Source organism: Mesorhizobium sp. 43Arga (assembly GCF_053714255.1).
The window spans coordinates 1-115,343 of the sequence record NZ_JBSKBO010000013.1 but is presented as its reverse complement, the minus strand read 5'-3'; the positions used below and the strand labels follow the sequence as shown (position 1 = coordinate 115,343).

Annotated in this window: 89 protein-coding genes and 9 pseudogenes (1 of these 98 running past the window's edge); 40 read left to right on the top strand and 58 right to left on the bottom strand. The window is 58.6% G+C overall.

The window, feature by feature from the left end; translation table 11 throughout:
- The 13 genes from ACWGS8_RS31325 to ACWGS8_RS31265 all read right to left on the bottom strand — a co-directional run.
- On the bottom strand, positions 1-3,117 hold the beginning of the coding sequence (locus ACWGS8_RS31325; RefSeq protein ID WP_454584559.1) for a shikimate kinase. 5,982 nt of this gene lie to the left of the window's left edge; 3,117 of the gene's 9,099 nt are visible here — the first part of the coding sequence; its start codon is at positions 3,115-3,117; the stop codon falls past the left edge of the window.
- Between the two features lie 902 nt (positions 3,118-4,019).
- Positions 4,020-4,229 (bottom strand): hypothetical protein, encoded by a 210-nt coding sequence (locus ACWGS8_RS31320; RefSeq protein ID WP_454584558.1) that lies wholly within the window; start codon positions 4,227-4,229, stop codon positions 4,020-4,022.
- Positions 4,230-4,813: 584 nt separating this feature from the next.
- Positions 4,814-5,851 (bottom strand): EscU/YscU/HrcU family type III secretion system export apparatus switch protein, encoded by a 1,038-nt coding sequence (locus ACWGS8_RS31315; RefSeq protein WP_454584557.1) that lies wholly within the window; start codon positions 5,849-5,851, stop codon positions 4,814-4,816.
- Entirely contained in the window at positions 5,848-6,666 is an 819-nt protein-coding gene (sctT, locus tag ACWGS8_RS31310; RefSeq protein ID WP_454584556.1) for a type III secretion system export apparatus subunit SctT, read from the bottom strand. Before sctT ends, ACWGS8_RS31315 begins: the two co-directional genes overlap by 4 nt.
- A complete protein-coding gene (locus ACWGS8_RS31305) occupies positions 6,663-6,950 on the bottom strand; it encodes an EscS/YscS/HrcS family type III secretion system export apparatus protein (RefSeq protein ID WP_454584568.1) in 288 nt (95 codons plus the stop codon). The genes sctT and ACWGS8_RS31305 overlap by 4 nt, the downstream gene beginning before the upstream one ends.
- Before the next feature lie 2 nt (positions 6,951-6,952).
- The gene (gene sctR / locus ACWGS8_RS31300; RefSeq protein ID WP_454584555.1) at positions 6,953-7,618 is read right to left on the bottom strand and encodes a type III secretion system export apparatus subunit SctR; all 666 of its coding nucleotides are present in this window, start codon (positions 7,616-7,618) and stop codon (positions 6,953-6,955) included.
- On the bottom strand, positions 7,611-8,468 hold the full coding sequence (gene sctQ / locus ACWGS8_RS31295; RefSeq protein ID WP_454584554.1) for a type III secretion system cytoplasmic ring protein SctQ: 858 nt from the start codon (positions 8,466-8,468) through the stop codon (positions 7,611-7,613). Before sctQ ends, sctR begins: the two co-directional genes overlap by 8 nt.
- A 249-nt stretch (positions 8,469-8,717) precedes the next feature.
- Entirely contained in the window at positions 8,718-9,254 is a 537-nt protein-coding gene (locus ACWGS8_RS31290; RefSeq protein ID WP_454584553.1) for a hypothetical protein, read from the bottom strand.
- A complete protein-coding gene (gene sctN / locus ACWGS8_RS31285) occupies positions 9,230-10,588 on the bottom strand; it encodes a type III secretion system ATPase SctN (protein WP_454584552.1) in 1,359 nt (452 codons plus the stop codon). Before sctN ends, ACWGS8_RS31290 begins: the two co-directional genes overlap by 25 nt.
- A complete protein-coding gene (gene sctL, locus ACWGS8_RS31280; protein ID WP_454584551.1) occupies positions 10,585-11,208 on the bottom strand; it encodes a type III secretion system stator protein SctL in 624 nt (207 codons plus the stop codon). Before sctL ends, sctN begins: the two co-directional genes overlap by 4 nt.
- A complete protein-coding gene (locus tag ACWGS8_RS31275) occupies positions 11,205-11,837 on the bottom strand; it encodes a nodulation protein NolU (protein ID WP_454584550.1) in 633 nt (210 codons plus the stop codon). The genes sctL and ACWGS8_RS31275 overlap by 4 nt, the downstream gene beginning before the upstream one ends.
- A gap of 39 nt (positions 11,838-11,876) precedes the next feature.
- Positions 11,877-12,713: a type III secretion system inner membrane ring lipoprotein SctJ gene (gene sctJ / locus ACWGS8_RS31270; RefSeq protein WP_454584549.1), complete on the bottom strand. Its 837-nt coding sequence runs from the start codon at positions 12,711-12,713 to the stop codon at positions 11,877-11,879.
- Between the two features lie 8 nt (positions 12,714-12,721).
- The gene (locus ACWGS8_RS31265; RefSeq protein ID WP_454584548.1) at positions 12,722-13,213 is read right to left on the bottom strand and encodes a nodulation protein NolB; all 492 of its coding nucleotides are present in this window, start codon (positions 13,211-13,213) and stop codon (positions 12,722-12,724) included.
- 186 nt (positions 13,214-13,399) lie between these two features.
- On the opposite strand from ACWGS8_RS31265, the gene ACWGS8_RS31260 reads away from it, so the two are divergent.
- The 6 genes from ACWGS8_RS31260 (at position 13,400) to ACWGS8_RS31235 (ending at position 22,977) form a co-directional block, all read left to right on the top strand.
- Positions 13,400-14,089: a secretin N-terminal domain-containing protein gene (locus ACWGS8_RS31260; protein WP_454584567.1), complete on the top strand. Its 690-nt coding sequence runs from the start codon at positions 13,400-13,402 to the stop codon at positions 14,087-14,089.
- A 192-nt stretch (positions 14,090-14,281) separates the two neighbouring features.
- Positions 14,282-16,093 (top strand): HrpF/NolX family T3SS translocon protein, encoded by a 1,812-nt coding sequence (locus tag ACWGS8_RS31255; protein ID WP_454584547.1) that lies wholly within the window; start codon positions 14,282-14,284, stop codon positions 16,091-16,093.
- A 424-nt stretch (positions 16,094-16,517) separates the two neighbouring features.
- Positions 16,518-17,399, top strand: coding sequence for a hypothetical protein (locus ACWGS8_RS31250; protein ID WP_454584546.1), 882 nt, complete (start codon positions 16,518-16,520; stop codon positions 17,397-17,399).
- Between the two features lie 1,465 nt (positions 17,400-18,864).
- On the top strand, positions 18,865-19,755 hold the full coding sequence (locus tag ACWGS8_RS31245; RefSeq protein ID WP_454584566.1) for a SctD/MshK family protein: 891 nt from the start codon (positions 18,865-18,867) through the stop codon (positions 19,753-19,755).
- Positions 19,756-20,300: 545 nt separating this feature from the next.
- A complete protein-coding gene (gene sctV / locus ACWGS8_RS31240) occupies positions 20,301-22,424 on the top strand; it encodes a type III secretion system export apparatus subunit SctV (protein WP_454584545.1) in 2,124 nt (707 codons plus the stop codon).
- Between the two features lie 7 nt (positions 22,425-22,431).
- Positions 22,432-22,977: a tetratricopeptide repeat protein gene (locus ACWGS8_RS31235; RefSeq protein WP_454584544.1), complete on the top strand. Its 546-nt coding sequence runs from the start codon at positions 22,432-22,434 to the stop codon at positions 22,975-22,977.
- 27 nt (positions 22,978-23,004) lie between these two features.
- Here the strand turns inward: ACWGS8_RS31235 and ACWGS8_RS31230 are convergent, their stop codons facing one another.
- From ACWGS8_RS31230 to ACWGS8_RS31220, 3 genes are all read right to left on the bottom strand, one after another.
- Positions 23,005-23,217, bottom strand: coding sequence for a hypothetical protein (locus ACWGS8_RS31230; RefSeq protein WP_454584543.1), 213 nt, complete (start codon positions 23,215-23,217; stop codon positions 23,005-23,007).
- A gap of 444 nt (positions 23,218-23,661) precedes the next feature.
- On the bottom strand, positions 23,662-30,303 hold the full coding sequence (locus tag ACWGS8_RS31225; RefSeq protein ID WP_454584542.1) for a shikimate kinase: 6,642 nt from the start codon (positions 30,301-30,303) through the stop codon (positions 23,662-23,664).
- A 710-nt stretch (positions 30,304-31,013) separates the two neighbouring features.
- On the bottom strand, positions 31,014-31,262 hold the full coding sequence (locus tag ACWGS8_RS31220; RefSeq protein ID WP_454584541.1) for a hypothetical protein: 249 nt from the start codon (positions 31,260-31,262) through the stop codon (positions 31,014-31,016).
- Between the two features lie 1,327 nt (positions 31,263-32,589).
- Here ACWGS8_RS31220 and ACWGS8_RS31215 point away from each other — a divergent pair.
- From ACWGS8_RS31215 to ACWGS8_RS31205, 3 genes and pseudogenes are all read left to right on the top strand, one after another.
- The gene (locus ACWGS8_RS31215) at positions 32,590-32,868 is read left to right on the top strand and encodes a type II toxin-antitoxin system ParD family antitoxin (protein WP_454584540.1); all 279 of its coding nucleotides are present in this window, start codon (positions 32,590-32,592) and stop codon (positions 32,866-32,868) included.
- Between the two features lie 22 nt (positions 32,869-32,890).
- Complete coding sequence (locus ACWGS8_RS31210; protein ID WP_454584565.1) at positions 32,891-33,172, top strand: type II toxin-antitoxin system RelE/ParE family toxin; 282 nt, start codon at positions 32,891-32,893, stop codon at positions 33,170-33,172.
- 63 nt (positions 33,173-33,235) lie between these two features.
- Positions 33,236-33,457, top strand: a pseudogene (locus ACWGS8_RS31205) (DUF2285 domain-containing protein); the annotation flags it as partial.
- Between the two features lie 666 nt (positions 33,458-34,123).
- Here ACWGS8_RS31205 and ACWGS8_RS31200 read toward each other — a convergent pair.
- From ACWGS8_RS31200 to ACWGS8_RS31190, 3 genes are all read right to left on the bottom strand, one after another.
- Positions 34,124-36,847: a Ulp1 family isopeptidase gene (locus ACWGS8_RS31200; protein ID WP_454584539.1), complete on the bottom strand. Its 2,724-nt coding sequence runs from the start codon at positions 36,845-36,847 to the stop codon at positions 34,124-34,126.
- Positions 36,848-38,191: 1,344 nt separating this feature from the next.
- On the bottom strand, positions 38,192-38,842 hold the full coding sequence (locus ACWGS8_RS31195) for a hypothetical protein (RefSeq protein WP_454584538.1): 651 nt from the start codon (positions 38,840-38,842) through the stop codon (positions 38,192-38,194).
- Positions 38,843-38,890: 48 nt separating this feature from the next.
- Positions 38,891-40,558 (bottom strand): DUF4403 family protein, encoded by a 1,668-nt coding sequence (locus ACWGS8_RS31190; RefSeq protein ID WP_454584537.1) that lies wholly within the window; start codon positions 40,556-40,558, stop codon positions 38,891-38,893.
- A gap of 418 nt (positions 40,559-40,976) precedes the next feature.
- Here ACWGS8_RS31190 and ACWGS8_RS31185 point away from each other — a divergent pair, with 418 nt between their 5' ends.
- From ACWGS8_RS31185 to ACWGS8_RS31160, 6 genes are all read left to right on the top strand, one after another.
- Positions 40,977-42,206 carry a trypsin-like serine peptidase gene (locus ACWGS8_RS31185; RefSeq protein WP_454584536.1) on the top strand — a complete coding sequence of 410 codons (1,230 nt, stop codon included), beginning with the start codon at positions 40,977-40,979 and terminating at the stop codon, positions 42,204-42,206.
- Positions 42,207-42,447: 241 nt separating this feature from the next.
- Complete coding sequence (locus tag ACWGS8_RS31180; RefSeq protein ID WP_454584564.1) at positions 42,448-42,831, top strand: helix-turn-helix domain-containing protein; 384 nt, start codon at positions 42,448-42,450, stop codon at positions 42,829-42,831.
- A complete protein-coding gene (locus tag ACWGS8_RS31175; protein WP_454584535.1) occupies positions 42,765-42,989 on the top strand; it encodes a hypothetical protein in 225 nt (74 codons plus the stop codon). Before ACWGS8_RS31180 ends, ACWGS8_RS31175 begins: the two co-directional genes overlap by 67 nt.
- An 81-nt stretch (positions 42,990-43,070) precedes the next feature.
- Complete coding sequence (locus ACWGS8_RS31170) at positions 43,071-43,511, top strand: ImmA/IrrE family metallo-endopeptidase (RefSeq protein ID WP_454584534.1); 441 nt, start codon at positions 43,071-43,073, stop codon at positions 43,509-43,511.
- Positions 43,512-43,705: 194 nt separating this feature from the next.
- Complete coding sequence (locus tag ACWGS8_RS31165; RefSeq protein ID WP_454584563.1) at positions 43,706-43,873, top strand: DUF4411 family protein; 168 nt, start codon at positions 43,706-43,708, stop codon at positions 43,871-43,873.
- Between the two features lie 74 nt (positions 43,874-43,947).
- Positions 43,948-44,067: a DUF4411 family protein gene (locus ACWGS8_RS31160; protein WP_454584562.1), complete on the top strand. Its 120-nt coding sequence runs from the start codon at positions 43,948-43,950 to the stop codon at positions 44,065-44,067.
- Between the two features lie 260 nt (positions 44,068-44,327).
- Here the strand turns inward: ACWGS8_RS31160 and ACWGS8_RS31155 are convergent.
- Positions 44,328-44,477: pseudogene (locus tag ACWGS8_RS31155) on the bottom strand (aquaporin family protein); the annotation flags it as partial.
- A 196-nt stretch (positions 44,478-44,673) separates the two neighbouring features.
- Between ACWGS8_RS31155 and ACWGS8_RS31150 the strand changes: the two are divergent.
- The 3 genes and pseudogenes from ACWGS8_RS31150 to ACWGS8_RS31140 all read left to right on the top strand — a co-directional run bounded on the left by ACWGS8_RS31150 (position 44,674) and on the right by ACWGS8_RS31140 (position 46,524).
- Positions 44,674-44,877: a hypothetical protein gene (locus tag ACWGS8_RS31150; protein WP_454584533.1), complete on the top strand. Its 204-nt coding sequence runs from the start codon at positions 44,674-44,676 to the stop codon at positions 44,875-44,877.
- Positions 44,878-45,093: 216 nt separating this feature from the next.
- A pseudogene (locus ACWGS8_RS31145) lies at positions 45,094-45,357 on the top strand (MucR family transcriptional regulator); the annotation flags it as partial.
- 459 nt (positions 45,358-45,816) lie between these two features.
- Positions 45,817-46,524 carry an MbcA/ParS/Xre antitoxin family protein gene (locus ACWGS8_RS31140; protein WP_454584532.1) on the top strand — a complete coding sequence of 236 codons (708 nt, stop codon included), beginning with the start codon at positions 45,817-45,819 and terminating at the stop codon, positions 46,522-46,524.
- 36 nt (positions 46,525-46,560) lie between these two features.
- Here the strand turns inward: ACWGS8_RS31140 and ACWGS8_RS31135 are convergent.
- Positions 46,561-46,802 (bottom strand): annotated as a pseudogene (locus tag ACWGS8_RS31135) (IS630 family transposase); the annotation flags it as partial.
- A 430-nt stretch (positions 46,803-47,232) separates the two neighbouring features.
- Here ACWGS8_RS31135 and ACWGS8_RS31130 point away from each other — a divergent pair.
- The gene (locus ACWGS8_RS31130) at positions 47,233-48,411 is read left to right on the top strand and encodes a porin (RefSeq protein ID WP_454584531.1); all 1,179 of its coding nucleotides are present in this window, start codon (positions 47,233-47,235) and stop codon (positions 48,409-48,411) included.
- A 431-nt stretch (positions 48,412-48,842) separates the two neighbouring features.
- Here ACWGS8_RS31130 and ACWGS8_RS31125 read toward each other — a convergent pair.
- Together ACWGS8_RS31125 and ACWGS8_RS31120 are read right to left on the bottom strand one after the other, a co-directional pair.
- Positions 48,843-50,148, bottom strand: a pseudogene (locus ACWGS8_RS31125) (fumarate reductase/succinate dehydrogenase flavoprotein subunit); the annotation flags it as partial.
- A 9-nt stretch (positions 50,149-50,157) separates the two neighbouring features.
- Positions 50,158-50,241 carry a gamma-butyrobetaine hydroxylase-like domain-containing protein gene (locus ACWGS8_RS31120; RefSeq protein ID WP_454584561.1) on the bottom strand — a complete coding sequence of 28 codons (84 nt, stop codon included), beginning with the start codon at positions 50,239-50,241 and terminating at the stop codon, positions 50,158-50,160.
- 394 nt (positions 50,242-50,635) lie between these two features.
- Between ACWGS8_RS31120 and ACWGS8_RS31115 the strand changes: the two genes are divergently transcribed.
- Positions 50,636-50,758, top strand: coding sequence for a hypothetical protein (locus ACWGS8_RS31115; protein WP_454584530.1), 123 nt, complete (start codon positions 50,636-50,638; stop codon positions 50,756-50,758).
- A 323-nt stretch (positions 50,759-51,081) separates the two neighbouring features.
- Here ACWGS8_RS31115 and ACWGS8_RS31110 read toward each other — a convergent pair whose 3' ends face one another.
- The 3 genes from ACWGS8_RS31110 to ACWGS8_RS31100 all read right to left on the bottom strand — a co-directional run bounded on the left by ACWGS8_RS31110 (position 51,082) and on the right by ACWGS8_RS31100 (position 53,143).
- Positions 51,082-51,468: a hypothetical protein gene (locus ACWGS8_RS31110; RefSeq protein ID WP_454584529.1), complete on the bottom strand. Its 387-nt coding sequence runs from the start codon at positions 51,466-51,468 to the stop codon at positions 51,082-51,084.
- Positions 51,465-52,121, bottom strand: coding sequence for a class I SAM-dependent methyltransferase (locus ACWGS8_RS31105; RefSeq protein ID WP_454584528.1), 657 nt, complete (start codon positions 52,119-52,121; stop codon positions 51,465-51,467). Before ACWGS8_RS31105 ends, ACWGS8_RS31110 begins: the two co-directional genes overlap by 4 nt.
- Positions 52,122-52,960: 839 nt before the next feature.
- Positions 52,961-53,143 (bottom strand): hypothetical protein, encoded by a 183-nt coding sequence (locus ACWGS8_RS31100; RefSeq protein WP_454584527.1) that lies wholly within the window; start codon positions 53,141-53,143, stop codon positions 52,961-52,963.
- Positions 53,144-53,794: 651 nt separating this feature from the next.
- On the opposite strand from ACWGS8_RS31100, the gene ACWGS8_RS31095 reads away from it, so the two are divergent.
- Entirely contained in the window at positions 53,795-54,937 is a 1,143-nt protein-coding gene (locus tag ACWGS8_RS31095; RefSeq protein ID WP_454584526.1) for a TlpA disulfide reductase family protein, read from the top strand.
- 891 nt (positions 54,938-55,828) lie between these two features.
- Entirely contained in the window at positions 55,829-56,359 is a 531-nt protein-coding gene (locus ACWGS8_RS31090) for a transposase (RefSeq protein ID WP_454584525.1), read from the top strand.
- Here ACWGS8_RS31090 and ACWGS8_RS31085 read toward each other — a convergent pair.
- From ACWGS8_RS31085 to scpB, 3 genes and pseudogenes are all read right to left on the bottom strand, one after another.
- Entirely contained in the window at positions 56,283-57,116 is an 834-nt protein-coding gene (locus ACWGS8_RS31085; RefSeq protein WP_454584524.1) for a class I SAM-dependent DNA methyltransferase, read from the bottom strand. The two genes, ACWGS8_RS31090 and ACWGS8_RS31085, sit on opposite strands and share 77 nt — an antisense overlap.
- 162 nt (positions 57,117-57,278) lie before the next feature.
- Positions 57,279-57,713, bottom strand: a complete 435-nt coding sequence (locus tag ACWGS8_RS31080; RefSeq protein ID WP_454584523.1) for a pseudoazurin — start codon at positions 57,711-57,713, stop codon at positions 57,279-57,281.
- A gap of 1,133 nt (positions 57,714-58,846) precedes the next feature.
- Positions 58,847-59,261 (bottom strand): annotated as a pseudogene (gene scpB, locus ACWGS8_RS31075) (SMC-Scp complex subunit ScpB); the annotation flags it as partial.
- A 724-nt stretch (positions 59,262-59,985) separates the two neighbouring features.
- On the opposite strand from scpB, the gene ACWGS8_RS31070 reads away from it, so the two are divergent.
- A complete protein-coding gene (locus ACWGS8_RS31070; protein WP_454584522.1) occupies positions 59,986-60,537 on the top strand; it encodes a hypothetical protein in 552 nt (183 codons plus the stop codon).
- A gap of 74 nt (positions 60,538-60,611) precedes the next feature.
- On the opposite strand, the gene ACWGS8_RS31065 is transcribed toward ACWGS8_RS31070, so the two are convergent.
- From ACWGS8_RS31065 to ACWGS8_RS31055, 3 genes are all read right to left on the bottom strand, one after another.
- Positions 60,612-62,048, bottom strand: coding sequence for an amidase (locus tag ACWGS8_RS31065; RefSeq protein ID WP_454584521.1), 1,437 nt, complete (start codon positions 62,046-62,048; stop codon positions 60,612-60,614).
- Positions 62,049-62,281: 233 nt separating this feature from the next.
- On the bottom strand, positions 62,282-63,118 hold the full coding sequence (locus ACWGS8_RS31060) for a polysaccharide deacetylase family protein (RefSeq protein ID WP_454584520.1): 837 nt from the start codon (positions 63,116-63,118) through the stop codon (positions 62,282-62,284).
- Positions 63,119-63,368: 250 nt separating this feature from the next.
- Positions 63,369-63,767 (bottom strand): RidA family protein, encoded by a 399-nt coding sequence (locus ACWGS8_RS31055; protein ID WP_454584519.1) that lies wholly within the window; start codon positions 63,765-63,767, stop codon positions 63,369-63,371.
- A gap of 338 nt (positions 63,768-64,105) precedes the next feature.
- Between ACWGS8_RS31055 and ACWGS8_RS31050 the strand changes: the two genes are divergently transcribed.
- From ACWGS8_RS31050 to ACWGS8_RS30995, 12 genes are all read left to right on the top strand, one after another.
- A complete protein-coding gene (locus ACWGS8_RS31050; protein ID WP_454584518.1) occupies positions 64,106-64,921 on the top strand; it encodes a citryl-CoA lyase in 816 nt (271 codons plus the stop codon).
- Positions 64,922-65,122: 201 nt separating this feature from the next.
- Positions 65,123-65,611: a MaoC/PaaZ C-terminal domain-containing protein gene (locus ACWGS8_RS31045; RefSeq protein ID WP_454584517.1), complete on the top strand. Its 489-nt coding sequence runs from the start codon at positions 65,123-65,125 to the stop codon at positions 65,609-65,611.
- 108 nt (positions 65,612-65,719) lie between these two features.
- A complete protein-coding gene (locus ACWGS8_RS31040) occupies positions 65,720-66,487 on the top strand; it encodes an electron transfer flavoprotein subunit beta/FixA family protein (RefSeq protein ID WP_454584516.1) in 768 nt (255 codons plus the stop codon).
- Between the two features lie 9 nt (positions 66,488-66,496).
- A complete protein-coding gene (locus ACWGS8_RS31035) occupies positions 66,497-67,459 on the top strand; it encodes an electron transfer flavoprotein subunit alpha/FixB family protein (protein ID WP_454584515.1) in 963 nt (320 codons plus the stop codon).
- Positions 67,460-68,110: 651 nt separating this feature from the next.
- Complete coding sequence (locus ACWGS8_RS31030) at positions 68,111-68,677, top strand: TetR/AcrR family transcriptional regulator (RefSeq protein WP_454584514.1); 567 nt, start codon at positions 68,111-68,113, stop codon at positions 68,675-68,677.
- Positions 68,678-69,490: 813 nt separating this feature from the next.
- Positions 69,491-70,543, top strand: a complete 1,053-nt coding sequence (locus ACWGS8_RS31025; protein ID WP_454584513.1) for a polyamine ABC transporter substrate-binding protein — start codon at positions 69,491-69,493, stop codon at positions 70,541-70,543.
- Positions 70,544-70,770: 227 nt separating this feature from the next.
- Positions 70,771-71,637 carry an ABC transporter permease gene (locus ACWGS8_RS31020; RefSeq protein ID WP_454584512.1) on the top strand — a complete coding sequence of 289 codons (867 nt, stop codon included), beginning with the start codon at positions 70,771-70,773 and terminating at the stop codon, positions 71,635-71,637.
- Complete coding sequence (locus ACWGS8_RS31015) at positions 71,630-72,412, top strand: ABC transporter permease (RefSeq protein WP_454584511.1); 783 nt, start codon at positions 71,630-71,632, stop codon at positions 72,410-72,412. Before ACWGS8_RS31020 ends, ACWGS8_RS31015 begins: the two co-directional genes overlap by 8 nt.
- On the top strand, positions 72,409-73,473 hold the full coding sequence (locus tag ACWGS8_RS31010) for an ABC transporter ATP-binding protein (RefSeq protein WP_454584510.1): 1,065 nt from the start codon (positions 72,409-72,411) through the stop codon (positions 73,471-73,473). The genes ACWGS8_RS31015 and ACWGS8_RS31010 overlap by 4 nt, the downstream gene beginning before the upstream one ends.
- Before the next feature lie 202 nt (positions 73,474-73,675).
- Positions 73,676-75,316, top strand: coding sequence for a carboxylesterase/lipase family protein (locus ACWGS8_RS31005; protein WP_454584509.1), 1,641 nt, complete (start codon positions 73,676-73,678; stop codon positions 75,314-75,316).
- Between the two features lie 169 nt (positions 75,317-75,485).
- Positions 75,486-76,034 carry a hypothetical protein gene (locus ACWGS8_RS31000; protein ID WP_454584508.1) on the top strand — a complete coding sequence of 183 codons (549 nt, stop codon included), beginning with the start codon at positions 75,486-75,488 and terminating at the stop codon, positions 76,032-76,034.
- Positions 76,035-76,129: 95 nt separating this feature from the next.
- Positions 76,130-76,621 (top strand): thioesterase family protein, encoded by a 492-nt coding sequence (locus tag ACWGS8_RS30995; protein WP_454584507.1) that lies wholly within the window; start codon positions 76,130-76,132, stop codon positions 76,619-76,621.
- Positions 76,622-76,763: 142 nt separating this feature from the next.
- Here ACWGS8_RS30995 and ACWGS8_RS30990 read toward each other — a convergent pair whose 3' ends face one another.
- The 4 genes from ACWGS8_RS30990 to ACWGS8_RS30975 form a co-directional block, all read right to left on the bottom strand.
- The gene (locus ACWGS8_RS30990; protein WP_454584506.1) at positions 76,764-78,242 is read right to left on the bottom strand and encodes an NAD-dependent succinate-semialdehyde dehydrogenase; all 1,479 of its coding nucleotides are present in this window, start codon (positions 78,240-78,242) and stop codon (positions 76,764-76,766) included.
- 2 nt (positions 78,243-78,244) lie between these two features.
- A complete protein-coding gene (locus ACWGS8_RS30985; protein WP_454584505.1) occupies positions 78,245-79,525 on the bottom strand; it encodes a 4-aminobutyrate--2-oxoglutarate transaminase in 1,281 nt (426 codons plus the stop codon).
- Positions 79,526-79,599: 74 nt separating this feature from the next.
- A complete protein-coding gene (locus ACWGS8_RS30980; protein WP_454584504.1) occupies positions 79,600-81,246 on the bottom strand; it encodes an electron transfer flavoprotein-ubiquinone oxidoreductase in 1,647 nt (548 codons plus the stop codon).
- Between the two features lie 107 nt (positions 81,247-81,353).
- Complete coding sequence (locus tag ACWGS8_RS30975; protein WP_454584503.1) at positions 81,354-82,469, bottom strand: nitronate monooxygenase; 1,116 nt, start codon at positions 82,467-82,469, stop codon at positions 81,354-81,356.
- Positions 82,470-82,898: 429 nt separating this feature from the next.
- On the opposite strand from ACWGS8_RS30975, the gene ACWGS8_RS30970 reads away from it, so the two are divergent.
- Positions 82,899-83,687: an SDR family NAD(P)-dependent oxidoreductase gene (locus tag ACWGS8_RS30970; RefSeq protein ID WP_454584502.1), complete on the top strand. Its 789-nt coding sequence runs from the start codon at positions 82,899-82,901 to the stop codon at positions 83,685-83,687.
- A 542-nt stretch (positions 83,688-84,229) separates the two neighbouring features.
- On the opposite strand, the gene ACWGS8_RS30965 is transcribed toward ACWGS8_RS30970, so the two are convergent.
- From ACWGS8_RS30965 to ACWGS8_RS30935, 7 genes are all read right to left on the bottom strand, one after another.
- Positions 84,230-84,709, bottom strand: a complete 480-nt coding sequence (locus ACWGS8_RS30965) for a MaoC/PaaZ C-terminal domain-containing protein (RefSeq protein WP_454584501.1) — start codon at positions 84,707-84,709, stop codon at positions 84,230-84,232.
- 331 nt (positions 84,710-85,040) lie between these two features.
- The gene (locus tag ACWGS8_RS30960) at positions 85,041-85,760 is read right to left on the bottom strand and encodes a nitroreductase (RefSeq protein WP_454584500.1); all 720 of its coding nucleotides are present in this window, start codon (positions 85,758-85,760) and stop codon (positions 85,041-85,043) included.
- A gap of 164 nt (positions 85,761-85,924) precedes the next feature.
- Complete coding sequence (locus ACWGS8_RS30955) at positions 85,925-87,085, bottom strand: NAD(P)/FAD-dependent oxidoreductase (protein WP_454584499.1); 1,161 nt, start codon at positions 87,083-87,085, stop codon at positions 85,925-85,927.
- 36 nt (positions 87,086-87,121) lie between these two features.
- Positions 87,122-88,624, bottom strand: a complete 1,503-nt coding sequence (locus tag ACWGS8_RS30950; protein WP_454584498.1) for an FAD-dependent oxidoreductase — start codon at positions 88,622-88,624, stop codon at positions 87,122-87,124.
- 358 nt (positions 88,625-88,982) lie between these two features.
- A complete protein-coding gene (locus tag ACWGS8_RS30945) occupies positions 88,983-90,056 on the bottom strand; it encodes a tartrate dehydrogenase (RefSeq protein WP_454584497.1) in 1,074 nt (357 codons plus the stop codon).
- A gap of 99 nt (positions 90,057-90,155) precedes the next feature.
- Positions 90,156-90,920 carry an enoyl-CoA hydratase/isomerase family protein gene (locus ACWGS8_RS30940; RefSeq protein ID WP_454584496.1) on the bottom strand — a complete coding sequence of 255 codons (765 nt, stop codon included), beginning with the start codon at positions 90,918-90,920 and terminating at the stop codon, positions 90,156-90,158.
- 38 nt (positions 90,921-90,958) lie between these two features.
- On the bottom strand, positions 90,959-92,545 hold the full coding sequence (locus ACWGS8_RS30935) for a class I adenylate-forming enzyme family protein (RefSeq protein ID WP_454584495.1): 1,587 nt from the start codon (positions 92,543-92,545) through the stop codon (positions 90,959-90,961).
- A 394-nt stretch (positions 92,546-92,939) separates the two neighbouring features.
- On the opposite strand from ACWGS8_RS30935, the gene ACWGS8_RS30930 reads away from it, so the two are divergent.
- A complete protein-coding gene (locus tag ACWGS8_RS30930) occupies positions 92,940-94,043 on the top strand; it encodes a mandelate racemase/muconate lactonizing enzyme family protein (RefSeq protein WP_454584494.1) in 1,104 nt (367 codons plus the stop codon).
- A gap of 281 nt (positions 94,044-94,324) precedes the next feature.
- On the opposite strand, the gene ACWGS8_RS30925 is transcribed toward ACWGS8_RS30930, so the two are convergent.
- The 10 genes and pseudogenes from ACWGS8_RS30925 to ACWGS8_RS30880 form a co-directional block, all read right to left on the bottom strand.
- Positions 94,325-95,263, bottom strand: a complete 939-nt coding sequence (locus tag ACWGS8_RS30925) for an ABC transporter permease (RefSeq protein ID WP_454584493.1) — start codon at positions 95,261-95,263, stop codon at positions 94,325-94,327.
- Between the two features lie 31 nt (positions 95,264-95,294).
- Positions 95,295-96,542 (bottom strand): ABC transporter permease, encoded by a 1,248-nt coding sequence (locus tag ACWGS8_RS30920; protein ID WP_454584492.1) that lies wholly within the window; start codon positions 96,540-96,542, stop codon positions 95,295-95,297.
- Positions 96,543-96,612: 70 nt separating this feature from the next.
- Positions 96,613-97,611, bottom strand: a complete 999-nt coding sequence (locus tag ACWGS8_RS30915; RefSeq protein ID WP_454584560.1) for an ABC transporter substrate-binding protein — start codon at positions 97,609-97,611, stop codon at positions 96,613-96,615.
- A gap of 151 nt (positions 97,612-97,762) precedes the next feature.
- Positions 97,763-98,836, bottom strand: a complete 1,074-nt coding sequence (locus ACWGS8_RS30910; protein WP_454584491.1) for an ABC transporter ATP-binding protein — start codon at positions 98,834-98,836, stop codon at positions 97,763-97,765.
- A gap of 152 nt (positions 98,837-98,988) precedes the next feature.
- Positions 98,989-99,198: a hypothetical protein gene (locus tag ACWGS8_RS30905; protein ID WP_454584490.1), complete on the bottom strand. Its 210-nt coding sequence runs from the start codon at positions 99,196-99,198 to the stop codon at positions 98,989-98,991.
- A gap of 150 nt (positions 99,199-99,348) precedes the next feature.
- A pseudogene (locus tag ACWGS8_RS30900) lies at positions 99,349-100,248 on the bottom strand (enoyl-CoA hydratase/isomerase family protein).
- A 120-nt stretch (positions 100,249-100,368) separates the two neighbouring features.
- Positions 100,369-102,720, bottom strand: a complete 2,352-nt coding sequence (locus tag ACWGS8_RS30895) for a molybdopterin-dependent oxidoreductase (protein WP_454584489.1) — start codon at positions 102,718-102,720, stop codon at positions 100,369-100,371.
- Between the two features lie 47 nt (positions 102,721-102,767).
- Entirely contained in the window at positions 102,768-103,895 is a 1,128-nt protein-coding gene (locus tag ACWGS8_RS30890) for an alcohol dehydrogenase family protein (protein ID WP_454584488.1), read from the bottom strand.
- A gap of 162 nt (positions 103,896-104,057) precedes the next feature.
- Positions 104,058-104,393, bottom strand: coding sequence for an aldehyde dehydrogenase family protein (locus ACWGS8_RS30885; RefSeq protein WP_454584487.1), 336 nt, complete (start codon positions 104,391-104,393; stop codon positions 104,058-104,060).
- A gap of 160 nt (positions 104,394-104,553) precedes the next feature.
- Positions 104,554-106,221: a choline dehydrogenase gene (locus ACWGS8_RS30880; RefSeq protein WP_454584486.1), complete on the bottom strand. Its 1,668-nt coding sequence runs from the start codon at positions 106,219-106,221 to the stop codon at positions 104,554-104,556.
- 622 nt (positions 106,222-106,843) lie between these two features.
- On the opposite strand from ACWGS8_RS30880, the pseudogene ACWGS8_RS30875 reads away from it, so the two are divergent.
- A pseudogene (locus tag ACWGS8_RS30875) lies at positions 106,844-107,037 on the top strand (ABC transporter ATP-binding protein); the annotation flags it as partial.
- Positions 107,038-107,341: 304 nt separating this feature from the next.
- Here the strand turns inward: ACWGS8_RS30875 and ACWGS8_RS30870 are convergent.
- From ACWGS8_RS30870 to ACWGS8_RS30860, 3 genes and pseudogenes are all read right to left on the bottom strand, one after another.
- Positions 107,342-107,638: a hypothetical protein gene (locus tag ACWGS8_RS30870; RefSeq protein ID WP_454584485.1), complete on the bottom strand. Its 297-nt coding sequence runs from the start codon at positions 107,636-107,638 to the stop codon at positions 107,342-107,344.
- Positions 107,639-107,647: 9 nt separating this feature from the next.
- Positions 107,648-108,334, bottom strand: coding sequence for a transposase (locus ACWGS8_RS30865; RefSeq protein WP_454584484.1), 687 nt, complete (start codon positions 108,332-108,334; stop codon positions 107,648-107,650).
- Positions 108,335-108,947: 613 nt separating this feature from the next.
- Positions 108,948-109,090, bottom strand: a pseudogene (locus tag ACWGS8_RS30860) (IS3 family transposase); the annotation flags it as partial.
- A 459-nt stretch (positions 109,091-109,549) separates the two neighbouring features.
- Between ACWGS8_RS30860 and ACWGS8_RS30855 the strand changes: the two are divergent.
- Positions 109,550-110,974, top strand: a complete 1,425-nt coding sequence (locus tag ACWGS8_RS30855; protein WP_454584483.1) for an aldehyde dehydrogenase family protein — start codon at positions 109,550-109,552, stop codon at positions 110,972-110,974.
- A 434-nt stretch (positions 110,975-111,408) separates the two neighbouring features.
- Here the strand turns inward: ACWGS8_RS30855 and ACWGS8_RS30850 are convergent, their stop codons facing one another.
- Positions 111,409-112,422, bottom strand: a complete 1,014-nt coding sequence (locus ACWGS8_RS30850) for a helix-turn-helix domain-containing protein (RefSeq protein ID WP_454584482.1) — start codon at positions 112,420-112,422, stop codon at positions 111,409-111,411.
- Complete coding sequence (locus ACWGS8_RS30845; RefSeq protein ID WP_454584481.1) at positions 112,398-113,615, bottom strand: type II toxin-antitoxin system HipA family toxin; 1,218 nt, start codon at positions 113,613-113,615, stop codon at positions 112,398-112,400. Before ACWGS8_RS30845 ends, ACWGS8_RS30850 begins: the two co-directional genes overlap by 25 nt.
- A gap of 1,443 nt (positions 113,616-115,058) precedes the next feature.
- Here ACWGS8_RS30845 and groES point away from each other — a divergent pair.
- On the top strand, positions 115,059-115,343 hold a 285-nt coding region (groES, locus tag ACWGS8_RS30840), incomplete at its 3' end, for a co-chaperone GroES (protein ID WP_454584480.1).

Genomic DNA, 115,343 nt, shown 5'->3' with positions numbered 1-115,343 from the left:
CTCGCCGGCAACCACGTCAGCGGCCTGACCCAAATTCTCCTCTTGCGGCCATTTGCTGAAACCGTTCACCAGGTTCGCCAGGTGCTGTGGGTCAAAATCAGAAAGCCAGACGTTGCGACGGCTGGCGCGTTGACAGAGCTCAGCGGCGATTGCAACGGCAGCGCGTGAGCACGCCGGCGCCAATTTGCTGAAGCCGTTCACCAAGTTCGCCAGGTGTTGCGGATCGAAACCAGAAAGCTCGACCTTGGAGCGGCCGGCGCGGTCATAGACTTCACCGGCGATCGCAATCGTAGCGTCGCGGCAGTCCTCTGACCACTTGCTGAACCCGTTCACCAGGTTCGCCAACGCCTGCGAATCAAAATCAGGCAGCTGGTCGGCCCAGCCAGGGATCCGACGCGCGATCGCAACGGTGCCTCTGCGGCAGTCCTCCGGCCACTTGCTGAACCCGTTCACCAAGTTCTGCAATGCCTGCGGATGAAGCGCGGACAGGTCGGCATTTTCATGGAGGAGGCTCGAGACCTCATTGGCTATGACAACGGCAGCGCGTAAGCACTCCGGCGCCTGCAATTTGCTGAAGCCGTTCACCAGGGTTGCCAGATTCTGCGCATTGAAACTAGAAAGCCCGACCTTGGGGCGGCTTGCGCGGTGACAGACTTCAACAGCGATCGCAATCGTAGCGTCTCGGCAGTCCTCTGGCCACTTGCTGAACCCGTTCACCAGGTTCGCCAACGCCTGCGGATCAAATTCATAGAGTTCGGCCAGGCGCCAGCCAATCTCGTTGGCAACTGCTACTATGGCCTGATGAGAGTTCTCCTGTCCCGGCAACTTGCTTAAGCCGTTCACTAGCAGGCCCAGACTTCGGGCATTGAGCTCTGAAAGTGCTTCGCGTTGCTCAAGAAAAACGTTGGCGATCCGGATCATTCCATTGCGACATTCCTCCACTCGACGATGTCGACTGAACGCCAATACCAACAGCGAAAGCGTTTTGCTTTCGACATTGTTCAGCGCCTTGCCGAGCCTCGATACCTGAGCTGCCATGGCCCTGCAAGCTTCCATGCCTGCCTGACCTCCAGGCTCCCGGCTCATCGCATTGCATGAGGTGGCGTACCCCCAGGTATTATAGGCGCGGACATCTTGGGCCCACCTCGGAACAAATTGATGGGTGAACTGGGAAGCGGCCTTTTGCAGGAATGTTTCGTGATCCGGCTGGTCTTGCAGCCTCTTGTCGTGATCCACCAGAGCGCACGAGAATTCAGTTATGCCGTGAGCGAAAGAAATGTCGTGTAAAGCGTCATCAAGGGATACGTCGCTGGAGTGCTGTACAGCCACATGGTCGAAACGCCGCCTGCCCGGTCCTGCACTCGGTCTGGACTCGCCTTGCTCATGAGGTCGCAGCATGTCCGGTTGTGAGCTGCTCGGTTCTTGATCGCCGAGCCAGGACCTCTCATCAAAACGCAAAGAGCTTTCTTCTCTAGCTATCGCTTCGCCCTGCCGACCTTGGCCATGGCGCGGCCCACTGGCCGCACGTCGCGAAGGCGTGAGGGCTCGGCGGAGGCCTTTGGAGGGACCGCCAGATCCGCCGCCTAGGGCTTCGTCGGCACCTGGCCAAATGCGAGCGGAGGACATCTGTCCATCTTTAGGCCCAAAGTGCATCCGCCAAACACTAGATTCGATCGGTTGGCCGCCATTCCAAGCGGAAAGACTCCATTTGGGGCGCGAACTGCTCGATCCAGCATCCTCAATTCCCACAGGTTGCTCACAAGTTGGGAGCGCGTCTGATTGCGATAGACCGGCTCTCTGGTCAGCGGGCCGGGGCCCAGCCTCGGAAGTAACAGAGTTTTCATCTCGAGCTGGCGCTCCACCAGCCGACATCGAGGGAAGACCGCGCCGGCCCCCAATCTCTGCACGCACAGCGGCTCCTCGTGTGGCAGCTTCTGGCGTTTGATGTGGACCATCGGAGGGAGCGGGATGCCTGCTGCCTAGGGAGAGAACCTTGGCTGCTGTCGAGGTGTCGCCGTCGTCCGCAGCGACTTGCGACGCCGCCCCCCCCGCCGCCGAACTACCAGCGCCAGCCGCCGGCTTGCGCTTGCCTTTCCCTTTCTTTCGCGTTGCGGCCGCTGCGGTCGTTTCGGGGACAACATTTCCAGTAGCGTCGGTCGCAATCGCAGCGTCTGCCGGCCGTTCGCTAATGGGTGGCATCTTCGGCTGCAGTTCCAAGAGGCGCAACACCTCTTCCGTAGTGGTCCGCGCGCCTTCCGCTATCTGGCCGAACAACTCAAATGGGAGGTCGGCAACTGTTCGGTCCTCGCTTAGCCCGGCAAGGAAGTCGGATAAGGCCGACGAAAAGTCCAACAGCCTCTCCATGACTCCTTCCAGAACGGAACGATCCCTTGGGGCAAGTGGGCGCCCTGCTTTGGCATGAAGAGCATCGCGCGTCTGGTGCAGTGCCGGCCAAACTTCGGTCTTGAGGGCTTGCAGCATACGCAACCGCCCATTCTCACCGATAAGCATTTCTCTCACGGCTGGCTCGAAACTGCTCGCCCGGGGCTCAATCAGCAACAGCGCCAGATCGATCCGCGATTGCAGAACCATGAACTTCGAAAGCAGAACCGAGCCAGTCTGCAGCCGCAAATCGTCCTCTTCGGCTTGCTGAATCTCGATCTTTGAATTTGGTAGGTTCGCAGTGACGGCACAGCCTAATTGGAGGCGTTCCCCGCGCCATGTCTTCTGTTCCCAAAATTCAACGCAGGCCACATAGTGCCTTGCTACACTGGAAACCGCTTGGCTCAGCCGCGCGGGGTCGGGGTTGGATCGGAGGATCAGGTCGAGCACGCCGCGGGCCTTTTTACGCGTCTCTAGCAATACCATGCCATCTGCGGCCAGTTCCATGCACTCGGATGCCGCATCATGCACCAGATCGCGCGTTCGGCGAGCCTGATCATTGGACAGAATGCCAGGCGCCCCTGGGGCCAGACTCGCGTGGTATTCCAGGACTGCTGAGCCCGCGTCGAGGATTCGATCGAGCGCTTCTTGCTTCTCTCGCGGGGTAGGGCTTCGCGTGGCCACTTGGAAAGCATCAAGGCGGCGAGATTCAAATTCGTCGAGCAGGCCTTTCATAAGTTGATCTCGTGTCTTGCTTTGTCCGTCTGACAGAGAAAGCACTGCCCCTCCCGAAGTTGAGGGCTGGTCAGCGACCGGGGCCGTGGCTTCATCGACCGGGACGGCGGGAAGACGAAGCCGCCGCGTGGTGCCTGCTCGTTTCAACGCGGCCGCTCGCACAACGGCGTCCAGCACTCGCCGTGCGCCCACAAAAGGGCCGGAGGACCTCTCGCCGAGGACTTCGTCCTCACAGGTCCCCGAGCGTGTGCAGGAGGTGCTTGTGTCCTGGGGCCCAGAGTGCATACCCTCCAGCACCGAAACGAACGATTGGCTACCTGCTAGGGCAGAGCTTGATTGCGAGCGCGATCTGTTCGAGCCCGGCCTGCCGCCGGCGCCAGCATTCCCAATGCGCGAGTTTCCAGGTCGGCCAAATTCGGTCATATCCCATCTCCGATAATGCAAAAAATGCGGTGCACATCGTGTTTCGCGCTGATTTCGCTCAGTCGGCGGGGCTTTGGCTGATAAGTGCAATTGCCAAAGTGGCACACGGCAATCTCATCGCCAAACTCCCCCGATCCCACCTGAGCGGCCTTGGGCCACACGACGCCTCATGAACTTTGTTCTGCCGGCGGCGCCGGTTGAACACTTCCATCATTAAACCGATGGCCTCACTCAACCCGATCACGATGACCACAACTGGCCGTGGACGTCGAAGGGGGCGCGACCTGCAATCTGCAGGACTCTCCGCCGAATGCGCTGAGGAAACATACGACTAACCAGACGCCCCGATGCGTTTATCGACATGGTTGTGAGCAGGCCTGCCATCGCGACTATCTCCGCGAGCGTCCGATCACATAAAGTTATCCTCATACGAGTCTGAACTTGCTCCAAGCTCTCGCGCTCCTTAGTTGGCCCGCTGTCTACTTTTCGGGATGCCAAGTGGGGTGGCTTGCGTTTCTGGATTCGCCGCACGCCAATTCTGCAACGGTCGTTCGAAGTTGATGCTCCCCCAGAATATTATCGCCTGCATTCGCGACCATTGGATGAGTGACCTGAAGACCCACTATGGAGGTGATCTCAGCTCGACCCGCGATTTGTTCCCGCAACGTTTCGGATTCGAAGTCAGTCATGCTGAATTCCGGCTTCTGCTTTCACCAGTCCGACACCCTTGTTTCCTAATCGGCAGCTGAAATATTGCGCGTGCTCCGAATCTCGACGCACGCCGTATTGACTAGCAACGTCCGCAGTGCGTCTGGCTCGTGCGGAGAGGAATCGAATACTCTTGCGGATTTCACGGCGATGCGCGTGATTGCATCGCCGTGAAATTGCCTCGCGCTCCACCTGGATGCTGACCTCTGTCGATCTGCACCACAGCAGGCTCTCTTGGGGGAAAGCTTGGGTCGCCGCCACCGATGAGGGACCCCTGGAATTCAATCCGGCTACGTGCGTCCGGACAAACGCGTTCGCGAACCCTTGGCCTCCTGCCGTTTGCGCGCTCCCATTACGCGTGTAGTGGATATCGGGCGAGCCGCCGGTTCGACCATACATGACGATTCGCTCCTATGTTGGCGACAGGCTTAGACTATTTGGCTGACGAATAGCTGACGAAGGCGTTGTCCCGGATACACAAACGACATCCGAACTGCGTTGAGTGTACAACCCATGAATGAAATAGGGCTGCGGCGCATGGAGACGGCCAAGGCCGTGGTCACATCTATACTAAGCCTGCCGCATAGAGTGCTTTCGCGACGGGCGCGAAATATTGCGAAGGAACGGCCTCGCCCAGCTTCGTTGCGCTGATGAGCTGATGCGCAAGCACATCATCACGGAGGATGTGGACACGTAGGGCCCGTGCTTCAGTTAACATGCCTGAAGCCGCCTCACCCTCGGCGCGGCAAACCAGGATCGGTATCCCGATCTCGCCCCGAATGTAACGCAGGCCGACGAGTACGGTCTTCCCTCGCACGAGCAATGTCGCCCGGTGCACCCCAAGCGGAGGCTCGTGGGCGGACTCCTCGCGTAGGCGACGTCGTTCATTCTTCAACTCCGGCGTACCTTCCTGATCCTTGAACTCGCGCGTCACTTCGGTCCTGGTCATACGCATTTCGCGCAGAAACAACGCACGCTGCACTAAGAGATCAATTAGTCCGCCGAGCAGAAGTGCAGCGGCGCCGATTTCGCTCAGCAACTTCGCTTGCGCAAAGACGACGCCGATACAGCCCATACCGCAGATCGGAAGATAGACCATCGTCTTCCACGTGCCGAGAAGGAAGAGGAGAAAGGTTGCGCTCAGGACCATTACTTTGAACAACGTCTTGCCAACCTCGACTGCAGAACGCGCAGACGCAATGCGGTTCAACCCCTGAAACGGATTAATTTTTTCGAAGTTGAGCTTCATCGACTCCAGCGAGAAGACAAATCCACCGTTGGCTATTAATCCGGCCAAAATCACCGCAGCGATGAGCGTGCCAAGCAGCGGGCCAACAGTTTCCAGTGTGAGTTCGGTCAGTAGGACTAGTGCCTGCCGGACCGCTATGTTGAAGGGCAGACTCTGCAGATTGTCTGCCAACAGTAGCGCTTCGTGGCATTTGTCTTGAATCACGCTGCCCCTTAGCCAGATGTAGCCGAGCCCAGCGCATGTGGCGGCAGCGCGGACGAAATCGGAACTGTGCGCAATCTGCCCTTTTCTGCGCGCTTCGCTTAGCTTCTGCGGGCTGGCGGCGTGTGTCTTCTCTTCACTCGTCTCGCTCATTTCAGCAGCTTGGCCAGCCACTCAAGGGCGCCATTTGCGGGTTTGGTCTCCAGTCTCATCCCCTCGACCAGATAGGCAGTGTAGCCAATCATAATAATCGGGAAGCCAATATTCTTGATCGATGGAGACAATTGGCTCGACTTGAATTGCGGCGCAAAGCGCCGCAGTATCATCATTGACATGTCAACCAGCATCAGGAAGGACACTACAGGCCCGGAGACCAACAAGGTCATGAGCATGATGTGGTCGAGGAGTCCTAACAGCTCCATTGCTCCTTGTCCGGTCAATGTGGGGAGAAACCGACACACGGGCCAGATCTGGAAGCTGCCATAAAGGGCGCTGACCACAGCCTCCAAGCCTCCCGAAGCGACGAAGATTGTTATTGCAGTGATTCCAAGAAAAATCCCCATAGCGGAAGCCTGACTGTTGGTCGCGGGGTCGGACGAAGCGGACGGGCTGGTGATGCCGCGTTGGTTGTCGATAAACTCACCGGCCGCCTGAAGGCTCCATAATGGGATGCCCAGAAAAGTGCCGAGTAGCAAGCCGACAAAAACCTCCTTCAATCCGAGCAGTGTTGCCTGGATCAGACGTGTCTCAGGATCCAGCGCCTGCAACCCGTCACTAACGAGTGACAAGTATGGGAGTCCGAAGGCGACAGCAAGGGAGCCGCGGATCAGCCCGCCGATCTGAGCCCTGGTAAACACAGGAAGCACCACCATAATGCCTATGGCCCGGGCCGCGCCAAGGCCGGCTGCGGCGAGGAGTTCGATAGCCGCATCCATCAGGTTCTGAATCTCCGCCGCCGACGCATTCATGGGGGAGACTGGTAGCTGGGAGTCATTGCGGGAAACTCCGTGAAGATCTGCTCGGCCAGCCCTATGAGCGGGGCGCTGAGCACAGGGGCAAACAGGCCAATCACCGCCACAACAACCAGAAGCTTAACGGTGAGCGGCAAGCTTTCATCTTGGATTTGCGTTGCCGCCTGGATGATCCCAATAACGAGCCCAACAATCACCGATCCAATGAGCGGTGGCAGAATCCAGATCATGAAAACCATCAACGACTGGCTCATAAGAGTGACGATGCTGGCTTCAGTAATAATCAACCTCCCGGTGTGGCGTAACTCAACACAAGTCCATGCATCAATCTCGACCAGCCATCAATAGCGATAAACAGAAATAGCTTGAAAGGCACAGATATTACTGTCGGAGATACCATCGACATCCCCATCGCCATCAAAATTGTCGTCACAATAAGATCGATGACGATAAATGGAAGATATAGAAGGAACCCTATTTCAAATGCTCGCTTTAGTTCTGAAATTAGAAATGACGGAACAAGAATGGCAAAATCATCAGGTGTGGTTCTGGCGCGCATTTCCTCTGGCCAAAGCTTTTCTGTCGAAGATAAGAAAAAAAGGCGCTGCTCGTCATTTGTAAACTTCTTGAGATAATTGTGCACCGGCTCACGCCCCTCTTTGGCGACGCTTACCCAGTCATCCAGCGTCTGGTAGTGGAGCTTCGGGTCACTCATCCGATCGTAGGTCTGTTCAATAACAGGTGCGCTGATGAAAATGGTTAGGATGAGTGCAGCAGCGTACAGCACTATGTTGGGTGGTATCGTCTGGGTCCCGAGCGCATTGCGGACGAGGAAAAGAACCACCGACACCTTTATAAACGCCGTGGTTGTGACGACCGCTAAAACCAGCAGGCCGAGTCCTGCTGTAACCGCAAGAAGTGCCAGAATTGGAGGCTGAATCTCAGTCACTGCATGCCAACCTGCTGCGGAGTCTGATGCCCAGCTCATCTCCGATCCGCACGATGTCGCCACGCCCGATACGCCGACCGTTGGCCAGTATGTCTACCGGACCATCGATCGACCGACCAAGTTCGAAAACATGCCCTTCGCCCGCGCTCCTCAATTCCCCTAGAGACATAGGCCAGCGGCCGCATTCAAAGACGAGCACGATTTCGACATCGTCGAAATCGGCTTCCGATTGCTCTTGCGGCGATTCGGGTTGTGTCGTCATATGCACATTCTCCAACGGACACGATCGCGGGCGGAAGGGCTCCCGCAGGACTAGGTCGTCGCCCTCAATATCCGCACCGGCGCATAACCGGCCCACGGTCAGGATGATCTGGCCGCGGCCAAACCGGGATATGTCTGGCAACAAAGCATCACCGATACATGCTTTGCGAAGAAGCGCTGCCGGAACGCAAAGCGTGCCGATTACTCCTGCGACTATGACCGGCAGTCCCGTGGCGAGTTCACGCGGCTGTCGCGGCAACTGGCAAAGCAGGTCGCCTAACGCGCGGAAGGCAGACGGTACTGACCTACCAAGAGGAGAGAACAGGAACAGAAAGCCCCTGCCACTGACTGGGCCGAAGACGATATCAAGCTCCAGACAAGGCGCCAGTGTCATGCCTTCACGCACGCCCACAAGCTGCACGTTCAGCTGCGTTTGATCCTCCAGTCGAGCCACAAGCGGCTCGAGTGCGAGTTCGAGAATGAGCGAAGCAGTTGGCTCGGAAGGTAAAGCAAGGCCGCTCTGCACCGTCGAGACTAGCGCCTCTACAAGGCTTTGTGACACCGACAAGACGATCGTTTCAGCACCCACGCGCCAAACGCAGTCAAGCATCTGAATGGCGACAGGTTTCTGCTGCCAAATAAGCCCTTGTGTCCGCACAGATAGCGGCGTGTCGCCGATCCGGCTCGGAAACGGCTGGCGGGGGGACGCTATGTCATTGAGCCACGAGACGACCTCGTGCGACAGTGTTAGCGCTGGTTCGAAGATAGGGGGTCTGGCCAAAGCGGTTACCAAAGCGGCTCTAACCTGCACGATCGCATCATTCAGAGAACCTTGGGCTTATTGGACCTGGTCGCGCGACAACTGGGCAAGCGAAAGACTGCCATACCGAAGCGAGATCTCATCGTCGGACTCTATCTCGGCTGCGGCCTCCGCATGAGTATCGACGGCGCGTCGGACGTCGTCCTCGATTTGTTTCCATTTGTGCCTTGCGGTCGAACGTTTGGCCCACACATCCCTCATCTCAGACGCCGCTGCCTCGGCCTTTTCTTGAGCAATGCGCGCATCATCGAGCATCTGACATCTGGAAGTGACCTCCGCCGAAAGCCGCTCCATTCGAAGTTGGTGATGGTCGAGCGCTGCGCTGGACAAGGTGTCGAGCGACATCAGCTCTTGGTAGAGCCCCGCTTCGGCTCGTGCGCATTGTTGCTGTGCGACTGCAAGTCCCTGGGACGCATTCTGCAGGGCTTGGGTGGCCAAATGGCGTTCGGCTTCCTTCTTGGAAAGCTCACTAAGGGCGCTACGCTCTTGCATATCTTTGAGAAGCCGTAACCTCGAAACGTGAACGCGATTTACGCGGTCAGACGCGACATCCATGCGACCGTTTCCTCAAAATCTGATTGCTCGCCTTCGCTCTGGCGCAAAAATTCCCTCAGGTCGCCAATCGAGGCGACGGCCCGGTCAGTCAGCGGATCGCCGCCTTGCTTGTATTCGCCGACGTTGATCAAGAACTCGGACTCGGCATAGCGCGAGAGCAGATCACGAAAGAAGGATGCCGCCTTGCGATGTGTTTTGGAAACGACCGCTTCCATTACGCGGCTACGGCTCTGCAGCACATCGATAGCGGGGAAATGCGATCGCGCCGCGATAGCGCGTGAGAGGACGACATGGCCGTCAAGAATGCCGCGCGATTCCTCTGCGATTGGATCGCCTGTGCCATCACCTTCGACAAGCACAGTATAGAACGCCGTGATTGAGCCGCGCTCACCCATACCGGCCCGCTCCAGCAGGCCCGGCAACATGGCAAAGACGGAAGGAGGAAAACCCCGCCGGGTAGGAGGCTCACCCGCAGCAAGGCCTATTTCGCGCATGGCGCGGCAGAAGCGCGTCAGCGAGTCCAACATGAGCGCTACGCGGAGCCCTTGTTCGCGAAAGTATTCCGCCAGCGCGGTCGCCATAGGAGCACATTGCGCCCGCTCCACGGCCGAGCGGTCGGAGGTTTCGACGACCACGACCGTACGGCGGAGGCCCTCCTCTCCAAGATGCCGCTCGATGAACTCACGAACTTCACGTCCACGCTCGCCGATGAGCGCAACTATGAAGACGTCGGCAACGGCACCTTTTACGATCTGCGACAATAACGTCGATTTGCCACAACCAGGCTCGCCGTAAATCCCGATCCGCTGGCCCTCTCCGCATGTGAGCAGACCATCAAGGGCACGAACCCCGAGCGGGAATGGCCGCTCAACGATGCGCCTTTTCATTGGATTGGGCGCCTTGCCATGCAGGGGACGCGTTTCGGCGGTTTTGACTTCGCCCTTGCCGTCCAGGGGGCGGCAACGGCTGTCGATCACACGGCCAAGCAAATCGGGGCCGACTGGCACTTCACGCATTCGTCCGGTGGATACGACCTCTGCCCGGCTGGACAGGCCCACCAAGTCACCAATCGGCGTGAGCAACACCCCATTGCCCAACAAGCCGATCACCTCGGCTTCGAGCGACAGGCCAGTTCGGGTATCCTGCAGCAGACAAAGTTCCCCAATCCGAGTATCTGGCAAGACCGCATGGACAAGTGTACCGACGGCGCGCGTGATTCGGCCGCGCATGACACGCGTGTCGATTCGCTTTGCTGTAGATCTCAAAGACGAGATCGCCGGATCGGGAGCCCGGCTACCAGCGAGATTAGCATGCTGTGGTACCGGCGTGATCACAGTTCGCCTTCTTCAGAATGGGACCGAAAGCCGAGGCGCAGCGCGCGCATCTGAGCATCAAGTCCAAGATCGACATTGCCATACTCGCTCCAAAGCAAGCACTGTTGCGGCGACAACGCCGGATCCGGATCGACCCGAACCCGCGGCCGCCCCTCCCGTCCATCGCACCGAGCAAACTCGCGCACGAGCCTGTCGACTTGCGCGGGATGCACATGGAGGCAAACTTCCGCGCCGTTATATTTGCGCTCAATTGCGTGACGAACAGCCGTCACCAACAGCTCGCCCGGATCGAAGGCGCCTAGAAGGTCGCTTAGTATCTCTATCACCAGCTGTGGCAATTCCTGCTCCAGAACGGCCTTTCGTCGCCCCACTTCGGAAACTGCCCGCGCAATTAGCCGGGCCATTTCCTCGGCGCCTGCGTTCAAGCCCTCGGTATGGCCGCGCGCCCGCTCACGCTGATAAGCGGAGCGTGCCCAGCTGCGAACCCGCTGCTGATGCCGTTCTGCTGCGTCAAGCGCTTTTGCGGCACAGTGCCAGATCTCGAGCTCACTCGCCGGTATCAGTGGCCCCAATGGGCGCATCTGCGGCGCGACGGGAGCCGCGGAAACTTCGGCTGTCATATCGCCAGGTTCTCCGTCTCAAGATGGGCTAGGACAAGGGAAAGCAACTGGCCCGAGGCCTTGCTGTGTTCGGGCGCAGGATTCTCGGCGGCGGTCCCGATGGGCAACCGCAGAAGCACGCGGTTACGCTCAAGCGCGGTACTTCCATTGAGCCAAGCACCAAGGCAGGCATGTCCATCGTAGTCGATTTGCTGCGCTAGTTTTTCCGGATCAGTGACCGAGCCGTTTGCGATCGCTTGCGCCAGATGTCGGATGCCGAACGCGTGGGCATCAGCGCCGATATGCTCAATAAGCGCAGTGAAGTGAGATTTTGAAACAAGCTTCAGCAGCGAGCGGGCATGCCAGACACTGCCGGCTAGAAGAGCAGCCCGACGCGGATCACGTCCGCCCAGAAGATCCGGCTCCCAGTCGCTTCCGTTCGAACGCATTTCATTGTCAAGCAGCAGTTCTGCCAGTCTTGGCTGCAGTCTGGGGCGCTTCTGCAACTGCACCAAGGTCGCAACAGACAACGCCGGATCAAGACATGCGGCAAGACGGGTCGGGTGGGCCAAAGCGGCAAGATCGCTCAGGCACGCGGAATGCAATCGGGACGACTGATCGCGTCCAGCGGTCGGTATCGGTGTTGGCATTGGCATTGGCATTGGGGAATACTAGCTACGCACTGGTGCCTATGAACTTTTTGCGAATGGGCTCGACAACGGAAACACCGAGGGGCGCTCGAGTTGGGGAAGTGCGCCCGATGATTGCCTGCGCCGATGCCTTAGAAAACTGGCTAAGAAATAGAATGCCGCTGCGAATACAGCTACGCCAACACCCACCACGAGCGCTGGAACGGACCTAGATGCTTGGGCCGATACAGCTGACGCCGATCGTTGCTCATGTGCGGACGGTTCCACTGGCACCAAAACCACTTCGACTTTCTCGTAGGATAGGCCTTCGATGCTGTCGGCGACGAGCATCTTTATCTTCGGCAGCAGAACCGAGAGATTTGCTTTGGCATCGTGCCGGATAAAAACCGCCGCGGAGGAGGGCGTACCGCCTGATCGTAACAGGTCGTTATCCGGCAGAACGACATGGACACGTGCTGAGAAGACGCCATCGATATCGTTGATGGTACGCGACAACTCTTCGCTCAGGGCATAGACGTAACGAGCACGCTCCTCGGTCGGCGAGGCAATCAGACCTGATCCACTGAAAATTTCGCCAAGGTTCTTGAAAGACTGGCGCGGCAGCCCCTTGGCATTCAGGAGGTTGATTGACGACGCAAGCAACTGTTCGTCGACCTGGAGCGTGCTGGTCCCATCCTTAGCGGCAACGCGGACAGCATCAATCCCGCTGTCCATCAGAAGCGCGAGCATCTCATTCGCCTCACGCTCCTGCAATTGCGTGTACAGGTCCACCTTGCAACCACTCAGAGCCAACAGAAGAGGCAGCACGACGAGATACAGCGATGGCCGACCGGACGGGCGGCTATGCATGATATTGTCAAAAGCCAAGCCAATCATGCACGGTTTCATCCTTGTTTTATTAGCGTGTTCACAGACGAGGTGATGCCGCTGACACCTTTGGAAACTAGAGAAACCTGGGCGACGCCGTTGTAGAGATCCCGTAGACCGGTAATCATCGAGCCGAAATCAAGTCCTGTCGGCGTTCCCGCTGCCCCTTCGAGTGGGAGCTTCTGTGCCGGCCCAAGTAGAGCGCTCTTTTCAAGGCCCACCTGATGATCACGCGAGGTAGAGGTGACTGCATTGCCCCGGTACATGGAAGAGATCATCTGGAACACGCGGTCGCCCCTGGGGCTTGTGTGCGCAGTCGTGCGCTGAAGATCCAAATGCGAGGGAACTGACACCATGCTTGCTGGCGCCGACGCGGCATCGTTCTTCGAAGAGGCGGCCGCCTGCGCTAGTGCGCGCTCAAACTGGGCCTGCTCGCCCAATAACGGTGAAGCGACCGCAGGAGAAAAGTCGCTCGGAATGGCAGAGACCGAAGTGACAGGCATCATCATGCAAGGACTCGATTGGTTTCTCTTTTCGCGTGGAATGAATCCAGCCGGTTATCACCCGCTGTTGGGTCAATATCTAGAGAGGCGAGCTGACGAGAAGCTGACGAGAAGCGCGTTAAATCATCAAAAGGGTCCGACTTGGCCACTTTGTGCTTGTGAGACTTTCGGCCTTTGGTTTATCAGGACGTGATGCCAAGAGCGCTGATCCTTTCCCCCATCCTGCCCAACCTGAAGAGGTTTCTGTGTGTCGGTTTTTTTCTCTCCACCGGATTCCACTCAGCTCTCGGCGTCCCTTTGTCGCTTCCCTCGGCACCTTACAGGTATACGGTTCTGGATCAGGATCTCTCTGCCGCGCTGCAGGAATTCGGAAACAACCTGAATATCAGCGTCAACATAAGCCCCGAGGTGAAGGGGCGGATTCGCGGGCGTATGCCGGATTTGGCGCCGCGTGAGTTCCTCGACCGCTTGACCGAGCTGTACGATCTCCAATGGTACTTTGATGGGCTTGTGCTCTATGTGTCTGCTGCGAAGGAAGCACAGACCCGGATGCTTGTATTGGCCCCGATTCGCTTCGATGCATTTAAGGCAGCTCTCGATGAGCTCGACATTTCCGATGACCGCTATGTCGTAAGGCCCGCGCCGGGGAATGGCCTCGTCTTGGTTTCCGGTCCACCTCGCTTCACCGCACTCGTGGAGCAGACGTTCAATGGCCTCGTGGCGCAGGCGCAGCCTCATGCGGCGGCGCCGGCCAAGCAATCCGTGCTGACATTGTTTCGGGGCTCCTCCACCATGGTCGTGCGCGATGGACGACCGGAAGCTTCTTATTTTTCTGACGTGCCGGCACAAGATGGCGGGAAGCCCGAGCCGAGTCAGAAATGACGGACGCGCGGCTTGTGGAAATATTTCTGGCAGCCGCCTCCTGAATGAATTCTTCTTGACTTCGTCAGGTTCTCGAAAGCTGAACCGGTCATGATGAGATTCAGGCCTGCCGCTGTTCATAATTGTCAACGTTCACGAATACATTTGGAGTCGCCCTTGTGGCGGATGCAACTTCACTCCTGAGGAGGCGCAATGCCAATCAACAACGCCAGTAACGTTTTCGCGCAGTCTGCCCAGGCTTGGCCGGGGCCGATATCCGCGTTCGACAAGGTTCCGCAAAACGCATCCCTCTTTGATGCGATGCTGCCCATTCACCTGCTCGAAGATAGGACCGGTCCCTTAGGGCTACCGGACCCGCTGCCGCACAATCTCGTAACGACGACGGAAGCATTGTCCCGGCAGCCTTCAGAACCTCTGTCGGATGTCGGGTCGTCGTTAAAGGAATTGGCCCAGCATCCATTGGACTTGCTGCCGCCCAATATGAGGGCGGCAATCGAAGCAATGGATAAGGACCCGCAGCCGTCTGAGATCGCCAACCCTCCGGTTTCGCCGGTGCCCATAAAAAGCGACAGAATCACGTGGTGCGGCGGCTCGCTGACCCCAGCTGAGTTGCAGATCGTGGCAGTGCTGAACCGCCACAAGGACCAATGCCCGCTTAGTTGGGGTTCATTGGCGGACAAATCCAATGATCCCTCTACGCCACCGGATCTGAAAGCGGCGATCGAGGGATTGCAGCAGGATCCCGAGTTGTTTTATGCGATCGGCTCGCAGGGCGATGGCCGCTGCGGCGGCAAGATCACGGCGAAGGATTTGTCTGGATTCTCCGGCCTTCACTCACAAGTTACCGCATTTCAGGACAAGCAGGCGCAAAGCTACGAGCAGAACTACATTCCATCCGACAGCACTGGAAATCGGCAGCCGTCGGTCATGACCCTGAACGATGCACTGCGCGAGCTTTACCGGTATTCCGAGAACCTCCCCAAGAACTTGAGTGTGGCTGATTTCAAGCAGATCGTCGAAGGCGAATCAAAAACCGGCAAATGTCCGCCTCAGGTTATAGGGGCGGCTAAGTACTTCGTCAGTCGCCCGAATGAATGGAAGCAGTTATACGGTGGTACGATCGACCAGGTCCACAAGGAGGACTTTCTTCAAGTCGCTTCCTCCTCGATGAGTCTCACGCGCACCGAGCTGAATACAATTGAAACGATCAAGAGCAATCAGGACACCTTCTTTGGAAGCGGTGATCTCACTCGTGACAAGCTCGCGAGTATGGCACAAGACAAGGACCTCGATTCAAAAGTACAGAAAGCGGCCTCTCAGCTGCTCTCAGATCCTCTATTATTCAGCCTGCTAAACAATTCGATTACGGGCTATAAGACCCACAATAAGTTCTTCGACTTCGGCGGCGGACACACGGTCGATTCCGGTGACGTCAGCAACAAAGACTTTGCTCACTTCTACGACAGCATGTCGTCTGCGAACCGGACCGTTCAGCAGTCAAAAACCCACGTCCCCAAAACCGCCGCGGACCAGGACGCCGTCTCGGACATGATGATGGGCCGGACGGATCAGCCTGACACCAAGTCAGCGAAGAAGAACGGTGGGGCCTTCATCCACGCCGTCGGCGACGTACTCAAGGTGGTCTCGCCAGTGCTTGATTGGGCGGCGACGGCGGTGGGTTTATTGAGCTTCGTTCCAGGCCTGGGCCAAGTGGCCGATGCCGTTTCAATGGCGCTTTCGTGCGAGTCGCAGGCGGCAAATCTTCTCCGCACAGCCATTACCGGAGGCAATATGAAGCAGGCGCTACAAGAAGCTGGCATCAGTATCGGAGCGCAGGCGCTCAGCCTTGTCGCGGGGCCCGAGGTCAAGCTGGCAATTCGTAACGGGCTCGTCAAGAAAGCGATGGAAGAGGCGGCCACGGCTGGGATCAATTTGCCCATTTCCATAGCGCAAACCTATGCAGAAGGCTATTTGAACAACCTGCAAGCACGTCTTGCGGCCTGAATGCTCCAGCTTCAGGGTCGCAACGAGAACTGCTCGAGCATTCAAGAACGGACGGACGCCATAGCAGAACGGGATGGCTCTGGTGCATTGGCCCGTACCCGCGCAACACCCGCCGCACTCGATGCGTCGGGCTAAAATCGAGGCCGCCTAATCCTCGACCGATCGAGTGCGTCAAGTTCTGCAAGAATGGCGAGGCACTCCGCCCTGACCCTGGCATGTCCGCCGCGCAGCCCCCCATGTAGCGTAGCGGCGGATATTGGGGCAGCGTTTAGGCGGTCAATGCACCAGACGCTTCTCGGAAGCAAAGTGTACATAGAATACTAGGATCTGGCGGAGACGAATGAATATAGCTTCACGGAATGCCGCAGAGGCCTCGACTAGAGCTCACGATCAGCTACAGCGGGCGTACGAACCGCCGGTTGAGATGAGCAAACGAATCACCTCATCGAAACACCCGTGCGAGGATCAGGCGAACTTCGAACAGCAGCTACGTGACTTGCGTTCGGTCAAGCGAACAACGGCTTCTGCTCCTGCTCCCACAGATTCCGAAATCCGCAGGTCCTCGGCTGCGCTGAACGAGGCGCCGAGAGAAACAGAACGCTACCCGGCCGCATCATTTTTGAGAGCGCGGGCCCAGCTTGCCGCAACGCTGACGGGTGCCAATCTGGGGGCGCTCAAAAACGAGCTCGGCTTGGCCGCGCAGCAAACAGCGCGGTGGTCACCAACCATCGCCGCTCCCGACGGCCCTGTCGATCGGGATCGTATTTTCGAGGACGTCGCGGGGTCGTCATATGTCAAGCTGCATCGCTTTCAGAACCAGGATGCCGATTGCAAGCCGCGTAAGGAAGCCAACACGTGCGCAATATCCCATGCCCGCAACACCGCGCGGGATCATTCTTCTGTAGGAGATCCTCTGGAGCGATACCCTTTGGACCGGGCGCGCCAAGCTGGTTGGCATATGCGCGGTAAGACAGCAGTCTCTCCTTTCGTGTCCTTGGTCGAGGACCCGTCAAAGCTGGCTGTTTCGCGCGACCCTTGGGCGCGAGCGATCGCCCACAATGCGAACACGTTGCACACCTACACCATCCCGAAGTCTGCAGTCTGGACGCCAGACGACGTGCTGAGCAGTATTGGGCTCGGAATGAATGTCGAAGATCAGGACAACATCGATGCCGATGTGGATCTGATGTGCTCGCTGGGCAGAACGCCGACCCAAGAGACCGAGCGCTTGTTTCTGGGCGGCAACTTGGAGGACTACCGGACAGCCAGCGAGGCAAATCCGTACAAGAGCGTGGGTAATGAATAAGATAGCCGGGCGGCCCAACCAATAGGGTTTGCTGGCCGACGTGGGCCTGAAGGGATGCCAAGTCCTGCGAATCGGCCTCAAGCGAGCGCCGGCGTGAACGACGATGCGCGCCGGCACCGCGTTGATCAGGCCGAGGGCCTATGCTGTGGGCTGCCGTCGACGAGTACCCGGATCTGATCGCGCCGCGCCCCAGCATCCATGACGGCACGGGATTTGGTGGCTTTCTAAGATTCCCAAGGGAGGCCTGTTCACAAGCTCACGTCCGGCGCCATGATCCGAATTGCCGAGCGGTCGGGCTATCAAGGTCAGCGGCTTCGAGCGCCGCCAGATGGCCGCCGTCAGGCAGGAACTCGTTCAGGAATACGAGGCCCGACACGGCCTCGATGGGAAAGCAGTGGCAAAGGGCAAGCCCACCGCCAGTCCTGCTTGCAGCATTTGCCTGATAGATGCGTATTCCGATGGGCAGGCGACCGTTTCCGATTTGAGCCGGCCACCTTTCTGAGCTCTCATATTGAGCTTTCATATCAAGAACGTGGGCCAGGTGCCTGCAGTAGAAGCGCACCGCGCTTGGCTGTGCGGATGATGCTGACGAGGAGGAGATCGCCCGCGACTGTGATTTTGTGCTGAATTTTTCTAACGCTCGTCAGCTTGCCGACAGCTGGCGGCTTTATGTTGACGAGGTGGTTGCCTACACGGCATCGCCGTCCGTCGACGAATGAAGATAAACGCCGGGGTACCTAATGGTCGCAGGAATTAGAAGTATAGGCAGCTTGGGTGCTTCCTTGGCCCGTGCAGGGCGTCACGCACCTTCGAATGGACACCCGCCGCACGCACCTGGCGGACCTTCTGATCCTAAAAGGCCGACTAATCCTAATGAGCCCGCTGATCCTAACAGGCCGGTCAGGGGGCGCGATCGGACGGACATCCCGCCCAATTTCGACGACGGCTCGCAAGCTGCGTCTGAACAAGAAGCCTTCCAACAGGCTCTGAGTGCCGTTGCGTTGACTATAATGAACGATGTCATGGCAGATGCCGAGGAAACTATGTCAGAGACTGATGAGGATACCTGACGCTGGATCGTTCTCGTCAGGTAATACTGGCCGTTGAAACGGCACAATTCGAAGAAAGGAAAATACTATGGCTAATGTTTCGGGTCCGCTTGCTAGCGTTGCTAGCACCGGCCTTTCGACTGCCGCAAACGCAGCGAGCAAAACCGCTGGGGCTGCTGCGTTCCAGGCTCAAATCGCGGAGCTAGCAGCCGTTAGCACGGAGGCTACGGAAAGAAGCGTGCAGCTGCGCACTGTTACGACGCAGCTCACGACAATCAAGAAGGTGGCCGACGAACGCGTTCAGTAGTGCCTGCTGCGGGGCTCAGATAGCCTCGTTCACGCCCCTTGGGGCGCGATGTGAAATGAGCCGCACGGCAGTTGCCGTGCGGCTTCTCTCCTTGTTCGGACGCTTATTCTTGAATGACACGGTTTGCCTTCATTTCGAAGTTCTATCGGGCCTCTATTGCGGACTGACCGGTAAGCTGGCTCCAGAAACGAACATAATCGGTAGTGGGCTCGATGCCGATCTGATCTTCGTCGAACAGGGACTGGCGTCGCATCATCTTCGAATCACTCGTCTTGCCAATTCGATCGAGGTCGAGGCCCTTGCCGCCGGACTCGACGTGAAGGGCAGCGGGAATATTGCCACAGGCGAGGTAATTGTTGTTCCACTTCCGGTCGTCATTGATCTAGGCGCGATGTCCATACTCTGGTCGGCACAGGGTGCAGCGCCAGCTGGTTCCAGCGGTACGCCACGCCACTCGATCCCTGTACTGGCCTTCGTTTTACTGGGCTCGGTCGGGATCGGCGCGCTGTCCGCGATTTTCTCCTACTACGGCAGCGCCGGTGCATCGAGCGTCAATGCACCTGATGTCAAGCTTGAATCTAAACTGACCCACAACCTCGCTGACAATCAGACTATCGTGGCGGCGGCCAAAGACCTGCAACAGGAAGTCGATAGAGCAGGCTTGCTCAACATTAAGATCGGCTCTGCAAAGGGTGTCGTTACTGCTGAAGGCACCGTCACTTCCGCATCGGCCACGAGTTGGCAACACGTTCAACAGTGGTTCGATCATCACACTAAGGGCGCTTTAACACTGGTCAATGGAGTGATCAACAAAGAGGAAAAGGCGCCATCCGCAATCGCCGTTGAGGCGGTTTGGCGCGGGCCGTCGCCGTATATTGTCATTGATGGCGAAAAGTATTTCGTCGGGTCCCTTCTGGACGATGGATGGACAGTAGATCGGATCGAGGACAGCCGCGTGCTGTTGAGCCGAAACGGCCGCCTCGCTTTTCTCCCGTATTGAAAGTTTCCAGGTTCGCAGGCCTGATCAAAGGAGAACTCCGATGCCAAGCCGCCACACCTTCCCTGCCGCCCTCGGTAATTGATGTGCGTGAAGGCGCCGTCGTCCTGCGGAACCAGTTATGGCGGGTGTTCCTACGCCGGCAGTACCGGACAGCTTGGTCGACGGCAAGCCGATGACGGGACAGGACCCAGCACAACGCTTGCCAGTGACCGGCCACGTTTACGAAACCGGTGATGGCGTGCTTATTCCCAAGCAGCGGCGCGATTTGCTCGGCCCCCTTTCCCACGTCCACCTTGCATGCAGGCAGAGCGAGCGAAACTTGTCCCTACCGCGGCTGGCTCCCCATGCCGAGTTTCGCGAAGTTCAACTGCCGCGGCTTCGAGCCTATGCGCTCGTCTTGGACGGCTTCGGCGGCGAGACCCTAACCGTACCCGGTGACCAGCCGTTTTCGCGACCTCTCAATCTCAAGCGCAGCCGTCCGCAGGTGTGTCTTCGAAAGCTGCGTAGCAGCAGAGCGATCCTCAAACGATCACAAAGGGGTCTCCATGGCCAACATCATGCGTAACCTCCTCGAGCGCGCGCCGGCCAACCCGGACTTAATGGTCGCGCTGATGCTGCTTCTGGCCATAGCTATGATGGTGATGCCAGTACCTGTCGTAGTGATCGACGCACTGATCGGATTCAATATGGGTTTGGCCATACTGCTGCTGATGGTTGCTTTGTATATCAGCACGCCACTTGAATTTTCCTCTTTGCCCGGCGTCATCTTGATTTCCACGGTCTTCCGTCTGGCGCTCACCATCGCAACGACGCGACTGATCCTGGCCGAAGGGGAGGCAGGTAGCATCATCCACACGTTCGGTGAATTCGTGATCTCAGGCAATATCGTCGTTGGGATCGTCATATTTTTGGTCGTGACCATGGTGCAGTTCATGGTCCTCGCGAAGGGTGCCGAACGCGTAGCAGAAGTGGCGGCGCGCTTCACGCTCGACGCTCTGCCGGGCAAGCAAATGGCGGTCGACGCAGAGTTACGGAACGGCCACATCGATGCCAACGAAGCTCGCATGCGGAGCGGCGCATTGGAGAAAGAAAGCAAACTTTACGGCGCTATGGATGGCGCGATGAAATTCGTGAAGGGCGACGCCATCGCCGGGCTGCTGGTTATTTTCATCAACATGTTGGGTGGGATTTCGATCGGCCTGCTTTCGAGAGGTTTGCCTTTCGGCGAGGTGCTGCGTCAGTATACGTTGCTTACTATAGGCGATGCGCTCATCTCACAGATTCCGGCCCTGCTGATCTCAATTACCGCCGGGACCATCGTCACTCGTGTGACTGGGGCTGGGAGCCTCAACCTTGGGACCGACATCGTCACTCAAATCACGGCCAGTAGGCGAGCATTGCGGCTGGCGGCCTCGGTCTTGGTTGCGATGGGGTTCGTTCCTGGTTTCCCCCTGCCCGTCTTTCTTATCTTGGCCGCGATCTTCGCTGCGGCAAGTACTGTGAGGGGAAATGTGGCAGGCGCCAACAATGTCGATGCTACAGCTGCAACTCCAGCGGAGCCTAAAAACCAAACCATGCCTGCAGAGGCGTGTCCGATCGCCTTCTTCCAATCGCCTAACCTGATGCAGGCGATCGACCAAGTCGAATTGCAACAGCAATTTGCACGCGTTTCGCAACTAGTCTCAGCCGATCTCGGTATCATCGTTCCCCGCATCCCTATCGCGGTCGATCAGCAGCTGCCCAACTCGCAATTCAGGATAGATATCGAGGGCGTACCAGTTGCGCAGGATTCGATTGATCCGACAAAGCTAACGCTAAAAGACGGTCTGGCAAGCATTGAATCGATCGGCATTCCTTTCCGGCATGATTCGGAAACGAACATAATCTGGGTCGAACAAGGCCAGGCACGGGCTCTCAAGGCCGCCGGCGTCGGGCATCACCGTCCCAGCGAACGCGTCGCGTTGCTTGTCCAAGCGACGTTGGCCCGCTGCGCACCGCGCTTGGTAGGTATCCAGGAGACCAGCCAATTGTTGGGCCGGATGGAGCAGGAATATGCTGACCTGGTGAAGGAAGTGTTGCGCACGACGCCGATCCCCAGGATTGCCGACGTCCTGCGCCGCCTGCTTGATGAAGGTATCCCGATCCGCAACACCCGCGTCGTCTTGGAGGCATTGGCCGGATGGGGCGAACGTGAGCAAAATGTCGCCCTTCTCACGGAACACGTTCGTTCCGGTATGAAGCGGCAGATCTGTCACCGCTATGCGAACGGAAATGGAATCGTTCCCGCCTTCATCATCGAACGGGAGACCGAGGAGGTGGTGCGCAGTGCGGCTCGAGATTCGGCTGCAGGCCCCCACCTGGCACTAAATGATAGGCAGAGCGAAGCGCTGCTATCACAGATGCGTCACATCATTTCCAATACAGCGCCGGATGAGGCTCGCCCTGTCGTATTAACTTCGATGGATGTCCGACGCTTCGTCCGCGGTTTTCTAACGCGAAACGGGATTGATCTTGCTGTGCTGTCTTATCAGGAGCTCGCGTCGGACTTCACGATTCAACCGGCCGGCTCCATCAAGCTCCGCCTGGAACCAAGAGCGGGTTCTCAGGGGAATCTCGCGATGTCCGCGTTGCCGTCAACTGATAGCCAAAGCACTTTTGATGAAAGGTGAGAACCGCATGAATTCGCATGAGAATACAGTCAATGCGCCATTGCTTTCATTTCGTTTGAACTCAGCTCTCTTGGCCGCGCTCGCCATCCTGCCGCTGAGCGGTTGCGCCAGCTGGAATAAGCCGGCTCTTTCAGTGAAGGAGACGGCGCCCCCAGCGTTGCTCGGCGCCGATCACATCGATCCGGCTATGCGCGAACGGATTTTGCGCGCAGTCGGTCAGGATTCTCAAGAGCGGGCTTTGCGGGATTTGAAGCAGCATCCGGATAATGTCGATGCGGCAATCAGGCTTACGAAACTCTTGTTGGCGCAGAAACGCCAGCAAGAGGCGCTTCAGGTACTCGACGGAGTCTTAGTTGCGGACCCGGATAATTTGCGTGCATTGAATGCGAAAGGAGCTGTCTTGGATATTCAGGGGCGGCATGCCGCGGCACAGGCGCTATATCGGCAAGCTCTCAAAACGGACCCAGGGAATCAGATGTTGCAACACAATCTGGGCCTGTCCCTAGCGTCCGGCCGGAAGCCCGAACCGAGCGCGTTGGTACCGTTGCAATAGCTGGCAATGCAGCCGACTCGAAGCATGTCAAAAGTGGTCGCAGATCGGGCTCTTGGGACGTAGACTCATTATCGCTTGCGAGATGCTGATTGAGACGAATTTGAGAGCGACGAGATAGTTCTCGGCCAGCTTGTCGTAGGTTGCAATGCGAGGGAACTGCTTGGCTTTGTTGTATAAGCGCTCGACGATGTTACGCGCCTTATAGAGAAGCTCGGGAATGGCTGCCAGTGATCTAGTCATCAATGGTCTCAACCAGCTCGCCGGACGGATCCTGGACGAGAGGAAGAGCCTCGCCGATCCAAAAACAGCCTTGCTCGGCGGTTGCGCAGGAGTGGTTGAGGCAGTTTGCCACCAAACTGCAAGGCAGACGGATCACTCCTGCATTATGCCGAGATGCAGTCTAATCAGGATCCCCTCATTCACCGCCGAGTCCTTATCCCAGACATGGAACGAGCAACGCGATGCTTACCCACCTGGCGCTCCAGATATTCCCGCTCCGCCTCGCTCAAAATCAATGGTGCCGTCGGCCGACCAGTCGCGTGTGCCATTACTCGGCCTTCTACGAGGAGGCCAAGCATACAATGTAATGAAATTCGGTTCAGAATGACTAGTCTAGGAACAGTCTGTTCCAATTAAACTTGTTGTTCAAAAACTTGGGTCCATTTCACTTGTTGACGCCCTTTTCTAATGCCGCTCCTCGGCCCCGGACCCGCTTGGTTCGGCAAGGCCGGCGCAAAGCTTGTCGTGAAGCTTGTTCAGGCACTCGGCCGCGCTCTTGTTGATTTCCCTCTTAGTCGGGGAAATTCTGAGCTGGGCCTGCGCATAGATCTCTTGGCGCTGGTTCATCAGTTTTTGTATCGTTCCTTTTGGATCTTCGTTTTGCAGCAGCGGACGGCTCTTATCGTTCGGCAAGTGCCTCATAATCATATCCAGATCGGCATCGATCCAGATGGAGATCGCGTTTTGGGCGATGCAGTTGCGGGTCCTGTCGTTGATGAAGGACCCACCACCGGTTGCGAGCACCATGGGGCCTTGCGCGAGCAATTGCGGGATTTCCTTCTCCTCAAGTTCCCTGAAGTAACCCTTGACCTGATTTTCCCAGATTTTATTGATGGACTTTGCGCCTGTCTTGTCCTTGATCACTTGGTCGGAGTCGAAGAACTTCAGGCCCAGCAAATTAGAGAGCTTCTTGCCAATACTGGATTTTCCGGCACCCATCATTCCGACAAGTACGACCGACTTGTCACCCAGTGCGGCAACAATTTGTCCGGCCATCGGCGACCTTTTGGGCATTCTTGGCAGGGCAGCTGGCACGGCAGAGGCCATGCTGCCAGCAGTGCTCCCGGTCTCAATGTTCCAGTGGGGGATGTCTGTGACCCCATCGGGAATTGCGACGTCCTTGCAGATCGTGCGCGCGCGTTGCAGGAGTTGCTCGGCCCGCGATTGATCGGAGGCCCCTGGAGGGACAAGCTGCAGCATCTTGTAGATATGATGATTGGCAACCTTGGCCTTGTAGCTGCTGGGGGTATGGAACTCCACTTCGAAGCGGTAACCCTGTGGTGTGGCGAAGACGGTTGTGATGCCAGTAAAGGTTGGATTGAACTTTTTGAACCAGTTGATTGTGCTGACCTCGGTGTGGCCTTGCTCCTCGAAGAGCAGCACGGCCTTCCTGAAGGCCGCAGTGAAGTACCTGTCGGGGATTTCGAAGACATGGCGGACGGCGTTGCTGATCAGCTGCGACGCCTGAGCGGACGGCAAGCTCATCCCGGTGAGCTGGTCTCGCATCGAAGCTTCTGATCTCAAAGGGCGATCGTGATGGGGCAAGCTCACCTCGATGTTGATTGTGCGCAGGCGTTCGGCCACCTCGCCCAGGGACGCTGTGATTGCCTTCTCTTCGACCTTGGCGTTTTCGGCCTCGAGGCGGGCGCGCTCGATTGCTTGCTCGCCGGTCAGCGTCGTGACCGGACCCGCGCTGGCAGCCCACCGGTCCGATTGTTCGGATAGAATACCTTGTTGCGCGGCGAGCTTGATGGAAGCCTCCATGATCGATGCCGTCAGCGTCGGATTGTCCTTCAGATCCGCCAGTGTCGCATCGACATCAAGGCGGCCCTGTTTCAGGCGCGCCGCAATACCCTTCGTGTAGGGCACGGCACTCAGTCCCGGCGCCTTTTGCAGCAAGTACAGAAGCTGACGGCTCTTGGCCGCAAACAAGCGGGCGCCGGTGTCAGATTTATACGCGTCCGTTCCGACCTTGATGCCGAGGCTCAGCAGGTTGTTTGCGCTCTGCACGCGGTCATCGGCAACGTAACCATCCGGTCGCGGATGAATGCGTGCTGGATAATTGTCGACAATCAACTGGAGGCGCTCTCGTGGCTGAGCCGTGGCGGGATAGGCCTCGGCCAGGTCCGGCAACAGCTCGCAGAGATCTGCGCTCACCGTCCGCCGTGCGTCGTTGCCGCCTTGTGCCGTTGCGGGCAGGACACGCGGTTGCGCCGCCCACGCCTCGAGATCGGCCATGAGCAGCTCGGCCACCTCGCGCGCGACCGGATGATCTGCGACCTCGATCTCGCGCCCCGCCTTCTCGCGACTGTGCTCGATCTGCTCCCGGCTCACCTCGTCCTGGGTTAGCAGCCCTTGAAGCTCGCGCCTGAGCTCGTGGTGGATGCCCTCGTAGATCCCGAAGATAGCCCGCTCGGCAAACCAGCGCCTTGCCTCTTGAGATTGCGCCAGAAAGTCTCTCTGCAGGCCCGTATAGGTCTCCAGGACATTTTGCGTCGCGGCCAGGATCTGGCTGGCGCGGCTGAACTGGTAATGCTCGCCTTCGATCGCCGGGGTGTGCGATTTGGGCGGCTTGAGCGAGTGCACGCCGCGCGCGTGCTCGGCCTGATCGAACTGCCTGACATGCTGATAAAGCTGCGGTCGGTCGGCGACAATAATGACGGCGTCCCCGTCGAAGTCGCCATCGAGCTTTTTTTGCTCAACCGGCGGGACTGCAACCAACGAACCCGGGGCAAACACCTCGGTCGCCTGCAAGATGCCGACGCAGTCGAGCAAGGTGTCCGCCTTGGCGCGGTCCTTGGCCCTCGCCCAGTGAGAATGACATTTGACGTCCTCGGCAGACAGCACCAACCCTCGATCGGCGAACGCAGCCGGCCACATCTCGTCGGGTACCACAATCAAAATGCCCTTGGCGAACAACATCGGATCGTCCGCGGCCAGTTCATCGCTGGATTTTTGGGCGACATTGAAACTGTACTGTATGGCGACGCACCGATCGAGGAAGATTGCTGTCGGGTCACCATCGGCGCTCGAGCCGACCTGGGCGGCCGCGAAGGGGCGCAGGTTGGGCTTGTCATATGGCGAGCGCCCGATCAGCACGCCTTGCGTCCCCGTCATGAACTCGCTTTTGAGCGTCGGCACGTGAAGGCGGCCGTCACTAGAGGGCACTGCCACCGCTGCGGGGCCAACGATGTGTCCACCAGTCACTGTGCGGTAGAGGTCTTCAGAGTTCAGCTCCTGTTCGTCTCGGCCCGCGAGCCAGCTGCTGGCTATCTTGCGCGCCTCAGCGGCCACCTCTTCGCTGCGCGGATAGTGCTGCAGTGCGGAGGCAGGCAGCGATGCTCGGCGTCCCTCACCAAAGGCCGGCAGCCGCTCCGGCTTGTCCTGGTCGCCGGCGCGCCGAACCGCCGGCATGCGCATAGCGAGCGAGGTCTTGATGAAGCCGCAGCCGTCATGCGGGCGCAGCGCGATGCCACCATGCGCTCCGCTGAGCTTGAACGGATGCGCCTCGCCGGCCGGGCGGTCCGGCAGTAGTGCCAATCTGAACGTGCCCTCAAGCGCAGCGTCATGAGGCCCAAGACCTTTGATCGCTGGTGGTGCTGCAAAGCCCCTGCGCTGCGTATAGAAGTAGGCCTCCTTGAACGGAGCCCAGGCCCGCGACAGCCGCTCGAAGTCGGTTCCGGCCGCGGTTTCGGCATAGGGAATAGCCAAAAGCTTTCCCCCGGGCGGCTCCACGCTGGCCGCGCCGGGCACGCGCGCGGCGATCTGCGCCAGCGTCGATCTGGGCGGCTTCAACTTGCTGCCGCCGAACAGGTCCATGCGGTAGGGCACCCCCTCGACGGTGAGGGTCCGCGCGAGCATGAAGGCACTCGGTCGTGACGGCAGTTGCACCGCGACCACCGGGACCTGCCCCTGCGTCATGCGATGGAACACCGAATACCGAGTCTCTGGCTCCGTCGCGACGGGCCGCCCCTGCAGGTCGACGACCGGAAGCCGCATCAGTCCCGCCTTCCCCTCGGGGGGTCTCGGCTCGTGGTCCATCTCCTGCAACACCTGATGCATGTTGAACTGGGAGGCAGGACGGTTGGCCTCGACCGTTACCGCATTTGCCGCCAGGAACGAATCCAGCGCCTCCAGCGGCCTTTCGGTCTCGATATCAGCGATCAGATTCCAACTCATGTTGGACAGGTCGCGTTCGATCAGATCGCGCGTGCGGTGCAGGATATCCTTCGTCTCGTGCTGCAGCTCCTGCTGCCTCGCCTTGAGATCGGGCGTCTTGCCCTCGATATAGGGGCGTCGGTACAACGTCTCGAGGACCACGCGGGCCTTGAGGACCTGATACATCGACAAGGCGGGGCAACGGCTGGCGTGCGGGCCGCGGATCCGCTCCGCGTCGCTAGCGGCCAGATGCGCCGTAATCTTGTCTTTCACGACGGCTTGGATGTCGTTCAGCAAATGGAGCGCCTGCCTTCGGTGCCAGCGCAGCTGTTTGTGCGAGCTGCGCGCCAGCGGCAGCACGGCAACACTGAGATTACCTATGGTTTCCAGGTCGTTTGCGGCGGCAAAATTTGGCCCCTGACGCAATTCCTCGATCCGATCCAACCCCGCCCGTGCGAGCAAGCCGAGATCGTCAACCAGCCGAGCCTTGCCAAGGGCTTTGAAAATGTTGGCGATGCTTCGAACGTCCGCCTGCTTGAGGCGATCGTTGGCATAGTGCAGGTGGTGGGCGAGCTTGCTCAACCGATCCCTCAGCAGAGTGGTGTGTGTTATTTCTCCACCGTCCTCCGACACGGTGATGCATCGGCCAAGAGCATTTGCGACCATGCTGAGTTCAGACATAGTGAGAGCGCCGAACCGATGTGCTCCAGCGCCGAGGGTGCGCGCGATGTCGAACACGGCCTGCCGAGACGCCTCCTGGTCCAGGCGTTTACTGAAACCGTTCACCAGGTTGGCTAACTCCTGAGAGGCAAAGCTGGTGAGTGAGCGCTCATGGACTTCACGCGCGATCGCTTCCGTGGCTCGACCGGTGTCGTCTCCTGTCGGCCACTTGCTGAAGCCGTTCACCAGGTTCGCCAGCTCTTGCCCGTTAAAACGAGAGAGCCCGTCGGCGAGGGTGGCGCGATGGGAGAGTTCGGCAGCGACTTGGATTGTAGCCTTTCTGCCGGCCTCATCCTGCGGCCACTTGCTGAAGCCGTTGGCCAGGCTCGCCAGTCCCTGCGGAGCAAAATCGGTAAGCCCGCCTTTGTCAGCGGCGCTCTGGCAGAGTTCGGCGGCGATTAAGCGCGCGCCCTGCAGACAGTTCTCCTCTTCCGGCACCTTACTGAACCCGTTCACCAGATTCGCCAGTTCCTGCCGAGTAAAGACAGGGAGTTGATCGGCACGACTACACAAGGCCCGGGCGACTGCAACTGTGGCGTTGCCGAAATCTTCCTGCGGCCATTTGCTGAACGAGTTCGCCAAATTCGCCAGGCCTTGTTGAGTGACATCAGCGAGACGCTCATCCAGATCAGCACGAGCGCGGACTTCGGCAGCGATCAAGCGCGTAGCGTGCTGACAATCGTTTTCCAGCGGCCATTTGCTGAAACCGTTCGCCAGATTCGCCAACTGCTGCTGGTCAAATCCAGGGAGCTGATCAGCGATATCAAGGACGACACGGGCGATCGCAAGTATCGCGTTGGCTGAATCCAGCTCTAGCGGCCATTTGCTGAAACCGTTCACCAGGTTTGCCAAGTCCCGGTAATCGTGACCAGAGTTGAAGAATAGGTGAATGTTAGTTGCCACCGCTAGGGCAGCTTGGCGACAGCCAATTTCGTCAGGCCACTTGCTGAGGCCATTTACTAAGCTCGCCAGCTCGCCGCGAGTGAACTCCGAGAGCTGGCCAGAGGCCGCGCGGTCTTTGACTCCACGGCAGATTTCGACCGTCGCTTGGAGACACTCCGGCGCTCTCGGCCACTTGCTGAACCCGTTCACCAAGTTCACTAGGTGCTGCGGAGCAAAAATAAGCACGCGCGTGGCGTCAATATTGCGTGCTATTGCAATAGACGCTTGGCGACAGTCGTTGGAATGCGGAAGCTTGCTGAAACCGTTCACCAAATTCGCCAGATCTTGTGGCGAAAAACCAGGGAGTGGGGCGTCATCAGCATGACCCAGGACTTCCCTCGCGATCGTCTCTGCGGCTTCCCTTAAGTTGGGCTCGCCAGGCCATTTGCTGATACTGCTGACCAAGCTTGCCAAGTCTTGCGGCATAAAATCGGCGAGCTGGTCTGGGCGCTTGCCGCGACGACAGATATCCCCGGCGATCGCAACCGCAGCTCGCGAGTCCGGCCACTTGGTGAAGCCGTTCATCACGTTTGCCAGTCCCTGCCCAGTAAAACCACCAAGCCAGGGGGGGCGGGCAGCGCGGCTACAGAGCTCACCAGCGATCAAACCTGCAGCATTGCGATGGACTGCCAGATCCGGCCATTTGCTGAAACCGTTCACAAGATTCGCCAAGTGCTGCTCACTGAAGTGAGAGAGCTTACTAGCGCGGCAGCGCCGCACGAGCTCATGAGCGACGTTGACGATCGCCTGCTGGCAGGCCGGCTGATCGGGCCATTTGCTGAAGCCGTTGACCAGATTCGCGAGGTGCTGTGGCTCAAACTCACCTAGCCTGTTGACGTCAACGATTCCTGCTATTTCGACTCCCGCTTGTTGGCAAGTCCTTTGGTCTGGCCACTTGCTGAAGCCATTCACGAGGATTGCCAAGGCCTGGGCATCAAAACGATGGATTCGTCCGGCCTCCAGCACCGCGTGGGAGATTGCTGCAGCGGCTTCGCCACAGGCCTGCTCTTTCGGCCATTTGCTCAACCCGCTCATTAGCAACGAGAGATTTTGACCGCTCAGATCATGAAGTATTTCGCTTTCGTCGCGGCAAAACTCAGCGACTCTGATAATGCCATCACGGCATTCCTTTGGATGCCGACCGAACGATGATGCTAAAAGCGAAAGGGCTTTGCCTTCGAGTCTGTTTCTAACCGCGTCGCCAAGCCCCGAAACCCCAGCCGCCAAGCGCCCGCAGGCCTCCACACCAGCCGGCCCTCCGGCCTGCCGGCTCAGCTCGTTGCAAACCAAAGCGTATGGCCATGATCGCCTGGCGAGGATATCTTCCTGTAAATGTGGGAGAAATCTAAGTGTAAACTCGGCGGCTGCCGCATTCAGAAATCCTGAGAGATCCTGCCTCTGCAGCCGCTTGGCGTGACGCCCCACTGCACTTGAGAAAACGGCGACGTCCCGAGCACGGCAAATATTAGCTAGCGCTGCATTGAGCCTTTCTGAGCCTATTGAAGGTCGTTCCAGGACTACACCTTGCAGGTTCTGTGGGGCTGAATTCTCAACGCGCGCCCTTTCCAATCGCTCACCTGGACTGGAGACCGATTGGCCACGTGCCGGAGGTACGTCTCTTCGCGGATTTTCGGCAGCTTGGTGGGCGTGCCGTTGCTCGCCATGAGAACGCGACAGGCGGGTTGGTTGATTTGCTGCACCGCTGTTCGGTCTATGCAACTGTTGTGAGTTGTCACGCTGGGTTGACGTGGGTGCATCGCCGATATGAGGTCTTCCTGCTGCGCCTCGCAAGTCGGGCACGGCTTGCGCATGTGGCCGGATCGTGCCTGCTTGCATGCCTTCATGCGCTGGATCGGTGGCGCGCCAGCGTTCGGCATCAGAACGCGACGGCCTTGCTTCCTGATTTGCTGAGCCACGGTAAGGCTCATTAGGCCAGTTCAGGTTTTCACGCCGAGGTGGAGCAGGCAAATCGCCAGCGCGCCATCCTGCACTTCCACTGGGCTCGGAAGCGGTGAAACTCTCGGGCGGGAGTGCGCCCCTTTCCACGCCCCCAGTTGTTCCACCGGCGCGCCAGGAAACGCCGTCCGAACGTGAGCCCGCATCGCGATTTTGTCGGCCACCATGATCTCCAAAAGGTCGCTGCGAGCCGGAGCCTTGGACGAATTGCGCAGAACCATCGTGATCACGCCACCTTCCCGGCCGGCCACTGCGGCCGGGCTCGGATTCCACGTCCGGGTGCGCGCTGGTTCGCGAGCTTTCAGCTTCGTCGGGCCAGAGATTCTCATCAGAAGGCGATGAGCTAGTTCCCGGCACGGCGCGAAAACGACGACGATTCCCACCAAGGGCGCCCTGCAGCGCAGCGCCAAGGAGCCGATGTGCGCCACCGCGAGGACCAGCGATCCGATCCGTCGGGCCCCCGCTGGCGCGGGGGGCACCAGCGGAGGAGGAAGCGCCGGAAGCCTGAGAGTCAGAGCGCATCTGATCTACGGCCGAATCGAACAATTTTTCCTGTTCGGGAGCCTTGGCCCGAGAGTCGCCAGCGCTCGGAGTCTCGCTGGCGTCAGATCTAGAAATGGCCAACTTTCCCCGCTCGTCAACGTTTCTCACAATTCAACTCCAATGTGAGGCGACATTGCCGCCGGCCCTCAGGCTACATGCCATTTGGCCGCTGATATTCGTCTTACCTGACTTTGAGCTGACGGAATGGCCGACCAAGGGCGCTGACGTGGCATTTTGCGCCGACTACGGCCCTCAAGGACCCCAGTGCGGATCGGCCGCTTGGCAAGCTCAGCATGGCTCCGCTTGCTACCGAGGCGCGACGCGGAATCTCCCGCAGCCTTTTTTAATGCAGAGATCGACAAGCGGATGGGTTCTAAGGACAGCCGTTACTGTGCCGCGTAACCGTTCGTCGGGAAGCCGGATTGAGCTAGCCATGACATGAGCGTTCGTCATAGCGGGATGAAGAGCCAACTAAAATTTTCAATAGCTTGAGCGCATTGCTGCCGCACAACATAACACGAAGCGTGGCCTCGATCCGGGAAGACGAATGCTGCCAACGCCGTTGGTAACGGCAGCACAGTTCTGGAGGAGGTGGCAAAGCGCGCGAAGGGAGGTGATCTCACCGTAGATAACAATCGCCTTCATAGGCGTCGGCTCCCTCAACGTTGTGTTCGGTGCCGATCCTCACGCGTCGGCTGCCCTATCTTGGAAAGCATGCCGATACAGCTTTCTATCTGATCCAGCGTGGAAATCACGCCTGGTGCCGCGATGAGTGTTGCCGGCAAGCAGTAAAGCGAAGCCGGAGCGCTTCCTGAAGATGCAGCAGCTCCTGCGAACCCAGATCGACCGCAAAGGCAGCTGGGAAGCAACCGCGCTCCTTGGCCATGCGGCAAGGTCACCCTGGGACCGACAGCGCGATTCGGCCCGGGACGTCCACCCAGGGAGCACTGACAGGAAAGTGTATGACAGTGTAATTAGCGCATGTTACAAGGAGAATGAACGAGAGGCTCAATCATGCGAACCAGCAAACCCATCACCGTCTCCCTCGGCAAGCAGCAGCAAAGCGTTGACGCGCGGCTGGCCTCAGGTGCCTACGAATCCGCCAGTGAAGTCATGCGGGCGGCGTTGCGCGCCCTCGACCGCGAAGAGGAAGCAATCAATGCGGTTCTCCGCGCACGGATCAAGGCGTCGATCGAGGATCCACGGCCGAGCCTGACTGCGGACGAGGCAGAAGCGGAAATGACGCGCTTCATGGAAAGCGAAAGCAAAACCGCGCGCCACGCGCCGCGTTAAGGTCACCTACCGACCACAGGCCATTTCCGACTTACAGGGCATTTACCGGATTATCGCCGAGGCCAGCCAGAGCAATGTGGTGGCATTGGGATTTGTGCAACGGATCATGGCACGGTGCCGAAAGATCGGTGACGTTCCCAACGGCGGCCGCCCGCGCGACGATCTGGAGCCAGGTTTGCGCACGGTCCCCTTCGAACGAACGGCGCTCATCGCCTACCGGGTGGGAGATACTGCCGAAGTCACCAACATCTTCTACGGCGGCAGGGACTACGAATCCCTCTATCGAAGCGATGAATCCGAATAGTCGCATCGGATTCGCGACGGCATAGGGACGTCGCAGTTTCGGCTCGGCCGCAAGAGATGCCGCATTGCTCCACCGTTGCTCCCCGATGTCGCCGATGAGGCGCCAACTTTTCCGGTCCTGACCGGTTATGACGACGCGCATTTGCTGACCTACATCCGCCTGCTCGACGCGGCCGCCGAAGACGCCGACTGGCGGGAAGTTGCCAAGATCGTCCTGCACATCGACCCTGAGACCGAGGCCGAACGCGCTTTCAGGGCCTGGGAAACGCATCTTGCGCGTGCGCAGCGCTCTCCCGCCAGGGCTCATGTCGTCCAGCGCGACCTGCTCGCTGACGACGAGCCAGTTGAACTGCGAGAAACGTCGGCGATCGAACGACCAGTTTCGGTTCGTCCGGGAAAGACGCCGATCTTCGAAAAGCTCCTGACGCTCACTCGGCGAAAAGCTCCGCACCTAGTTTGGACCAAGGAGATCGTGGAAACCTGATGCCCGAATCCACCGGGCAAGGATGCAGCCGACGCGATGCCTTGCTTCTCATCGCATTGTCGGGCCAATCCAATATCTAGCTCGTACTCGCAACCAATTCAGAAACTTCGCCACCACCAGCTGTGTGCACCTTGGTGAACTGTCTTCGGAGGCAGGGGTCCCCGGATTAGCTTGACGATCTCGCCATCAAGCAACGACACGACCTCGGCGGCTACGCGGTGTATGTCTATGCCGATAATGCGCACGGTTCCCTTCCATCGTTGGGCACGAACAGGGAGCCCCGCTCGCCGCGCATCCGGGCGAGTCGTAGGGGCGGCCAGATAACGTGCTCGAACTCGCAGTTCATCTGTAAACAGGGGAGCAGGTCAGGCCATTTGACATCGCCGGCTCTCATCGGTGTTGGCAAGCTGGTCGACGGCCGGCGAGCGCCCGGTGTTCAGACGTGATCATCTTCATCCGGCGATGACATCATTTAAGATTTCGAATTGCGGCAGGGGCACCGCGGCGTTTACTCGCGGCTGCCAAAACTTTCGATTTGAGCGTATTCGTTAATTTATCGGCCTTCCCCAGCAGCGCCTTCGTCGTCTCCGCCCCGCCGGGCTGGCTCAGGATCTTGACGATATCGTTCTTGCTGAGCTTCTGGCCACCAAACTCCAGGGTCGCCAGCGCCTTTGCAGGTTCTCCCAGCAGCGCCTGCAGCGCCCGCGCGCCACCTTCATTGCCTAGGATCCTGATGACATCGTCCTTGCTGAGCTTGTGGCCGCTGAGCTCCAGCATCGCCAGCTTCTCCGCGTTGTCCAGCAGCACCCTCACGGCCTTCCTCGCGCCGTTGTTCCCGAGGATCCTGAGGACATCGTCCTTGCTGAGCTTCTGGCCGCTGAGCTCCAGCGCCGCCAGGTCCTTTCCGGGTTCTCCCAGCAGCGTGTTCAGCGCCTGCGCCCCGCCATGATTGTCCAGGATCTTGATGACATCGTCCTTGCCGAGCTTCTGGCCGCTGAGCTCCAAGTCCGCGAGCGCCTTTCCGCGTTGTCCCAACAGGGCCTTCAGCGCCTGCGCGCCACCTTCGTTGCCCAGGATCCTGAGGACATCGTCCTTGCTGAGCTTCTGGCCGTTGAACTCCAGCGTCGCCAGCTCCTGCGCGTTGTCCAGCAGTGCTGTCACCGCCTGCGCCGCGCCGGCCCGGATCACGACCTTGAGGATATCGTCCTTGCTAAGCTTCTGGCCGCCGAACTCCAGCTCCGCCAACGCGCGCGAGTTATCCAGCAGCGCCTTCACCGTCTGTGCGCCACCTTCATTGCCCAGGATCTTGATGATTTCATTCTTGCTGAGCTTCTGGCCGCTGAGCTCCAGCGCCGTCAGGTCCTTTCCGTGTTCTCCCAGCAGCGTGTTCAGCACCTGCGGCACACCCCGGTTCCTCAGGATCTTGACGATATCGTCCTTGTTGAGCTTCTGGCCGCTGAGCTCCAGTGTCGCGAGCGCCTCCGCGTTCTTCAGCAACGCCCTCACCGCCTGCGCGCCGCCACCCTGGTTGCTCAGCATCTTGAGGATATCATCCTTGCTGAGCTTGTGACCGCCGAACTCCAGCTGCGCCAACTCTTCCGCGTTGTCGACAAAGGCGTTTAGTGCAAACACTCCACCGATGCGGTTGCCAATGCCTTCGCACTCCACGCGTGACAGCTGAAAACTCGTCTTCACCGCTTCGTTCACCAATTCGGGGATTGCAGCCAACCTCTTAAGATTGCGGCGTTTGGGTTTCGAGCTTGACGCCGTCTGCGGGCGACTCTCCTCCATGGCGGTCGGGTGCGGCCCGATTCGGTCTTGGAGTGCCCGCCGATCGCCGACGAGGTTGTCGAGGTGCCGTGGCCTTTGGGTTGGCAGCCCTTCTTGCGCCAATTGTCCAACCAAGGCCCGCGTGGCCTCGAGCACAAAGACGCCGCAATCGTACCCGTTCTGCTGCTGGGCCATGCGGACTGTCTCCAGGCGGGCGCGCAGTCGTTTTGCGAGCTCTTGTGCATCGGCGCTGTTGGCCCCACCGGCGGAGTCGTAATGATAGGCGACCGGCGCGTCCCGAAGGCGCCGGTCAACAAGCATCAGTGACCAATGGGTGCCGCCGCCGCCCACTGTGGCATTGTTCACAGGCAGGAAAAGGAAGTCGGATGTATCGCGCCCCTGTTCATCAAGTACGGCCAAAGTCTGGTCCGTTTCGTGCTGGCTGGTGGTCCAGCGCAGCAGATGGGTTTCCGCGGGCTGCACGAACCGGGTCCGGGCGGCCATGTACGGATTGTCTCTCTGCAACTGCTCGCCCAGGAGATTGTAATCCGCCGTGATATGCTCGTCACCGAGGTAATCGATGGCGCCAAGCGCCAGCGGATGCGGCGGCGCGGCATCCGATCGCCGGCGTCGAGTCGTCTTCCCACCTTCCTCACGCTCGGTGGCCTTGCGTTTGTCACGCTCTCCATCGCGCCTCATGGTCTCGGGCTGGACCGCCGGTTGCTTTCCCGTCAGTCCGGCAACGGCTTCCATCGGCGCGGCCGGCCGGGAAACCTGCTCCCGCTCCCCAAGCACTTGCACTGACAGATGCTCACGGGCTTGCGGATCCGTCCCGCCGTCTACGTCCGACGCCGGGAAGTAGTCGTCCACCGTCAATCCGATCGTGCTATCCAGGCCCATCGGATGGGTGAGCGGCGGCGTGAGGCGCGTCAATCCCGGAACCGACGGCTCGCCCTGCAATGGCGCGTCGGCCGATGCCCTCCCCTCGGTGGGAACCCAACGAGCGCTATCGCCTGGTTCGGCAACGGGTTCGGGCGCATTTTGCTTGCGGAACAAATGCTGCTCCTGCAGCCAGTCCGGCTCCGCCGACGGATAGAGGAGGTCGCCCGGATCCTGCTCGTCGTGCGGCGGGTCCTCAATCGCTCCCCAGTCGGCGGCAGCAAATCCAGGAGCGCGATCGCCCGGTCTGGCAGCCGCTTCCGTCGGCGCGGCCGGCCGGGAAACCTGCTCCCGCTCCCCAGGCACTTGCACTGACAAATGCTCACGGGCTTGCGGATCCGTCCCGCCGTCCCGATCCACGTCGGATGCCGGGAAGTGGTCGTCCATTGTCAATCCGATCGTGCTATCCATGTCCTTCGGATCGGGGAGCGGTGGCGTGAGGCGCGTCAGTCTCCGCAGGTGATCCCACATCTCCTGACCCATGTTGTCATTCCTGGGGGTCATGACGCGGCTTGTGGCCTGGCCGGAGGGACGTGTGATTCGATTATGCATCTGATTGGCTATCCTTGCGGCGAAGTTGCGTCGTCGTGACCTCGGGCGCTCACTCCTGCCGACAAGGATAGGCAGCCTAGCTGACCATAAGCTGACGCGCACCCGCGGTGGGGCGTCGAAATAAAGCTGGAACGACGCTCTCACAGCGCTCCGATCCTCGACATCGGCCCCAAGATACCGTCCGACCGAAACTGCAACAGGCATCTGAACTGAAGGGGGACATGAACCGTGATCGTAGGAACTGCTTTGGCCGCAGATCAACCCGCGCCAGCACATCCCTAGTTCCACCGGCTGCCGGTGCAAGCCTGCTCGATGCCAGGCGACACGCTTCCGCCATGGTATCGGTCTTGCCAGCTCCCTCGGCAAAACAAGTGTTGCAGGTTGGGTTGAAACACTCCGATGGGCCTTTACCGCGTGGATGGCCCCGACTTGAGGTGGCCGCAGGCCCAAACGCGTGCGTCGGTCCCCCTCATACTCCTCGCTGATCAGATCAAACCGGTCTTTCCAGGATGCGGTTACAGCATCACGTTCAGACCGCCCCTGCCCTGGCTTCCGTGCGATCCAAACGCCCGTGCCTCCCTCTAACGCCTGTGTGACGGCCGCAGAGGAGAAATGTCCGGTATTTTTAAGACCGCGGCGCAGCCAAAAAGTGAGACTGTGTCGTAGTCAACGACTGCAATCGAGCCCAATTCCGACGAGACCGCTCGCCAAAAAGTTCGCCCGCGTATCGCCCACCCTTGTTGGAGCGTTACAACATCTCGTCGCGCTGGATGGGAAACTTGAAATATTCGATTTCCACCAATGTGGCCGAACACGGCCAAACGCTCCGGAACCTTACACGCGCATTTTATAGCGAAGAGATCGTCCAAAGTTTTGGGCAACACCCATGGTTTCTATGCGTGAATGAGTATCCCGGTGTCCGTAGAATCTTCAAGGCCTATGAATACATATCGACCCGATAATACGTCCTTGACTCAACCGGGCCAATCGGCCGCTTCCGAGTATCCAGGCACAGCGAGTGTCCTACCTACCCGGTCAGATCGCAAAGGCCGGTTACAGGAAAGTTACATGGGAGGAAAATGCCAAGTCATTTCCATGTAACTTACTGAAAAAGATGGTGCCGGCGGAGAGGATTGAACTCCCGACCTTCGGTTTACAAATTTGCTGGGCCGCAAGCATCTTTCGTCGCCTGCGGCTGAGTGACAGCTGCGGTCCGCTGATAATCGCCGGCCTGAGCTCCATCCCTAGCTGCCGCTCGGAAGACTGCCGCCTAACTTACTGGCCGTGGGTCGTGATCGATGGGGGCTCATGCAGTTGGCCCGTCACCACGGCACGCCAGTGCATCGCGAGTACGACAATGGCCGCGAGGGTTAGCGCGCCGAAGATCGTTGGCTCAAGGCCCGGCAGCACGGTCGCATTGCCGATACACGGGTCGGCCAGCTCCTTGTGAAATTCAGTGCAGATACGAGCGGGATCGTTTAGCGTCCGAAGCTGCGACCAATCCCAAAGGCTGGCGCCTGGGTCCTTCTTGCCGTCGTTCAGCATTACCGTCGCGGAGAGGAACGTACACCAGAAATAGACCAGCGCAATCGCGGGCAGCAGGGAGAAGACTGTAATCATGACGCCTTGATAGACGCGGCCTTCACGCGAGCCCGTGTCGATCCCGTCGAAGCCGACAACGGGTATTCGCTCATGCCATTTCGAGCCGGCGCGTAGGGAATAGACGCGTCCAACGAGTGAGGTTAGTGCGAGCAAAATTGAACATATCGGGATTGCGATCATTACTGCAGGCACCCTCGCCTTCATGACCAGCTTTGCACCGAATATCTCTTCCCCGCCTTGCGCTACCACCCAAGAATTCAGGGCGTAATAGAGAAGGAGCGCACTGACCACAAACCAAACCTTGCTAAGCTGCGATTGCGTCATTTGCACCTCTTGGTCGTTATGGTGGCCACGGCTCGTTCGGCAGACGGGCTACTGACCTACTAATTCAGCCGATAGCGCCATATCGAAATTCATTTTGAGGCGGGCACGGGCAATCAGATTTTTCGGCCCGACAGTGATGTCGAGAAGTTCAATCGACGGAGTGTCAGCGGAAATCTTCAATCCCGGAACGTTGGTATTATGAACGGCCTTCAAAACCTCATCGGACGCGTCGTTGATCTGTTTGTTGAGATCCACTTTCGAATGAGCCTCTAAATCTGCCAGGATCTGGGTTTCAAATAGGGATTGAGCTGCCTTCCAGAAGGCGCTGTCCAGGACGGTCGCGAAATGCAATTCATTCATCGAGATCGCTGTTCCAGTTTTCTCGACGCGGGGTAGCCCTGAGAGGTAAACCCAGCCGGTCGTATTCAGGAACTTGCCCGGCAGCTTTGCCTGTACCTTCAAGCCAACCACGACGGAGCCAGCGCTAGGATAGAGATCAACATCGTCGACCTTGACATCGATGGCACCTGCGGGCGTCTGCTGCTGGAAAGCGCGACCCTTAAGGTCCTTTGACAGCTCGGCCAACAGCAATCCATAGGGTGCGGTTGCTTGCAGGGTGATATCGGCCTGACTTCGTTCGGCTGATGTTTTGCCCAATGGCGGCAGAGGCTGGGACTGCGTGGCAACTGGTTCTGCGGCAAGACTGGTCTTTGCCGCGACACGCACGGTCATCTTCATGCCTTGCGCTTCACCGACCAGGCCCGAAAAGCTCGCCGCTGTGGGGACGATGTTGAGATAGATGGGCGTGCTGTCCGCTCGGTCGATCTTGATCGAAATGGCGTGCCATTGGGCCTCAACCTTTGACCGAAGCGCGTCACAGGGCAGAGCTTTGGCGATGGCATCCTGTATCTTGGAACGGTGGTCATTGATCTGGCCGTTCAACACGTCAGCCAGTCCCAGATTTATCGGCCCTGCGCAGACTTGGGGGTGCCCTAGGTTTCCAAAATCAAAGCCGAGGCAGTTTTTGCCCACGACCTCTACCGAAGCACTGCTCACCCATCTGCCGGTTGGGGTTCCCGCGAGCACGGGGCACCACTTATCGTTCATATCGAGCTGCAGATCGAGGCCGGGGACCAGCCGAGCCTCGAAGTTCTTTCCGGAAAGCGAAAGCAGTTTGGCGAGGTCGCCGCCGACGCCGGCCTGACCGCTGACAAACAGCGGCTGTTCGACGTGTACGCCATTGCCCGCCTGGGCCACGACAAGAGGGCCATCCGTTTTGATATCGGCGTGCCAATGATAGTCGGCACATTGGTTCGTAGTGCCAATACTGGGAGCGGTAACGTCTGGCACTTCAACACAAACACGGACACCGATCCATTTGCACTCGGTATGATGTGCCAAGCGTCCGGGATCAATATGAGGAATACCGACGCATCCGATGTGACCATCTCCTTGCACCGGAACGGATTGCGGTATCTTCGATTGCGCTGCTTGCACAAGCGTCCCATACGGGATTTGTGCCACCAGCGTGAGCACGCTGTCCGTCACGGGTGCCGGCGGCACATCGGCAGTGCCGCCATGGGGTGGCACCTGGAACAGATTTTTTTCGCAGCCCGAAACGCTAAGCAAGATGAGAAGGACCGGAACGAACCGGCGAGCGGCGGCGGCAAAGTGAGCGACACGCAACTTCGTGTCCGGTCCGGTACGCGCTGTCATGGACGTCTCCCCCAACAATGCTCTGCACCTGCTGAAGCGGTGGCGCTGAAGTCACCGCTTTATGATCTCTACGTGATCGAATGACCTTTCAGGTCCCCCATGCGCAGGCCGGCGCCGAAGCGCCTGCCGCCAAAGACAACCAAACAAGGGGATCCCGCCCTAGGAACTTCGTTGAGAACTCTATTCTTCGCATTGACCGCACATTACTCTTTGTTGCATAATGATGTAAGAGGTGTCTGGAGTTTCTGAAAGAAATTTCTAGAGCATCAGCGCGATTCGGGAGGCATGCGAGTGAAGGTTGTTATCCGTTTAACATACATCGTTTGAACGCTAATCGTTTTAAGTCCAATCTCTCAATTGCTATCGTCAAATATAGTTATATTGACTTCCCCTATTTCCTTGGACGGAGGAATCTACCATGGCCGCGACTAATTTGTTCGACGAGCGCCGCCGCGCGGTAATGATTGCGGCTGCAAAACGATGGAAAGCGCAGCCGCCAACGCCTGCGACGACGCAAGTGACGCCATCGGAACAGGCGCGCTACGACGCTCGCCGTTCGAGCTTTGATCAGGCGAGCGAACTGAAGGCACAAGGCCGTCTTCCGGTGTTCGTCGAGCGCAAGATGGGCCCTACGCTTGACTGGTACACCTTGCCGCCAGACGATGCTGCCCGAGCCGCTGGCCGGCCGGTCGCGCGCATCGTGGCCAATGTCGATCCGAAGGTCGATCCGGTCGGGTTTGCGACCGGGTTCATGGTTTCACCTAACGTTCTTCTGACCAACTGGCACGTATTTCCAGATCCCGGCTCGGTACGAGGAACCGGCGCCAACTTTCTTCATGATGAGACGGCATCGGGTGTCGTTCGCGGCATCATTTTCGAGTTTGATCCGGACGCCCTTTTCTTCTCGGCGGAGGATCTCGATTTCGCGCTCGTCGCGGTGAAGCCGAAGGCGATCACCGGCGAGCTTCTCTCCTCCGTCCACTTCCTGGCGATCAATGGATCGCGGTCAAAGATCCTGCCTGGAATGCCGATCCGGATGATCGAATATCCTGACGGCGGGCCAAAACGCTATGCGATGCAGAATTGCCGGCTGCTTGAGCTGCGGGACGACGGTTTCCTCCGGTACGAGACCGACACCGAGGAAGGATCATCGGGCTCCGCCTGCTATTCGGAAATGTGGGAGGTCGTCGGTTTGCACCACGCCTCCATCCCAAAAATGCGTGGCAACACGATCCTCAACAAGGACGGTTCTCCGTGGTCACCTGGGCAACCAGACGACGGAATAGACTGGATTGCTAACGAGGGTGTGCGGATAAGCGCATTGGTCAAGGCCTTCGGCGGGCTTGTGCCGACCACGCCCGCCTCCAAGCATCTTCTGGACGAATTGCTGGCCAACACGACCGATCCTACCGATGAGGTCGCGAAGCTAGCGACGCCTCGCGCGCCAGAAGCGCTGCTACTACCTGATCCCTCCAAAATTTTCGCAAACACGAAAGGAAACGTGATGGGCGGCGTTACCATGAATTTTTCCGGACCAGTGACGATTTTCGTTGGTAGCGGCGTGCCGGCATCACGAAAGATGATAGGAGCGGCCGAAAGAAACGAATTCTGGAGACCGCAACCGAACAGTCTTGTTGCATCTTATTGAACACAGCAGTAATTAGCGTTACCTTGATTATGTGCAAGGATTTTTGTAACAGATTGAAGCCTTTCCATGACATTTTCGGCACGAATCTGACCTTCTATCGAGTCGCATGGCGCGCCTCGCGGCGCTTCTTCGGGTATGACTATGAGGCCACGCCACGACCGGCCAACAGCGTTAACCGGAAGAAGAGTTGCGGCGGTCATATTGACAGCTGTGATGGAGTACGAACGACGATGACAAGAGCATCCTCGCCTATATCAATCCGGCCATCCTGCGATGGGCTCGTGACCAGGCCCGCCTCAGCCCTGAGGCGGCGGCCGAGGGCATTGGCATATCTGTCGACAAGCTGGAGGCCTGCGAAGTCGGCGACAATCAGCTGACGTTCCCGCAATTTTTGGCCGCAGCGAACTTTTACAAGCGTGCACCCGCTATCTTCTATCTGAATGAGCCTCCGGCGGGATTTCAGCCGATTCAGGATTGTCGGAGCCTACGAGAGACGCCCGAGTATGCCTTCAAGTCTGGCTTGAATGGGCCGTTCGTCAGGCCCGCGAGCGCCGCGAGTTGGCGCTTGAGCTTCGTAAAGACGTGGGCGAGCCTGTGCAGACGTTCACGCTGCAGGCCACTGTAAGTGACAACGTCGAGACCGTTGGTGCGGCGATCCGGACCTACCTCGGCATCAAGCAGTCCGATCAGCAGACATGGCGCGCCAAGGCGTTTGACAGCTGGCACAGCAATCGAGGCCAAGGACGTGCTGGTGTTTATGGTGCCGCGCTTGGCCTTGACTGAAATGCGCGGCGTGGCGATCGCGGAATCCAAACTGCCGATCGTCCTCATTCCAAGGACCGCACTAACGGGCGGACCTTCACCTTGTTGCATGAGTTCTGCCATTTGGTCGTCAGAGCCAGCGGTATCAGCGGTCTCGATTTCGTTGCACCCGAGCCGGCCGGCGCTGTCGTCGAGCAATTTTGTAATGCCCTCGCCGGCGCCGCGTTGGTTCCAAGTGACTGGTTGCTGAGCGAGCTTTTGGTGCGCACCAAGGGTCAGGTGAAAACTTGGGATGACGACGAGCTCTCCGCTTTGGCGGGCCGCTTCGGGGTGAGCCGCGAAGTCATTCTGCGTCGGCTGCTGACCCTCGGCCGCACGACTCAGGCCTTTTATGAGAGCCGCCGCGCAGCTTCCAGGCCGAGTATGACGCTCTGGGCGAGAAAAAGAGCAGCGGCGGCCCTGAGCGCCATCTCGTCGTGCTCAGCCAACTTGGCCGCGGTTTCACTCGCCTGGTGTTTCAGGGGTACCACGATCACCAACTGACGCTGCGCGACGTCGCGAACCACCTCAACTGCAGGTTACCGCCGTTCCGAGCATCGAACGTGCCGCTTTCGGATCGGCAGGGCAGCGCAAGCGTGGCGACGATCTATTGCATCGACACAACGGCCCTGATTGCCGCGTGGTACGAACGCTACAAGCCGAAGCGCTTTCCGAAGCTGTAGGACGAATTCGACAAGCTGATTGGCCAGGGACGTCTGGTTTCATCCCTATTAGTCCAGACGGAATGCGAGAAACGCTCGCCGGAGCTGCATGACTGGCTGAAAGAGCGCGGGGCCATGTTCATCGCGCCGGACCAGGCGATCCAGCAGCGTGTCCAGCATGTGCTAAACACGTACAAGGCTTAGTCGCTGCTGGCAAAGAGAAGTTTGCGGCCGACAGCTTCGTTGTCGCCACGGCGGAAGTTCTTCACCACACGCTCATCACCGATGAAACCGGCGACGATAGCTTGCGGAAGATCCCTGGGGTTTGCAACGCCATGAAAATCCCTTGCATCAACCTGAGGCAGCTGTTCGACGCGGAAGATTGGACCATCGGCTAGGCGGAATGTCCTGGGAACGCCTCCCATCACACGGCGGACATCCACGGGAAATCCGCGCAAATCGTCTTCCAACGATCCTATCCATACCGCAAGCTTTTGATTTTTCATTCGCCTTTACCTTATAGATATCGACTATAATTTTGAATACAAACCCTGACACTGCTTAGCGCTTAGTGTCTGAAGACAAGCGAGTTTTCGAAAATGTAAGTGGCGGCACCATGTCCGGGTATTACGGCCGGTTTTATTTTTCAGGCGCTACCGCTGCCAACACGCAGTAACCGGCACAACGCCAGTGCCGTATCATGCGTCAGCGTCTCGGCCATGATGCCGGAGCCGGCTACGGTCGCGACCAGCAGGCCCATGATCAGAGCTTCGGCCGCTAGCCGGCGCGGGAGATCAAACGCTGTCATTTCATGCTGATGCAATCCAAAGCAGAGAGGACTCGCGCCGCTCAAGTCAGGTGACTAGCCCAAATGGTCGGGCCCTGCTGCCGTTGGCAAAAAAGGGCTCGCGCAGGCTAAGAAAAGCCTCGGACTGCGAGTAGCGGTCGCGGCCTCACGTAAGCGTCATGGAAGACGGCTAATACGTCCGCGGGGGGACACTGTCTTGGTAGACTATGACAAGCCGCATCTCGACGTCTATCGCCTGCAGCGCATGATAGACGGGAACGCCATAACAATTGCGACTTTCTATTCGGGAAAGGAGGCGCTGACCATCATCCCCAGCTTGAATGATGGCTACCGGTTGCTGCTTGGCGACCGGCAGGTATGGCCCAAGGAGCCCTCGTCCACCCGTCAACTATGGCTATAGGCATCCTCTCGATCGTAACAACGGAAGGCTGTTGGATATAGCGCTGGACCGACAAGCCGCCGAGGCCGTCGTGAACGCCATCGGCGCTATCCAGTCCAAGCTGGAAACCGTCACCCGTAGCACTGGGGCCTCCACAATTGCGCACTCCGGCCAGACGTTCAAGCGGGCGCAGGTTGTACTGACCCATCCAGCGGGTCTGCGCGCCGTTTCCACACGGTTGCCCGGAAGAGGTCGGTATTCCCGGATTATATCATCGGCCTCGAAGACGGTCAGAAGGACAAGTCGCTGAAGCGACATCTTGCCGTCAGACACAGCATGACTCCCGATGAATACCGGACAAAGTGGGGATTGGCGAAGGATTACCCCATGGTCGCCCCAAATTACTCGGCAACCCGATCAGCTCTGGCAAAATCGTTGGGCCTGGGGAAAAAGGCGGCTCCAGCCAAGAAGCCTCCCGCAAAGCGCAAGGCCAAGGCCTGAGGCGTTCCCCGACTAGGGGCGAGTTTCCGACATGCCAAAAGATTGCCGTGATCATATCAGCGCCGCTGCCGCTGGCGAGGAGACGCGCCTGAGCAAAGGCAACGCCTAAGCGAAGGCGGTGTTTCTCTTTGCTCTCGCGTTGGAGAACAAAGGGAACGTACAGAAATATTGTTAAAACAAACAACGGCCGCGAATGGGGCCGTTGTTTGTTAGCGACTTTCGTTTTTCCTCGTATGAGACTAATTCGGCCCGCCTCTGTCGCGCGGCTGTCACACATCGCACCTAAACGCAAATCGAGGCGTCCCGCGACTGACATTTCGGGACGCCTCGAAAATTCGGGGGGGTCGAAATGCAGCAACCTATGGGTCGCTGTATCTGTTGCTGTTGCCATTTCCTCTTCCTGCTGCCGTTCAACAATCGGCCAGCTAGGGAGGGGCCGCGTGGCCCGAAGACAGATACATGACCAGATTTCAATATCCGACGGATGAGATTTCTCAGGAGGCGCTGGCGGGCCTGGTGGCGGAAGCCGTGCAACAGGTGCTGACTCAGCACGGCGTCCTTCTTGATACACAGACCCTGGTTTCAGCCAGTGCGGTCGTTGGCAGTATCGCCGCCGCCGTTCCCTTCCTTCCCGAAGCACAGCAGCTTGCGATCGGCTCTTTCAAGGGCGGATGCGCTACGCTTGCCTCCGAGTTCTTCCGGGTGGTGGCAGATTTCGCGCGCGGCGGCTTGGCGAGTGCCGAAAGCGCGAATGAAAGCCCACTGCCGGCAACCGCAGCACCTTTATCCCCACGCCTGCTGGAGCGGGCCAACGAACTGCAATCGGTGCTGATTGAGGATTGGGCAGGCGAAGTCGCCGGATCGACCTATCTCGAGCAGAATTTCCGCATACCGCGCTCGACGCTGCATCGCTGGCAAAGGCGCAATGAGGTTGTCGCCCTGCGCAAGGGCGGCAGCAAGCATGTCTTCCCGCTCGCCCAGTTCGTCGACGGCGGGCCGGCATCGGGGATCAGTGATGTGCTGTTGGCCATCGGCAATCCAAGGCTGGCCTGGTTCTGGCTGACCCGCCCTTCGCCGGCGCTCGATGGTCGCATTCCGATCGAGATGCTCAAGCAGGACATGGTGTGTGACGTCGTGTCGGCTGCCCGCGAATTCTCTTCGGCTTAAGTTTCTACCGGACTCATTCCATCGGCGGCGGCTTCCGGCGCGCAAGGGCAGGAAGACCAGCGTGATGTTCCTCGACGCCTTGAGCTTGCGATAGTGTGCCACCCCGCACGATCCATCCAGCACCACATGAGCGCCTTTGGTGACATGGCGGCTGATTTGGGCTTCGGTGTCGGCAAACGGCAGCGCCAACGCCGCACCGGTCCGCGCTTCGGACAAATAGCGCCAAAGAGATAGGCGTTCTCGTAGCGCTGGTCAGTGGGCTGGCGCGGGGCTTGCCCTTCGGGAGAACGTAGAGGGAGCGCTCAGCGCGCGAATCTCTTCTCGCCACAGAATCACGAAACCGTGCAAGTGGAAATCCCGAGAGAGCCGGCTACAGTCCCTTGGCCGCGATGTCCTTCATAAAATCGTCTAAATCGGTTCAATTTCGTGTAGTCCAAGTCTATACTCGTGTGTCGTTTGTGCCGAGTGTTGAATATGTGCCATTTTTTGGATAAATGACGTGATATTTACGCAACAATACTTTTAGAAGAGTCGGAAAATCCCCTTTTTGAACACGACCTCTGTTGAACGCCTCCGCCAGTTAGGCCATGTCGGGGGCGAAAGGGCGGCGCGGTGCGCTTCTTTTTCGACAGTTGGGGATGGGGTGGCAACGCTGCCCTTCAGCAAAGATATCAAACCCGTTTTAACTTTTGTCTGGAGATCAGAAAAATGAACATTAAGAGCCTACTTCTTGGCTCCGCTGCGGCTTTGATCGCAGTCTCCGGCGCGCGCGCCGCCGACGCTGTCGTCGTCGCCGAACCGGAACCCGCTGAATACGTCAAGATTTGCGATGTCTACGGTGCCGGCTACTTCTACATCCCCGGCACCGAGACCTGCCTGCGCGTCGGCGGCTATGTACGCTATGACATCGCCGGTGGAGACATCGGTTCGTTCGATGGCGCGCGCACCGAGGATGTAAAGTCCGACAAGTCCCAGGGAACCTGGCGTAAGAATACCCGCTTCACGCTGAAGACGTGGACCGGCCAGGAAACCGAGCTCGGCACCTTGAAGACCTACACCGAGACCCGCTTCAACTACGGCAACCAGAACCGGGACTACCACAAAAGCGCCGCGGGCGAAGGTGACGACGAACAGAACTACGCCTACAACAAGCCCGTATCGCTGAATTTCGCCTGGATCCAGCTGGGTGGTCTCCGCGTCGGTAAGGACGAGTCGGCCTTCGATACGTTCATCGGTTACGCCGGCAACGTTATCCAGGATACGCTCGTTCCCTACGGCAACTTCGACACCAACGTCATCCAGTACTATTTCGACGCTGGCAACGGCTTCACGGCCGTGGCCTCGCTTGAAGAAGGCTCCGGCGCGACCGGTACGATCGATAGCTATGTTCCGCATGTCGTCGGCGGCGTGAAGTACACGCAGGGATGGGGCGCCATCACCGGCGTCATTGCTTATGACAGCAACTACCAGGAAGTGGCCGGCAAGGTCCGCTTGGACGTGAAAGCCTCCGACGCACTGTCGCTGTTCATTATGGGCGGATACGGTTCGGACAACCATCTCAATGATACCTCCTATGCAACCCCGGCTTACGGCCGCGGCTTCTACAAGCAGTGGGGCGGCAACTGGGCAGTCTGGGGCGGTGGGACCTACAAGTTCGACAAGAAGACCTCATTCAATGCTCAGGTCTCGTATGACGAGTGGAAGAATCTCGGCATCGCCGCCAACGTCCAATACGAAATCGTTTCCGGCCTCAAGATCACGGCCGAAGTTGACTACCTCAACGCAGGCCGGTTCGATGAGTTCGCCTCCACCAAGGGCCTGAACTGGACCAACGCTGGCAAGAAGAGCAGCATCGGCGGCGTTCTCCGCTTCCAGCGCTCGTTCTAACGATCACCTTCGATCCACGGCGTCCGCAGCACACGACTGCGTGCGCTGTGGCTTTCCCATCCAGCCAGCGCTGGTTAAGCGGGATACCAAAACGCACATCGGCGGCTCCCCACGCGAGGTGGTTAGGTCCTTTCTCCCTTGGACCGAAGCGTGTCGCCGATGCGAAGGGCGCCCTTGAGCAAGGCGCCCTTCGTAGCCATAGCCATCGACGCGATCCCACCAGAGGGGCGATGAAAGAGAGGGCTGGATTCAGGACGCACCCGCCTGGGCCGGCGTCGTCCAGCGCGCTCTAAGAGGAGGTAGCATGACCTCGCAAACACGCGGCCCCATAAGTTGTGAGCGCCCTCCGTGACATCCCAGTGCGTGATGTCGACAAGCAGGCCGACGAACCAAATGCCTCTGCGCAGCACTCGATGTAACAGGATCATGACGCTTCGTTTATGGTAGAGACCCCACCGGCTTTGGGTGCGATAGAGCGAGGCATGGGCCGCCATTTCTGCGCAATCGAGAATCGAGGATACCTCTAGGGAACGCATAAGTTCGTGGGCGTTGCGGGCGACAAGTGCCGTCTCCAGATCGTCTCGCACTTCGGCAAGTCTGGCCTGCCCGATCTGCATCTTGGTAGTGACCTTTGGCGGCTGGAGATAGTCGTTGACAAGGCGCCGGGTCTTGTATTCCAGCAGATTTGGCGGAATGCCGTCGTCGCGTTGGGTAGGCGCCAGCACCCGTTTGCGCTCCCGCCTGAGCAGATCGCTGTCGAATTCCGGCAGGTCGGTCGCACCCGCGATGTCGGCCGGGTGATCTCCAGCTATGGCGCCATTGGTGAATGCGCCGAGCATATAGTTATGTGGAACACGGGCCATGTCGCCGGCTGCGTAAAGGCCCGGCACGGTCGTGCGAACATATTCGTCCACGAATACGCCGGATGCGCTGTGACCTGAACAGAAGCCGATCTCCGAGATATGCATCTCGATCATCTGGTTGCGGTAGTCGGCCCCGCGGCCTTGGTGGAATCTGCCGCGCGAGGGGCGCTCGACATTGTGCAGGATCTTTTCGATCTCGCTAACCGTGTCGGAATGCAGATGATTGAGCTTCAAGAACACCGGTCCTTTGCCCGATTGCAGTTCGTTGTAAAACTCCTGCATCATCTGTCCCGACCAATAGTCGCTCTCGATGAAACGCCTGCCCTCGTTGTTGGCCCCGTATGGCCCCGCAACGTAGGCGCAGGCGGGACCGTTGTATTCCTTGATCAGCGGGTTGATCTGGTAACACTCGAGATTGGCGAGCGCGGCGCCGTCGTGATAAGCCATTGCATACCCGTCGCCCGAATTGGTTGGGTTCTCATAGGTTCCAAACAGATAGCCTGAGTGAGGCAAGCCGAGCCGGCCCGCCGCTCCCACGCACAGGATCACGGTTTTGGCGCGAACCACGAGGAATTCGGCGGAGCGTGTATTCACCGCGATTGAAGACGGGGGCCTGGTGGGCGATGCCTCATTGGCGATCGTGATTTCCTTGGTGTACTGCTCAGGTGTGGAGTAGCCGGCACAACTTGTTGAGCCCGTCCATGCCCATCGAGATCGCGCCCGAACGTTTTACATTTGCCTTCTCGAGCAGCACGGCCATCAGATCGGGACTACGCTGCTTGGCCTTCAACGCGGCCATCGGGCCAGCTGTGCCGCCGCCAATCACGAGAACATCGCAAGCGACATCGGCTTGCCCATCCACAAAGTGGTCCATTGTGCTTTCTCAACCGTGTGTGTCGACAATTTCGCGCAGATAGCGCCAAGGATAGATGCCGCGGTCGTGACCATCGGAGAAAACCAGCCGCATGGCATACGAACCAATGGCGTCGGCGCTAACGATGGTGATGTCATCGAAAGAATGCTCCCTCCCCTCGAGGGCAACCTGATCTGGTGGGCCGCTCGGCGGAGTGCGCGTAACCGTGAGGCACGGAAAGCACAGAGAGTGCCGTCATCCCAAGCGATGGCCAAGGATCGGCGGTCGGCGCCGACCTTATTTCCAAAGGTTTCATGGCGTTTCCTGATCGTTCGACGCCATTGTACGAACGAGTCTCGGTTCCACAGGCAATAAATTGCCTGCTTTTGCCGTTGAATTTCAGGGCAATTGAGCTCTGGGATGAAATAAGCGCAGCGCCGTGCCGATCGTCGGGAAGCCCCCTTTCGTCTTCTGCCGAACCCAGGCGCCATCAGAGCGGAGCCTAAAGTTGGCCGGGTTGCAGGCGATCATTGCGCAGACCGCAGAAAAAATCCTGACCCTGCCGACCCACGGCTGGTCGCTGTTGCTGCGGCGCATGGCTAACCGGTTGTCACGAACGAAAGTCGGTTGAAGGTGGCACCGATTCCGAGGACGTGCCGAAAGCCCGAAATCGGAGTAATGTGCAAATCAGGTTCCCACTTTTTATTGAGAGCGGCATTGTCCAAGAAATCGAACCGGAGCACGTCGCTTCTTCAGCACCGCCACCGAAGCATGAAACGTAAGGACAGGGCACGGCCTTTCCTGCCGACCGAAATCCACCTTGCCACGTTCGATGATGCTGGCAGCACCATCGGCGTCCTTTCGATAGCGACAACGGAAGGGCTTCTAGAGATCGCACTCGATCAGGAGTCCGCCAACGCCATAATCAAGGCCATCGGCACTATTAAGTCCAAGCTAGACCCGAGCACGGCCCATTGGAGCCTGGTTTGGCCATATCTGCTTGTCGCCCAGCATCAGCCTGTAGCTCTCTTTCAAGCTGGGCATGATCGTCAAAGCCTCTTTGGCCGAATAGAAGGTCGCAATTGTTGTGACGTTGCCGTCTGCGACGCGCTCTAGGCGATAGGCTTCACGATACGGGCTGTCCTCGTCCACCAAACATTCCCCCAAGCGGGACCCATTAGCAAACGTCATGAAGCTTTCGTGGCCAGGCGCTCGGCCAACGACCACGGTCCTCGTCGTTGCCCCGTTTTCAGCCCCGAGCGCGCCGTGCTCGGCGTCGTCCATGATGGCGGCGAGCTGCAGGCGAAAGTCCGGGCCGACGGCCGCAACCACTTTACTCAATCGGCGGTAGCTTCGAAGAGGGCCACAACTCCCCTAAACTCGACTTTCACGTTGGAAAAGCGCTCGACGAGTGCGGTTTCAAGGTCTTCAACTGTATCCGCGGCGTTCGAGAAAATGCCCTTCCTGTTGTAAAGGTTCATGAGCGCCTGGGCAGGCCGCGAACGCGGCACGCTGCCCTGCAGGATCGTCGCCCCGAACACACGAGCGCCTGGTGCCAACAGCGGGCGCAGATGGTCAAAGGCGGCCGCCTTTTCCGGGATTGTCCCGGGGAGACAATGGAACAGATAGCAAAGCGCCGCCGACTTGAATTCCTCAATAGGGGGAAGCGGCGCAAGGATGTTGGCTTGAACGGTCTGAGGCGCGTACCTTCGGATGCGCTTGGCGGCAAGTCCAAGGCAGTCGGGATTGAGATCGAGAAGCGTGATGGCGGGATTGGAAACGGGCCATTTGGCTTTGTCGAGAAAGTAGCCGGTGCCAACCCCGACGTCGAGGTGACGGGCGGTGACGTTGCGGTCGTAAAGCTTGCGCAACTCCTGCGTCGGGCAACGCCACAGAAGATGGTTTGAGAAACCTAACACAACCCAGTCGTATGTGCGCAGCACCATCGGCGAATAGATCGCGTGACCTGCATCGATCTCCACCCGTGTAGCCATGCGCGCTCCAGTTCATCAGAAAGCTTCAATCATGCGCTCATCAAGACTTCATTACCGGACGTTTCCTCGACGGGGCTGGATTACGAGCTTGCCCATACCACCTGCCGCCGCGATGGCAGGTCAAATGAGCACTGTCGCCACCAGCCCACGGTAACATTGATCGGTGAGGCAATACGAGGGGTCAGTTCCCCGTGTCGATTCACAGCCCTCGGCCGAGGCCGGGGAGCGCAACTATGCCCTGCTCGAAGAGCCAGCCACGGCGGCGCGACTCAAACGAAACGGCCCCATCATTCAAACATTTATACCGCCGAGGATCGAAAGCGCTGCACGCTAGTTCAGATTTGCCGTTCACTCGCCCATTTGTCACGAATGGTGAGTGACCACTGCCAGAGGTTTCATTTGCGTATCGACCGAAGACCTTTCCTGACGAGCCGCTGTTGATAGTCATCTTTGATACACGTTGACTGTTCCAGGTACTCGAAGTCGCACTGATTGGAAAGGCTTCCGCCGAGACCAAGGTGTGAGAAGGAAAGCCGCTGCTACAAGGGCGCGTGTCATGGATCTTCTCCCTTTATTAGGGACGGGACGTTCGTTTTAACCGAAGTGAGATTGTTACCTGTCGACGTCAAACGGCTCCGTTAACGTGTAATGTCACAGCTGGAAGGGCAAGAGCCATGCCAGAGGCGCTGCAGTCGGTTCTTATTGAATTCCCTCACGTCTCACGGTGAGCGGGTAAACGTTAGTTTTGTCGAATTCCCTACAACTGGACAGATCAAACACCTCCGGGGCTTTGGCCTTGACGAAATGGTGTCGGGTCGGGCTTGGCGGCAGTTGCGGCCTCAGGGGGCCGAAGACGATGGTGTTGTCGCGACCGACGATGCGCTCTGCTCGACGCACAGGTTCTCAGCCAACTGGTCCGGCTCGGCGGCGACGAAGACGCTGTCGGCGATCTCGGGCGGCTTGGCGAAGCGGACATTATGGGCAGGCAGGTAAACGTCCGCGATGAAGCGTTTGGCGACCACGATCTCGCGAATGGCCAGCGCCAGCTCCCTTGGCAGTCGCTGCTGGAGTGTCGAGAACCATCCGTTCCGACCGGAGCCGCGCTTCGGGCGAATGGCGGGGATTCTCGATGTCAGACGGAAGGCGGCGATCAGATCGGCCGATTCGCAATCCGCTCAGGCGGCTGTCGGACGTCGCCGTCCTATCTCAGCAAATAGTTGATTTTGTTAAGCGAATCGTATCTTTGCGTGAGCAAGGCCCGGCGGTTTCAGGTATCTTGGCTCATGCCACTGAGTCCAAAGTCCCGCCACCGCCGGAGCCGACAATGCGCCAAGAACGCACCGTCCAAGCCAGCACACACACACACTATTCGATGTTTTCGCGGTACACGAGATAGGCCGCGAGCTGAAGGCAATGTCGCGCGCGACGATCAAGGCCGAAGCCAGATCGTCGCCGAGTGGCCCAGCTTGAGCGCGATCAGGCGACGGAGAACTCCGGAAGGCGCTGCCGCGTCTGACCGGCGCCGATCGAGATGGAATGGCGTTTGCTTCAAACTTAGGAGCGGCAACACTGCTGGGCCAGAAGACGAGTAATGTCTTTTAGTCCGTGCCTTCCGCTTCTGAGATAACAAGCCAAAAGTCGTGCAGCGTTTGGCAATAGCTTTGGAGAGCAACATGGTGCTTCGTATGGAGTCCCCGGCCGCTGCGATTAAGGTGGAGAGCTGGCTGCGTGGCGAGCCGCTTGCCGCCTTTCAGACCGGGAAAGTGTACATCGTCGAATTCTGGGCAACGTGGTGCGGCCCATGTGTGGCGGCGATGCCCCATCTGGCGAAGCTGCAGGAGAAATACAAAGATAGCGGACTTGAGGTCATCGGAGTCGCAGCTTCTGAAGACGCTCCTACCGCGGACGAGGCGCGAACCACGCTTGACGCCTGGTTGAACGAAAACTGCTCGTATCTGAACTATCGGATCGCGTTCGACTCCACAGGCGAAATGTATAAGCTTTGGATGCAAGCCAGTCTCTCACTTGGGATTCCGACCTCGTTTGTGGTCGACCGTGATGGCCATATCGCGTTTGTGGGTCATCCGATGCAACTCGAGAAAGTTTTGCCGAAAGTGATCGATGGCGCCTGGCGCACCAGCGAGCAAGCAAAAGCCGCCGATGCGAAGCGGGTTGCCACAAACGAAACCGAAGTGCGCGAAGAAGCCTTGAAGAGGCCAATCCTTGAGAAATTTTGGGCGGCGTGGAAGGCGCAGGATTGGAAGACGGCGCTCTCGGCCATCGAAGAAGGCGTCGCCTCGTTCCCGGACAACGTAAGTTTGCGCCTCTCTCATGCTCATTTGCTGCTTCACAAGATGCGCGACATGCGGGCTGGCTTGCCGGTCGTGCAGCTTTTGGTTCGCGACGCGGTCTCAAAAAACTCCCATGATTGGCTGGTTCCGGTCTTGGGACAACTTTTCGAGCTGGGGACGGACTATTCGCATATTCCGTCTGCCGAGCGCTTCGCGATGGGCAAGGAGTTGTCCGAACACATCTTGGCGCTACCCCTCCCACTAGGCGAAGATGTCCTGACATTCTTCCGTTGTCGGGTAGTCGCTCAGTACTTTTACGAGAGCGGCAACAAGGATCGCGCGATCGAGTTGGTCGAGCTTGCAATGAAGTCATTGGGCGATTCAGAGTTCAGCTCGAAGTTGCTCCAGACCCTGGCCAACTACAAGGGTGAGAAGGTTTGTTCAGGAGATCTCTGTGCGGTTCCACAAAAGGGTTTCCCGAATGTCAAAGCGCAGACGGCGGAAGACAAACCTAAAAAGGGATGACATGTCGGAAATGCTTTACCCAAGCGAAGACTGTTGGGCGAGCGCACGCCCTCGTGAGGCATGGCTGCAAAAGAGCGATTGAGGTCTGGGTTGATGCGCCATCGCGCCAGGATGAATGGGAATGCGGTGGCTGAGCCCGCCTCTGTGCGCAGCAGCAAAGGCCTCCGCCGGAAACGCGTGTGGACGTCGTCAATGATGGCCGGTCGGCGCTGTAGCGCGCCCAATCGAGCGTCTGGCCGTGCTCGACCATCCACGCTGCCGCGCTGACGCCGTCGGCGCGCCGACAGTCGCCGACGAAGCGGTGATAGCGATCCCAGGTCGCGAATGTGCATTGAACGGGTCTCGATGCGGCCAGGAAGCTATCCAGTGCTTCTACGGTCGCCGTCCGCAAGGATATTCGAAGCCCTTGGCGTCCTCGCCAAGCCCTTGGCGTCCTCGCAGTATTGCTCGCCCTCCGGGGCGTCGACACCGTTGAAACGGATCCTCTGCTCATGGACTTCGATCCTGTCGCCGTCGATGACGGGCGCGACGTCAGTGATCGGCTGCGGCTTCGGCCCAAAGTGCCTCGGATGTCGACGCCCTCCGAAGAAGCATCTGGGCTGAGACGCATGGCAACCCACAACAGCTCGTTGCTCTTGATACTCAGAGAAGTGGGAGGGGCAGCGCATTCCGCAAAGTAGCGAAGATAACGGCTTCGCTCTTCGGCAAACGGCACGTCATCATGTAGTGGCCCACATTTTGTCGTCTGATCCATAGCAAACCTCCATTGGAACAGGAAGCTGCCCAATCATTCAGTTATGTTGCGTTAAGAGCGCCAAGTCGCCCACGCGGCCCAAGCACGAACCGGGCTTCCACGACATAAATTTGGCCGCAACATGAGGCGGATTGCCGATGGGCAAAGTCCGCGTTGAGGATGCGCGCCGTGACGGAATCGCGACGCCGGTGACATGGGAGAGGTCATGCAGCTCGGCCGGCATCAAGGCGCAAACAGCCCGCTCCAACCCCGGGGCTCGAGAGTGCGGCCACACACCAGCCGAGCAGCAGCAACCCGCCCAGGTCGCGCGGACCAGTCTGGATTGCCGTCTGGACGGCATTGCTGCGAATAGACGACGAGGGGGCGGGCACTCTCGGCGAAGCTTCCCATTGGAGCATAAATGGACGCCCAGGTCGCCAACGAGCCCGACACCGGGCTTCTCGCCGTCGCCTTGGGCGGACCAGGGGGCTCGTCGGGGTCGCCGGCGCTGGTCAGTGGACTTCGAACGTCGGATTGTGGGGGAGACATCCGAGAACGGTACTTCGGTATCGTTGGTGGGCCGCCGTCACCATCTGAATACCAATATGCTGTTCATACCGGTTGTCCTTCCTTCAGACCTTGCCGCGCCACGCGGCGCTGCTGGCCGAGAGTCCGCGAGGTCGCCATAGCCGCTGCTCCGCTCGGCTTCTCGAGCACTCGCAATGCCCAGTAATGGGCGTGCTCATCCTCGATAAAACTGCCGCTGTTCAGACATTGCTGCGGCGTAAGGACGCCCGCCTTCTGCAGACGCAGCACCTCGTCTTCAAAGGACGCCCCCTCCGCATAGCTCTTTTCAGCGCTCACCACCACAAATCCGTTCGGGCGCGTGACGCGGGCCAACTCACGCAGTCTATGCGCTTGCACATGCCCGAGCGAGAACACGCCGCAGCACACGGTCATATCATAGCTCGCGCTAGAATAGCCCTTAAGCGGTCTGTTAAGGTCAATATCGCCTTTGACATTGCGGTAGATGCCGGTTTGCCTCGCCATTTCGGCCATCGTCTCGCAGAGATCAAAGCCGTCGATCAAGCGGAAGCCGAGATAATCCAATTCAACGCCAACTAAGCCTGTACCGCAGCCAGCGTCCAAAATTGTCACGGCAGCTCGCTCATGGCTGATATAGGCACCTTGCACGGCCCCCGCCAGCTCCGCCACGACGGAGGGCCCGCGGTAGTGTTCGCGCTCGACGTCCTGCTCGTAGGAACTGGCCCATTCACGGTAGTACTGGGCCAAACGATCAGCGTCGCCGTGGAGCGCCTGAGAAGCCTTGAACCGCTTTTGCGAGGGTTTTTGGTTTGCGTTCTGTTGATCGCCCGTGTTCATGTATTCCTCAGTATAGGGCCAGAATGCAATCTGGCCGCCTTCAGCAGTGACTTCGTGAGCCAAGAACCTGCTACCGTTTAACAAAGATACTTCGCCCCACACATGGATCAATTCGCGCGAGCTCTTCCTGGTGACGTAGGACCGATCCTCGGGCTTAGCCTTTCCGACCAGGAGGTGCGGATATTCAGGTCTCGGTTCGATCGCGCCATGGCGGACTGCATGAGGTCAGCCAGCGATCCCAGCGCGCGCGAAGATTTCGTCGAAGCGCTTCTTCGCCCGCGGCGGCGCATCGACGTTGCGGAAGGCGTCGCTCGTCGTGGCTTCGCCCACCTTGACGACCATCACCATGCCCATGCCGTAATGCGCGGAGCACTTGATGCCGTAGAAGCCAGGCTGGTCGAAGCGTGCCGTAATCTCTTCATTGATCTTGCCCTTGAACCCGGCATACCCCTCCGGAGCCATGCCTTCGATCGAGGCGGCGTTGTGGCTTTTATTGGTGGCTACGAAGTGGAGCTCGTCCCCGGGTTTGAGCTGGACATAGTCGGGTTCGAAAACCATCGTGCCGTGCTCGCCATGATTGAGCATCTTGACCTCGATCGTTTCCGCACAGGCGGCCGAGGACAACAAAAGCGAGAATGCGAGTATGGCGTTTCGGGTCATGGATTGGGCTCCGTGTTGGGTGGAAAGAAATGGTGGCGGGGCCGGGCAAACCGGACAGTGCAGATGCCGTCATGGTCCTGTTCGACACCATGCCTCAAACATGCGGCGATCCTTGCGATCGAACCCGGAGAGTGCCCCGAGCCCGGCACGCGCAAGATCAATGGCGAGGAAGAAGCGCATTGACAGAGGCGATTAAGGAACTTCCTGGAAGATGATTGCGGTCGACCGCGGGACCGTCTGGATCCGGCTCGCGCCAGCGGATATAATGTTTCAAGCACAGCAAATAGCGGGTACCGCACGGCGATCGGTTCATTGTGTCTCCCTGTTGACTGTTCCAGCTGCTCGAACCCGAACTAACGTTTGAAGAGGCTTGGGCTGAGGCCAAAGCCGTGAGGAGGAAAGCTGCTGCTGCAAGGACGCGTGTCATGGATACTCTCGTCTATAGGGATGGGACTGTCGGTTCACCTGAACTGAGATGGGTCCCTGTGGAGACCGAACGCTTTATTGGGGTGTAATGTCACAGCTGTAAAAGCAAGGGCCATGCCAGAGGCGCAGCAGTCGCTTCTTATTGAATTGCCTAACTTCTCGCGGTGAGCGGGTAACGTTAGTTTTGTCGAATTCCCTACAAAATGGACGGATCGAATATCTCGGGGCATAGGCAGTGCCCGTCATCAGCGGGAACGAGGCAAAGGTCCCTTTTGCTTCGAGAGCCGACAATATTCGCCATCCATGATCGTTCCGGAACGGGCGAAATGACACCCTTAGCTGTCCCTGCTTAGAACCCTAAATGCGCCCGCTGGGGAAGACGATGTCGGTCGCGGGCGGCGGAATGTTCGTCCGGACTGTGACCGCCGTGGTCATGCTCGGTCTAGGGTCATGATCTAACCTGTCTCCAAACATTCTGCTCCGGCACCGTGTGCGGGGAAGGACCGATGAGGCAGTGAGAATCTTGCAACGTTTTTTGTCCTGAGTGGCAGGGCATCCTTCAATCATTTCGGAGGATTGCGACGTTCAAAGGCCGCCAGTTCCAGCAATCTGTGAGCCTGCTTTCCGGGCGGCTGGCCTATAATGTAGTAGGCGCAGATGCGGGACAGACGCTGCGAGTCCTTGTTCCGTCAGACTGTTCGTCATCGCGATCGGAAATCCGGCAGGTCGCGCAACGTGGCGAGGCCGAACTCAAGCAGGAATTGTCCGGTCGTGAGATAGGTGTAGGGCGCGACCGGTGTCGGACTGCGCGGCTCGGAGGCGATCATTCCGAAGCTGCGCAGGTTGCCGATGAGATCACCCGAAACTTCTTGCCGAAAAATGACGACAGTTCGGCGTGGGTGATTCGCTGAAACTAAGCGATGCACATCAGCACCAGCACTACTGCCCGCGGCAGGTCCACGGCCTTCTCACTGCTGCCGACAGCGGCGCCAATGGCGCAGCCATAGACCGAGTGAGATGCTTCCAACCGGCGACGGCGACCAGGTCGTAGGGGCGACCGCGCAGTTCCTCGCGGATATCTGCAGCTTTTCCCACGATATGTGCTAATCGAACGTTCGAAATCCGCCTAGAGAATGAGCTCCGCCAGCCCCTGCTTCTTGACTCGCTCAGCCGCTTAGCGCCGGCTCCCACTTCTGCACTGTCATTCCGACAGTCGAACAGCGAAGGGCCGCGCCAAAGTCGCCAGCTCCGAAAACACGCGCAACGCCTACGCCAAGGACTGGCGGCACTTTACCTCTTGGTGCCGACACCAGGGTCTCGAGCCTCTCCCCGGATCCCAAGATCATCCGGCACTACATCAGCGCGTTCGCCGCCGGCGAGCCGAGGCAATAGGAGGGGTCAAATCCTCTGCCAAACGTTCCGTTCGAGCACACCTATGAGATGGGCATTCCGGGTTGCGGCACTGGACCAGCATCACGTTGGCAGCCGCCGCGCTGACAACGGACCGAAGCATGAACCCGGGGACGACCTCAATAGGAAGGCCGCGAAACAGCGGTCGCTCGATGACGGGTTCGACGGTACCCAAAAAGAAAGCGACCCTAGGAGGGCCGCCAGCCAATGTGGCCCAGCTGCGAGCATTTTTTCCCGCACCAGACGCTTGACGTCAGGCTGTCGTCAAGAAGGTCTCCTAATCAGTTTCTGCCGCCACTGTGCTGTTGCCCAATCCAACCCGCCTTTGTGCGGCGCGCCCTGCTCGCGTACCTCCTCCCCGAGGGCAGGGCGTCATTCAAGAGATGGCCGAAAAGGCAGCTCCGACAAAGGAATGTAGAAAAGTGGCTTACCGAGAATGATTGCGTCGCCGCTTGGCGACCTGATGTTTGCAGCTGGGGCGCTTGGAGAGTTTGACGACTTTTCAAGGGACTACCGGATCCTGTCGAGCGACCGGAGTTTGGCTGCCGGCTGCAATGACCCGGCGTTGCAGATGTGCATTTGGTTGGCGGCGGGTTTGGTCTCGTTCGTTATGGCGGTGTGGGTCAGCGCGACCACTGCGAGCGGGCAGGAGACCAGCTTTGTCGACATCCATCAGGGTTCAGAGCTCACCGAAGCCGCGCGCCGCCTAGGCCAGGGTGGTTATGAGCTGTCGGACGGCACCTGGGTGTCTTTCGATAAGTGGTTTCATAGCAGCTGGATTGACATGCCATTTGAAATGTTGACGCAGTTGTCGGACGATTTCGGTCTGCTGTGGGGCGCGAGCACGGGTCAGCGAGCCGAAAAGCTCCGCATCGACCAAGCGTGGAACTCGGCTTTGTCGTGCAAAAGCGACCGACACCGTCCACCACGCTTTCTCTCACCGTTAGATCTTGGGCGGGAACCTGACGGAACAACCCGCCACGGCTGACTATGGCGCGATCGGCGGCATCCAAGCGGTGAAATGCCGCCTTGCGCAAGCGGTTCTACAGCCTCTTCGAGCCCTCACCCTGCCGTTGGAGGACGCCGGTCGAACCAAGGTGCTGCTTCCTCCAATCGTGCCGATAGGCGCAGCAGGTCTGCTTCATGGCCAAAACGCGAAATCAGCTGGATGCCGACGGGCAGCCCCTCGATGGACCAATGCAGCGGCAGGCTCGCCGCCGGCTGACCCGATGCGTTTATGATCGCCAGGAAGGTTGCGTAGTGGCTCACTTTGGTGCGGAAGCTGCGGAAATCGTCCTGGGTGGAAATGGTTCCGAGTTTGATCGGGGGTTGAGTCAGCGTTGGCGTGAGAACAAAATCATAGTCGAGCATATACGTTTCCAGTTGGCGGCCGACCGTGTGAAACCGTGCGATGGCCAGCACGTACGCCTCTGCACTAAGGGTCTTGCCGAGGTGATAGGCATCAAGGATGGCCGGCTCCAGTAACGACTGCCAACCGCTATGGGCACCGTTGCGGATCTTTCCGTTCACCGTCACCGTGACGTTGGCTGCCATAACCTCGATCTGGGCATTGACGAATTTGGAGAACTGGAGCGGCGGGAGCGGTGCCTGGACGACTTCATGGCCCATTGCAGTCAGCAGATCTTCCGCTTTTTGCAAGGCGGCGAGGCATTCCGGATGGATCGGGATATCTTCGAACCCAACAGCCCACTTTGCAATTCGCAATGGCCTGTCAAACGCCTTATCTAGCTGCTCGAGGTAAGAGGACGGTGTTGCGGGGGCGGCGTAAGGGGCGCCCAATTCCACACCCGCGACGCCATCAAGGGCAGCGGCTGTGTCGCGAACGGTCCGGGAAAGGACGCCATCGGAAGCCAGGCCGCCCCACCCTTCACCCCTTGCGGGACCCGCGGGAACCAGGCCTCGCGACGGCTTCAGCCCGTAGATGCCACAGCAAGAGGCTGGGATGCGGATTGACCCTCCGCCGTCGCTGCCATGCGCGATCGGCACGATGCCTGCAGCCACGGCAGCGGCCGCACCGCCACTGGAGCCACCACTTGAGTGATCCTGGTTCCACGGGTTGCGGGTTGGCCCCCCATTCTGGGCGGCTTCCGTCGTCGGAGCCATGCTGAATTCTGGAACGCACGTCCGCCCGAAGGGGATAAAGCCATCGGCCAAAAAACGCGTGGTGATTGTCGCGTCAAACGCCGTGGTGAGGCCGGCAAACAACCGCGATCCCATCGAACCTGGCAATTGGGTATAGGCAAGCCCTGAGTCCTTGAGGAGAAATGGCAGCGCACCAAACCCGCCCTTGAGTTCGGCTGCCCTGGCCGCTTTGCTCCCCAGTTCAAAATTCGTGTAGCAGAGCGCGTTGAGGCGCGGATTGAGGTCCTCGGCGCGCCTGATCGCGCAATCCATGATCTCGAGCGGGCTTACGTTCTTGCGACGAAGATGGTCGGCCAACTCGAGGCCGTCCAACTTTTCGTAATCGGTCGTATTCATGCCAGTTCCCCGGGCTATTCGCGTTCTACTTTTGCTATCCGGCACCTCTGCCGAGAGCTTCTTGTCGAGCTTTCCCGTCATGCCCTTTGGCAGCTCGGCATCAAGGCTTCATAGACCGAGTTGAAAGGAGCGTTGGTATCAGCGTCATTGTGTCCAATATCCTTCCTAAGCCAGGCGCGCGATTGACGGGGATGGCGCCTGCCTATGGCAACAGTCGAGCCATGCGAATGAGGTCACGATCGTGGCAGCAGCAGCTCGGCGCGACGCCCGGCCTCGTCAGCGGCGGTCCGAAAAACCACCCCCGGGGTAGCCCGCATGTGATCGATCAGCTGCGACAGCATTTGCATGCGTGGTCCACGACCGATCACTTGCGGATGCATCGTAAGGGTGAAGACGCCATCACCAAGCGAATGACAGAAGTCGAACTCCTCTCTCCAGAGTTCGTAGACCTCTTTGGGCGTCCGCAATCCGAGGTACATTGGCTTGCTGAGGAACACGAAATGTGGAAAGTCGTCCAGCTCCCAGGCAACAGGCAATTCGATCACTTCGGACGGGATGCCGGGGTCGTAGCTGTCTTCGTCCGCAACGTAGCCCTTTCGGGCCAGATATGGGCGATAATCATCAGCCATCATGCTTGAGTCGTAGACAAGGCCACGCTCCTCGAACAGTTCGATCGAATTGGCCGAGAGGTCCCAAGCTGGCGAACGATAGCCCTTCGGCAGAAACTCGGGCCCCAGCACCGACTGAAGTTTGGCAATAGCCCGGTCCAACAGATCCGCTTCTTGTTGGCGGGTCAGTCCGACCGGCGTTTCATGACAGTAGCCGTGAAGCGCGATTTCATGACCTTCATCACGGATACGGAGGGTTTGTGATTTGTAGGCGGCTGCGGTGTGAGAGGGAACAAAGAAGGTCGCCTTGACTTTTTGGGATGCCAGCAAGTCAAGAATGCGAGGCAGCCCGACCAATGCCCCGAATTCACCTCTTGAGAGAGCCGTGGCGGTCGTCTGTCGCATCGTGCTGATCCAGAGCGAGACCGCATCGAAATCGAACGTAAGGCAAACCGTGGTCATCGTATTGTCCCGTACAAAATCTGCTAAAGCACGCTCAAAAAGGAAGCGGATCCGACAAACCGCGCCATCGCCACCGCCGGCGTTGCCGGGGGGCGCCAAGACATACGCAATGGCACTTGTACCATTGCGTATGCCCTATATTCTAGCTCGTATGCTACTGCATTGTCGTGAGAATGCAAGCTAAGCGCTTTTGATTCCTCCGATCGACAGGGCGCCGGCCAACAGCGGCACGCATTTTCACGTCGATTGCCTATCTGGCCACGTCCGGAACGACAGCCAGGACTTCGATCTCTGCGTAAAGCCGAGAATCGTAAAGTCCCGCCTGCACCATCACGCTCGCCGGTGGGCAGTCCGCATTGTAATATCGGCTGCGAACCTCCTTGATGGTCTTTAGAAGCTCAGGCCCAAATTCGACTACGAAGCAGGTTGTCCTGGCAACGTGTTCGAAGCCAAGACCGGCTTCGGCCAACGTTCGTTTGAGGTTTTCAAATAGGGCCACGATCTGGTCTTCCATCGAGGTGATAATCGGTTCACCCGAGGCATCGGTCCCAACATGCCCACCAGACACGAAAATCCCGTTCCCCTTGAGGATGATGCCTTGGGAAAGGCCGGGGCAATTGGTTCCAGGCGCATTGACGGCAGAAAGCATTGTTTTCTCCATGTTCCGTTGGCAAAGGCTGTGCCACTTAACGACCGCACCCATACCGACAACGCCCTTTTACATACTGATTCGTATGAACGCCAGAGGATTTGGCCCCGCCTCGCCTGGCGAGTTCCGGGCTCGGTAAAAGCGCGACTGCCAAAATGTACTATTGAGTATGTTTTGCCGATTGGATAGTATGACATTGGCGGCGGGCGTCATCCGCTTGGAATATCGAATCGTCGAATGCGCGAAGGGTCACGCCCCAACGTTGCGAATTTGCGACGGCCCGGCAGGCCCGCCCGTCCGGCAGGCTTGCAGAAACCGTAGTCCACTATGAGGAAAGCATGACAAAAGGAACGCCATCCTACTGGGTCACTTCCGTAAGCGAAATCGCCAAGGATAGCATTTTCATCCGCGGCTACCCCATGCAGGACGTGGTTGGAAAACTGCCCTTCTCTGCGATCGCCTACCTGATTATCCGCGGCAAACTGCCGACGCCGGGCGAAGCCCATTTGATGGATCTGATACTCTCCTCCATCCTTGACTTCGGCCTTCAAAAGTCCGGCACCGTAGCCGCGCGCGCTGTGGTGTCCGTCAACCCTCAAATGACCGCAGGCCTTGGTGCCGCAGTCCTGGCGGCCGGCGAACATGCGCTTTCACCCGAAGACACCGGCCGTTTCATTGCCACAACTTACGCAGCGTGGAAGCAAGGCGGCGAAACAATGGAAGTCGCAGCCACAAGGCTGGTCGAAGAACTACTTGCTGCAAAGCGACGGGTCCCCGGCTTCGGACACCAGATCTTCCGATATGTCGACCCACGCGCTGAGAAGCTGAAGAAAATTGCGCAGGAACAGGGCGTTTGGGGGGAGGCGAATGAGTGGTATGCGGCCGTCCATGTGGCTTTTCAAACTGCAACAAACAAACCTGACCTCGTCATGAATGAAGTCGGAATGCTCGCAGGTGTTATGGTCCAGATGGGTTTTTCACCCGCGGAAATGTGCGGACTGTCCATTCTGTCCACCCTGCCAGGTCTCATTGCACACATTTCGGAAGAGATGCAGTCCGGGGTGAGAAACCGAATCGTACCGGATACGCATGTCGAGTACGCGCAGCAACGTCGGGACCTCACCAGCGATCTCAAGGCCTCAGGTTGGGATTGATCGGCCGTGGCTCGCTCGGGCCCAGCGACACTTGCACGGCAGTGCACGCCAGGTCAGCTTGACATTACGAACTAGCTAGTAGAAAATGCATTCTTGTCGGTATAAAATGACACCGAGCCGCCTGTAAACTGCTCGGCGATTGTTTGAAGGAGGGCTTCAAACGATGTCGTGCGTGCCAGCTGGATTTGCAAGGAGAAATTGATGCACGCAAAGGTTGACGTTGGCACTCTTGGGGTTGGGCCCAACGCCCTATTCTTCGACGACTTTCAGGTTGGGCAGGAGTGGCTGACGCCGCGCCGTACGATTACGGAAACGGACGTGGTAATGTTCGCTGCTATGACCGGCGACCACAATCCCATACACACTGACGAAATCTACGCGAAGTCAACACCGTTCGGCGAGCGTATCCTGCATGGACCCGCCGTCTTCGCCATCGTTACCGGGCTCGAGTTCCGGCTGGGCCTAAAGGAAGGCACTGCCATTGCCTTCCTTGGTATGACTTGGGATCTCAAGGCACCGGTTAAAATCGGTGACACCATTCATGTCTACCAGCGCGTGGACGGCGTGCGTCGCGCCTCCAATCCAGCGCGCGGAATTGTAAACTTCTGGCTCGAAGTGCGAAACCAGAAAGGAGATATTTGCCAGGAGGGCGTGTGGAAGGTCATGTTCCACGCTCGCCCACAGGCATAGCGCCCCGATCGCGCGGGCGGCTTATAAGCCCGGCAAATCCTGAATGACCTCGTGCTGGAGCAATAAGGCTCCCGCCCTTCCGGCGATAGAAGTGAGAGCGATCGGAAAATGGAAATCTTCGTCCTCATCAAGAAAGTGCCTGATCCGAATTTGCCGGAACAGTTCGTGACGGTCTCGGAGGCGCAGGATGAAATCGTTCTTCATCAGGCATCCCAGTACTCCGTCAATCTCTACGATCTGAACGCTGTGGAATGCGCTATCAGCTTGAAGGAAGCGCACGGCGGCTCGGTCACGGTTCTGACGGCTGACGATGCATCGGCGGATCAGTATTTGAGGCGCGCCCTATCGATGGGCGCCGACCGTGCCATTCGCGTAGAACTGGCTGCAGGCGACAGGCGTGACCCTTTCAAGACGGCCCGGGCGATCGTTGGCGCAATCCAACGCCAGGCGGCTCCTTCGCTCATCATCGCTGGCCGTCAAGCCTCAGATACGGATGCGGGTTATGTGCCCTTCCTTGTCGCTCACGGGCTGCGGATCCCGGCGCTGTCGCCAATTGTTGCCATTAGAGCCGTGGCGGCCAATAGCATGGTCGTTGGCAAGCTCTGCGACGCCAGCATCGACGACTACGAGATTGCGCTTCCAGCTTTGCTGGTTGTCTCAAATGAAATGAATAAGCCGAGGACGCCGTCACTCAAAGGCGTGATGACAGCCAAGAAGGCGTCGATAGAACTGTCGAGCTCCCCCAACGATGACGTCAACGCAGTGCGGCCAAAATATGCGCTCAAAAAGGGCCAGCGTGCCGCACAAACCACTCAGTTCATCAATGGCAGCGATGAAGAGAAGGCGGCGGCCCTTCTGGCTGCGCTCGGCAAATGAGGCAATGGTATGAAAACGGCACTTTTAGTCCTTCATAACACGCCCGAGACAAGGGCATCGGAATTCGCTACGCTTGCCTCTCTCGCGGAAACCCTTCGTCGCACTGGCTTTGTTGCCACGCTCCTGGTCGTTGTGGGGCCAGATGGAAAAGGCGTTCGCGTTCCACATGCGGCATCCTTCGAAACGATTACCGCAACACGAGCTGAAGCCGACATCGGCGATGGCGCCGATTATCTGCTGCGACTTGTCGAAGAGACCTGTGCCGCGAATGACGTGGCGTTGATTGTCGCTTTCGGCAATATGGCCAACCGCAATTGGGCTCCTCAGATTGCCGCCTCCCTCGGTGCCGAGTATTTGACCGCCTGCGAGACTATCCACGTTGTCAACGAGGAGGTCACCGTGGCTGGCCCGGTGATGGGCGGCCTTCTGCAAAAGACGATCGCTCTTGGAGATCGAAAGGCTGTGCTTCTGTACGCCGGCGACCCCTTGAGCGCAGGCTCTGATCCCGCGGGATGTGAGGTGTTGTCAACGGTCACCGGCCTCGACAGAAAAGGTGTCCGGTTCGTTCGAGCGGAACCTCTCCCGGACAGCGGCGGGATACCGCTGCGCGGAGCAGGCAAGATCGTGTCAGGCGGCCTGGGAATAGGTTCGGGTGACAAATGGCGGCTCATCGAAGATTTTGCAGCCAAGGTCGAAGCAGCTGTTGGTGCAAGCCGTGCCGCTGTTGAAATGGGCTGGGTACCTTCGTCGAGACAGGTCGGATTCAGCGGTCAAAAGGTCAGTCCAGATGTCTATGTCGCCGTTGGCATTTCGGGCGCCGTGCATCACCTTGCCGGCATTGGCGGTGCCAAAAAGGTCGTTGCCATCAACAAGGATCCCGAAGCCAATATATTCAAGATCGCTGACATTGCGATCGTCGGCGACTACGAGCAGGTGCTCGCCGCGGCGATGCGCAAGCTCGAGACCGCCTAAACCGGGGCCCAGGCTGCCGGGCCGCCGCTCGCGGCGAACAAGCCAGTGGGGGCGCTACGCACAAATTGGCAGGCGCCGTCCGGGACTCGAGCCTTTCCAGTCCCAGCGGAGATGCACCTTCCTCGAAAAGGTGCCGGCGTTCTGGACATTACGCGGGACCAGATGATCATTGTCCACAAGTTTGATTGCCCGGAAGGACCTGTTGGTGGCCGCTGGCGCCAAGCATGATTTCGAATGGCGCCGGCGATCGGCCTGGCCGTGGCCGCGCTCACACTCCACGGTGAGACCTCGACCCAGTAGAACCGCTGACCTTGGACCGATTCACCGGCGTTTCGCCTGATTGGCCGGGGGACAAAGAAGTGGAACGCCGGGATCCTATGATACCCAATCGAGGGGGCGGCGCCTCCTTTTTGAGTTCCCAGCAGTGCTGCGGACAAGGAGGGACTGAACAGAAGATCCTGACACGAGTAGGCAAAGTCGCCTTTTGGCGCCGCAATGAGCAGGTGGCGAGGTTTGGCCGCGCTTGTGTTTCGTTTTTTTATACCGTAAAGAACGAAAAAATACTCAGAAAGGCTCACAATGGCCGTTGCATCGCAGAAAGACTCTGGGAAGCCTAGCATTAGGGGCAAAATCAAGCGGCAGAAGACCGCGATGATCCAGGAGGAAATCCTGGACGCGGCCTCACGTCTGATCGCGGAGCGCGGCTTCCGCGCCGTGACCGTGGACGACATCAGCGCCGAGATGGGTTTCACAAAGTCCATCGTCTACTACTACATGAAGAACAAAAACGAGATTCTTTGGCGCATTTTCGAGAGAATTGACGAGACGTACGCTAGCGGCCTTGATGAAGCGCTGAAATCCGGTGGATCACCAACTCAAGTGCTTGCCGCCGTAGTAAGACAGCATATGCTGAACGTGATGTCTCACCATGAGTGGAGTACTATTTATAATCGCGATGAGAACGAATTGACCGACGAACAGCGCAACATCGTGATGTCGAATAGACGTAAGTATAGTAAGCGGATTCAGGATTTGTATGCTAAGGGCGTAGCTGATGGCTCGCTTCGAGACACTCCGCCTTTAATTGCCGTTTGCTGCCTAATTGGCGCGTGCAACTGGTCATACACTTGGTTTAAGCCAACGTTCAAATACACCACTGAAGAGGTAACCAGCAGCTTTGCTGAACTTCTAATCAAGGGTGTCGCTCTGCAGGGCTAAATCAGGCCAGCCGGCATTGAATAAACATCCTGCCGCAGGCCAGCCTTGCTCGACGAGCGTCGTTGCCACCTGAGCCTGCGCCGTCTGCCGGTCCGGGCGGCGTGGGATCTTTAGGAGCTGCAGCGCCGCAGCCTTGTCCTTCGCCCATATAGGTAGCCGAGGGTGACCAGCCGCCACGGATCCTGGCAAATGCCGAGCTTCGTCGGAAACAAGGTCACGAAACGTCTTGACGCGGCCGAGGCAACCCCGGCCATCAGCCTCACATCGCTGCTTGCGTGGCGGGATCGATGTCCCCTGCCCCAAGCTCGGTGTTGCTTGCCAGGCGGCAGCCTTTGTTGAGCAAGCTCGGCTCGATATGGCTCAAGTGATTAGTGTCTTTGAGGTCGCTGACAAGCGATCCAGGGTGTCGGCTGGCAATAGCCTGCGGATGAATGGCGTTCGCTCCTGCGTTCCACACCAGCGATCCCCGCCCCCTGCCGCCGCGACAACCCTGAGCCTCATGGAACTAGCGACATGGATTGCGTCAACACCGATAAGGGCCAGCTCGTCCCAAGTTTGGTGACATAGAACCAAGCGGCGCGGCATGTGCGTTGTTCTCACCCGGGGGTTTTGGTCGCAGCTCAAAAGTCCGCGCTGGAGCGGCTATTGACCTTTTCGTGGTTTCGGTATTATTCTGCACCCATGCGTCCATAAAACAATCTAATCGGTATAAAACGGCCTGAGGCCATCAGACGCTGGGGAAGAAGTGTGCGATCGGTTGGAGCGGTTCTGCCGACGTTCTGCAATGCCCGTGTCGGGTAGGGAGAAAATCAGATGTTTAAGTTCCTGAGACAGGCCGCGCCGCTCGCGACGGCCTTGCTTTTGATGGGTTCAGCTGTTCACGCGCAGGCCGAAGACCTTACCTTCGTGACATTCAGTGGCTACTATCCGCCGGATCTCTTCGCTGAATTCGAGAAAGCGACCGGCATTCACGTCAACCTGGTCGAGGTCGCCACAAACGAAGAGACCATGGGCAAAATGATGGCCGGCGGCGGTGCTGGCTTTGACGTGATGATCGTGTCAGCCCCGTTCGTCACTGCCTTGCAGAAGCTGGACATGTTGGCCGAGATTGATCAAAAGAATGTCCCGAACAGGTCCAATCTGTATCCGGAGGCTTTTAAGCTCAGCTATGATCCAGGCTTAAAATACTCGGTTCCCTATGCTTGGGGAACGTTTGGGCTCTGTTATCGTGACGATCTCCTGAAGGTCAAGCCAACCAGTTGGTGGGACATTCTGAAGCCTTCTGACGAGATCAAGGGCAAATATACCTTGGTTCCGGATGAGCGCTGGTTCATGGAATCGGCGCTGCTGGCCAATGGTCTTTCGATCAATGACGTGTCGGAAAAGGCTCTGGAAACGATCAGGCCTAACCTGATCGCCGCCAAAAAGGACGTGCTCGCCTTCGACAACTTTACCATGGGAAGCAGGCTCGTCTCTGGCGAAGCCGTGATGTCTGCAACCTGGGACGGATGGTGCTCCATGGCCATGCGCGACAACGCCAGCATCAAATACGTGGTTCCAAAGGAAGGTACCGACACTTGGGTTGACGCATTTGTCGTTCCGAAAAAAACTGCACACAAGGAAGCTGCCGAGAAGTTCATCAACTTCGTGCTGGATGCCAAACATCATGGCTGGTTGGTCAGTCAGTTGCTCTACAATGTCCCCAACAAGGCGGCCATGGACGCGGCGGATCCGGAACTCGCCAAGAAGTATTCCCCGCTGAGAATCCCGGCCAAGGACCTTCTCAAGAATGAGATCCTTAGCGACCCCGGGGAAGATGCGCCGCGTATCTCGAAGTTTGTCACCGAGATCATGTCGCAGCCTTAGGCTGCCCCCTCGGCCTACTAAATGCCGGTCAGGACTCTGACCGGCATTGCCGGCTAATTCATTGTAGGATGAGGCCAAGCGAATTTGCCAAGGATGGTTCGCGCTTGTCCGATTGCACTCACGGGGAACTGCCGTGAGGGGATGCTGGGCGCATTGAATGCCCTGTGGACGACCTGAATTCGCCGCTTGGTGGCTACGCAAACTAACTCGATCTGGGATGCTGTACGATGAACAGGAAGGTAGTAGGCTCAGTTCTTCTTCTGGCACCGGCCTTGGTCTGGTGGCTGGCTTTCCTGATTGTCCCTTGTGGCCTGGTCCTTGCTTATACTTTCATGGATCGCGGCACCTACGGCGGCATAGAGCTGGACTTTACGTTTCACAACCTGATCCGGGCTTTTGATGGGCTGTATCTCGAGATCTTCCTGAGGTCAGCAAGGATTGCAGTCGAGGCAGCAGCCGTCTCGTTGATTGTCGGCTATCCGGCCGCCTATGCCATTTCGCGCGTAACGCCAAGATGGCAAATGCCTCTGCTATTTGTTGTTATCTTGCCCTTCTGGAGCAACTATCTTATTCGCACCTACGCTTGGATTGTTTTGCTAAACCGCGCAGGTCTGGTGAACCAGACCCTGATATCGGCAGGAATTATCCAGGAGCCACTCAGCCTGCTATACAACGAAACCGCTGTCGTGGTCGGGCTGGTCTACAGCTATCTGCCGTTCGTGATCCTCACAGTCTATGCGTCCATTCAACGCCTCAATCCCGAATTCTCGGAAGCGAGCGCGGACCTCGGCGCGTCGGCATGGAAAACGTTCATTCGGGTGACGTTGCCTCTGACGGCGCCCGGAATAGCTGCCGGCGGCGTTTTCGTGTTCGTTCTGTCGATTGGCAACTTCATCACTCCGCAACTGCTGGGCGGTGGCCGAACCAAAATGGTCGGAAATCTAATACAAGATCAGTTCACAGCGGCTCGAGACTGGCCATTCGGCTCAGCATTGGCCCTCGTTCTCATCGTCATAATGGTTGGCCTTTTGGCGTTCCAGAGCGCGGTCCAACAACGGGTTCGCAATGTAGAGAGGGAGGAAGAGAGTGCGTAACGCCACCCGGCTTCTGTTCGTCCATCTGGGATCAACGCTGCTTTTTCTCTATGGCCCTATCGTCGTCCTCGTCGTCCTGAGCTTCAACGCATCAGGTCTGCCAACCGCTTGGGGCGGGTTCTCGTTCAAGTGGTATGCGAAATTGGTGAACGATCCGGCCATCATAGGGCCGCTCGTCAACACCTTGATCGTAGGCTCGGCCACCGCTCTCTTGGCGACGGTGATTGGAACCATGCTCGCACTAGGTGTTGAGCGAATGCGGTCATCGCCCGTGGTCGACGGCTTGCTCCTGACGCCAATGGTGATCCCTGACATCGTTCTGGCCATTGCGCTGTTGAGTTTTTTCGTGATCGTTCATATGAGCCTGGGCCTGCATTCCATCATCATTGCGCATGTGGTGTTCAGCATAGCTTTTGTGACCGCCGTGGTCAGGGCACGACTTGACGGTTTCGACCATTCGTTGGTGGAAGCGTCTATCGACCTGGGGGCAAACCGCTGGACAACTTTCCGGCGGATAACGCTGCCAATTATTGCGCCTGGTGTGGTTGCAGGAGCCTTGCTTTCGTTCACGTTGTCCTTCGACGAATATGTGATCGCCTCTTTCACCGCAGGGCAAACTGGCTCATCTGAAACGCTGCCCATGCACATCTACGGGATGCTGCGGTTCGGAATTAAGCCCGACATCAATGCCCTGGCTGCGCTCACGCTTGCGGTAAGCTTTCTTCTGGTTTTCGCTGCCCAGCGATTCAACAAGGGGGTCTTTGAAGACCTATGACTGTTCCTAACGTTATTCAACTCAAGAACATTGTCCTGAAATACGGCAATTACACTGCAGTCGACGACGTTTCGGTCGACTTCAGGGAAGGCGAATTCTTTGCGCTTCTGGGGCCGTCCGGATGCGGAAAGACCTCTCTGCTGCGAATGGTGGCGGGGTTCGTTCAGCCGTCCAGCGGCGAAATATTGCTTGACGGCAAGGACCTCGTAAGTATGCCGCCGCGTCGGCGCCCGGTTAATATGATGTTTCAGTCTTATGCGCTCTTTCCTCACATGAGCGTTGAGGGCAACGTGCGCTATGGCCTCGAGATGGCCAAATTGCCAGAGGTCGAGATCCGAAAACGCGTCGCCGACATCCTGGAGACCACTCATCTCACCCCCATGGCACGCAGACGGCCAAATCAACTCTCTGGTGGCCAGCGCCAGAGGGTGGCGCTGGCGCGATCCCTCGTCATGAGGCCGCGGGTCCTGTTGTTGGACGAGCCGCTCGGAGCCCTGGACAAGAAACTGCGTGAGGCCATGCAACTCGAGCTCAAGCGCCTCCAACACGAAATGGGAATCACGTTTGTCGTGGTTACCCACGACCAAGAGGAAGCTCTTGTGATGGCGGACCGGGTTGCACTCATGCGAGCCGGCCGCATTGAACAAGTCGGGTCTTCGGCCGAGCTCTACGAACATCCGGCATCACGCTTCGTGGCAGATTTCATCGGCAAGACCAACTTCTTACAGGGAAAGGCTGCCGGCAAGACGGTCGTCGTCGAGGGCTTTGGCCAATTAACTGGCGATGTGGAGGCGACAGGTCCTGTCACCTATTCGATCCGGCCCGAGCGGATCCGACTGTCGAAATCCAGGCTCCCGGGCTACGAGAACAGCTTTCAAGGGACCATTGAAGAGATCCACTATCAAGGCCAAAATCAGAACGTCATGGTTCGATTGGCAGGGCAGCCCGATCTGACCGCTGTGACGGTCACAGCAAATGATCCCGAGGCTACGAAGATCGAGACGGCCGCAACGGTATGGCTGGCCTGGAATGCCAGCGACGCCCGTGTCCTGACTCGCTGAACAGGCTTTCTCATGGCGGACGGTGCACGCTGGAAAAAGCGGAATGTCCAGCAAAGGCACGGTCTTTCTCCATCGTCCGAACTTAACCGAAGTCCCCTGAGACCCGAGAGAGCTGAAGGAAGGCCCCTTCACCACTCATCCGTAACGACCTGCCGGCTGGCATGGTGACCGACAAGCGGCCGACCCGGAAGAGGATGAAAGAATGGCAGCGCACACCGTCGAACCACGACGTATCAGTCCGGATCCACGCTCAATCGCCGATCATGCGAACGGATTGACCGGACCCGTGGTGGAGACGACTGAAGGCAAACTGCGAGGCAGCGCGACCGGTGGATTATACATCTTCAAAGGGGTCCATTACGGCGAGAGCACCGCGGGCAATCACCGTTTCCGGCCACCGAGGCAAGTCCTACCCTGGAGCGGAGTTCGGGAAGCGACGTCGCTTGGCGATCCCTGCTTCCAGAACAATCCGGATTGGGAGCACTGGAAAGAGGCACGCAACGGAAGCGAAGACTGCTTGGTGTTGAATGTCTGGGCACCACTCGAAGGCAGAAAAAGGCCGGTCATGGTCTTCTTTCACGGCGGGGCATATTTCTATGGCTCTGGCGGCGCACCAATGTACGACGGAGGGCGGCTGGCCGAGAAAGGCGATGTGGTTGTGGTGACCGTCAACCATCGCTTGCACATGCTGGGTTTCATGCATCTCGCCGACCATTCAGAGCAATTCAAAGGCTGTTCAAATGTGGGGCTGCTCGACCTGGTCGAGGCCTTGCGCTGGATAAGGCGCAATATTGCGGCGTTTGGTGGAGATCCTCAGAATGTCACGATCTTTGGAGAATCCGGCGGCGGCGGAAAGGTCAGCTGCATGATGGCAATGCCGGCGGCGGCTGGTCTTTTCCAAAAGGCGATCGTGCAAAGCGGCTCGCAGCTCCATGTGCGCTCGCGCGAAGATGCCACGGCGGACACCGTGGCAGCGCTGAGGTCGCTGGGTATTGGCCGAGAGAACCTATCGGCGTTGCAATCCGTGCCGTTGCAAACGCTATGGGACACATACATGAAAGTCGCGGAAAACACCTTGAGCGGAGGTTTTTCGAAAATGCCTTTCTCGCCTGTCATCGATCCAGACGTTTTGCCTTTCCAACCCGGCTCCTCGCAAGCCATCGAGCTTTCGAAGGACGTCGCGATGATTGTCGGCGCCAACGACGCGGAGGGGATTTTCTATCTGCTGCTCCAAAATCAGCTGAACGAGCCCGAAGACGAAGCCGCCGCACTTGCCAAATTGCAGGCAGTTTTCCCACGCGTGCCGGAGGCCAAGAGGCCGTTGATTGCCGATCTGCTGCAGCTTTACCGCCAGAAGGCGCCAGCGAAGGATCTTTTCAACCTCACGGTCATTATCTCAAGCGAACTTTGGATGGGACGCGATGCTACGCAGCAGGCGGAAGATCGCATCAAAGCCGGATGTGCACCCGTTTACCTCTATCGCTTCGGATGGGAGGAACCTTTTATGGGGGGTTATTGGGCGATCCACGGCGCGGAACTGCCCTTTATCTTCGACAAGCTCGAAGTCAACAATGTGTGGGGGAATGAAGATACCCTTGCCGGCCGGCAGCTGCGCGATCCGCAAGGAAAGCGATACACCGTCCGGGATGGGGTGACGGACGCCTGGTCGAGCTTCGCGCATACCGGGACGCCGATCTCAACGACGCTGCCTGACTGGAAGCCCTACTCGCTTGAGACCCGTTCGATGATGCGGTTGGATGCTGATTGCGAAATCGTGAGCGATCCGTTTGGTCCAGCAATTCGGAAAATTCTTGCATCTCTAGATGCCGGAATAGGTGCCTGATTTTTCCAGACTGAGGCTGCGGGGCGCAATCTAGCCCGCGCAGTTGATACTTTTGCCAGCCAAATTTTGCAGGCCGACTACCCTGCCCCTCCACACAATTCGTGACGAAGGCTGGGAAAGCTAAAATAGTTCAAATCGCATCGCATACCCACTAGAATAAGTTAATCCAATGTGGTATGTACACCCTACGCATCCGTTTGATGCTTGGTTAGGGATCGAGGTGATGCCGGATGATTGCCGGCTCGAACTGTACAACTCGAAGATGCTGATGAACCCGTTTGACAAAAATCTCCTTGGGACAGGCATTGCGGCTCAACGAAGCAGGCAAGAGTTGACCGTAGTCTCGATCGGCTCCAGCAGGGCCGAACAGGCGATCAAAGCGGCGCCCACCGTCCCAGCCAAGACCCGCGGCACGCGCGAGCAGCTGCCGTCTTATCCGTCCAGGCCCCGCAGATCCATGGTTCTGCAGACACGTTCGCCGCTGGTGCGGCATGCATTCCCCGGCCCTCCCAGGCCAACTCGGTTGTCGCTGAGCCCGTCTCTGCGACAACCATTTTTTTTCGATCTGTCGGCCTTGCTGTGCGACGCCATATCGTCGTGGGACCGTCCCGAATTGACCCTAGCCAAGATCATCACGGTCCGGCACCCGCCTGCGTCGATCGCCGACCGCGTGTCCGTAGCCGACCGCTTCGAGGGTCCGGGCGCCGAGGTGGCCTAAATCTGGATACAACGTGGCGGTCGTTCCCGGTCGGTGCATTCTGGCGTCTTCGTAGCATGCTCCATTCCTCTCCCATCCATGCGGGAATATGTTTGATGTCTTCGTCAGTACAGGCAGCACCTTGCCCTCTTCGACTTTGGCGCGGAGCCGTTCTACCGGAATGGCTGGACTACAATGGGCATATGACCGAACACCGATATCTCCAGGCATTCGGAGAAGCTTCGGATGCTCTCTACGAGCAGATCGGGGTTGATTTTGGGAGCGCCGACGAGGGAGCCTATTACACGATGGAGACCCACATTCGTCATCGCGCTGAGTGCAAGGTGGGGACGGAGCTTTGGACGGAAACCGAAATCCTCGCCTATGACGAAAAAAGGCTCCATCTGTGGCATTCCCTTTACAGCGCCGCGGGCATGCTACTGGCAACCGGCGAGCACCTATCAATTCACGTTCGCAGATCGAAGGTCGAACCCGCATCCGCAGCCATGCTCGAAAGGATTGGGAGGATTTTTCACAACCAGCGGAGCCTGCCGATGCCAGCGGGCACCGGATCGGTTCTGAAGAAGCCTCTTTCGTTTAGCCGCTAAAGCGCACGCTCGGCCCGGTCCTTGCTCAGGTGACTTCGACCGGTTGCAGACACCTGCGAATGCGATTTTGTCCCCAGTCTCGTAACATCGCTTGAACGGCAAGTCTGGGGCCGTGTACGAAACCGGCCGACACCTGCCGACATCAGATGCTCAGGCAAAGATACTTTATCTCGATATAGTCCTCGATGCCGTACTTGGACCCTTCGCGGCCCTGGCCGGACTGCTTGATGCCACCGAATGGCGCGACCTCGGTGGAAATGAGCCCTGTGTTTATCCCGACTATGCCGTACTCCAGTTCCTCGGCAACGCGGAAGATTTTCGAGACATCCTTCGAGTAGAAATAGGAAGCGAGACCGAATTCAGTGTTGTTGGCCATTTCGATCACTTCGTCTTCGGTGTCGAACTTGAAGAGCGGCGCAACTGGTCCGAACGTTTCTTCCCGTGCGACCTTCATGTCCGCCGTCACGCCGGTCAGGATCGTCGGCTGAAAGAAGAGGCCGCCCCTTTCATCGGGCTTACCGCCCACGGTCACGCTGGCGCCCTTGGAAAGCGCATCGATGATGTGCTCTTCGACCTTGGCAAGCGCCTTCTTGTCGATCAGCGGACCGGCAGTCACGCCGCCTTCGAAGCCGTCACCCACCTTCATCTTCCTGACCTTGGCAGCGAGCTTGTCGGCGAAGGCGTCATACACGCCCGCCTGGACATAGAGGCGGTTGGCGCAGACGCAGGTCTGGCCATTGTTACGGTATTTCGAAAGCATGGCGCCTTCCACAGCGGCGTCGATATCGGCATCGTTGAAGACGATGAAGGGCGCATTGCCGCCAAGCTCGAGGCCTAGCTTCATGATTTGATCGGCACCCTGGCGCATGAGAATCCGGCCAACTTCCGTTGAACCGGTGAAGGTCAGCTTGCGGACCTTGTCGTTCTCGGTGAATTCCTTGCCGATTGACGGCGAATCCTTCGAGACTACGACGCTGAAGATGCCAGCGGGAACGCCGGCGCGTTCAGCCAGGACGGCGAGCGCCAGCGCAGAAAGCGGCGTCTCGCCCGCGGGCTTCGAGACGATAGCGCATCCGGCAGCGATCGCCGGCGCCATTTTTCGGGCAAGCATGGCGTTGGGAAAGTTCCACGGGGTGATAGACGCGACCACGCCAACGGGCTGTTTGATGACGATTATGCGCTTGTCGCCCTGGTGGCCGGGGATGGTGTCGCCATAGACGCGTTTGGCTTCTTCGCCGAACCATTCGATGTAGGAGGCACCATAGAGTATCTCGCCCTTGGCCTCGGCGAACGGCTTGCCCATTTCCGTGGTGAGGATGGTGGCGAGATCATCGGCATTAGCAACCATGAGGTCATACAACTTGCGCAGAACCGCCGCACGCTCCTTCCCTGTCTTCTTGGCCCAGGCCTTCTGCGCGGCGTATGCAAAGTCGATAGCACGCTTGCTCTCGGCGCGATTCATGTCCGGCAGTGCCGCGATAACTTCGCCATTTGACGGGTTGGTCACGTAAAACGTATTGCCGCTGTCGCTCGTGGCTGTCCATTCGCCGCCAATCAGCGCCTTGTCAGTCGCCAGTGAAGGATCCTTCAGCCGGGAAAGAAGTGTACTCGAGACAGTCATGTTCAGGCCTCCCCGGCGCATTCGGTTAGGGTTTCGTCGAGGATGTCGAGCGCCTGCGCAAAGACATGGTCGGGTATGGTGATTGGCGCCAGGAATCGGATCGCGTTACCGTAGAGGCCGCAGGTCAGGAGAATCAGCCCTTTCTCCAAGGCCTTCTGGCGGACCTTGTTCGTGAAATCGGCATTTGGCGTCTTGGTGCCGGGAATGTTGAACTCGACCGCGTTCATGAATCCCGGACCGCGGATGTCGGCGATCTGGGGGACCGCTTCGACGAGGGACTGCAGACGCTGCTTAAGACGGTTGCCGAGGGATTCGGCGCGCTGGCAGAGCTGCTCTTGCTCGATCACGTCCAAAACCGCGTTGCCCGCGGCAATGCCGATTGGATTACCGCCATAGGTTCCGCCAAGGCCTCCCGGGCTGGGCGCGTCCATGATCTCGGCTCGGCCGGTGACTGCCGCGATCGGAAAGCCGCCGCCAAGGCCCTTGGCCATCGTGGTGATGTCGGCCTCGATACCGTAATGTTCCATGGCGAAGAGCTTGCCTGTACGGGCAAAGCCGGTCTGCACCTCGTCGGCGATGAGCAGGATGCCGTGCTTGTCAGCCAGGTCGCGCAGATTCGCCATAAAGGGACGCGGGACCTGATAGAAGCCGCCCTCGCCTTGGACCGGCTCGACGATGAAGGCTGCCACGCGATCGGGGTCGACATCGGCCTTGAAGAGCTTGTCGAGCGCTGAGAGGGCATCCGCAACCGAGCTTCCGTGCCGTTCGACGGGGAAAGGAGCGTGAAAAACATCGGGCATCATGGCACCGAAGCCGGCCTTGTAGGGGACGACCTTGCCAGTCAGCGTCATGCCCATGAAGGTGCGTCCATGGAACGCGCCGCTGAACGCGATGACAGCCGAACGATTCGTGGCAGCACGTGCGATCTTGACCGCGTTTTCGACGGCTTCCGCGCCTGTCGTTACGAAGATCGTCTTCTTCTTGAAATTGCCCGGAACCGCATTGTTCAGGCGCTCGGCAAGCCGGACGTAGTTCTCGTAGGGCACGACCTGATGGCAAGTGTGCGTGAACTGGTCGAGCTGGGCTTTCACCGCATCGATCACCTTCGGATGGCGATGACCGGTGTTGACGACGGCGATGCCGGCCGCGAAATCAATGTAGCGGCGACCCTCGACATCCCAGAGCTCGGCATTCTCAGCCCGCTCGGCATAGATTTGCGTGGTGACGCCGACGCCGCGCGAGATGGCGTCCGCCCGGCGCGAGGCTATTTCTGCATTGAGCATTTTGATATCTCCAAAATAGGTGATGCTGCCGCCGGACGGCGGCGAAACCGCTGGCACGACGCTGCGTGCGAACGCTACATATTCGGGTAGTTCGGCCCACCTCCGCCCTGGGGCGTGGTCCAGTTGATGTTCTGTAGCGGATCCTTGATGTCACACGTCTTGCAGTGGACGCAGTTCTGGAAGTTCATGACAAAGCGCGGGCCTTTGCCTTCCTCAGAGATGACTTCGTAGACGCCTGCGGGGCAATAACGTTGCGCGGGCTCCGCAAATTTCGGCAGGTTGATTGCGATCGGAAGCGAGGGGTCTTTCAGCTTCAAGTGCGCAGGCTGTGCCTCGTCATGATTGGTGAACGAGAACGCGACATTGGTCAGCCGATCGAAGCTTATCCGGCCATCCGGCCTGGGGTAGTCAATGGCCTTATGATCCTTTGCCAGTCCGGTGGATTCGGCATCGGTTTTGCCGTGGCGGAGCGTGCCAAACACAGAAAGGCCGAACGTATTGGCCCACATGTCGAGGCCGCCGCCAATGAGCGAGGCGACAAGCCCAAACTTGGACCATAATGGTTTGACGTTCCGGACCTTTCTGAGATCCTTGCCGATGGCACCGTTCCTGACCTCGGTCTCGTAGGCTGCAAGTTCGTCGCCTTGTCGGCCGCTGCGAATGGCTGCATGGGCAGCTTCGGCTGCCGCCTTGCCCGATAGCATCGCGTTGTGATTCCCTTTGATGCGGGGCACGTTGACCATTCCAGCGGAGCAGCCCAGCAACGCAACGCCTGGCGCAACCAGCTTCGGAATTGACTGCCAGCCGCCCTCGGAAATGGCGCGGGCGCCATAGGCGACGCGCTTGCCGCCCTCGAGCAGATCGGCGACCATCGGGTGATGCTTGAAGCGCTGGAATTCCATGTAAGGATAGAGAAAGGGATTCTTGTAGTTCAGGTGCACGACGAACCCGACATAGACCTGGTTGTTTTCCAGGTGATAGATGAACGAACCGCCGCCAGCATTGGATCCCAGCGGCCATCCCATCGTATGGGTGACGGTTCCCAGGCGGTGCTTGGCAGGATCAATCTCCCATATCTCCTTCATGCCGAGGCCATATTTCTGCGGGCAGTGGCCGTCGGAGAGGCAATATTTTTCAATAACCTGTTTGGAGAGCGAGCCACGGACCCCTTCACCCAGGAAGACATATTTGCCGTGAAGCTCCAGTCCCGGCTCGTAAGCCGGACCAGGTTCCCCTATCGCCGGATCCCTGCCGAATTCGCCCGCAACGACCCCTTTCACGCGGTCGCCTTCAAACACCAGCTCGGAGGCTGCCATGCCGGTGAATATCTCGACACCCAGGGCCTCGGCCTGTGCGGCCATCCAGCGACAGACATTCGCCATCGATACAATGTAGTTGCCATGATTGTTCATCAGGGGCGGCATCGGCCAGTTTGGGATGCGCAGCTGGCCCTTTGGCCCCAGAATATAGAAGTTATCCTGCTTCACCTCGACTGAGATCGGAGCCCCACGTTCACGCCAGTCAGGAATAAGGGAATCAAGCCCGCCGCAATCAAGAACCGCGCCCGAAAGGATATGCGCGCCGACCTCCGAGCCTTTCTCCAACACCACAACCGACAGGCCCGGATCAAGCTGCTTGAGACGGATGGCCGCGGACAATCCCGCAGGTCCGGCGCCGACGATGACGACGTCATATTCCATGCTTTCGCGTTCAACGGTCATTCGCTCATCCGCTGTTGTCTTTTCAGTCTTCGCGCTCATGCCAGTGCCAGGTCGCAGCGGCTGGCAGCCGCCCTTAGTGTCCCCGGCATTTTCGGCAGTCCACTGGCTCAGAAGGAAGTCACGTTCTGAAGGCTGTCCAGAGCTTCAACATACTCGTTGAGCATACGCTCGATCTCACCCTTGACGGTTGTTGGACCGGTCATGTCTCCGACAGCCTGACCGACCGAGTATGTCCAGTAGTCGAGGTTACGGCCGCGTTCGGCCCGCTTGTAAGGATAGCCATTCAGGATCGATTGCATCGGCCAGTTAAGCGGTTGGGGCGCTCCAGGCCGCTGCCACTCCTCGACATACTTGGTGTACAGCATGCGTCCCTGCTTTCCCGTCATCACTTTTGCAATTCGGGCATCTTCGGAAGCCGCGGCGAAGAGCTTTTCGCGCATTTCGACGCTCAGATCGCTTTCTGCCGTGCCCAGCCAAAGGGAACCCATCCACACGCCCTGGCAGCCAAGAGCGAGCGCGGCAAGGATATGGGAGCCGCGGGTAACCCCACCGGCGGCGAGGACGGGAATGCCTTTTGCTGCTTCCACGGTCTGTGGCCACAGCACCATGGAAGCGATGGATCCAACGCTGCCACCAGCCTCGGTTCCCTGTGCGACCAATACGTCAACGCCGACATCGCGTTGCTTAGCGGCGTGTTTGGCGCTGCCGACCAGTGCGCCAACCTTCACGCCATGCGCGTGTGCTTCCTTCACAACCCACTCCGGCGTCACGCCGAGCGCGCCGACGACGAGTTTGACAGATTTCCTGCTGAGAACAACGTCGAGCTGCTCGCGGCTCTTCTTGTTCGTCATCGACATTTTTTGAGCGTATTCAACCATGTATGCATTTCGGTCATCTTCCGCGATGTCCGCTATGCCGGCGTCATCGAGCATGTTTTTGACGAAGGCCAGGTGGCTCTTCGGGATCAGCTTGAGATACTCTTGCGGGCTCTTTTCCTCATCGCCTCCGGTGCCGGGAAACACGAGATCGACGGAAAACGGCCTGCCCTCCACGCGCTGTTCGATCCAGTCAATCGACATTTCGAGCTCTTCCGGCGTCATCCAGGCTGCCCCAAGCGAGCCCATGCCGCCAGCCTTGGTGACTTCGGCCACGACGTCGCGGCAGTGCGAGAAGGCAAAAATTGGAAGGTCGATACCGAGCTGCTTTGCCAATTCAGTTTTCATGTTTCACCTGCTGTTCGGTTGCCGCGACCAGGCTGTCGCTGCCAAGTCGGCTGTTTTTGTTCGCCAGAAAAACCACCGGCCGGCGGCCTCGGCGGTTCGCTCGAAAGCTACCAATGGGTATAATTAACATTATTATGAGTATGTTTGTAAAGAGGCGAGTTGCCTGCGGACCCAATGTGGGTGTGACGGCTTGCCATCAGTGCCAGGTTTCGCCGGTGCTCATCACCCGCAATTTTTGCGCCCTCTGACGCCATCGATGCATCAAGGCAGTTGCACAATCCAGTGAGTACTGTAATATACGGATGAGTATGAGGCGGCGATCGTTGCAGTGGCCCGGAAGGGCTTCCGCATCAGTGTCCAGTCCTTTTTGGCGTTCAGGAATGCATGCCCTCCACCCGGCGGGAATGCCACTATCAGAAGGAAGTAATTATGTTCGACTTTAAGGGAAAAGTAGTCGTCATTACGGGCGGCGAAACCGGCATTGGGAGAGCAACGGTTGAGGCTTTCGCACGTGCGGGCGCAAACGTTACGATTGCTGGCTACCTCGAAGACCAAGGCCAAGATGTCGTTACGTCTCTTGCGGGTGAGGGCATCAAGGTTGATTTTCTGAAGACCGATGTTCAACAGGAGGAATCGGTCGATGAAGTTACCGCGGCCGTGATCTCCAAGCATGGTCGTATCGACGTGCTCGTGAACAATGCCTCTATCTTTGACGGCTTTGCGGGCTGCCTCGAAACCACCAATGCCCTGTGGGAAAAGGTGATCAACACCAATTTGCGCGGCACTTTCTTCTTCTGCCGAGCGGTCCTCAAGGACATGGTCGCGCGCGGTGAAGGGCGCATCGTCAATGTCGCCTCCGTCGGAGGCATCATTGGCGGTGCCGATGGCCTTGCCTACACGACGTCGAAATTCGGCGTCATTGGTCTCACGCGCCAGATGGCGGTCGAATTCACGTCAAAGGGCATTGGCATCAACGCTGTTTGCCCAGGGATGATCCAGACCGACATGCGTACGCATTCCGCCCGCATCCTGGGGGATGACGCTCCCAACATGGCGCGAGGTGTTGGTGTCAATCCTGACGCGCTAAAACGTGTCCCAGCAGGCAAGAAAGGCGTGCCGGCCGACATTGCGAACGCGATCATGTTCGCCGCGTCACCATATGCGAGCTACATGGCGGGTCACTCGCTCGTCATCGACGCCGGCTGGACTATCCAGTAGCGGCGATGCCGTGCCAGCGCCAACCCTCCCTCATTCGTCGCATTGGCTGCCCTTAAACAGGGGCAGCCAATGCTCGTTTGCTAACGCAGACCAATTCGACCTGTTCTCGATTGTCGTACCAGCGCACGGTGCAGCGACGTCAGGCTGAACCGAACGCCTTTTTACCCTCCGTGCAGGCCTGTTGATGACGAAAACCAGAAGTCCAAAATCGGCATGGCGACACGCGAGCCACTTCCCAGCTAGGCCAAGCAGCCTCCTCAATACCTGATCAATTGACGCCAGTGCTGGCGACAATTGCGCCATTCAGTGAGATCGGAGGTTGCGCAGCTATTTCCGACCTGAAGTGCAAAGAGTCCCCACTCGTGGCAGTGTCCGACACAACGAGCGCCCTCACTATCCCCATGCAGCGACCACCAGTTTGCCAAAGAACGAATCTGATGGGCATCCTGGCCGCTCGCATGGAACCGCCCCCGTAGCGTCGGCAGCCGGTGACATTCCGCGCAGGTCAGAGCGTCAATTCTGCGGCTTTAGGAGCGGGCAGGTCAGGGCCGGCGGTGAAACATCACCTTCCACACGCCCTGCTGGCAGATCTCGTCTCTTTGGTTTCGAACTTCGACCCAAAAGTTGACGATACCGCGAGACGGATTGGAGGTAGGGCGAACGCTCTCGACGCGCTGGTAGACGTGGATGGTGTCGCCGATCCTGACCGGTGTCTTCAGGTCCCAGGTCATGCCCAAAAAGGCGATCGCCGTGCCCTCCTTCAGACCCAAGCGAAACTCGAGGCCCGTCGCAATGGCGAAAACGGCTGGCCCATGCAGAATGCGGCCGCTGAAGGGCGTGGCGCTAGCATAAATTTCATCGGTGTGAACTGGGTTGTAGTCGCCGGTCAAAGCGGCAAACATCACAATGTCGGTTTCCGTGGTCGTGCGACGCGGCGTCAACCATTCTTGCCCGACGTGAATGTCGTCGAAAAAAAGAGCGTTCGGGCCAGGGCCGAATGGCTTTGGGTTCTTGGCGTCCATTCCAACACCTTTTTCGTGCCTGGCCGAGGGTTGATCATGGTTTGGCCAAGCACACCAGTCGGTCATATCCGCGCATGCACCAGCACTAAATAATACCAGCAAGAATGCGCATTATACCAGCTGGTTTGCCATGTCAATTTGGCAGTCCCGGACCGGTGCGGCGGACTACGCGGAGGGCACACGACCGCGCCATGTGGTTCGTCAAAGTCGCCGAAAAAAGTTGCAGAGCACACCAACACGCTTGGCCGCCTGCCCTAGGCGGCAAGTGAAGCAAATACCGGTGGGCCTCACGACCGTCGTTATCCATGCCGTCAAGACGATAGCAGGCGCCTCAGCTCACAAAAGCGACCGTGTGGGAGATCGGCTCGCGCGTCGTGCGGAAGCTGTTTGCCATATGCGCCTCGTCCTCGTACCCAAAGGATACGCCGCACACAATCCGAAGCTCCTTGGCGATCGGAACGTGCTTGCGGATGATGCTGGCGTAATGCGCGATCGCGCCCTGCGGCACGGTTGCGATGCCCAGCGCGCGGGCTGCAATTAGAAAGTGCCCAAGATATATGCCGGTGTCGAAAAGGCCCCGCTCGGCAAGGTCCTCATGGACCGTCACCACGGCCAGATGAGGCGCACCGAAGAACCTGAAATTCTCCAGAGCCTGACGGCCTGATGCCGCACGGTCTCCGCGTTCGATTCCAACGGCATTGTACAATCCCCAGCCGCATTCGCGCCGGCGTTCCTGATATACCCCGGTGTACGTGGCGATCGGTGGGACGTCGGAAGACCGCTCGGCTCCGCTGGAGGCGGCCGCAAACATTTCGTCGCGGAGGGCTTCGAGGGCCGGTCCGCTCACGATGAAGAGACTGCACGGCTGGGTGTTGCAGTCCGACGGCGCCGTGCGAGCAACTTCAAGTACCTGACAGATGTCCCTCATTGGAACCGGCATGCTCTTGTACGCACGGCATGCGTACCGCTCGCGGACAACGGCAAAGAGGTTTTCAAAGGCGTCCAAGGGGTTGCTCATGTCCTGGTTCAGTTTGTCGGCAACTCGGTTCATGTAGCGGATGACCTATTGTTTAAGTTCAAGGAACCCGGACTAAGCCGAGCACGGTGGTCCATAAGGCCGGAGCGGCACGCGTGCCGCTTACAAACAGGTTCTGCTGTCCGCTTTCATGCCCTATCACGCATCATTGGCGGTTCGCGACCCGGCCAGCCGGCGAGTTAGGTGTTGTAGTTGCCTGCCTGCCAACCGCGGGCTTGACGCCAACCGGATGCGAGACCTGCGAAACGATCGAGCGTCAGCGCCTCGATGGGAGCGTTGGTCTCCCCTGTCAGCGCCAACTCGGTCAAGACAACGCCGATCGCGGGCGCCATCCCAAAGCCGTGGCCTCCACCACTCGCGGCCAGCAGCCCCGAAGGGCTGTCGAACTTGTGGATGAGGACCATTTGATCGGGTGTCACGTCGACGATACCACCCCAGGTCCGCAACATCTGGGCCCCACCCAGCATCGGAAACGCCTCGACGGCGCGCCTGGCGATATTCCGGATAATGGGGGTAATCGGTTTGGCCGGCTCGCGGTCCGCCTCGAGGTCGACCCATTCATAGGGTCCACCCTGGATGTGGAAATTTCCGCGCTTGGTCTGTCGGATGGATATGCCCCTGCCGACGAAACACAGGTCGAACATCGGAGGAAGCGGCGTGGTCACCAAGGACTCCACCCGCACCGGCGCAACCGGATACACAATGCCAAGCTTCTCCATCAGGTTGGCATTGTAGCCGCCCGCGCACAGGATGACCCGATCGGCATGCATCACGCCTGCCGAAGTCTGCACGCCCGTGATCCTGCCCGCCTCCTCGAGAAGGGAATAAACTGGCGTGTCCTGAAGGATGACACCGCCGAGATCTTCAAATGCCCAAGCAAACGCTTGCGACGCCCGCTGTGGATTGGCATGGCCTGATCGGGGTGTGTAGATGGCAGCGACCGCTTCCTTTGAAACGATCGGCACCAGGTCGCGACATTGCGCGCCGTCGACGAACCTGAAGTCGATGTTGGTCTTCTGAAAGCTTGCATACTTGGTCTTGAGAGCGACCAGCTCTTTATCCGAGAAGGCGACCCAGATACGGCCCTTCTGCGTCCACTCCGTGGGGTAACCCAATTCGTCGTCAAGCGTCGGCCAAATCTGTTCGGCCATCTGCGCAAGCCGCGACTCGGCGGGTGTCTCGCCGCGCAAGCTTAGGAACCCCATGGCCCTGGAGGAGGCCTCGTACGCGATGGATCCTTTGTCCAACACGACAACACGCGCGCCGGTCTGCTGCATTCGATACGCTATGGAGAGCCCCAACAGTCCAGCGCCGACGATAATCGTGTCAAATTTGCTCATTGATGAAGCTCCATGGCCTCCTGCTCATCGATCGCATTATTGCCCCGAATGGACCCAATAGGGCCAGTTTTCACGCAGATCTTCCGTTTCGTCATCGGCGACGATCAGGGACATATCCACCGGCCGGACGGGGAAGCGATACGTGGCTGGCTTCACCGCTTTCAAAGCCACACCGAAGCGCTGGTTCAACAGGAATACCGCCTCATCGCGGCAACGCTTGCCCTGGCAGTGGCCCATACCGACGCGGGTCAATCGTTTCAGTTGATCCTGGTTGATGGTGGCGCCGTTCTCGCCCTGGCGAACGAGCGATTTGGGACTTCGCAGCGATGATTTCAGATAGCGCGGAGGCTGAAGGGTGAGAAACTCGGATCGCGTCACACCTTCACACTGGCAAATGATCACGTCGTTGTCGCCGAGTTCGTTCAGCTTGGACACCCACGTGGTGATGTATTCCGCGGCGTGGTGCTGCGGTGTTTCGACATTGCGGGCGGTTGCTGCCCGATCGACGGGCGCGTCGCTTATCGCCTCAAGGATGGTCTGGATCTGTCCATCCTGATTGTTGAACTTCGAAAGCCAATAGATGTCGGCAAGGCTCGTTTCCAGCCCCTCCGTAACCGATGGAACCCAGGTTCCCTGGTCATCTGAGAAAGTCAGATCGCACCCGGCTGCGGCGGCCAACTCGATGTTTGGCAAAACTGCGATCGCTACGCATATGGAATCGCACTTGACTTCGACTTCGAGCGATTCCGGGCTCGTCGAAACCAGGTAGGCACCGACGACCGAACTGCTTCCCAGGGCGCGCGCGATAATGGTTTCGTAGAAGACCCCGATCCCTTGGGACTCCAGCCACGCCGCATCATCGCGGCTCGACTGGAACGTTGCGGTAGGCTCGACGAGGCCGACCACATCGACGCCCCGGGACCGAGCCTGACGGGCAAAGTCGACGGCAAGTGGGCTCGAGCCCAGAACCACCGTCCTGGTCGCCTCGAAGGTTTGATAGGCACTCAGGAGTTTCGTTCCTGCCTTGCCGCCGAATATGCCAGGCAGGTCCCAGCCAGCAAACGAAGGGACAAAATCGCGGGACCCTGTCGCAAGAATGAGATGGTCGTACTCGATCATATCATTGCCCTCCGTTGAGACGACAGCGACCTTTGCGCTCCCGACGTTCTGGGCATTGGGGCCGTTGCGGAAGATTGCCCAGGCTATGGTGGCGACCTTTACGTCGATCTCGGCATCGACACACTCGAGAAGAAGATCGTTGGACGCCAGGACATTGTCGAAGTTGGCGCTGTCGTCCGCGAGAGCAGCCGGCAACCCCGAGCCATAATAATAGGGCGCATCGAACGACATGTTCTTTATAGCCTGGGGGTGTTCGTCGATCAGCGTGACCTCAAAGCCCGCAGCGCGCGCAAGCAATGCAAACTCGCAGCCGAGCGCGCTTGCTCCTACAACGACGACACGCTTGCCGTTCATATCAACTTCCTTCCGTACAGCATGAACCAGGTACCCATAGGCGACCCGCCCTGCATCGTCACTCATCCCGCGCTCAACGCGGCGCGAGCTTCCCGCAGAACATCCCGTCGAGGGCATACTTGGCCCTGCGGTGGCGTACCGCGCCGCCCGGCAATCGGATGCCCCGACCACGCGGTGTCTTCATCGCGGAGGTCGGCCGCCGCTGGGAATAGCACACCCTTCAGCGTCTCGAGCACCTGTGATGAGCCTGGATCAGGCCCCGCCACACCCAACCTCATCAACAAGCCGCAAACATACGCACAAGTCTAAGGATTTGTCTAGCCAGTTCGATATGCAAACTGCAGCGCCATCGGGCCTCGACGAGAGGCCGAGGCGTTCGGCGCCGTGAGAAGCCGGGCCCAGGCACAACCAGCAACACGGCAGGTCACCTGTTCGACCCAGTGATCGCGTCGATGACGGCATCCGTCACTTCCTGGGTGGAGGCGGTCCCGCCCACATCGGGAGTGAGGATCCCCGCAGCTGTCACGAGCTCGACAGCATGCATGAGGCGAGCCGCCGCATCCTGCTCGCCCAGGTATTCCAGCATCTGCGCCGCTGTCCAGAAGGTGGCAACCGGATTTGCCTTGCCCGTGCCGGCAATATCGAAGGCCGACCCGTGGATGGGCTCGAACATTGACGGATACCGGCGCTCAGGATCGATGTTGGCTGTGGGCGCGACGCCGATGCTGCCTGCGAGCGCCCCAGCCAGGTCGGATAGGATGTCGGCATGAAGATTGGTGGCGACGATCGTGTCGAGGCTTCGGGGGTTCAGGGTCATTCGCACGGTCATTGCATCGACCAGCATCTTGTCCCACTTGACGTCAGGGTACTCGACGGCCACCTCAGCGGCTATCTCGTCCCAAAGGACCATGCCATGCCGCTGTGCATTTGACTTGGTGACGACCGTAAGGAACTTCCGTGGCCGCGACCGCGCCAGCGTGAACGCGTATCGCATGATGCGTGTGACGGCGGCCCGGGTGAAAATCGATACCTCCGTGGCAACCTCTTCAGGACGGTTTCTATGTGACCGGCCGCCCTGGCCGGAGTATTCACCCTCGGAGTTTTCCCGCACGATCACCCAGTCGAGATCTCCCGGCCCTACGTCGCGCAGCGGCGAATTAATCCCGCGAAGGATCTTGGTGGGGCGGACGTTGGCGTACTGATCGAAGCTTTGGCAGATACGCAGACGCAGGCCCCACAGCGTTATGTGATCAGGCACGTCGGGTGCTCCGACGGCGCCGAAATAGATTGCGTCGAAACGCTTGAGGCGCTCGAGTCCGTCATCGGGCATCATGATGCCGTTCTTCTTGTAGTAGTCCGACCCCCAATCGAATGTTTCGATGTTGAATTTGACGTCGCCGAGGCGCTTCTGGAGGCTTTCAAGAACTCTGATGCCTGCCGATATGACCTCGGGTCCTATGCCGTCCGCTGGGATTGCGGCAATCGAGTACTCTCGCATGGTTCTGCCTTCTTCGCTTCTACAAATGGATTTCTGCCTCACGGCGCAAACAGCCGATCGGCCGAAAACGAAAGTTGTTGGAACGACACCAGCCGCGATCTAGTCGCGGTTGAACACCGCCGGCCGCTTCTCAAGGAACGCGGCGACGCCCTCCAGGCCGTCGGGGGACATGTTTAGCAGGGCAAGCTCTTCGCCTTCCTTGACCAGACCTTCCCTGATCGGGAGTTCCGCGTGGCGGGCGGCGGCCATGATCCCGGCTATCGCCGACCGGCTAAACGGGATCCATTGCTCGACGAAGGCTCTGGGTTCGGCGACTGGATCCCTCACTATCCTGTCGATCAAGCCGATGCGAACAGCTTCCTCGGCCGTCACCGGCCGAGCGGTCAGCATCATTTCCAGCGCGCGTGGCGTACCCACCAAGCGAGGGAGCCGTTGCGTGGCGCCGGCGCCCGGAAGCAGCCCCAGCTTGATCTCTGGAAAAGAAAACGTCGCACGTTCGGTCGCAAGCCGGAATGTGCAGGCCATCGCCAGTTCCACTCCGCCCCCCATCGCCAGGCCGTCGACAACTGCGACCGACGGCACTTTTGCCTCCGACAGACCCTGCAGGACAAAGCGCCTGTAGGTCGCGCGCTTGGATGCCTCTTCGGGACCAAGACCGGTCAGGTCGTTGATGTCGGCGCCGGCACTGAACGCTCGGTCTCCCGCCGCCATAAAAATCAGACCGCGAATGCTTTTGTCGCTGTTGGCAGTCTCGACTGCCTTCTCGATGGTGTGGAAAGCGTCAAGATCCAGCGCGTTCAGGCGATTTTGCCGGTCGATCAAGACGGTTCCGATAAAACCGTCGACATTGAAGTTTACAGGCATCGGCCTTCCTTTCGCGAACGGGGAAAACGGGGACGTCTTCACACACCAGGGACGGAGGTGGTCATTTCTTCCCATTTCTTTCGAAGGGCGCTTTTGTCGACCTTGCCGGTCCTGCCAAGCGGCAGTTCTTCCTCGAAGAAGATTTGCGCCGGAAGCTTGTACCTAGCCAGAAATTCGGACGCGTGAGACAGCAGAGCTGCCTCCGTCAGCGCCGATTTCGGCTGCCTCACCACGAATGCGACGGGGATCTCGGCAAACTTGGGATCCGGCACCCCGACCACGGCTGCGCCGGCGACTTCGGGATGGCGGGCAAGAACGCCTTCGATTTCTAGGGGGGCTACATTCGCGCCGCCCCGCTTGATCAAATCCTTCGACCGGCCGGTGATATAGTAATACCCATCGGCGTCGCGATAACCGATGTCGCCGGTCTTGAACCAGCCGTCGCTGAACGCCTCAGCTGTCAGCTCGGGGTTCTTGTGATAGCGCTTGACGACCGACGCTGCCCTCGCCAGCAGTTCGCCCTGCCCGCCGACCGCGCATTCGTTTCCGCCTTCATCGACGAATTTGACCTGCGCGCCCGGCGCCAGTCTGCCGGCAGCGCCCTTTGGCGCGTCTTTGGTGTCGGATGAAAAGCGGCCGAACAATGGATAGCACTCCGTCATGCCGAAATAGTTCTGGATCTCAACGCCGAACTTGCGCGCGAATCTAAGCCGCAATTCGTCCAGCAGCGGCGACCCCGACGAAATCATGGCCCTCATGAAGGAGAGGTCGTAGGTCACCGACTGTTGTTCTGCGAACTCCAGCATCATCGAGAACATTGTGGGGACGCCATTGTATATCGTGACCCCATGCTCGACAAAAGCGTCGAGCATCTCTCCGGGATGGAACCGACGGTGAATGACGACCTTTGCGCCGGCAAGCAGCGATATCGTCGTCACGGTCGAGAGCCCGAGCAAAAAGCCGAACGGCGAGCCTACGGCAGTCGTATCGGCGGGCGTCAGGCCCCAAAGCTCGACGAACGCGGCGGCCGCGTTCAGCTGGTTCGTATGGCTGAGCACCACGGCCTTCGGCGTGCCGGTCGAGCCTGACGTATAAGTGATTATAAGGTCATCGTCGGGATCGCGCCGCCCGACGTCGGCGGGAGAAGGCGTTGCCGACACGTTCGCGAGTTCGTCGATCGGCCTGACCAGCCCTGACGGAAGGTCGAGGGCCGAAAGATCGGCAACCATCTCGTCCCGGAAAAGTACCTTGGCCTCGCTATGGCCGATTATGTACTTCGCTTCTTCGGCCGTCAGATTGAAATTGAGCGGAACGAATACGGCACCTATCTTGGCGCAGGCGATGTAGCAGTGGACAAACTGCGGCCGGTTTTGCGCGAAGACTGCAACCGATTGCCCTTTCTCGATGCCAATCGACAGCAAATGCGCAGCGACTTTGTCGATCTGCTCGATCAATTTGCCAAAGGTCTCGGATTGATCATTGTAGACCAGCGCTACGTGTTCGGGTTGGCGATCCGCCACCTCCTTCAGAGCTTCGTAGACCGTTTCAGATTTCCAATAATCTTTTTTCACGTTGTTGAGCCCATTCGTTTCGGCGGCCAGGTCCGCAAATTGGTTTCGCGCCACGGCCGCGCGCTAACCAGCCTTATTGTACCCGACAGTTTGCAATTATACCAGTTAGAACTCTCTACCGTCATCAGCCGAAAAAGCAAGTGGTTTCAGCCGCGCTACTGTGAACAAGCTGTGCCGCTGCCGGGCACGGGCAATCCCATTCGGCCCTCAAGACCGCGCCGTCGCAGCCGTTTGAATCTGATCGCCCCATATCCGCCGATCAGCGACCGCTAACATAGCGCCATGCCCCGAGGGTCCCTCGCCTTCTGCCGCTCCAGTCTTCGGTTCATGACGATCTAGGTCTGGGGCTCGTTCCGGCGCCCTCCGGCCAGGAAAGGACGAAACATGTTGAACCCTCGGTCGAATTCACATACGCTTCAGATTCTGGTTATACTGGGGGAGATAATCCATGAAAATATCGGCAATTTCAATCTATGGCTTGGAGCTTCCCTTGCAGACGCCGCAGGTTCTGTCCCGGGGGCGGACCTTCGACGGCTTCCAGTCGACTTTCATCAAAATAGATACCACCGAAGGACTTTCGGGCTGGGGCGAGGTATGCCCGTGGGGTTCCACCTACCTGCCCGCCTTCCCAGGCGGAGTGCGCGCTGCTCTCGCTGAGATGGCGCCCCATCTGATTGGGCAGGATCCGCTGCGACCCGACGTCTTGATGCGCTACATGGACACACTACTGAGCGGGCACATCTACGCGAAGGCGGCAGTCGATTTTGCCATCTGGGACATCATGGGGAAGGCGGCCGGCCGCCCAATTTACGAGTTGCTCGGCGGCAAGGAAAACAATCCGGTCCCCCGGCTCGCGTCAATCCACATAAACACCTTTGACGTCATGCTCGAGGAGCTCGAGCAAAAACGAAAGGCAGGCGTCAAAGCTTTTTCCCTCAAGGTGGGGAATGGGGTCGAGCAGGACATCGAAACCGTAAAGCGCTTCACCGAATGCAGGCAGCCGGGGGAAATCTTCATCTTCGACGCCAACGGCGGCTGGAGTCCCTATCAGGCGATCCGTGTAATGAATGCAGTCGGCGATCTGGATACGACCTTCGAACAGCCATGCGCGACCTACGAACAATGCCTGGAGGTCCGCTCTCGCACGCGGCAACCAATCTCCCTCGACGAGTGCATGGTTGAACTACGCGACTTCGTCCGGTCCCTCTCAGACAAGAGCTGCGAACTCGTGAGCATCAAGCTGGCGCGTGTCGGCGGACTTACCCGTGCCCGCGCAATCCGCGACCTGTGCATGGCGTACGACATCAATCTGTTCATCATGTGCATGGCAGGCACTGTCATCAATGACACAGTGGGCGCCCATTTTGCCCAGACAATCCCCGGCAATCGGTTCATTGGAGCGTGGTCCTGCCAGGATTATGTGACCGTTGATCCTGCGCCGGGCAGAGGCGCCCGGACGGTCAATGGCATGCTTCCACCACCCGATCTGCCGGGACTCGGCGCCGAACCCGACCTCACCTTGCTCGGCGCGCCGCTCGCGGTTTTCCAGTAGGACCTCGCGCAATCGGCCGGCATTTACCGGCCGGAGCCGGTCTTTAGGTTCAAAGCCGCAAACTGCGGGACAGGTCCTGTTCCGCCCCACGTTCGGCTGGATCATCACCATTCAGCGCAAACTGAAGGCCAGCGTAGGATCGCTTGGCAGGAAGGGAGCCGCACTTCCATGCGGTCGATTTGGACGCGCGGGCAACGGGGCTGCTGGCACCAGCAGATGGCACGTGGCGGCTGGCGGCTCTGCTGAGCGAAGGCTGCGGCGCCATACTCCGCCGGCGCTGTCTACTGCGGCGAGAGACCACGCAGTCTTTCCGAGCGACGGCGCACGAACTCGACGGTCACCAGGAATGCGACCGAGACCATGACGAGGATCGTCGCCGCTGCCAGGATTGCTGGGCTGACCTGCTCGCGCAGTCCACTCCACATCTGTTTAGGAATGGTGACCTGCTGAGGGCCACCCACAAACAATACGGTCACTACCTCGTCAAACGAGGTCGCGAACGCGAACAGCGCCCCTGCGACTACGCCCGGCAGGATGAGCGGAAGGGTCACCTTTCTGAAAGCCCAGATAGGGGATGCGCCAAGGCTGGCGGCGGCGCGCGAAAGTGAGGCATCGAAGCCGACCAGCGTCGCGGTGACGGTAATAACCACGTACGGCATGCCTAAGGTGGCGTGAGCGAGCACGATGCCGGTGTAGGTCGCCGTGAGACGTCCGCACTGAAAGCCGATTATGCTGCAGGGATTGGAATAGAAGAAGAAGAGACCCGTGGCAATGATGACAATCGGTATGATCATGGGAGACAGCAAAATGCCCATGATAAGCTTTCGGCAGGGCATCTCGCTGCGGGCAAGTCCCAGCGCGGCCAGCGCTCCCAGCACGGTGGCGAGAAGGGTCGACCAGAAGCCGATAATGATCGAGTTCCTGGCCGCATTCACCCACGTCGAATTCGACCACATGTCCGCTAACGCGCTCATGCTCCACGGCGCATCGGGTTGATTCATGCCGAATTTCAAAAGGAGGTCGTACCAGCGTAGCGAATAACCGGCTGGATCGAGCGTAAGCATCTGGCGGGTAAAGGAAAAATAAGGTTGCGCGTTGAAACTCAACGGGATGACCATAATAATCGGCGCGACCAGGAAGATGAAAATCAAAACGCAGATCGTTCGGTAGGTGTAATACCAGACCCGCTCAAGCGGGTCGGCATAAGCGGGAAGGCTCATCTCGTTGCTCCGATATCCATCCCAGTTGATCCTAGCCCATTCTCAACTTATCGATGCCGACGAGCCGATCGTGTATCCAGTAGAGGATCATGATCGCGACAAGCAGCATAAAGGCGAGCGCCGCGGCGAGGGACCAATTGGACGCGCCAAGGTGATACTGGATCATGTTTGAGATGAGCTGCCCGTCGGCGCCCCCGACCAGCGCCGGCGTGATATAGTAGCCGACGGCCAAGATGAAAACGAGCAAGGACCCGGCAGCGATACCGGGCAATGTCTGCGGCAGATAGATCCGCCGGAACGCTAGCCAGCTCGATGCGCCGAGGCTTCGTGCTGCCCGGACATAGGATGGGTTGATCATCTTCATCACCGAGTAAAGTGGTAGCACCACGAACGGGAGGAGGACATGCGTCATGACGATAATCGTGCCCGTCCGGTTGTAGATGAGCGACAGGCGCTGCGCGGTGTCGATGATGCCGGAACTCACGAGCACGTCGTTGATCACGCCTTGGTTCTGCAGCAGCACAATCCAACAGGACGTCCTGACGAGCAGCGAGGTCCAGAACGGTAACAGAACCAGAATCATCAATAGATTGCCCTTGGCGGGCGGAAGAGTGGCAAGCAGATGAGCCACTGGAAATGCCAGCAAGACGCACAGGACGGTTATCAACGCTGACAAAGCGAACGTCTTGACGAAAAGCGCGACGTAGATCCGGCGGTTCTCGGGCAACTGAATGACATTGCCGGCGGAGTCGCGCTGGCGGTCCAGCGCTATGATATAAAAATCAAGCGTGTAGGGATTGGCCGCCGTGCGCATGGCCTGCCACAGGCCTGGATCCTGCCACCGCGGGTCGGCTGCCACCAGGGTTTCCTTGTAGGGCGGCTTGAGGTCCGCTGAGTTGCGCGCGGATGCCGTGAATAGAGAGCGGGATCCCGGTACGATATAGTTGATGCGAGCGCCTGCTTCCCCGGCCGTCCGATTCCTCCGCATCAGGTCGAGATCAGCACCCAGTGCGGCATAGGCACTTTCGTCAGGCGCCACTTTGGACGGATTAGCACCGAACCACTCGACGAGATGCGGGGCGTTTTTCGAGAAGTCATCGCTATAAACAGAGCGGAAAAGTATCTCGCCTATCGGGACCACAAAAGTAATCACGACGAACAGCAGCAGCGGGAGGACAAGAAGGAACGCCCGGCGCCGGGCAAGGCGCTGGGCAGAAGCCAGCGCCTTGCCCAGCGGCCGGCCATCGGCCGTTGTGAGCTCAATGAAAGAGACCGTCATTTGGCATTCCTCGCCGGCACGCCGGTGAACGACTGAACCTGCTCAGCCGTTCACGCGGTTATGCCTCATTTTAATTGGAGGCGAGCCAGGAGTTGAAGCGCTCCGTCAGTTCCGCCTCATGGTCTACCCAGAACTCAGTGGACACCGCCAGAGCGGTCTTCAGGTTTTCCGGGTTTGTCGGCATGTGGGGACGAAGGTCGGTTTTGCCGTCCTTGAACATGTGGACCAACGGGACCGACGACTTGCGCGCAGGTCCGAACGGCAGCACGGTCGCGATGCCGGCGAGGCGCGTGGTGTCGGTAGCGAAGGCCATATATTTCATCGCATCCTTGAGGTGCGGAGCCCCCTTCGGGACGACGAACATGGCGAAGTCGTAGATCTGGCCATCCCAGACTGTCTTGAACGGCTTGCCCTCGACGACGGACGCGTTGAAAAACCGGTTCGCCGGCCCGTTGGTCATGACGACCTCGCCATCCGCCAGCAGACGGGCGGCTTCGGCATTGGCCTGGTACCAGACGACCTGGTTCTTGATGGTTCCAAGTTTGGTAAATGCTCGATCGACGCCTTCGGGGGTTGACAGCGTCTTGTAGACCTCTGAGGCAGGGACGCCATCAGCCATCAACGCGGTCTCGAGGGCGAACTTGGGCTGCTTCCTGAAAGCGCGCTTGCCGGGAAATTTCTTCAAATCAAAGAAATCCGCCACGGAAGTCGGTCCCTGGGGGAACTTGCTGGTGTCGTACGCATAGACGAACGAGTAGACCACCGTTGCCACGGCACAATCCAGCACGGAGCCCGGCAGAAAATCGTTCTTCGCCGACGTGCCATCTGGCGCAGCATGCAGGATAGCCGGATCGATGCGCTCCAGCAGGCCCTCGTCGCATCCGCGGATGGCGTCCGGCGTCTCTACTTCGGCCACGTCAACCGTAACGTTGCCTGCTTCGACCATCGACTTGATGAAGCCCGCGGGATTGTCCGAATCCACCATGCTGCTCGGGATGCCAGTTTCCTTGGAAAACGGCCGGTTGAAGGCTTCGACCTGTCCGGCGCTGTAGTCACCCCCCGTGGACATCACGACCACCTCTGCTCTCGCGGCAGCCGTTATTGCCAGAAAGGCGCATGTTGCGAGTAAGACGTTTCTCAAGTTGTTCTCCCCTTTAGTTGTCTATTGACGTCAGGCTTCTGCGGCAGTTCACCTTTCGACAAGCCAGCTTTCGAAAGATCTAGAGGGGGTCCAGTGCCCTGGCGTCATGCGGATGCCATCCGATCCGAATCCGCTCGCCGGGCGACAATTTGGTTTGCCCCAATGTGTTACGCATCTTGATGACGAAGTCATCGCTGCCGGCAACGCGCAGCCGCCCTCGCAATATGTCGCCCATGTAGATGACTTCGAGCACGTCGGCATCGATCGTATGGGCGCCGGCTGGCATCATTTCGGGCTTGAATTCGACGCGCTCGGGCCGAATGGATACCAGCGTCGCCTGACCTTTCGTGGTGACGTTCACCGCGGTGGCGTCAATCAGTTCACCAGTGGTCAGCCGAACAAGCGCGCGGTCCTTCTCCAGCGCCTCCACGGTTCCCGCGAGTTTGTTGTTGGCGCCGATGAACTGCGCGACAAAACTGTTGGTCGGGTTCTCATAGATATCGGCCGGAGAGGCCAATTGCTGGATGCGACCGTTGTTGAACACCGCCACCCGGTCGGACATGGTCAACGCCTCGCCTTGGTCATGGGTGACGTAAACAACGGTGATGCCGAGAGATTCATGCATCCTCCGGATCTCGAACTGCATGTGCTCGCGCAGATGCTTGTCCAAGGCGCCCAGAGGCTCGTCCATAAGAACGAGTTGGGGATCGAAGACCAGAGCGCGAGCAAGCGCGATGCGCTGCTGTTGACCGCCGGACAGCTGGGCCGGGCGCCGGTTGGCGAACTCTCCCAACTGCACCATTTCAAGTGCCCGCTTGATCTTGGCCTCGCGATCGCTTCGAGCCATTCCCCGCACTTCAAGAGGGAACGAAAGGTTCTCCCCGACGGTCATGTGCGGAAAGAGGGCATAGCTCTGGAACACCATGCCGATGCCGCGCTTGTGCGGAGGGACAAGATTGATGTTGCGGCCCGAGAGGCGAATTTGCCCGGACGTCGCGGTCTCGAAACCGGCCAGCATCATCAGGCACGTCGTCTTGCCAGACCCGGATGGACCGAGCATGGTCAGGAACTCGCCCTTTGAGACCGCCAGATTGAGATCTTTGACGACCAGGGATGTCCCATCAAAGCTCTTCTGAACGTGGTCGAAGACCACGAAATCTCGATCTCCGCACCTCTTCTCCGACGCCGCGACGCCAGATGTCATTGGGGCACCACTTGTGGCCATGTACGAATTCGTTCCCAACAGCGTTTACCGCTTTTAGACGCACGAGTATGTTTACACGACCAGCCGGTTAATTCAACTGTCTAATGGGTATTTTTTTGGCAAGCTGCGGCCAGTTCAGAACCGACCAGTTCGGAACGGCGGCACCCCGTCAGCACGACACAGGGATCCGATGTGCGGACCAAGTCGCCAGCTGCGAAAATCTCTCCCAGCGCTCCTTCCAGCACGAACCGGAAAGAGCGATAGCCGACCCTCAGCTGCGGGAGGACGTCGTTGCCGCGCTGGTTGATCACGCCCGATATCTCACTGCCGGCGCGAGCGGAAATGGATCCTTGGACCGCTACCGTCCAGTGATCTTCAATTCCTCCAACCCGACACCAGCGGCACCTGAAATCTTGTCGTGAGCTATCAGGCGCACGGCACCTCTGGAAGACGCACCAATTTCACCGAGGTGTATTGCCTAACGTCCCGAGCGTGCATGGTCTCCCTTCACCCTTGAGGCTCAGGGGCCACCGACACACCGACATTTCTATCGGCATGCCGCACAGCAAACGCCTCCGGAAGCGTGGCGGCCACTTTTCGAGAAATGCCGACCGACCCTCAACGATGTCTTCGCCCGAGAAAAGCTGGTCATAAAAAGGTTGCAGCTTGCCGCACAGCTTCAGGTCCGGAGAGACCAAAGAGTCTGTAATCTTCTTCGTTGCCGCAAGCGAGGCCGGCGACCGCTCCGCGAGCTCGGTCGCATAGGAATTCATGGCGGCCGACAGCTGTTTGCCGGGGACGACGCGATCGACCAGACCCCAGGCCGAAGCCTCAGTTGCCTCAATGGTCCTAGCCGAGAAGAGCATATCCTTTGATCGCGCAAGACCGATCGTCGCGATAAGGCGAGCGGAGTCGTCGGGCGAATAGGCTAGCCCAGCTTGGAAGCGGTCACTGCGATCTGCGCGGTTTCATCGGCGAAACGCATATCCGCCGACAATGAAAGCCCGAGACCTGCACCCCATGCAGGCGCCTCTGACCTCAGCAATAACAGGTACTGACAGATTCTTGATGGCGATTTTGGCTTGGCGGTAGAGATCATTGTAGGCTTCCGCACTCTCACTTGAGGAGTAGACCCTGGAGAACTCCGAAATGTCTGCCCCCGCGCAGAAGTGATTGCCTTCACCAGAAATGATCAGCACACGGATTTCGGGAACGCCCTCTATCCGTCGACAGGCCTCAATCAACCCCGACCACATTCGTTCGGAAATGGCGTTGCGCACAAGGGGACGCTTGAGCGTCAGTCGAGCGATGCCCGCGACGTTCAGTTCGAGGCAACCCTCTGAAAATGTCTCCAAAGCCATTATCGGCCCCTATTTTGCGATGGTGCTGGATAGCTGATCCCGAACTGGAGCGAGATTTGCCTCAAGCCGAAAGAAGCGCCGGCGCCGAGCGATGTTCTCGCCTGAGACCTTGCAACGTCATCAACCTTGCGCTCGTCTTGCAAACTTATTTTTTCTTCTTTTTTTGATCAAAGGAACGTCGAATGCCGTGATCTGCGGGAGAACCCCCCAATACGGTTCAATCTCCACCAGGCAGGACTGCGCAACGGTGGCTTGGGTCATGCTCGACGAACCACTGTCGAGGGTGAGAACATTGGGATTTCCATGTTTCTCAAGGGGATTGTCTGAGCTCCATGACTCAGGATCAAACCACGCACCGGTCGCCATGACGACCACCCCGGGGAGCAGATCGCTGGTCAATTTAGCGCCCGCCAGGCAAGCGCCACGGTCGTTCCAGACGCGGACGACATCACCATTTTTTATCCTCCGGCGGTCTGCGTCGTCCGGATGCATCAGGATCGGCTCGCGCCCGTGGATCTTTCCCGCTTTGCTAAAGGGTGCGTGGTCGAGTTGACTGTGCAGCCGGCGGCGAGGTTCCTGGGTAAGCAGATGCAGCGGGAACCGCGACGCGAGAGGCGATCCCAGCCACTCTACCGGTTCAAGCCACGTGGCTTGGCCACGGCAGTCTGCATAACCAAATCCCGCTATCGTTTCAGAGTAAAGCTCAATCCGGCCCGAGGGCGTATCCAGGGGAGATGCGGTCGGATCGGCTCGAAAATCACCAAGCATGATCGTTGCATCTTCAGCGATGGGAAATTCGATCCGTCCACGACGCCAGAATTCGTCGAATGGCGGCAGGTCGGTGTGCGTCTGCCGGAAGGCTTCGTACATGTGCCCCAGCCATTCCTCAGCAGTTCGACCGTCGGTGAACCGATCTCCAGCTCCCATCGCGCGGGCGATTCCGGCAAAAATCTCGTAGTCGCTCTTCGCTTGTCCCAGAGGATCGCGCAACTTGCGCATTGCGATCAGTTGGCCTTCGCGGGATGCGAAGCCGAGGTCGTTGCGTTCAAGTCCCGTGCTTGCCGGCAAAACGACGTCGGCGGCTTTGGCCGTGCTCGTCCAGAACTGCTCATGAACAATGACCGTCTCTGGTCTTTGCCAGGCGGTCACAAACCGGTTGAGATCCTGGTGGTGGTGAAATGGATTTCCGCCGGCCCAGTAGATCAGATCTATCTTGGGGTAAGTGTGGCTGCCGCCGTTATATGTGAACACGTCTCCGGGCTTGAGCAGCATATCAGCCACACGCGCCACCGGAACGAATGCCTTTACGGGGTTTCTCCCTTGCGGCAGGCGTGGACCGGACAAACGCTGTTCGGCCGAGCCGATCGAATTCATCGTGCCATAGCCGATGCCAAAACCGCCCCCCGGTTTGCCGATCTGGCCAAGAAGGGAAGCCAAGGTGACCAGCGCCCAATAGGTCTGTTCGCCATGGCTCTGGCGTTGCAGCGACCAGGAGGCGTTGATCATTGTTCTGGCGCGGGCCATATCACGTGCCAGCGCCGAGATACGATGTCGCGGGACCCCGGTGATGGCTTCAGCCCATTCGGGAGTTTTTGCAATCCCGTCCTTCTTCCCGGTAAGGTAGGCCTCGACTTCCGTGGATCCGACGCAGTAGCAGTTCAGGAATTCGCGGTCGTGAAGGTCCTCCGACAGGAGGACGTGCCCGAGCGCAAGCATGAGGGCAACATCTGTGTTCGGCCGGATCGGCAGCCATTCCGATTCCACGTCGATATCCTGTCGAAGCGGACTGACGTTTATGAACCTGGTGCCTCGAGAGACCATTTTTAGCAGTGCGTCGCGCACTCGGTGACGCGCCGGCCCGCCAGCCGTCATTTGCGTGTTTCGCAAGGGCAGGCCGCCAAAGGCTACGAAAAGCTGTGTGTGGTCGGAAAGAATGTTCCAGTCCGTATGCCGATCCAGCAGATGCTCCATGGGAGCAACGATGCGCGGCATTATGACCGAGCCAGCTCCGAAGCTGTATGAATCGACGGACCGAACATAGCCTCCGATCGCATTCAAAAAACGGTGGATCTGACTCTGTGCGTGATGGAAGCGACCAGCACTTCCCCAGCCATACGAACCGCCGAAAATCCCATCGTTTCCGCGATCGTCGATGACGCGCTGGAGTTCGCTGGCGACGATCTCGAATGCCTCGTCCCACGGCACCTCGACAAACCGCGCGTCGCCTCGGCGGCTTGAGGGCGCCTTGGGTCCATCTTTCAGCCAGCTTTCCCGGAATGAAGGGCGAAGGACGCGAAGGGCGTCCACTTCTGCCGAGAGTTGATCAAGCCCGATGGGACTTGGGTCCTTGTCCTCACGCCAAGGCTTGAGGACAGGGCTGCCGTCGGCGCGCCTCTCGACTTCATGGGTGCCCCAATGCCCCAGCGCAAATTCGGGGTGTTCAGCCTCATTGTGGAAGCACTTCCGCGTCACGGCTGATCGCCTCGCGGCAAGCCGCTGCTGCAGGTCGGCGGGCACATCTAGGGAACAATCACGAGCTTTCCGACGTGATTTCTTTTGACCAGTTCCGATTGGGCGAGGCGGAGCTCTTCGAGGCCGAAGGTTTTTTCAATCAGAGGCCTCAGGCGACCCGACTCAATGTGACCTATCACGCGTTGAAACGCCGCCGACGTTGGACAAGTTATGCCGTACATCTCCAGATCCTTATAGATCAGGTCACGCAGATCCATAGGCTGAATGGGCCCGGCAATGGCGCCGGCCGTGGAATATCGCCCTCCCCGGCGCAGCAGCTTTAACAAGTCGCCGAAAACCGGTCCTCCGACAACGTCTGCGACCACGTCGACACCTCGCTCGCCGGCGATCGCTTCAACGGCAGATCTTACAGCACCACCTTCACGCGCCACGAACTCGTGCGCTCCCAGGGAGCGAATACGTTCTTCCTTTGCGCCGCCGGCGACAGCGATCACGCGAGCACCACGGATGAGGGAAAGTTGGATCAAGGCCGTTCCCACACCCCCTGCGGCGCCCGTAATGACGACGGTTTCGCCGGTGTTGAGCCTTGCCCTTTCCAGCATTTCTTCCGCGGTATCATAGGAGGTCGGAAAGGTAGCGAGTTCGGCGTCGCTAAGGTCGCTCTTTATTGCGTAGGCATTCTCTTGCGGGACCGCAACGAACTCCGCGAACCCGCCGTCGCGATCGCCACCGAGGTAGGCTACGAGCTGCGCACGCAGGGGCAGAGCGGGATCGCGAACCTGGGGGTCGACAATCACCCGCTCTCCCAAGCGGGACCTGTCCGCCGAAGCGCCAGCCGCCACAATTCGTCCAACGACTGCGGCCCCCTGGATACGTGGAAACCTAACGGCTTCTTCCTTCCAGGAAGCCTCCGTGTCTGCGTCGGACTTCGCGGCCGCGCCTACGCCGCGAATTCCGACATCTTCCGAAACGCTTTCATTGACCGCTCGGTCATACCAGCGTGTGCGCAGGTTGACGTCGGTATTGTTGACGCCGCAGGCGCCGACCCGCACCAGAACCTCTGCCTCAGCCGGTCGCGGTACCGGCACATCACCGCGATACTCCAGCTTCTCGACGCCGCCGTAGCCGGTCAGCAAAACCGCGCGCATCCGATCTGGTATGGGCTGGGCGTTCATGGCGTATCTTTCATGAGATTTCGGGTTCGCGATGGGTCTTAACTAGAAGACGCTGGCCAAATCTTTGTTTTCGACCACGATGCTTTTTATTTGCGTCTAGTGATCGAGTGCGACGACCGCGCATTCGCGTCCCTCCCGGAATCTTTAACACCGGCATGAAATTCAAAGGCCGCGGCCACCCACACGGCATCGACGTAGCGCGTTTCGGAAAATGCCACGACCTGTATCGGTCGTCCCTACACGCGCAATGTCGTCGTTGCGTGCACGCACAAGTAATTCCTCAGGACGCAGAATACTCGCCCGTTCAAGCGGACGTTTCGCCGCCTGCTCCTGTTGCTCCGCCTTTGCCGAGGAGACAGCTCGCTCGACGGGTGCAGGCGTCGCTTCGCAGACGCTGGCGACCACCTCGCGGGTTGCGGGGTAGATCACATCGATCCTTGCGCCAGCCGCGCCCTCAACATCGCCATTGCTGTGCGATGCTTTTGGTTGAAGGTCCATAGATATCCTCGATTGTTAGCGTTCCACCGGCTCGGTCAAGCCCACATCCAGTTGCGCGGGCCTGCTACTCAAAAGACCAAGTGGGATAAATTTATACTTGAGAGGATATTTCTGCAAGCAGTCATTTCAAGCGAAGGGCCTGCTTGGCGGTCAAAGTGTTTTATCGCTGGCTGGTCTGCCAGGAGGGATGCACCCAGTACGGGTCATTTGAAGGGGTTAGTTGGGGCCTTCCCAGACAGAAATCCGCGGCACGTTCGCCGATCATGATCACCGAGGCGTTCAAGTTGGAAGTCACCACCAGCGGCATGATGGAGGCATCGGCGACCCGAATGCCCTCCAGTCCGTGAACCTTCAAATCGGGGCCTATGACCGACGCCGGATCATCGCTACGACCCATGCGACACGTACAGGAAATGTGATAGGCAGTTGTTGCTCGGCTCCGGATCCAGTCGTCGAGTGCCGCATCGCTTTTCACGGCCTGGCCGGGTTCAATTTCTGCCCCACGATAGGGGGCAAAGGGTTGAGCCGCGACGAGCTCGCGAACGAGCGCAATGCCTTCCCGGAACGTTTGCATGTCGCTTTCGCCACGGAGATAGTTGAACAGCATGGCCGGTGGCTGCGCGGGATCGGCCGAACGCAGACTGAGGGTGCCGCGGGCCTCCGATGTTTCGAGCGTGCAATGAACTTGGAAGGATTCGATCCGATACGGCTTGTAGTTCTCATGCGAGATGCCGAGCGGGAAAAACTCCAGTTTCAGGTTGGGTTTGGATATCCCTGCCCTGCTGCGTACGTATGCGCTGACTTCAAACTGGTTGCTGGCAGCAATACCACGCTTGAACAAAAACCAGTCTAATCCGACAACAGCCCGTCGCGGCCATGTCGCATGGCGGCGCAGAGTGACAGGCTGCCGGCAAGCGTATTGGATGGGCAGGTCAGGATGATCCTGAAGATTCGCGCCCACAGCCTTGTTGTCGAGGATGACATCGATCCCGTGACGGGCGAGTTCGCTGGCAGGGCCAATCCCAGACAGCTTGAGAATATGGGCAGATCCGACACCGCCTGCTGCGAGAACAACTTCGCGACGGACCCGAAAAATCACTTGCCCGGTTCGTGTGCGGCATTTCACGCCGGCAGCCCGCTTGCCCTCGAAAACAACCCTTTCAACCAGGGTTCCCGGCAAAATTGTCAGGTTTGGCCGCGCCCGGACCGCCGTCGTCAGAAATGCCGCGGCAGTGGAATTTCTTTGCCCGCGGACGATTGTCTGCTCTGACACCGAAAATCCCTCGTGCTGGGGTCCATTGCCGTCCTCCGACATCGGATAGCCAAGCGAGCGACCGGCCTCCAGGAAAGCCCGATTCAACGGATTTGAATCAGTCTCGGGACGCGTGACTTCAAGAGGACCACTCCTGCCGCGGTACCGGCTGTCGCCGGCCTTGGCGCTTTCCATTTTCTTGAAATATGGCAGAACGTCCGCATAGCCCCAGCCGTCACAGCCAAACTGGTCGCGCCACTCGTCATAGTCCTGCGGATTGCCACGCGTGAAGACCATGCCGTTGATGGCTGACGAACCACCCAGCACCCGACCGCGAGGATGACCTACCTTACGCCCTCTGAGGCCCGGCTCTGGCTCCGATTCCAAGCCCCAATTGTATGTGGTCGACTTCATCAGATGGTCGAGGGCCAGAGGCATCCGGATTTTCCAGTTCTCGCTATCCGGTCCAGCTTCAATCAGAAGCACCTGCAACGAAGACTGTTCGCTCAGCCTGGCAGCAAGAACGCATCCCGCAGACCCTCCGCCAACAATGACAAAGTCGAATTCCAGTTGCATTGCCTCTCCCATGCACGGGTCACAGGGTACCATGATCTATAGGTTCCGCATCGTGAAGACGCGAAGCGCACTGATTTGCAATCTTGCGAGGGCCGGACAACTGCCCTCCCCCGCTAAAAAGGCGAACATCGAACTAATCAGTATGTTATTAATCTAATAAGTATCCAGGGCAGCTAAGCGCGTCAAGCGGAATTGGCTGCTACCCCTCTATTCAGGGCTTGCGCGGGTGCAGCCCCGATCGAGCCGCCCCTTCACGTTAGCCTTTTCGACGCAGTTCGACGGGTGCAGCAAGAACAAATGACGCCAGCGAAGAGCGGATTCGTCTCAAATTCGTCGAAAAGGCTGCAGCCTTGCGGTCGGTGACGACTTCGATCGGGGGCTATCGGACCGCTGATCGACGGCATGCCCGGCCAAGATCGGATGCGATATCGCGGATGCGGGCGATGCCGGGGCGAGCGCATTGGCGATGAGGGACGCTGACCTACCAACGGTGCCCACGATATCTCCAGTACGATGGCCGACACGCATGAGAACACAATGGGGCCGTGGCTCCGATCATCAAAAATGCGGATCCGATACGTTGCACTCCAAAGGAGGCGGGCCGTACCATGTCGCGCGGTGCGCGGTGATCTTCCAGGAGACGCGCCTGCTACAGTGGCTGACCGTGCTCGGCAATGTCGCCTTCGGACTTGAAGTGCGCGGCGCGCCCAAGGAGGAAGCCGATGAGAGGGCGCGATCATGGTTGGCCTTGCCGAGTTCGCCGAAGGCTGGCCGCGGCAGCTTTCGGGCGGCATAGCGCAACGTCTCGGCATCGCCAGCAAGCAAAAGGACCTGGAAAGTGGGGGCCAGCGAAGCGAACCCGCAAGAGCCTCACTGCCTGATTGATCATTGGAGTCGTTCTGGTGCAGAGCAGTAGCCCAATACTCTACGTCGAATATGAAAAGGCGGGAGAAATCCCCGCCGTTCCCTTGTAACAGATCTTGTTCCACATGCAATTTCTGGAACGCGCGCAGCTACGGCCCTCCGGTTTAGCCAGACTCCGCGAGCGCTTGTCTAGAGGCCTTCGGAACATCCGGAACTGGCCTCGTCTCCCTTCGGGTGTGCCTCGCTCGGGCGAGAATCAGCCCGCTTTATTGAGATTGCCGGCTGAAAACTTGCGGCGGCGGCGGTTCTGCTCGATCTCATAATTGATCTTCTGACCATTGGCGAGGGTCGAAAGCCCTGGAGGGATGGCCATGCTTGTGAGAAGCAAATGGATGAACCGGAAGCGCCGCAAGGACCGCAGGCTGCCAGTTCGATCAGAACCTCGGCCGCGGCGGAGCGTGTCGCGCTTGACCAACTCCAGCGCGCCGAGTGTTATCTGCCTGCCACGTGTGGCAAATTCCGATTGGGCCGAGGGCCTGGCGCTGCGGCTCAAGAACGGATGCTACGCCATGCCCAACCTCATCTTCAATTCGGCGTTCTCTTTGCGAAGGCGCTCTGCCAGAAGGGCCTTTAGCCGCTTGTTTTCGTCCTCAAGCGCGAGAAGGTCCTTCAAATCGTCGCTTCGGGCTGCAGGTGTCGACGCCCGCTTCCAATGATAATAGGTCTGCTCCGATATGCCCGCCTGCTTTGCGGCCAGCTTCAGAGTGGCGCCGCCGTTCATGGACTGCTGCATCTCGGAGAGCTTCTCAGCTCGCTGTTTTGCCGAATAAATTGTCCGGCCGCTTCCAAGTGCTGCCGCTTGATCCGACGTCCGCGTCTGAGCGACGGTACCATTGGTACGAGCGGACAATGTCTTGCCTGGCTTCGACTTGCGCGATTGCGCAGCTTTTTTATTGGCCTTGGGCTTTTCTGCTTTCGCAGAGGATTCAGACGGGGATGCTACAGCTTCAGCGCCACTTAAATCCGGCATAGGAGTCTCCGCTTGCGAATTGAACAGATATTCAGGATCGGTGGAGATTATGACGGATTCAATCGTCTGACAATTAGGGGGCTCTGTCGCCTCCGATTCTCGGGTTGCCTCGGCGACGGCCGCTGAAATATCAAAATTTCCCCAAATGGACCGGGACTGTTTTTGAATGCCACGCTTCCGCTTGACTTCCACGATGAACGGTCGCGTTTGACGCCTCATGTTGCTTCCTTGTGAGCATCATTGTCGAAGAGGTCACCGCCAGCTCGAAATTCGCCACCAATTCCTGTTCGGCGCTGGCGTATCCGCAAGAAGGCGCCTTGGCAACTCGATCAGCCTCACGGCTCATCTCGTCGCCGAGGCTGCAAACTCGTCGTAAAATGGGATAGTGTCAGTTGCTCGCGCCGCCTTGCCTCGGTGGGCATTCAAAAGCCTTTTGTCAACATTAAGGTCGCCGCTGCTCGAAAAGGCCGCGGGAAAGCGGAGGCCTTCCGATGATGATTGAGGAGCAGGCGGGACGGATCAGCTGACGGCCGGACGTATCGGTCGCCTCGAGATCAATCGTCCCAAAATGGCAATGCAGTGGCTGGCGCCATGCGGCCGGGCATAATAGAGGGCTATAATCGCATTTCTGAGCTCTCCGAAGTGAAGGTGCTGGATCTATCTGGTGCAGGTAAGCATTTCTGCGCAGGGGCTGACATTTCAGGGTTTTCCCAAACGGATGCCACCGATGAAAGCGCGGAAAACTATAACAATGCATATCGCGCCGCCGAGACTGCGGCGTGCCATCTTGCTTTGACCGGTAGTCGCGGAAATTCGTGGTGCCTGTTACGGGGGCCAGCCGACCACGCAGCTCCGTCTGGGGAAGACGCCGGGACTGGTAGCGGATCATCTTGCGATCGGCGCCGACAAAGGAACAGGCCCGACGCTCCGACAGCCCATAACGGCCTGCAGATGCGCGACGGCTTCGCGCGTGGCAATTCCGCAAGCTGAGCGGGTTATCATAGGGCGCTCATCGTCGCGTTGTTTTTCGAAGGGAGTCACCTTGGGCGATCGATTCAATTCACAGGGAGGCCAACCGATTCACTTCGTCGCCCGCCGATCGCGGGCACTGTGGAGGATCCACCGCCCGATTTTTGTCCGTTTTAGAAACTCTGAGGCGGTTGCACAATCCATCCGGTACTGTAATATACGTATGAGTACGCATTTTGACAAAGCACTGCTCTGGCGGGCGATGGCTTCCGCATAGGTTTTGTCAATGCAGTATAGCATACCGCCGAATAACTCGGAGGGCATGCGTCAAGAAGGAAACAACGAACGCGTCATCATCCGGTTGATCCGTTTCAATCCCGGCGCCGTGGTTTGCCGTGCGAATCTGTCGAATGCTCTTCAGCTGTCCAATTTGAGCCGCTTCGCTGACATCATAAAGGTAGGTGTATGCAACACGAGTCACAGTTTTACATTGACGGCCAGTGGGTTAATCCTATTTCAAAGTCCCGCCGGGATCTTATTAACCCGGCTACAGAAAAGCCCTTCGCGACGGTGGCGATGGGGTCGGCCAGCGATCTGAACCGTGCCGTAAGTGCGGCTCGGGTTGCCTTTGTGAGTTTCTCATCAACGCCCATCAACCAACGAATTGAGCTCCTAAAGAGCATAGATTCTGCCTTCCGCAAGCGGGAGCGCGAGATTGCTAAGGTGGTGACTGAAGAGATGGGCATGCCCATCTCGCTAAGCAGCAGCTCGTTGTTGGAGTGGTGCAAAATCCATACCGCGGCAACGATCGACATCCTCAGGAATTTTGAGTTTGCCGAGCGAATGAAGACCACGATGGTCTACAAGGAGCCGATCGGCGTTGTCGGGCTAATCACACCGTGGAATTGGCCTATTGGCCAAATCTATACCAAGATTTTGCCTGCGCTCGCCACCGGTTGTACGATGGTGCTCAAGCCTTCTGAGATCACACCGCTCGACGCTATAATTTTGACAGAGATCCTGCACGAGGCCGGCGTTCCGCCGGGCGTGTTTAACCTGATCAACGGCGAGGGCGCCGTCGTCGGAGATGCGATGGCCCGCCATCCTGGCATAGATATGATCTCCTTCACAGGTTCGACCAGAGCCGGTATCGAAATAACAAAGGCAGCAGCTGATTCCGTCAAGCGTGTGGTCCACGAACTTGGCGGCAAGTCGGCGAATATCCTTCTAGATGACGCCGACTTCGAAACAGCCATTCCAGCAGCAATTGACAATTGCTTCTTTATCAACGGCCAAGCCTGCGATGCCGGAACGCGCCTTCTGGTCTCCCGCGAACGGTATGACGAGGCGGTAAATCGAGCAGTTGACGTGGCAAAGAAATTAGTCGTTGGACCACCGAGCAATCCCTCAACCACGTTAGGCCCCGTCGCAAACGCTACTCAGTATGAACACGTGCAGCGGATGATCCAGGCTGGGATCTCGGAAGGTGCTACCCTCGCCTATGGAGGCTTAGGGCGCCCCGACGGACTAGATAGCGGCTATTTCGTGCGCCCGACAGTTTTCAGTGACGTCAAGCCGGGAATGACGATCTATCGAGAAGAGATCTTCGGGCCCGTTCTTAGCATTGTCGCCTACGAAGGTCTGGACGATGCTGCACGCCTTGCGAACGACACGGTCTATGGGCTGGCCGCGCACGTCACTGGCAAGGACACGGACAAAGTTCGTGCGCTCTCGCGTAAGCTGCGCGCAGGTTCTGTCTACTTAAACTCGCCGGCGTGGGATCCTTACGCACCCTTCGGCGGCTACAAGCAATCGGGGAACGGGCGCGAATGCGGTGCCCGTGGCTTTGACGACTTCCTGGAAATCAAGGCGGTCCTAGGCTACGGGTGATGCGAAGTGACGAGATTGCTCCGTTCATCCGACATCCCTACAGCGCCGCAGAAATCCTCTGGCCGGATAGAGACTCTCTCTATCGGGCACACCAATTGCCGCGTTGGACACGCGGCAAACCACAAAAATCATCACTTGCGCGCCAAATTTCCGCCGCTTCCGCCTCACCGTTGACAGGAAGCCCCGGGCCGAGACAAGCGCCGACGCCGTTCGACCGTCGTGATCACCCCAATCCGAGGTTCATCATATACCGCCAGCGCTTGCACCAGGACTTGCAGCCTTCAGCATCAACAAGGCGCCGGTCAACCTGGGATAAGATCCAAGAGGACCGGACAGTTCGCCGGCCGATTTGCGCTGCTGCTTTTTACGAACTTTCAGCGCAAGGTAGTTCCTCGACTTGGCCTCTGGCGGCTACCACGTGACTTGGCTGCGGTCTATCGCATCCTGCTGCTCAGAAGGCGTCCGACCTCCGCCTGGATGCGATTTGCGGTGATGCCAACAACGCCGAACCGTTCGTAGATCGCGGAGACCATAGGAAACAGAGTGTCCGCAAGGCGGGAACTGATGTCGACAGCGGGGACTTCTGTTTCGACCAGCACCTCGTCGCTGCGAGCAGGCCTTCCCTCAAACATGAGGTCACTGATCGGGTTCGCCCAGTTCCGCAAAAGCCGGCTGGTCAGTCCGGTGTAGAGCGCACGAAACCGAACCGTGATCTGGCTTTCCGGGTCCTTCCGCATAAGACCGGCTAGCCGCTCGGCGTGAAGAAGCGCCTCGCCCATCCGCCACACAGGCAATGTCGTATCGAATACACTCGCCGGCGGAAAAGTCTCCTGACCGTCCTCCTGATAGCCCCGAATCAGGAACAATCGTCCCGAGGGTACGGCCCGCCAAAAGTCGCAATGCGCGGGATCGTTAAAGATGTTGCGCTTGACCCCGTCACTCTCCGGCGGCAGCCAAACCTCAATGGCTCCGCCGACCTCGCGTGGGGCAAGATCTTCGCGGGTCAACATCATAAAGACCGGCCAACCAGTGTGCCGGGTGACCGCGTTGTCCAGGACCTGCTCGAACTCCGTCAGAGCAAATGACTTCAGATCACCTTCCAGGCAGTAGTCGAACCGATATGAGCCATTGGGAAACCTGGCAGGGCTGTCGGTGGGCAGATTATTTGTGAGGGCGCGCCATCGATCAAATGATGCCCGCACGAACCGATCCTGTGCACCGCCTTCCGTGGGCTCGTCCAAAAGTCCGACAACATGAAGGATATCGAATGCCTTTGCGAGCGTCAGGGTGTGCTCGCCCCGTTCGAAGGCTGCAATGGTCGGGATGCTGACGCCAGCGAGCGCTGCATGCTCGCGCTGGGTCAGACGTTCTTCTTTTCGGCGGGCGAGTGCTTCGTCAACGAGCGTGCGCCAGCTCAGCGGGCCTATTCCCCGAGGATTCTCAGGCATTGATTACTCACGATCTCAGAATATTTGGTGACAAACCCGTCAGGTCCTTCGGCTGCAGGCGGCTGGATGACCGCTGAAGCTTTGGCGACCTGTCGCTTAAGGTCCTTCAGCGTCTGGTCGATGACGCGATCCGAAAGACCGATATCGCCTCCGAAACCTCGGAACAGCTCACCGTTGGCAGCGCCAAGGTTGACCTGCTTGCCGCGGATGGTCAGGGCCAGGGTTTGATCAAAACCGTCATAGAGAGCGGTATTGAGGACATCATAGGCGGGTGAGAGCCTAAGTCCCGTCGAAGTTTCCAATAGAGAGAAATTCTTGAGATGGGCGTCGCAATTCCCGACAAGCGCAAAAGCCACCAGACGCTGAAAGAAGCGCTGAAGGTCGATGACTACACGCGATGAGTGCTTTTTGATGATCGTGGCCACATCTTCGTAGGCGGCATCGTATTTGCCTCCATAGTCCTGGCCGCGGGGCTTGGCGAGGATTTGCGCGCAATCTTCCAGTCGGAGCTTTTCTCCCTTCGGCCCGCGGTCGAACCGGGTGACAATGAGGGCATACTCGTCACCCACGGGTGCGGATTGAAACTCGTTGACTTCTTTCGACCCGAGCACCACGCCGGCCCACCGCAAGCTCAAAGCCTCGTTGCGGACGAGCGTCGGAATGCTTTGGGAGTTGAATTTGGCTATATAGGGAGCGGGTCCGGTTGCTCCGGCCGGGACAAAGCCGCCCTTGCCGCGCACAACAAGGAGCTTCTTCTGTATCCCGGAAACCGTACGGCCAGGACTGGTTGTGGCTTCTGCAGCCGCTGCGGAAAGCCCGGAAACTGCCGGGGGGACAACGCTCACAGCACCGATGCAATCCGAGCCGTATCGCAAGAGCAGGCCAAGATCGTCCTGACCGTCGACATGAGCGCCACGTGCCTGTTGTTCGCGCAGCCAGCCCTCGGGTCCGAGATGTTGGAAAAACGGATGTAGGCTGGACGGCCAGTCATACTCGTTCCGCGTGACGGGAAAGCAGCAGGCAATGTCCTCCGTCCAACCCCGCTCGTAGGCAAAACGGGTCCCGCCGGCAGGTGTCTCCGACAACCTACCGGCGATGCGGTCCTTGAAAAGGATTTCGGCAGAGCGTAATTCAGAAGCTATGGCTTTTCCTTTCCCGTTCCTAGCGTAGGCTTCGCTTATCCGCGCAACCACGCCTTATTATATGGCACCTCCGGAGAAAAAAGCAAATATAATATCATTCACGTGCTTTGTGGACCGAAAAAGCTATTTTGTCTTGATATTTGCCGGCAAACGGACTAAGATTTTGGATGGGCTAAAGCCTAAATTCAGCCGCGATCTGGGGCTGCCACGAATAAAGCTAACTCCCCTGCGCGCCGCACCTCCGGGGGATTGCCCGGAGCCTCGTGTAGAAAGCCGCTGGGTGGCCAGGCGGTCGTTGGCGTCAGGCCAGGCATCCAGGAGCCGCTGCGGCAACTCGCACGTCGTCATCCATGACCTCGGCCCATTTGCGGCCACCGGCTCACCGCGGACCTAGCTGACGCCAATTCGACTTTCTCTGCGGTCGCCGGGTTGCGTTCAAGGGCGGCCGGGTCCTAGGGAACGGGGGTGAACAGCGATTTCGCTTCGTCGAGTAGGTCGTCCTGCCCCCATCGCCATGGAGGTGAGCAGACAAGATCCGAGTGCAGCAAACCGAAAGTTCCATCCAATCGCCAAGCAAGCCTCTCCTTTTCCAAATCCGAGACTGTGCGCCTGCTTCCCAATACCAGCGGGGCGCGTCCCCGGCGGCATCTGCAGCGTCGCGAGAGAGGAGCAAAAGTCGAGCCGGGAAGAACTCGGACAAGTGTTCCATAGGCTTTCGGTCCCCAGCTGGGTGTAACCATCGCAGGGTCGTGGGCCTGACGAACCCGACAATTTGCCGTTGCCGAGCGTATGCCGACGCCGGTCCACACGATCTATGTCCGCAAATTGCGACAATGGCCACGACCGCAAGCATCAGTTAACGCTTCTGATTGGGGGGCCCCCAAGGAAGAGCTACTCGGTGCTATCGCCCGCAAAGCCGGGCCGACCATGAAAACTTCCAGCAGCTCGTGAATGGGAACTCGACTGACCAGTTCAAGAAGGCGAAGAACTTCTTCAACGGCGGTTCGGCTCCGCAACATGATATCAAGCCGCTGGTCTGATCCTCAGCTCGTCGGTTGCTCACGTAGCGCACCTAATCAGCAGCGTGGATCCAGATGACCTCAGCTAGGGGATTCGAAGCAAAACGATCCTGACGATTGGCGGCGAACATCCGCCGATCGTCCTTTATCGAACACGAGAACCGCATCACGCCGAGACCGCGGAAACGAACAGTCCTGTCGATCGCCTTGTGAAGGGCCTTTATGCCGATCCCACTGACGGCCGCCGCCTTTGTGAGGGGGTATAGATGCAAGAAATGAGCCCATTCTCCTGCTCGTTATGGAGAATGATATAGGCCCTCAGCTAACGTCCCTTCGGCTGGGTTTCGCCGGTCTTCGCGCCTTGACTTGCAGCCGCCAACGGCCTATCCACCCTTTTGTTAGCACTCGTCCTCGGTGAGTGCTAATCGCGCTCCGGCAACGGGGAACCGTTCAACACCGCACCAGGGAATCCAAAATGGCAAAGTCGAAGTTCCGTCCACTTCATGACCGCGTGGTCGTTCGCCGGGTCGAATCCGAATCCAAGACCGCCGGCGGGATCATCATCCCGGATACGGCAAAGGAAAAGCCGCAGGAGGGCGAGATCATCGCTGTCGGCTCCGGCGCCCGCGACGAAGCCGGCAAGCTGGTTCCCCTGGACGTCAAGGCTGGCGACCGCATCCTGTTCGGCAAGTGGTCGGGCACCGAAGTCAAGCTCAATGGCGAAGACCTTCTGATCATGAAGGAATCCGACATCATGGGC

Excerpts from the sequence above, each read along its gene's own strand:
- ACWGS8_RS31120 (WP_454584561.1), bottom strand. The coding sequence starts at position 50,241 with ATGCGGCTGGTTTTCTCCGATGGTCACGACCGCGGCATCTATCCTTGG.
- ACWGS8_RS31000 (WP_454584508.1), top strand. The coding sequence starts at position 75,486 with ATGTGGTATGTACACCCTACGCATCCGTTTGATGCTTGGTTAGGGATC.
- ACWGS8_RS31065 (WP_454584521.1), bottom strand. The coding sequence starts at position 62,048 with ATGAATACGACCGATTACGAAAAGTTGGACGGCCTCGAGTTGGCCGAC.
- ACWGS8_RS31200 (WP_454584539.1), bottom strand. The coding sequence starts at position 36,847 with ATGGGTCAGGAGATGTGGGATCACCTGCGGAGACTGACGCGCCTCACG.
- ACWGS8_RS30930 (WP_454584494.1), top strand. The coding sequence starts at position 92,940 with ATGAAAATATCGGCAATTTCAATCTATGGCTTGGAGCTTCCCTTGCAG.
- sctJ (WP_454584549.1), bottom strand. The coding sequence starts at position 12,713 with ATGATTGGCTTGGCTTTTGACAATATCATGCATAGCCGCCCGTCCGGT.
- ACWGS8_RS31315 (WP_454584557.1), bottom strand. The coding sequence starts at position 5,851 with ATGAGCGAGACGAGTGAAGAGAAGACACACGCCGCCAGCCCGCAGAAG.
- ACWGS8_RS30965 (WP_454584501.1), bottom strand. The coding sequence starts at position 84,709 with ATGGACGCCAAGAACCCAAAGCCATTCGGCCCTGGCCCGAACGCTCTT.
- ACWGS8_RS31095 (WP_454584526.1), top strand. The coding sequence starts at position 53,795 with ATGGTGCTTCGTATGGAGTCCCCGGCCGCTGCGATTAAGGTGGAGAGC.
- ACWGS8_RS31265 (WP_454584548.1), bottom strand. The coding sequence starts at position 13,213 with ATGATGATGCCTGTCACTTCGGTCTCTGCCATTCCGAGCGACTTTTCT.
- ACWGS8_RS31020 (WP_454584512.1), top strand. The coding sequence starts at position 70,771 with ATGAACAGGAAGGTAGTAGGCTCAGTTCTTCTTCTGGCACCGGCCTTG.
- ACWGS8_RS31050 (WP_454584518.1), top strand. The coding sequence starts at position 64,106 with ATGACAAAAGGAACGCCATCCTACTGGGTCACTTCCGTAAGCGAAATC.
- ACWGS8_RS31005 (WP_454584509.1), top strand. The coding sequence starts at position 73,676 with ATGGCAGCGCACACCGTCGAACCACGACGTATCAGTCCGGATCCACGC.
- ACWGS8_RS30945 (WP_454584497.1), bottom strand. The coding sequence starts at position 90,056 with ATGCGAGAGTACTCGATTGCCGCAATCCCAGCGGACGGCATAGGACCC.
- ACWGS8_RS31040 (WP_454584516.1), top strand. The coding sequence starts at position 65,720 with ATGGAAATCTTCGTCCTCATCAAGAAAGTGCCTGATCCGAATTTGCCG.
- ACWGS8_RS30985 (WP_454584505.1), bottom strand. The coding sequence starts at position 79,525 with ATGCTCAATGCAGAAATAGCCTCGCGCCGGGCGGACGCCATCTCGCGC.
- ACWGS8_RS31080 (WP_454584523.1), bottom strand. The coding sequence starts at position 57,713 with ATGACCCGAAACGCCATACTCGCATTCTCGCTTTTGTTGTCCTCGGCC.
- ACWGS8_RS31230 (WP_454584543.1), bottom strand. The coding sequence starts at position 23,217 with ATGACTAGATCACTGGCAGCCATTCCCGAGCTTCTCTATAAGGCGCGT.
- ACWGS8_RS31215 (WP_454584540.1), top strand. The coding sequence starts at position 32,590 with ATGCGAACCAGCAAACCCATCACCGTCTCCCTCGGCAAGCAGCAGCAA.
- ACWGS8_RS31055 (WP_454584519.1), bottom strand. The coding sequence starts at position 63,767 with ATGCTTTCTGCCGTCAATGCGCCTGGAACCAATTGCCCCGGCCTTTCC.
- ACWGS8_RS30920 (WP_454584492.1), bottom strand. The coding sequence starts at position 96,542 with ATGACGGTCTCTTTCATTGAGCTCACAACGGCCGATGGCCGGCCGCTG.
- ACWGS8_RS31010 (WP_454584510.1), top strand. The coding sequence starts at position 72,409 with ATGACTGTTCCTAACGTTATTCAACTCAAGAACATTGTCCTGAAATAC.
- ACWGS8_RS31130 (WP_454584531.1), top strand. The coding sequence starts at position 47,233 with ATGAACATTAAGAGCCTACTTCTTGGCTCCGCTGCGGCTTTGATCGCA.
- ACWGS8_RS30850 (WP_454584482.1), bottom strand. The coding sequence starts at position 112,422 with ATGCCTGAGAATCCTCGGGGAATAGGCCCGCTGAGCTGGCGCACGCTC.
- ACWGS8_RS31275 (WP_454584550.1), bottom strand. The coding sequence starts at position 11,837 with ATGCCAACACCGATACCGACCGCTGGACGCGATCAGTCGTCCCGATTG.
- sctL (WP_454584551.1), bottom strand. The coding sequence starts at position 11,208 with ATGACAGCCGAAGTTTCCGCGGCTCCCGTCGCGCCGCAGATGCGCCCA.
- ACWGS8_RS31250 (WP_454584546.1), top strand. The coding sequence starts at position 16,518 with ATGAGCAAACGAATCACCTCATCGAAACACCCGTGCGAGGATCAGGCG.
- ACWGS8_RS30890 (WP_454584488.1), bottom strand. The coding sequence starts at position 103,895 with ATGAACGCCCAGCCCATACCAGATCGGATGCGCGCGGTTTTGCTGACC.
- ACWGS8_RS31320 (WP_454584558.1), bottom strand. The coding sequence starts at position 4,229 with ATGACTGACTTCGAATCCGAAACGTTGCGGGAACAAATCGCGGGTCGA.
- ACWGS8_RS31260 (WP_454584567.1), top strand. The coding sequence starts at position 13,400 with ATGCCAAGAGCGCTGATCCTTTCCCCCATCCTGCCCAACCTGAAGAGG.
- ACWGS8_RS30960 (WP_454584500.1), bottom strand. The coding sequence starts at position 85,760 with ATGAACCGAGTTGCCGACAAACTGAACCAGGACATGAGCAACCCCTTG.
- ACWGS8_RS31025 (WP_454584513.1), top strand. The coding sequence starts at position 69,491 with ATGTTTAAGTTCCTGAGACAGGCCGCGCCGCTCGCGACGGCCTTGCTT.
- ACWGS8_RS31195 (WP_454584538.1), bottom strand. The coding sequence starts at position 38,842 with ATGACGCAATCGCAGCTTAGCAAGGTTTGGTTTGTGGTCAGTGCGCTC.
- ACWGS8_RS31290 (WP_454584553.1), bottom strand. The coding sequence starts at position 9,254 with ATGGATGTCGCGTCTGACCGCGTAAATCGCGTTCACGTTTCGAGGTTA.
- ACWGS8_RS31255 (WP_454584547.1), top strand. The coding sequence starts at position 14,282 with ATGCCAATCAACAACGCCAGTAACGTTTTCGCGCAGTCTGCCCAGGCT.
- ACWGS8_RS31035 (WP_454584515.1), top strand. The coding sequence starts at position 66,497 with ATGAAAACGGCACTTTTAGTCCTTCATAACACGCCCGAGACAAGGGCA.
- ACWGS8_RS30915 (WP_454584560.1), bottom strand. The coding sequence starts at position 97,611 with ATGTCCACGGGGGGTGACTACAGCGCCGGACAGGTCGAAGCCTTCAAC.
- ACWGS8_RS31185 (WP_454584536.1), top strand. The coding sequence starts at position 40,977 with ATGGCCGCGACTAATTTGTTCGACGAGCGCCGCCGCGCGGTAATGATT.
- ACWGS8_RS30880 (WP_454584486.1), bottom strand. The coding sequence starts at position 106,221 with ATGCAACTGGAATTCGACTTTGTCATTGTTGGCGGAGGGTCTGCGGGA.
- ACWGS8_RS31190 (WP_454584537.1), bottom strand. The coding sequence starts at position 40,558 with ATGACAGCGCGTACCGGACCGGACACGAAGTTGCGTGTCGCTCACTTT.
- ACWGS8_RS31060 (WP_454584520.1), bottom strand. The coding sequence starts at position 63,118 with ATGACCACGGTTTGCCTTACGTTCGATTTCGATGCGGTCTCGCTCTGG.
- ACWGS8_RS30885 (WP_454584487.1), bottom strand. The coding sequence starts at position 104,393 with ATGGACCTTCAACCAAAAGCATCGCACAGCAATGGCGATGTTGAGGGC.
- sctT (WP_454584556.1), bottom strand. The coding sequence starts at position 6,666 with ATGAATGCGTCGGCGGCGGAGATTCAGAACCTGATGGATGCGGCTATC.
- ACWGS8_RS30975 (WP_454584503.1), bottom strand. The coding sequence starts at position 82,469 with ATGAAAACTGAATTGGCAAAGCAGCTCGGTATCGACCTTCCAATTTTT.
- ACWGS8_RS31045 (WP_454584517.1), top strand. The coding sequence starts at position 65,123 with ATGCACGCAAAGGTTGACGTTGGCACTCTTGGGGTTGGGCCCAACGCC.
- ACWGS8_RS30980 (WP_454584504.1), bottom strand. The coding sequence starts at position 81,246 with ATGACCGTTGAACGCGAAAGCATGGAATATGACGTCGTCATCGTCGGC.
- ACWGS8_RS31030 (WP_454584514.1), top strand. The coding sequence starts at position 68,111 with ATGATCCAGGAGGAAATCCTGGACGCGGCCTCACGTCTGATCGCGGAG.
- ACWGS8_RS30925 (WP_454584493.1), bottom strand. The coding sequence starts at position 95,263 with ATGAGCCTTCCCGCTTATGCCGACCCGCTTGAGCGGGTCTGGTATTAC.
- ACWGS8_RS31090 (WP_454584525.1), top strand. The coding sequence starts at position 55,829 with ATGGGCAAAGTCCGCGTTGAGGATGCGCGCCGTGACGGAATCGCGACG.
- ACWGS8_RS31140 (WP_454584532.1), top strand. The coding sequence starts at position 45,817 with ATGACCAGATTTCAATATCCGACGGATGAGATTTCTCAGGAGGCGCTG.
- ACWGS8_RS30940 (WP_454584496.1), bottom strand. The coding sequence starts at position 90,920 with ATGCCTGTAAACTTCAATGTCGACGGTTTTATCGGAACCGTCTTGATC.
- ACWGS8_RS31105 (WP_454584528.1), bottom strand. The coding sequence starts at position 52,121 with ATGGCTACACGGGTGGAGATCGATGCAGGTCACGCGATCTATTCGCCG.
- sctV (WP_454584545.1), top strand. The coding sequence starts at position 20,301 with ATGGCCAACATCATGCGTAACCTCCTCGAGCGCGCGCCGGCCAACCCG.
- ACWGS8_RS30950 (WP_454584498.1), bottom strand. The coding sequence starts at position 88,624 with ATGAGTGACGATGCAGGGCGGGTCGCCTATGGGTACCTGGTTCATGCT.
- ACWGS8_RS30865 (WP_454584484.1), bottom strand. The coding sequence starts at position 108,334 with ATGAGGCGTCAAACGCGACCGTTCATCGTGGAAGTCAAGCGGAAGCGT.
- ACWGS8_RS30970 (WP_454584502.1), top strand. The coding sequence starts at position 82,899 with ATGTTCGACTTTAAGGGAAAAGTAGTCGTCATTACGGGCGGCGAAACC.
- ACWGS8_RS31070 (WP_454584522.1), top strand. The coding sequence starts at position 59,986 with ATGATTGCGTCGCCGCTTGGCGACCTGATGTTTGCAGCTGGGGCGCTT.
- ACWGS8_RS30995 (WP_454584507.1), top strand. The coding sequence starts at position 76,130 with ATGTCTTCGTCAGTACAGGCAGCACCTTGCCCTCTTCGACTTTGGCGC.
- ACWGS8_RS30990 (WP_454584506.1), bottom strand. The coding sequence starts at position 78,242 with ATGACTGTCTCGAGTACACTTCTTTCCCGGCTGAAGGATCCTTCACTG.
- ACWGS8_RS30955 (WP_454584499.1), bottom strand. The coding sequence starts at position 87,085 with ATGAGCAAATTTGACACGATTATCGTCGGCGCTGGACTGTTGGGGCTC.
- ACWGS8_RS31235 (WP_454584544.1), top strand. The coding sequence starts at position 22,432 with ATGAATTCGCATGAGAATACAGTCAATGCGCCATTGCTTTCATTTCGT.
- ACWGS8_RS30855 (WP_454584483.1), top strand. The coding sequence starts at position 109,550 with ATGCAACACGAGTCACAGTTTTACATTGACGGCCAGTGGGTTAATCCT.